This window comes from Streptomyces afghaniensis (assembly GCF_044327915.1).
GTDB lineage: Bacteria > Actinomycetota > Actinomycetes > Streptomycetales > Streptomycetaceae > Streptomyces > Streptomyces afghaniensis.
Genome location: NZ_JBIRGJ010000008.1, coordinates 339307 through 451461 on the forward strand (window position 1 = coordinate 339307; position 112155 = coordinate 451461).

Annotated in this window: 104 protein-coding genes and 2 pseudogenes (1 of these 106 only partly in view); 48 read left to right on the plus strand and 58 right to left on the minus strand. The window is 71.7% G+C overall.

Annotated features, from left to right (window positions below; all coding sequences use genetic code 11):
- Positions 1-888, minus strand: the 5' portion of a protein-coding gene (locus ACH4G3_RS30380) for a FadD3 family acyl-CoA ligase (protein ID WP_397627509.1). Its footprint begins 723 nt before the window's first position; the window shows 888 of its 1611 coding nt (coding positions 1-888); its start codon is at positions 886-888; its stop codon lies beyond the left edge, outside the window.
- A 105-nt stretch (positions 889-993) separates the two neighbouring features.
- Between ACH4G3_RS30380 and ACH4G3_RS30385 the strand changes: the two genes are divergently transcribed.
- From ACH4G3_RS30385 to ACH4G3_RS30400, 4 genes are all read left to right on the plus strand, one after another.
- Entirely contained in the window at positions 994-2154 is a 1161-nt protein-coding gene (locus ACH4G3_RS30385; protein ID WP_397627510.1) for a lipid-transfer protein, read from the plus strand.
- A 1-nt stretch (position 2155) separates the two neighbouring features.
- Positions 2156-2569 carry a Zn-ribbon domain-containing OB-fold protein gene (locus ACH4G3_RS30390; RefSeq protein ID WP_397627511.1) on the plus strand — a complete coding sequence of 138 codons (414 nt, stop codon included), beginning with the start codon at positions 2156-2158 and terminating at the stop codon, positions 2567-2569.
- Entirely contained in the window at positions 2566-3339 is a 774-nt protein-coding gene (locus ACH4G3_RS30395) for an enoyl-CoA hydratase/isomerase family protein (RefSeq protein ID WP_397627512.1), read from the plus strand. The genes ACH4G3_RS30390 and ACH4G3_RS30395 overlap by 4 nt, the downstream gene beginning before the upstream one ends.
- Positions 3340-3449: 110 nt before the next feature.
- On the plus strand, positions 3450-4400 hold the full coding sequence (locus tag ACH4G3_RS30400) for an alpha/beta fold hydrolase (protein WP_397627772.1): 951 nt from the start codon (positions 3450-3452) through the stop codon (positions 4398-4400).
- Positions 4401-4434: 34 nt separating this feature from the next.
- On the opposite strand, the gene ACH4G3_RS30405 is transcribed toward ACH4G3_RS30400, so the two are convergent.
- Both ACH4G3_RS30405 and ACH4G3_RS30410 read right to left on the minus strand, forming a co-directional pair.
- Positions 4435-6813 (minus strand): protein serine/threonine kinase AfsK, encoded by a 2379-nt coding sequence (locus tag ACH4G3_RS30405; RefSeq protein WP_397627513.1) that lies wholly within the window; start codon positions 6811-6813, stop codon positions 4435-4437.
- Between the two features lie 232 nt (positions 6814-7045).
- Positions 7046-7768, minus strand: a complete 723-nt coding sequence (locus ACH4G3_RS30410) for an AfsK-binding protein KbpA (RefSeq protein WP_397627514.1) — start codon at positions 7766-7768, stop codon at positions 7046-7048.
- A 134-nt stretch (positions 7769-7902) separates the two neighbouring features.
- Here ACH4G3_RS30410 and ACH4G3_RS30415 point away from each other — a divergent pair, with 134 nt between their 5' ends.
- Positions 7903-8538 (plus strand): TetR family transcriptional regulator, encoded by a 636-nt coding sequence (locus ACH4G3_RS30415; protein ID WP_059418219.1) that lies wholly within the window; start codon positions 7903-7905, stop codon positions 8536-8538.
- A 76-nt stretch (positions 8539-8614) separates the two neighbouring features.
- On the opposite strand, the gene ACH4G3_RS30420 is transcribed toward ACH4G3_RS30415, so the two are convergent.
- Positions 8615-9100 carry a nitroreductase/quinone reductase family protein gene (locus ACH4G3_RS30420; protein ID WP_397627515.1) on the minus strand — a complete coding sequence of 162 codons (486 nt, stop codon included), beginning with the start codon at positions 9098-9100 and terminating at the stop codon, positions 8615-8617.
- On the minus strand, positions 9100-10278 hold the full coding sequence (locus ACH4G3_RS30425; protein ID WP_397627516.1) for an acyl-CoA dehydrogenase family protein: 1179 nt from the start codon (positions 10276-10278) through the stop codon (positions 9100-9102). The genes ACH4G3_RS30420 and ACH4G3_RS30425 overlap by 1 nt, the downstream gene beginning before the upstream one ends.
- A gap of 110 nt (positions 10279-10388) precedes the next feature.
- Here ACH4G3_RS30425 and ACH4G3_RS30430 point away from each other — a divergent pair, with 110 nt between their 5' ends.
- The 8 genes from ACH4G3_RS30430 to ACH4G3_RS30465 all read left to right on the plus strand — a co-directional run bounded on the left by ACH4G3_RS30430 (position 10389) and on the right by ACH4G3_RS30465 (position 16417).
- Positions 10389-11558, plus strand: coding sequence for a thiolase C-terminal domain-containing protein (locus ACH4G3_RS30430; protein ID WP_397627517.1), 1170 nt, complete (start codon positions 10389-10391; stop codon positions 11556-11558).
- Between the two features lie 176 nt (positions 11559-11734).
- Entirely contained in the window at positions 11735-12118 is a 384-nt protein-coding gene (locus ACH4G3_RS30435) for a VOC family protein (protein WP_397627518.1), read from the plus strand.
- A 144-nt stretch (positions 12119-12262) separates the two neighbouring features.
- A complete protein-coding gene (locus ACH4G3_RS30440) occupies positions 12263-12712 on the plus strand; it encodes a DoxX family protein (protein WP_397627519.1) in 450 nt (149 codons plus the stop codon).
- Positions 12712-13131, plus strand: coding sequence for a Zn-ribbon domain-containing OB-fold protein (locus ACH4G3_RS30445; RefSeq protein ID WP_397627520.1), 420 nt, complete (start codon positions 12712-12714; stop codon positions 13129-13131). The genes ACH4G3_RS30440 and ACH4G3_RS30445 overlap by 1 nt, the downstream gene beginning before the upstream one ends.
- Before the next feature lie 31 nt (positions 13132-13162).
- A complete protein-coding gene (locus tag ACH4G3_RS30450; RefSeq protein WP_397627521.1) occupies positions 13163-13792 on the plus strand; it encodes a GNAT family N-acetyltransferase in 630 nt (209 codons plus the stop codon).
- 40 nt (positions 13793-13832) lie between these two features.
- Positions 13833-14717 carry a GNAT family N-acetyltransferase gene (locus ACH4G3_RS30455; protein WP_397627522.1) on the plus strand — a complete coding sequence of 295 codons (885 nt, stop codon included), beginning with the start codon at positions 13833-13835 and terminating at the stop codon, positions 14715-14717.
- A 47-nt stretch (positions 14718-14764) separates the two neighbouring features.
- Positions 14765-15403, plus strand: a complete 639-nt coding sequence (locus tag ACH4G3_RS30460; protein WP_397627523.1) for a HEAT repeat domain-containing protein — start codon at positions 14765-14767, stop codon at positions 15401-15403.
- 6 nt (positions 15404-15409) lie between these two features.
- Positions 15410-16417 carry a HEAT repeat domain-containing protein gene (locus tag ACH4G3_RS30465; protein WP_397627524.1) on the plus strand — a complete coding sequence of 336 codons (1008 nt, stop codon included), beginning with the start codon at positions 15410-15412 and terminating at the stop codon, positions 16415-16417.
- A gap of 12 nt (positions 16418-16429) precedes the next feature.
- Here the strand turns inward: ACH4G3_RS30465 and ACH4G3_RS30470 are convergent, their stop codons facing one another.
- A complete protein-coding gene (locus tag ACH4G3_RS30470) occupies positions 16430-17095 on the minus strand; it encodes a pyridoxine/pyridoxamine 5'-phosphate oxidase (RefSeq protein WP_397627525.1) in 666 nt (221 codons plus the stop codon).
- A 28-nt stretch (positions 17096-17123) separates the two neighbouring features.
- Complete coding sequence (locus ACH4G3_RS30475; protein ID WP_397627526.1) at positions 17124-17549, minus strand: pyridoxamine 5'-phosphate oxidase family protein; 426 nt, start codon at positions 17547-17549, stop codon at positions 17124-17126.
- A 250-nt stretch (positions 17550-17799) separates the two neighbouring features.
- Here ACH4G3_RS30475 and ACH4G3_RS30480 point away from each other — a divergent pair, with 250 nt between their 5' ends.
- On the plus strand, positions 17800-19014 hold the full coding sequence (locus tag ACH4G3_RS30480; protein WP_397627527.1) for a flavin-containing monooxygenase: 1215 nt from the start codon (positions 17800-17802) through the stop codon (positions 19012-19014).
- Between the two features lie 22 nt (positions 19015-19036).
- Here the strand turns inward: ACH4G3_RS30480 and ACH4G3_RS30485 are convergent, their stop codons facing one another.
- A complete protein-coding gene (locus ACH4G3_RS30485) occupies positions 19037-19885 on the minus strand; it encodes an endonuclease/exonuclease/phosphatase family protein (protein WP_397627528.1) in 849 nt (282 codons plus the stop codon).
- 155 nt (positions 19886-20040) lie between these two features.
- Between ACH4G3_RS30485 and ACH4G3_RS30490 the strand changes: the two genes are divergently transcribed.
- The 3 genes from ACH4G3_RS30490 to ACH4G3_RS30500 all read left to right on the plus strand — a co-directional run bounded on the left by ACH4G3_RS30490 (position 20041) and on the right by ACH4G3_RS30500 (position 23762).
- Complete coding sequence (locus tag ACH4G3_RS30490) at positions 20041-22269, plus strand: acetate--CoA ligase family protein (RefSeq protein ID WP_397627529.1); 2229 nt, start codon at positions 20041-20043, stop codon at positions 22267-22269.
- The gene (locus ACH4G3_RS30495; RefSeq protein ID WP_397627530.1) at positions 22266-23060 is read left to right on the plus strand and encodes an enoyl-CoA hydratase/isomerase family protein; all 795 of its coding nucleotides are present in this window, start codon (positions 22266-22268) and stop codon (positions 23058-23060) included. Before ACH4G3_RS30490 ends, ACH4G3_RS30495 begins: the two co-directional genes overlap by 4 nt.
- Before the next feature lie 93 nt (positions 23061-23153).
- The gene (locus tag ACH4G3_RS30500; RefSeq protein WP_397627531.1) at positions 23154-23762 is read left to right on the plus strand and encodes a flavin reductase family protein; all 609 of its coding nucleotides are present in this window, start codon (positions 23154-23156) and stop codon (positions 23760-23762) included.
- 15 nt (positions 23763-23777) lie between these two features.
- Here the strand turns inward: ACH4G3_RS30500 and ACH4G3_RS30505 are convergent, their stop codons facing one another.
- From ACH4G3_RS30505 to ACH4G3_RS30515, 3 genes and pseudogenes are all read right to left on the minus strand, one after another.
- A complete protein-coding gene (locus ACH4G3_RS30505; RefSeq protein ID WP_397627532.1) occupies positions 23778-24905 on the minus strand; it encodes a methyltransferase in 1128 nt (375 codons plus the stop codon).
- 133 nt (positions 24906-25038) lie between these two features.
- Positions 25039-25290: pseudogene (locus ACH4G3_RS30510) on the minus strand (methyltransferase domain-containing protein); the annotation flags it as partial.
- 17 nt (positions 25291-25307) lie between these two features.
- Positions 25308-25481 (minus strand): hypothetical protein, encoded by a 174-nt coding sequence (locus ACH4G3_RS30515; RefSeq protein ID WP_397627533.1) that lies wholly within the window; start codon positions 25479-25481, stop codon positions 25308-25310.
- 439 nt (positions 25482-25920) lie between these two features.
- Between ACH4G3_RS30515 and cutA the strand changes: the two genes are divergently transcribed.
- Positions 25921-26247 carry a divalent-cation tolerance protein CutA gene (gene cutA, locus ACH4G3_RS30520; RefSeq protein ID WP_397627534.1) on the plus strand — a complete coding sequence of 109 codons (327 nt, stop codon included), beginning with the start codon at positions 25921-25923 and terminating at the stop codon, positions 26245-26247.
- On the opposite strand, the gene ACH4G3_RS30525 is transcribed toward cutA, so the two are convergent.
- Complete coding sequence (locus tag ACH4G3_RS30525) at positions 26244-27551, minus strand: NsdA family TPR-like regulatory protein (protein ID WP_397627535.1); 1308 nt, start codon at positions 27549-27551, stop codon at positions 26244-26246. The two genes, cutA and ACH4G3_RS30525, sit on opposite strands and share 4 nt — an antisense overlap.
- Before the next feature lie 181 nt (positions 27552-27732).
- Between ACH4G3_RS30525 and ACH4G3_RS30530 the strand changes: the two genes are divergently transcribed.
- The 5 genes from ACH4G3_RS30530 (at position 27733) to tgmC (ending at position 31162) form a co-directional block, all read left to right on the plus strand.
- Complete coding sequence (locus ACH4G3_RS30530) at positions 27733-28290, plus strand: hypothetical protein (protein WP_397627536.1); 558 nt, start codon at positions 27733-27735, stop codon at positions 28288-28290.
- A 103-nt stretch (positions 28291-28393) separates the two neighbouring features.
- Positions 28394-28654 (plus strand): hypothetical protein, encoded by a 261-nt coding sequence (locus ACH4G3_RS30535; RefSeq protein ID WP_397627537.1) that lies wholly within the window; start codon positions 28394-28396, stop codon positions 28652-28654.
- Positions 28655-28806: 152 nt separating this feature from the next.
- Positions 28807-29103: a putative ATP-grasp-modified RiPP gene (gene tgmA, locus ACH4G3_RS30540; RefSeq protein WP_397627538.1), complete on the plus strand. Its 297-nt coding sequence runs from the start codon at positions 28807-28809 to the stop codon at positions 29101-29103.
- Positions 29100-30047, plus strand: a complete 948-nt coding sequence (gene tgmB, locus ACH4G3_RS30545) for an ATP-grasp ribosomal peptide maturase (RefSeq protein ID WP_397627539.1) — start codon at positions 29100-29102, stop codon at positions 30045-30047. The genes tgmA and tgmB overlap by 4 nt, the downstream gene beginning before the upstream one ends.
- On the plus strand, positions 30044-31162 hold the full coding sequence (tgmC, locus tag ACH4G3_RS30550) for an ATP-grasp peptide maturase system methyltransferase (RefSeq protein ID WP_397627540.1): 1119 nt from the start codon (positions 30044-30046) through the stop codon (positions 31160-31162). Before tgmB ends, tgmC begins: the two co-directional genes overlap by 4 nt.
- 22 nt (positions 31163-31184) lie before the next feature.
- Here the strand turns inward: tgmC and ACH4G3_RS30555 are convergent, their stop codons facing one another.
- Positions 31185-31550, minus strand: a complete 366-nt coding sequence (locus ACH4G3_RS30555; protein ID WP_397627541.1) for a YybH family protein — start codon at positions 31548-31550, stop codon at positions 31185-31187.
- Positions 31551-31697: 147 nt separating this feature from the next.
- On the opposite strand from ACH4G3_RS30555, the gene ACH4G3_RS30560 reads away from it, so the two are divergent.
- Positions 31698-32588 carry a LysR family transcriptional regulator gene (locus ACH4G3_RS30560; protein WP_397627542.1) on the plus strand — a complete coding sequence of 297 codons (891 nt, stop codon included), beginning with the start codon at positions 31698-31700 and terminating at the stop codon, positions 32586-32588.
- Between the two features lie 16 nt (positions 32589-32604).
- Here ACH4G3_RS30560 and ACH4G3_RS30565 read toward each other — a convergent pair whose 3' ends face one another.
- Positions 32605-33924, minus strand: coding sequence for an MFS transporter (locus ACH4G3_RS30565; RefSeq protein WP_397627543.1), 1320 nt, complete (start codon positions 33922-33924; stop codon positions 32605-32607).
- A 71-nt stretch (positions 33925-33995) separates the two neighbouring features.
- Here ACH4G3_RS30565 and ACH4G3_RS30570 point away from each other — a divergent pair, with 71 nt between their 5' ends.
- Positions 33996-35039 carry a GlxA family transcriptional regulator gene (locus ACH4G3_RS30570; protein ID WP_397627544.1) on the plus strand — a complete coding sequence of 348 codons (1044 nt, stop codon included), beginning with the start codon at positions 33996-33998 and terminating at the stop codon, positions 35037-35039.
- Here ACH4G3_RS30570 and ACH4G3_RS30575 read toward each other — a convergent pair.
- The 3 genes from ACH4G3_RS30575 to ACH4G3_RS30585 all read right to left on the minus strand — a co-directional run bounded on the left by ACH4G3_RS30575 (position 35029) and on the right by ACH4G3_RS30585 (position 38257).
- Positions 35029-36078 carry a Zn-dependent alcohol dehydrogenase gene (locus ACH4G3_RS30575; RefSeq protein ID WP_397627545.1) on the minus strand — a complete coding sequence of 350 codons (1050 nt, stop codon included), beginning with the start codon at positions 36076-36078 and terminating at the stop codon, positions 35029-35031. The two genes, ACH4G3_RS30570 and ACH4G3_RS30575, sit on opposite strands and share 11 nt — an antisense overlap.
- A complete protein-coding gene (locus tag ACH4G3_RS30580; protein WP_397627546.1) occupies positions 36078-37226 on the minus strand; it encodes an acyl-CoA dehydrogenase family protein in 1149 nt (382 codons plus the stop codon). Before ACH4G3_RS30580 ends, ACH4G3_RS30575 begins: the two co-directional genes overlap by 1 nt.
- A gap of 113 nt (positions 37227-37339) precedes the next feature.
- Positions 37340-38257, minus strand: a complete 918-nt coding sequence (locus ACH4G3_RS30585; protein ID WP_397627547.1) for an SDR family oxidoreductase — start codon at positions 38255-38257, stop codon at positions 37340-37342.
- 106 nt (positions 38258-38363) lie between these two features.
- Between ACH4G3_RS30585 and ACH4G3_RS30590 the strand changes: the two genes are divergently transcribed.
- Complete coding sequence (locus ACH4G3_RS30590; protein ID WP_397627548.1) at positions 38364-39290, plus strand: cyclase family protein; 927 nt, start codon at positions 38364-38366, stop codon at positions 39288-39290.
- A gap of 516 nt (positions 39291-39806) precedes the next feature.
- Here ACH4G3_RS30590 and ACH4G3_RS30595 read toward each other — a convergent pair.
- From ACH4G3_RS30595 to ACH4G3_RS30610, 4 genes are all read right to left on the minus strand, one after another.
- Positions 39807-40286 carry an ATP-binding protein gene (locus ACH4G3_RS30595; RefSeq protein ID WP_397627773.1) on the minus strand — a complete coding sequence of 160 codons (480 nt, stop codon included), beginning with the start codon at positions 40284-40286 and terminating at the stop codon, positions 39807-39809.
- A 443-nt stretch (positions 40287-40729) separates the two neighbouring features.
- Positions 40730-41611, minus strand: coding sequence for an acyl-CoA dehydrogenase family protein (locus ACH4G3_RS30600; RefSeq protein ID WP_397627774.1), 882 nt, complete (start codon positions 41609-41611; stop codon positions 40730-40732).
- Between the two features lie 2 nt (positions 41612-41613).
- On the minus strand, positions 41614-42747 hold the full coding sequence (locus tag ACH4G3_RS30605) for an acyl-CoA dehydrogenase family protein (protein ID WP_397627549.1): 1134 nt from the start codon (positions 42745-42747) through the stop codon (positions 41614-41616).
- Positions 42747-43943: an amidohydrolase family protein gene (locus ACH4G3_RS30610; protein ID WP_397627550.1), complete on the minus strand. Its 1197-nt coding sequence runs from the start codon at positions 43941-43943 to the stop codon at positions 42747-42749. Before ACH4G3_RS30610 ends, ACH4G3_RS30605 begins: the two co-directional genes overlap by 1 nt.
- Before the next feature lie 90 nt (positions 43944-44033).
- Between ACH4G3_RS30610 and ACH4G3_RS30615 the strand changes: the two genes are divergently transcribed.
- Positions 44034-45536, plus strand: coding sequence for a class I adenylate-forming enzyme family protein (locus ACH4G3_RS30615; RefSeq protein WP_397627551.1), 1503 nt, complete (start codon positions 44034-44036; stop codon positions 45534-45536).
- A 12-nt stretch (positions 45537-45548) separates the two neighbouring features.
- Here ACH4G3_RS30615 and ACH4G3_RS30620 read toward each other — a convergent pair whose 3' ends face one another.
- Positions 45549-46061: an EF-hand domain-containing protein gene (locus ACH4G3_RS30620; protein WP_397627552.1), complete on the minus strand. Its 513-nt coding sequence runs from the start codon at positions 46059-46061 to the stop codon at positions 45549-45551.
- Positions 46062-46229: 168 nt separating this feature from the next.
- Positions 46230-46610 carry an STAS domain-containing protein gene (locus ACH4G3_RS30625; protein ID WP_020272191.1) on the minus strand — a complete coding sequence of 127 codons (381 nt, stop codon included), beginning with the start codon at positions 46608-46610 and terminating at the stop codon, positions 46230-46232.
- Positions 46611-46971: 361 nt separating this feature from the next.
- On the opposite strand from ACH4G3_RS30625, the gene ACH4G3_RS30630 reads away from it, so the two are divergent.
- Together ACH4G3_RS30630 and ACH4G3_RS30635 are read left to right on the plus strand one after the other, a co-directional pair.
- Positions 46972-47553, plus strand: coding sequence for a sigma-70 family RNA polymerase sigma factor (locus tag ACH4G3_RS30630; RefSeq protein ID WP_397627553.1), 582 nt, complete (start codon positions 46972-46974; stop codon positions 47551-47553).
- Positions 47535-48815, plus strand: coding sequence for a maleylpyruvate isomerase N-terminal domain-containing protein (locus ACH4G3_RS30635; RefSeq protein WP_449657608.1), 1281 nt, complete (start codon positions 47535-47537; stop codon positions 48813-48815). Before ACH4G3_RS30630 ends, ACH4G3_RS30635 begins: the two co-directional genes overlap by 19 nt.
- A gap of 35 nt (positions 48816-48850) precedes the next feature.
- On the opposite strand, the gene purU is transcribed toward ACH4G3_RS30635, so the two are convergent.
- Positions 48851-49732, minus strand: a complete 882-nt coding sequence (gene purU / locus ACH4G3_RS30640) for a formyltetrahydrofolate deformylase (RefSeq protein ID WP_397627555.1) — start codon at positions 49730-49732, stop codon at positions 48851-48853.
- 46 nt (positions 49733-49778) lie between these two features.
- A complete protein-coding gene (locus ACH4G3_RS30645; RefSeq protein WP_397627556.1) occupies positions 49779-50279 on the minus strand; it encodes an SCO4402 family protein in 501 nt (166 codons plus the stop codon).
- Between the two features lie 117 nt (positions 50280-50396).
- On the opposite strand from ACH4G3_RS30645, the gene ACH4G3_RS30650 reads away from it, so the two are divergent.
- A complete protein-coding gene (locus ACH4G3_RS30650) occupies positions 50397-51710 on the plus strand; it encodes an ABC transporter substrate-binding protein (protein WP_397627557.1) in 1314 nt (437 codons plus the stop codon).
- A gap of 37 nt (positions 51711-51747) precedes the next feature.
- On the opposite strand, the gene ACH4G3_RS30655 is transcribed toward ACH4G3_RS30650, so the two are convergent.
- Together ACH4G3_RS30655 and ACH4G3_RS30660 are read right to left on the minus strand one after the other, a co-directional pair.
- A complete protein-coding gene (locus ACH4G3_RS30655; RefSeq protein WP_397627775.1) occupies positions 51748-53247 on the minus strand; it encodes a hypothetical protein in 1500 nt (499 codons plus the stop codon).
- A gap of 789 nt (positions 53248-54036) precedes the next feature.
- Positions 54037-55422: an NsdA family TPR-like regulatory protein gene (locus ACH4G3_RS30660; protein WP_397627558.1), complete on the minus strand. Its 1386-nt coding sequence runs from the start codon at positions 55420-55422 to the stop codon at positions 54037-54039.
- A 306-nt stretch (positions 55423-55728) separates the two neighbouring features.
- On the opposite strand from ACH4G3_RS30660, the gene ACH4G3_RS30665 reads away from it, so the two are divergent.
- The 3 genes from ACH4G3_RS30665 (at position 55729) to ACH4G3_RS30675 (ending at position 58884) form a co-directional block, all read left to right on the plus strand.
- On the plus strand, positions 55729-56391 hold the full coding sequence (locus ACH4G3_RS30665; RefSeq protein WP_020276325.1) for a bifunctional DNA primase/polymerase: 663 nt from the start codon (positions 55729-55731) through the stop codon (positions 56389-56391).
- Positions 56392-56503: 112 nt separating this feature from the next.
- Positions 56504-57295, plus strand: a complete 792-nt coding sequence (locus ACH4G3_RS30670) for an ABC transporter ATP-binding protein (protein ID WP_029180890.1) — start codon at positions 56504-56506, stop codon at positions 57293-57295.
- Complete coding sequence (locus ACH4G3_RS30675; RefSeq protein WP_397627559.1) at positions 57292-58884, plus strand: transporter; 1593 nt, start codon at positions 57292-57294, stop codon at positions 58882-58884. Before ACH4G3_RS30670 ends, ACH4G3_RS30675 begins: the two co-directional genes overlap by 4 nt.
- A gap of 31 nt (positions 58885-58915) precedes the next feature.
- On the opposite strand, the gene ACH4G3_RS30680 is transcribed toward ACH4G3_RS30675, so the two are convergent.
- The gene (locus ACH4G3_RS30680; RefSeq protein ID WP_397627560.1) at positions 58916-59818 is read right to left on the minus strand and encodes an alpha/beta fold hydrolase; all 903 of its coding nucleotides are present in this window, start codon (positions 59816-59818) and stop codon (positions 58916-58918) included.
- A gap of 607 nt (positions 59819-60425) precedes the next feature.
- The gene (locus ACH4G3_RS30685; protein ID WP_010035781.1) at positions 60426-61118 is read right to left on the minus strand and encodes an iron-dependent transcriptional repressor DtxR; all 693 of its coding nucleotides are present in this window, start codon (positions 61116-61118) and stop codon (positions 60426-60428) included.
- Between the two features lie 279 nt (positions 61119-61397).
- On the opposite strand from ACH4G3_RS30685, the gene ACH4G3_RS30690 reads away from it, so the two are divergent.
- On the plus strand, positions 61398-62153 hold the full coding sequence (locus ACH4G3_RS30690) for an SIS domain-containing protein (RefSeq protein WP_020276330.1): 756 nt from the start codon (positions 61398-61400) through the stop codon (positions 62151-62153).
- Between the two features lie 7 nt (positions 62154-62160).
- Here ACH4G3_RS30690 and ACH4G3_RS30695 read toward each other — a convergent pair whose 3' ends face one another.
- Both ACH4G3_RS30695 and ACH4G3_RS30700 read right to left on the minus strand, forming a co-directional pair.
- Positions 62161-63564: a PAS domain-containing protein gene (locus tag ACH4G3_RS30695; RefSeq protein WP_397627561.1), complete on the minus strand. Its 1404-nt coding sequence runs from the start codon at positions 63562-63564 to the stop codon at positions 62161-62163.
- A 166-nt stretch (positions 63565-63730) separates the two neighbouring features.
- Positions 63731-64144, minus strand: coding sequence for a RidA family protein (locus ACH4G3_RS30700; RefSeq protein ID WP_020276332.1), 414 nt, complete (start codon positions 64142-64144; stop codon positions 63731-63733).
- 307 nt (positions 64145-64451) lie between these two features.
- Between ACH4G3_RS30700 and ACH4G3_RS30705 the strand changes: the two genes are divergently transcribed.
- Complete coding sequence (locus ACH4G3_RS30705) at positions 64452-64862, plus strand: diadenosine tetraphosphate hydrolase (RefSeq protein ID WP_397627776.1); 411 nt, start codon at positions 64452-64454, stop codon at positions 64860-64862.
- A 67-nt stretch (positions 64863-64929) separates the two neighbouring features.
- On the opposite strand, the gene ACH4G3_RS30710 is transcribed toward ACH4G3_RS30705, so the two are convergent.
- Positions 64930-66030: a citrate synthase 2 gene (locus ACH4G3_RS30710; protein ID WP_397627562.1), complete on the minus strand. Its 1101-nt coding sequence runs from the start codon at positions 66028-66030 to the stop codon at positions 64930-64932.
- Between the two features lie 285 nt (positions 66031-66315).
- Here ACH4G3_RS30710 and pdxH point away from each other — a divergent pair, with 285 nt between their 5' ends.
- Entirely contained in the window at positions 66316-66984 is a 669-nt protein-coding gene (gene pdxH, locus ACH4G3_RS30715) for a pyridoxamine 5'-phosphate oxidase (protein WP_397627563.1), read from the plus strand.
- On the opposite strand, the gene ACH4G3_RS30720 is transcribed toward pdxH, so the two are convergent.
- The 8 genes from ACH4G3_RS30720 to ACH4G3_RS30755 are packed head-to-tail and all read right to left on the minus strand — an operon-like array spanning position 66974 to position 77019.
- On the minus strand, positions 66974-67597 hold the full coding sequence (locus ACH4G3_RS30720) for a TetR/AcrR family transcriptional regulator (RefSeq protein WP_397627564.1): 624 nt from the start codon (positions 67595-67597) through the stop codon (positions 66974-66976). The two genes, pdxH and ACH4G3_RS30720, sit on opposite strands and share 11 nt — an antisense overlap.
- Before the next feature lie 4 nt (positions 67598-67601).
- Positions 67602-68336, minus strand: coding sequence for an enoyl-CoA hydratase family protein (locus ACH4G3_RS30725; protein WP_397627565.1), 735 nt, complete (start codon positions 68334-68336; stop codon positions 67602-67604).
- Positions 68333-69901, minus strand: coding sequence for a 4-coumarate--CoA ligase family protein (locus ACH4G3_RS30730; protein WP_397627566.1), 1569 nt, complete (start codon positions 69899-69901; stop codon positions 68333-68335). The genes ACH4G3_RS30725 and ACH4G3_RS30730 overlap by 4 nt, the downstream gene beginning before the upstream one ends.
- Positions 69902-69926: 25 nt before the next feature.
- Complete coding sequence (locus ACH4G3_RS30735) at positions 69927-71054, minus strand: acyl-CoA dehydrogenase family protein (RefSeq protein ID WP_397627567.1); 1128 nt, start codon at positions 71052-71054, stop codon at positions 69927-69929.
- A gap of 56 nt (positions 71055-71110) precedes the next feature.
- Positions 71111-72955, minus strand: coding sequence for an acetyl/propionyl/methylcrotonyl-CoA carboxylase subunit alpha (locus tag ACH4G3_RS30740; RefSeq protein WP_397627568.1), 1845 nt, complete (start codon positions 72953-72955; stop codon positions 71111-71113).
- Between the two features lie 10 nt (positions 72956-72965).
- Positions 72966-74564 carry an acyl-CoA carboxylase subunit beta gene (locus tag ACH4G3_RS30745; protein WP_397627569.1) on the minus strand — a complete coding sequence of 533 codons (1599 nt, stop codon included), beginning with the start codon at positions 74562-74564 and terminating at the stop codon, positions 72966-72968.
- A complete protein-coding gene (locus ACH4G3_RS30750; protein ID WP_397627777.1) occupies positions 74561-76174 on the minus strand; it encodes an acyclic terpene utilization AtuA family protein in 1614 nt (537 codons plus the stop codon). Before ACH4G3_RS30750 ends, ACH4G3_RS30745 begins: the two co-directional genes overlap by 4 nt.
- A 50-nt stretch (positions 76175-76224) precedes the next feature.
- Positions 76225-77019, minus strand: a complete 795-nt coding sequence (locus ACH4G3_RS30755) for a TIGR03084 family metal-binding protein (protein ID WP_397627570.1) — start codon at positions 77017-77019, stop codon at positions 76225-76227.
- Between the two features lie 417 nt (positions 77020-77436).
- On the opposite strand from ACH4G3_RS30755, the gene ACH4G3_RS30760 reads away from it, so the two are divergent.
- Complete coding sequence (locus ACH4G3_RS30760) at positions 77437-78207, plus strand: hypothetical protein (protein WP_397627571.1); 771 nt, start codon at positions 77437-77439, stop codon at positions 78205-78207.
- Positions 78208-78274: 67 nt separating this feature from the next.
- On the opposite strand, the gene ACH4G3_RS30765 is transcribed toward ACH4G3_RS30760, so the two are convergent.
- Positions 78275-79216 carry a MerR family transcriptional regulator gene (locus ACH4G3_RS30765; protein ID WP_397627572.1) on the minus strand — a complete coding sequence of 314 codons (942 nt, stop codon included), beginning with the start codon at positions 79214-79216 and terminating at the stop codon, positions 78275-78277.
- A gap of 57 nt (positions 79217-79273) precedes the next feature.
- Positions 79274-79732, minus strand: coding sequence for a PPOX class F420-dependent oxidoreductase (locus tag ACH4G3_RS30770; RefSeq protein ID WP_397627573.1), 459 nt, complete (start codon positions 79730-79732; stop codon positions 79274-79276).
- 71 nt (positions 79733-79803) lie between these two features.
- Between ACH4G3_RS30770 and ACH4G3_RS30775 the strand changes: the two genes are divergently transcribed.
- Entirely contained in the window at positions 79804-80484 is a 681-nt protein-coding gene (locus ACH4G3_RS30775) for a formylglycine-generating enzyme family protein (RefSeq protein ID WP_397627574.1), read from the plus strand.
- A gap of 16 nt (positions 80485-80500) precedes the next feature.
- Here the strand turns inward: ACH4G3_RS30775 and ACH4G3_RS30780 are convergent, their stop codons facing one another.
- The 3 genes from ACH4G3_RS30780 to ACH4G3_RS30790 form a co-directional block, all read right to left on the minus strand.
- Entirely contained in the window at positions 80501-81487 is a 987-nt protein-coding gene (locus ACH4G3_RS30780) for an EamA family transporter (protein ID WP_397627575.1), read from the minus strand.
- Between the two features lie 96 nt (positions 81488-81583).
- Complete coding sequence (locus tag ACH4G3_RS30785) at positions 81584-82720, minus strand: lipid II:glycine glycyltransferase FemX (protein ID WP_397627576.1); 1137 nt, start codon at positions 82718-82720, stop codon at positions 81584-81586.
- Between the two features lie 190 nt (positions 82721-82910).
- A complete protein-coding gene (locus ACH4G3_RS30790) occupies positions 82911-85781 on the minus strand; it encodes an FAD-binding and (Fe-S)-binding domain-containing protein (RefSeq protein ID WP_397627577.1) in 2871 nt (956 codons plus the stop codon).
- A gap of 94 nt (positions 85782-85875) precedes the next feature.
- Here ACH4G3_RS30790 and serC point away from each other — a divergent pair, with 94 nt between their 5' ends.
- Positions 85876-86994, plus strand: coding sequence for a phosphoserine transaminase (gene serC / locus ACH4G3_RS30795; protein ID WP_397627578.1), 1119 nt, complete (start codon positions 85876-85878; stop codon positions 86992-86994).
- A gap of 80 nt (positions 86995-87074) precedes the next feature.
- Here the strand turns inward: serC and ACH4G3_RS30800 are convergent, their stop codons facing one another.
- The 5 genes from ACH4G3_RS30800 to ACH4G3_RS30820 form a co-directional block, all read right to left on the minus strand.
- Positions 87075-88670: an alpha/beta hydrolase gene (locus ACH4G3_RS30800; protein WP_397627579.1), complete on the minus strand. Its 1596-nt coding sequence runs from the start codon at positions 88668-88670 to the stop codon at positions 87075-87077.
- 739 nt (positions 88671-89409) lie between these two features.
- Entirely contained in the window at positions 89410-91596 is a 2187-nt protein-coding gene (locus ACH4G3_RS30805; protein ID WP_397627580.1) for a bifunctional polysaccharide deacetylase/glycosyltransferase family 2 protein, read from the minus strand.
- A gap of 926 nt (positions 91597-92522) precedes the next feature.
- Positions 92523-94049: a cellulase family glycosylhydrolase gene (locus ACH4G3_RS30810; RefSeq protein ID WP_397627581.1), complete on the minus strand. Its 1527-nt coding sequence runs from the start codon at positions 94047-94049 to the stop codon at positions 92523-92525.
- Between the two features lie 174 nt (positions 94050-94223).
- Complete coding sequence (locus ACH4G3_RS30815; protein ID WP_397627582.1) at positions 94224-95042, minus strand: ABC transporter permease; 819 nt, start codon at positions 95040-95042, stop codon at positions 94224-94226.
- Positions 95039-95998 carry an ATP-binding cassette domain-containing protein gene (locus ACH4G3_RS30820; protein ID WP_397627583.1) on the minus strand — a complete coding sequence of 320 codons (960 nt, stop codon included), beginning with the start codon at positions 95996-95998 and terminating at the stop codon, positions 95039-95041. The genes ACH4G3_RS30815 and ACH4G3_RS30820 overlap by 4 nt, the downstream gene beginning before the upstream one ends.
- Before the next feature lie 109 nt (positions 95999-96107).
- Between ACH4G3_RS30820 and ACH4G3_RS30825 the strand changes: the two genes are divergently transcribed.
- Entirely contained in the window at positions 96108-96938 is an 831-nt protein-coding gene (locus tag ACH4G3_RS30825; protein WP_397627584.1) for a TetR/AcrR family transcriptional regulator, read from the plus strand.
- A 20-nt stretch (positions 96939-96958) separates the two neighbouring features.
- Here ACH4G3_RS30825 and ACH4G3_RS30830 read toward each other — a convergent pair whose 3' ends face one another.
- Positions 96959-97936, minus strand: a complete 978-nt coding sequence (locus ACH4G3_RS30830; protein ID WP_397627585.1) for a YncE family protein — start codon at positions 97934-97936, stop codon at positions 96959-96961.
- A 316-nt stretch (positions 97937-98252) separates the two neighbouring features.
- Complete coding sequence (locus tag ACH4G3_RS30835; protein WP_397627586.1) at positions 98253-98957, minus strand: VOC family protein; 705 nt, start codon at positions 98955-98957, stop codon at positions 98253-98255.
- A 179-nt stretch (positions 98958-99136) separates the two neighbouring features.
- Here ACH4G3_RS30835 and ACH4G3_RS30840 point away from each other — a divergent pair, with 179 nt between their 5' ends.
- Together ACH4G3_RS30840 and ACH4G3_RS30845 are read left to right on the plus strand one after the other, a co-directional pair.
- Positions 99137-99541 (plus strand): DUF6234 family protein, encoded by a 405-nt coding sequence (locus ACH4G3_RS30840; protein ID WP_397627587.1) that lies wholly within the window; start codon positions 99137-99139, stop codon positions 99539-99541.
- A 73-nt stretch (positions 99542-99614) separates the two neighbouring features.
- On the plus strand, positions 99615-100289 hold the full coding sequence (locus ACH4G3_RS30845; RefSeq protein ID WP_397627588.1) for a GDSL-type esterase/lipase family protein: 675 nt from the start codon (positions 99615-99617) through the stop codon (positions 100287-100289).
- Here the strand turns inward: ACH4G3_RS30845 and ACH4G3_RS30850 are convergent.
- Complete coding sequence (locus ACH4G3_RS30850; RefSeq protein ID WP_397627589.1) at positions 100277-101026, minus strand: aminoglycoside adenylyltransferase family protein; 750 nt, start codon at positions 101024-101026, stop codon at positions 100277-100279. The two genes, ACH4G3_RS30845 and ACH4G3_RS30850, sit on opposite strands and share 13 nt — an antisense overlap.
- Before the next feature lie 159 nt (positions 101027-101185).
- On the opposite strand from ACH4G3_RS30850, the gene ACH4G3_RS30855 reads away from it, so the two are divergent.
- Positions 101186-102178, plus strand: coding sequence for an aldo/keto reductase (locus tag ACH4G3_RS30855; protein WP_397627590.1), 993 nt, complete (start codon positions 101186-101188; stop codon positions 102176-102178).
- Positions 102179-102385: 207 nt separating this feature from the next.
- Here the strand turns inward: ACH4G3_RS30855 and thpR are convergent, their stop codons facing one another.
- A complete protein-coding gene (thpR, locus tag ACH4G3_RS30860; RefSeq protein WP_397627591.1) occupies positions 102386-102958 on the minus strand; it encodes an RNA 2',3'-cyclic phosphodiesterase in 573 nt (190 codons plus the stop codon).
- 25 nt (positions 102959-102983) lie between these two features.
- Here thpR and ACH4G3_RS30865 point away from each other — a divergent pair, with 25 nt between their 5' ends.
- Positions 102984-103505 carry a GNAT family N-acetyltransferase gene (locus tag ACH4G3_RS30865; RefSeq protein ID WP_397627592.1) on the plus strand — a complete coding sequence of 174 codons (522 nt, stop codon included), beginning with the start codon at positions 102984-102986 and terminating at the stop codon, positions 103503-103505.
- A gap of 28 nt (positions 103506-103533) precedes the next feature.
- Here ACH4G3_RS30865 and ACH4G3_RS30870 read toward each other — a convergent pair whose 3' ends face one another.
- Positions 103534-104919: an MFS transporter gene (locus tag ACH4G3_RS30870; RefSeq protein ID WP_397627593.1), complete on the minus strand. Its 1386-nt coding sequence runs from the start codon at positions 104917-104919 to the stop codon at positions 103534-103536.
- Between the two features lie 27 nt (positions 104920-104946).
- Positions 104947-105384 (minus strand): MarR family winged helix-turn-helix transcriptional regulator, encoded by a 438-nt coding sequence (locus ACH4G3_RS30875; RefSeq protein ID WP_010035858.1) that lies wholly within the window; start codon positions 105382-105384, stop codon positions 104947-104949.
- Positions 105385-105538: 154 nt separating this feature from the next.
- On the opposite strand from ACH4G3_RS30875, the pseudogene ACH4G3_RS30880 reads away from it, so the two are divergent.
- Positions 105539-105712: pseudogene (locus tag ACH4G3_RS30880) on the plus strand (ribbon-helix-helix protein, CopG family); the annotation flags it as partial.
- Positions 105713-105741: 29 nt separating this feature from the next.
- On the opposite strand, the gene ACH4G3_RS30885 reads toward ACH4G3_RS30880, so the two are convergent.
- The gene (locus ACH4G3_RS30885; protein ID WP_397627594.1) at positions 105742-107193 is read right to left on the minus strand and encodes an NCS2 family permease; all 1452 of its coding nucleotides are present in this window, start codon (positions 107191-107193) and stop codon (positions 105742-105744) included.
- 117 nt (positions 107194-107310) lie between these two features.
- On the opposite strand from ACH4G3_RS30885, the gene ACH4G3_RS30890 reads away from it, so the two are divergent.
- From ACH4G3_RS30890 to ACH4G3_RS30900, 3 genes are all read left to right on the plus strand, one after another.
- Positions 107311-107589, plus strand: a complete 279-nt coding sequence (locus tag ACH4G3_RS30890) for a DUF2530 domain-containing protein (protein WP_307175931.1) — start codon at positions 107311-107313, stop codon at positions 107587-107589.
- A gap of 121 nt (positions 107590-107710) precedes the next feature.
- On the plus strand, positions 107711-108556 hold the full coding sequence (locus ACH4G3_RS30895) for a class I SAM-dependent methyltransferase (RefSeq protein ID WP_397627595.1): 846 nt from the start codon (positions 107711-107713) through the stop codon (positions 108554-108556).
- 143 nt (positions 108557-108699) lie between these two features.
- Entirely contained in the window at positions 108700-111093 is a 2394-nt protein-coding gene (locus tag ACH4G3_RS30900; protein ID WP_397627596.1) for an HAD-IC family P-type ATPase, read from the plus strand.
- A 6-nt stretch (positions 111094-111099) separates the two neighbouring features.
- Here the strand turns inward: ACH4G3_RS30900 and ACH4G3_RS30905 are convergent, their stop codons facing one another.
- A complete protein-coding gene (locus ACH4G3_RS30905; RefSeq protein WP_397627597.1) occupies positions 111100-111954 on the minus strand; it encodes a hypothetical protein in 855 nt (284 codons plus the stop codon).
- Positions 111955-112155: the final 201 nt, after the last annotated feature.

The window sequence follows — 112155 nt, forward strand, 5'->3', positions numbered from 1 at the left end:
CGCGTCCCGTGCCGGGTGGTCGAGGAGGGACTGGAGGAGGGTCGGCGGGCCGGGGAGCACGGAGACCCGTTCGGCCGCGATGTTGGCGAGGACCGTGTTCACGTTGAACACCGGCTGGGGGATCATCGTCGCGCCCCGCATCAGACAGGCGAGCACCCCGGCCTTGTAGCCGAAGGTGTGGAAGAACGGGTTGACGATGAGGTAGCGGTCGCCCCGGGTCAAACCGGCCAGGTCGCTCCAGATCTCGTACGTCCGCAGCGTCTGGGTGTGGGTGATGACCGCGCCCTTCGGGCGGCCCGTCGTGCCCGAGGTGAAGACGATGTCCGAGGGCCGGGAGCCGTCGACCGCGTCCGCCCTCGCCCGCACCTGTGCCGCCCCGACCGCCTCTCCGCTCGCCAGGAAGTCCTTCCAGGTGCGGAAGTCGGCCGGGGCGTCCTCCGAGAGGACCACCACGTGCTCCAGGTCCGGCAGTCCGGGCAGCGGGCCGTCGCCCGGGCCGCGTCCCGCCGCCCTGCGCAGCGACGCCACGTACGACGTGCCGAGGAACGTGCCCGTCACGAACAGCAGCCGCGCCCCGCTGCGGCGCAGCACGTCCGCCGCCTCCGTGCCCTTGAAGCGGGTGTTCAGCGGCACGAGCACCGCGCCCGCCGAGACCGCGCCCAGGGCGCTGACGATCCAGTCGAGCGTGTTCGGCGCCCAGATGCCGACCCGGTCGCCCGGTCCGATGCCGTACGCCAGACAGGCCGCCGCCGCGCGCTCCACGCGGGCGTCCAGCTCCGCGTAGGTGATCCGGGTGCGGCCCTCGACGACCGCCTCGACGTCCGCGTACCGCTCGGCCGCCGCCCGCACCAGGCCCGGGATGCTTCCCCACTCCGTATCCGCTCGCACCGCAAGCCTCCCCAGCAGTAGCCGGCACAGGAGCTGACTGCCCGTCAGGTTAGCTGTAATCTGACGACCTGTCAGCGAACCGTTCGGCCCGGAGGTGCGCGCAGCATGGCAACAGGATCGGGCGGCATCAAGGACGCCACCGCCATCGTCGGCATAGGCCAGACGCCCTTCGCCAAGCGGCTCCCCGAGGACGAGCGCACCCTCGCCTGCCGTGCCGTCCTGGCCGCCCTCGACGACGCCGGGATCGCGCCCGGCGAGGTCGACGCCCTCGCCTCCTACACCATGGAGGAGACGGACGAGGTGGAGCTGGCGAAGGCCTGCGGCTTCGGCGACCTCACCTTCTTCAGCAAGGTCGGCTACGGAGGGGGCGGTTCGTGTGCCACCGTCGCCCATCTCGCCGCCGCCGTCGCCACCGGACAGGCGAGCGTCGGCGTCGCCTGGCGCTCGCGCAAGCGGGGCAGCGGGCCCCGGCCGTGGACGAACACCGCCGTCCAGTTGCCGACCCCGGCCCAGTGGACCCGCCCGTTCGGCCTGCTCAGGCCGGTCGACGAGATCGCGATGCTCGCCCGTCGCTACCTGCACGAGTACGGCGCCACCCGGGACCACCTGTTCAACGTCGCCCTGGCCTGCCGGAACCGCGCCAACCAGAACCCGGCCGCGATCATGTACGACCGGCCCCTCACCCGCGAGATGTACATGACGTCCCGGTGGATCAGCGAACCCCTGTGCCTCTTCGACAACTGCCTGGAGACGGACGGGGCGCTGGCCTGTGTCGTCGTCTCCGCCGAGCGCGCCCGGGACTGCCGCCGCACACCCGTCTACGTCCACTCCGCCGCCCAGTCGCTCCCCGCCCAGCACCACGGCATGGTCAACTACTGGAACGACGACCCCCTCACGGGCCCGGCCTGGGCCGCCGCCCGGCAGCTGTGGAAGCACTCCGATCTCACGCCGCAGGACGTGGACGTCGCGCAGATCTACGACGCCTTCACGCCCTTGGTCCTGCTGTCCCTGGAGGGATACGGCTTCTGCGGGCGGGGCGAGGGCGGGGCGTTCACCGAGGGCGGGGCGCTGGAGACCGGCGGGCTGCTGCCCGTGAACACCGGCGGGGGCGGGCTGTCCGAGGCCTACGTGCACGGCTTCAACCTGGTCAACGAAGGGGTCAAGCAGTTGCGCGGGACCAGTACCGCGCAGGTGCCGGGCGCGGCGGCCTGTCTGGTCACCGCGGGCGAGGGCGTCCCGACCTCCGCTCTGCTGCTGAGGAGTTGACATGCTGCGTCCCGTCACCGACACCGACGGCGCGCCCTTCTGGGAGTACGCCGCCCGGGGCGAGCTGCGGGTCCAGGCCTGCGCCGGATGCGGCGAGCTCCGCTTCCCGCCCCGGCCCTGCTGCCCGCACTGCCAGTCCTTCCAGACCGAGTGGCGCCGGATGTCCGGCCGGGGCCGCGTCTGGTCGTACGTCGTCCCGCATCCGCCGCTGCTGCCCGGCTACGCCGAACTGGCGCCGTACAACGTGGTCGTCGTCGAACTCGACGAGGCACCGCGCATCCGGCTCGTCGGCAACCTCGTCGCCGGTCCCGGTGAGCCGATCGGCTCCCTCCCGGCGGACCGACTCCGGATCGGCACCCGGGTGCGGGCCGTCTTCGACGACGGGCTTCCCCGGTGGGTTCCGGAGCGGTCATGAGCAGGGTGCTGGTCAGTGCCGACAAGGACAGCGGGATCGCCGTCGTCACCCTGAACCGGCCCGACCGGCTCAACGCCGTGGACCTGGAGATGGCCGGTGATCTCGCCCGGGTCTGGCGGGAGTTGCGGTTCGACGACACCGTGCGGGCCGTCGTCCTCACCGGTGCCGGCGAGCGGGCCTTCTGTACGGGCATCGACCGGGACGCCGTCGTGCCGCAGCCGAACTCGCCGTACGCGCAGGACGATCCGCTGCTCGGCATCGGACCGAAGGCGAACGACCTGTGGAAGCCGGTCGTCGCCGCCGTGCGCGGGATGGCCTGCGGGGGTGCCTTCTACCTGCTCGGGGAGGCGGAGTTCGTGGTCGCCGACACCACCGCGGCCTTCTTCGACCCGCACACCACCTACGGCATGGTCAGCGCCTACGAGTCCGTCCTGATGGCGCAGCGCATGCCGTACGGGGAGGTCGCGCGGATGGCTCTGCTGGGGACGGCGGAGCGGATCTCCGCGCGGCGGGCGTACGAGGTCGGGCTGGTGTCGGAACTCGTGGCGGACGGCGAGGCGCTGGAGGCGGCGCGGGCGTGCGCCGCGGTCATCGCCGGGTATCCGGCCGAGGCCGTGCAGGGGACGGTGCGGGCGCTGTGGGCCGCGAGTGAGGCGGGGCGGGCGCAGGGATTCGCACAGGCGCCGCATCTGATCGCACTCGGGAACGCGACGGGTGAGGAGCAGGCCCGGCTGTTCGCGGGGCGGCGGCGTGAGTACCGGTTGCGGTAGCTGCTCGCCGCTTGCGGTCACTGCTCGCTGGTCGCGGTCACTGCTTGCCGGTTGCGCCAGGGAATCGTTTACCCATACACGCGTATGCTCGACGGGTGGTTGAGCATCGAATGATCGACGTGAACGGCATACGGCTGCACATCGCGGAGCAGGGCGAGGGCCCCCTCGTGGTGCTGCTGCACGGGTTCCCGGAGTCCTGGCACTCCTGGCGGCACCAGTTCGGGCCGCTGGCCGAGGCCGGTTTCCGGGTGGTCGCGCCCGACCAGCGCGGGTACGGGCGCAGCGATCACCCCGAGGACGTGACGGCGTACAGCATCCTGCACCTGGTGGGCGACGTGGTCGGGCTGGTCCACGCGCTGGGTGAGGAGCGGGCGTTCGTCGTCGGGCACGACTGGGGAGCGCCGGTGGCCTGGCACACCGCGCTGCTGCGGCCGGACGTGGTGCGCGGGGTCGCGGGGCTGAGCGTGCCGCCGCCGTTCCGTGGCGCGCAGCCGCCGCTCAGGACCATGCGGGAGCGGTTCGGCGGGCGCTTCTACTGGAACTACTTCGAGCAGCCCGGGGTCGCCGAGGCCGAGTTCACCGCCGACACCCGCACCACCCTGCGCAAGCTGCTGTACTCCGCCTCCGGTGACGCCCCGGGCGCCGGACGCCCCGAGCAGGCCCTGGTCGACCCGGACCGCGGCTGGCTGGCGGACGCGCCCGACCCCGAGGTGCTGCCCGGGTGGCTGACCGAGGAGGACCTCGACGCCCTCACCGACAGCTACGCGCGGGGCTTCACCGGCGCGCTCAACTGGTACCGCAACCTGGACCGCAACTGGGAGCTGACCGCCCCCTGGCAGGGAGCGGTGGTGTCCCCGCCCGCGCTGTACGTGTACGGCGACCGGGACCTGGTCCCGGCCTTCCCGGGCACGCCCGAACTGATCGAGAAGCTGCCCGGGTTGATGCCGAACCTGCGCCGGAAGCCGCTCGTGCTGCCGGGCTGCGGCCACTGGACGCAGCAGGAGCGGCCCGCCGAGGTGAACGAGGCGCTGCTGGACTTCCTGACCGGGCTGCGGGACTGACGTCCCGCCGGCTCCGGCCGCCGTCCCGGGCGCGTCACACGCTGCGCGCCGTGCCCGTGCCCTTCTCCGCGTCCAGCGCGTACACACAGCGGTCCTTGCTGCACGCGTACACCACCCCGTCCCGGACGACCGGGGAGCCGGTGATCTCGCCGCCGGTGGCGAGCTTCCAGCGGAGCCGGCCGTCGTCGGCCTTCAGGGTGTACAGCAGGTGGTCGGTGGAGCCGAAGTGGATCCGGCCCTCGGCCACCGAGGGGGCGCCCACGATGTCGCCGCCCGCCTGGAAGCGCCACTTGGGTGTGCCGGTGACCGCGTCGAGGGTGTAGAGGCCCTTGCCGCTGCCCACGTGGACATGGCCGGCGGCGACCAGGACGGGGTCGACGGACGCCCGGGCCTCGGTGGCGATGCGCCAGCGGTCCCGGCCGTCGGTGGCGTCGAGGGCGTAGACCGTGCCGAGGTAGTCGGCCAGGTAGATGCCACCGCCGGTGACGGCCGGGCCGGGGACGAAGGTGGGCGGGGAGAGGAAGACGGCCGGGGCCTCGAAGTGCCACTTCACGTGCCCGGCGGCCACGTCGAGGGCGAGGACGCGGGTGCCGGCGCAGACGTAGACGTAGCCGTCGGACGCCTGGGTGATCCGGACCGGGACGCCGCCGCAGGAGGCCGCGTCGCCGATGGGGTACGACCAGCGCTCGTCGCCGGTGCGGGCGTCGAGGGCTCGCAGCCGGGCGTCCTGCCACACGTAGACCGTGCCGTCGTGCAGGGCGGGTCCGGCCTCGGGCGACTCGAAGTCGCTCTGGCAGCCGGTGACCTCCCAGAGCTTCTGGCCGTTCGAGGCCTCCCAGCCCTGGACGCCGCCGCCCCGGGTGCCGGTGACGACCGTGCCGCGTTCGGCCTTGAGCGAGTAGACCCAGGCGTCCGTCTGGAGACGCCAGAGGTCGGTGCCCTCGCGGGCGTCGAGGGCGAACAGCGTGGGCCCGTCGGAGGCGTGGATACGGCCGTCCGCGACCGCCATGGACCAGGCGACGTCCCGGGTCTTGAAGCGGCGGCGGCCGGTGGCCACGTCCAGCGCGTGCACCTCGAAGGAGGTGACGTAGACCAGGTCGCCGTCGACGGACGGGGTGCCCCAGACGTCGTTCGACATACGGAAGCGCCACGGCCGCCAGCCGCTCGCCTGCTCGGGTGGCGCGGCCGGGGCCGGGGGCGCGGCGACGGCAGGGCCCACGGCGGGGTCGGTGCCGTTGACGCCGGGGCGGGGCTTGGACCAGGAGGCGGCGAGCGCGGCCTCCGGAGGGGGCGCCTTGACGGCGGCGGCACGGACATCGGCGACGCGCGGGCCCGGGCCGATCGGCACCGGGGCGCCGGCCAGCCGCACCGGGCCGGTGTCGGGGCCGCCGACGGGGGCGGGCACGGGCGCCGGGACGACGGGGTCGTGCGAGGGCGGGGGCGGGACGGGGGCGGGCCCCGGGGCGGGGCGTCCGCCGCCGCTGCGTCCGGCACCGGCGGCGGGCTTGCCGGCCGGGCGGCCGTTGCGGCGGGACTCGATCAGGCCGACGGCCCGCTCGGGCAGCCAGGCGGAGGCCGTGCCGCTGTCGTCGGAGCCGGAGCCGAAGAGGTGGGGGGCGAGCTGGGCCTGGAGGTCGGCCGGGTTGGGGCGGGCCGTGGGGTCCATCTGCATACAGGACTCGATCAGCGGCCGCAGCTCGTCCGGGAGACCCTCCAGGTCCGGGCCCTCGCGCAGCAGCATGAAGACGGTCTCGACCGGGTTGGCGCCATGGAAGGGCGGGTGTCCGGTGGCGGCGAAGACCAGCATGGAGCCGAGGGAGAAGACGTCGCTCGCGCCCGTGACGCTGCGGGAGTCCTTGGCCTGCTCGGGGGACATGTAGGCGGGCGTGCCGACGGCGACGTTCGTCATCGTCAAACGCGTGTTCGAGACGCCAGACGCGATACCGAAGTCGATCACCCGGGGTCCGTCCTCGACGACGAGGACGTTCGACGGCTTGAGGTCCCGGTGCACCAGCCCGGCACCGTGGATGGACTGGAGCGCCTCGGCCACGCCCGCCGCCAGCCAGCGCACCGCCTGGGCCGGCAGCGGCCCGCAGTCGTTCACTATCTCCTCGAGGGAGGGCGCGGGCACGTACGCGGTGGCGAGCCACGGCACGGCGGCGCGCGGGTCGGCGTCCACGACCGCGGCCGTGTAGAAGCCGGAGACGGCGCGGGCCGCCTCCACCTCACGTGTGAAGCGGACCCGGAACAGCTGGTCCTCGGCGAGCTCCGTGCGGACGGTCTTGATCGCCACGCGCCGGCCGGACGCCGAGCGCGCGAGATAGACCAGCCCCATGCCGCCGGCACCCAGCCGTCCCAGCACCTCGAACGGCCCGATCCGCCGCGGATCGTGCTGCGTCAGCTGATCCACCACTCTGCCTGCCACCTCCCCGTACGAGCCGCGCCAAGCCACATGTTCCACGCGACCCCGTGCAGCGTCTCACCACCGCACCGCCATGGCGGCACGCACCCCGATTCTTCCTGGCCGGAGCCGTGGTTGCGAACCCGGTGACAATTGGGATGTCTCCGTACACAGGCGATCAAACAATGACCAAACACTGCTTGATCGGCCCTGAGCAGCCCTGATCAGGCATGCTCAACCCTGCTCAGCGGTGCAGCAGCGCGAAGGACGCCCCCTGATTGTCCGTGACGACGGCGACCGTCCCGTACGAGGTCTCGAAGGGCGGGGCGTAGACCCGGCCGCCGAGCCGGGTCACGTCCTCCAGTGCGGCCGGTACGTCCTCCACGGCGAAGTGCACGAGGAAGTGGGGCGGCATCTCCGCCGGGAACACGTCGGTGACCGGGGCGCGGCCGAAGTCGGGGTCGGCGTCCGACCCGAACAGGGCCTCCTGGAAGAGATCGCCGTAGAAGGCGTTGGCCGCCTCGGTGTCCCGGGCGTACAGCTCGGCCCAGGCGAAGGTGCCCGGCTCGTGCCGTCTGCCGAAGCCGGGGTGCTCCTGCGGCTGCCACAGGGCGAAGACGGCCCCCTCCGGGTCCGTGACGAGGGCGGTGACGCCCAGCTCACCGGCCGGCACCGGCGCCGAGACGACCTGCCCGCCGGCCGCCCGGATCCGCCGGACCAGGGCAGCCGCGTCCGGGGTCGCGAAGTACACCGTCCAGACGGTGGGCAGTCGGCCGTCCATCTTGCGGACCAGCGCCGCCACGGGTTCACCGTCCTTCAGCGCCTGCGCGAAGGGGCCGAACCAGTCCTCGAAGGTCCACCCGAAAAGTTCACCGTAGAACCGCTTGCCCGCCTCGACGTCGGGAAGCTGCGCGTCCACCCAGCAGGGAACGCCCTCTGCGTACACCGATGCCCTGTTTTCGGCCATGCCGACAACGTAACCGCGACTGCCGCACCCCGCAGACCAGGCACACCAGCCCCCGCACTCCCTTACACCCCATTTGCAGTCGGCCGAATCGCGCCCCGATCACGCCTCGGTAAGCTGACGGCATGACAGGACAAGTGCGTACCGTCGACGGCCGCGTGGCCGGTAGGCGTGGGCAGGCGACCCGGCAGAAGCTGCTCGACTGCCTCAGCGAGATGCTCAGCTCCTCCCCGTACCGGGACGTCAAAGTCATCGATGTCGCCCGGAAGGCGGGCACTTCGCCCGCGACCTTCTACCAGTACTTCCCGGACGTCGAGGGCGCCGTCCTGGAGATCGCCGAGCAAATGGCGACCGAGGGCGCCGCGTTGACCGAACTCCTCCAGGGCCGCTCCTGGGCCGGCAAGGCCGGCTGGCAGACGGCGCAGGAACTCGTCGACGGGTTCCTGGAGTTCTGGCGCAAGAACGACGCGATCCTCCGGGTCGTCGATCTCGGCGCCGCCGAGGGTGACAAGCGCTTCTACAAGCTCCGGATGAAGATCCTCAACTCGGTGAACAACTCCCTCGCGGACTCCGTCGCCGAGCTCCAGGCCAAGGGCCGGGTCGACAAGGACGTGAACCCCGCGGCCGTCGCCGGTTCGCTGGTCGCGATGCTCGCGGCCGTGGCCTCCCACCAGAAGGGCTTCTCCTCCTGGGGCGTGAAGCAGGCCGAACTGAAGCCGAACCTCGCGCTGTTGGTGCACCTGGGCGTCACGGGCAGGAAGCCGACGAAGTAGCCCGGCCCTTTTTCCCGCACCCAAGTCCTGTCTGCCAGGCGGCGGTCCACCCGAGTGGACCGCCGCCTGTTGCGCTCTACCGCTCCGCGTGCTTCCGTACGATCCGGAAGACCCGGATCTCCCGCTCCACCCGGCGCTGGTACGCGGCGTACGGCGGCCAGAACTCCACGACCGCCTTCCACACCGCCGCCCGCTCCTCGCCCTGCAGCAGCCCGGCCGTGACCGCGATGTCCTCGCCCTGCCAGTTGATCCCGGCGTCGGGACGGGCGAGCAGGTTGTGACTCCAGGCGGGGTGGCCGGTCCGGCCGAAGTTGGACCCCATGAGGATCCAGCTGTTCCCGCCCTCCTCCGGCATGCAGGCGAGAGGCGTACGACGCGGCAGCCCGCTCCTCGCCCCGGTCGAGGTCAGCACCAGGCCCGGCAGCATCCGCGCGCTGAGCAGCACCTTCCCGCGCGTGAGCCGGTGGACGCCCCGGTCCAGCGCGGGGAGGACGTACGGCGCCACCCGCGCGAAGCCCCGCGTCGAGGACACCCTCTGCACCCATCGCACACCCATCGCCATCAGCCGGCCTCCTCGAAGACGTGCGCCAAGTCGGCGGCGTGCGCCCGCAGCCGGTGGACCGGCCCGAACAGCAGCTCGTCGCCCGCGGCGCGCTTGAAGTACAGGTGGACGTCGTGCTCCCAGGTGAAACCGATACCGCCGTGCAGTTGGATACCCTCGGCGGCGGCGCCGCGCAGGGCCTGAAGTGCCTGCGCGAGGGCGAGGCCGCCCACCCGCTCCCCCTGGGCGGCGGCCCAGGCCGCGTAGTACGCCGCCGAGCGGGCCGCCTGCACCTGGACGTACACGTCGGCCAGCCGGTGCTTGACCGCCTGGAAGGAGCCGACCGGCCGCCCGAACTGCTGGCGCTGCCCGACGTACTCGACGGTCCGCTCCAGCACCCGGCCGGCGGCCCCCACGGCCTCGGCGGCGAGACAGGCGCCCACGGCGTCGCCGAGCCGGGCGAGGGCGGGGAGGGCGTCGGTGTCCGCGCTGCCCAGCAACTCGGCGGCTGCGTCGCGCAGTTGGATACGGCCTTGCGGACGGGTCGCGTCCAGCGTGGTCTGCCGTACGCGGGTGAGGCCGGCCGCGTCACCGCGCACGAGGAAGAGCAGGACACGGGAGCGGGCGAACCCACCGGTGTGCGCGGCGACCACGAGCAGTTGGGCACTGTGTCCGTCGAGGACCTGGTCGGCCTGCCCGTACAGCCGCCAGCCGCCGCCGGCCTGCCGGGCCTGCACACCCCCGGCCCGCCCGCCGCCGGCCCACTCCCCGCGCGGGTCGTGGCCGGTGAGCCCGAGGGCGGTGGCGAGGGCGGGCCCCGGCACGGCGAGGGCGGCGGTGAGCCCGCCGGAGGCGATACGCGGGAGGAAATCCGCCCGCTGGGCGCCGGTGCCGAGGGCGAGCAGCAGCGGGGTGGCGAGGACGGCCGTGGCGAGCAGGGGCGAGGGGGCGAGGACCCGGCCCGTCTCCTCGCAGGCCAGGGCCAGCTCGGTGACCGAGCAGCCGACACCGCCGTGGGGCTCGGGCAGGGCCAGTCCGGGCAGGCCCAGCTGTTCGGCGAGGGCGGTCCACAGGGCCGGGTCGTGCCCGGCCGGGGTGCCGACGGCGGCCCGCAGCTCCTCGGGGCCGCACCGCTTGTGGAGCAGTTCGCGCAGGGTGCGGCGGATCTCGTCCTGTTCGGCGGTGAAGCGGGCGTCCATGGGGGTAGCACCTCCACATCTGACGGAGCGTCATATTAGGGCGGAGGGACGGGGATGCCCAGAGCTCTGCCGCTCCCGTCGACGGTGACATCTGATGTACCGTCAGATTCATGGTTGCCCGGAGGAAAGTGGCCGTCGTGGGCGTGGCCCTCTCGGACTGCGGCCGCGTGGACGACGCGACCCCGTACGCGCTGCACGCCCAGGCGGCCCGGCGCGCCCTGGCCGACGCGGGCCTGGACCGGTCACTGGTCGACGGCTTCGCCTCGGCGGGCCTGGGCACCCTGGCCCCCGTCGAGGTCGCCGAGTACCTGGGCCTGCGCCCCACCTGGGTCGACTCCACCTCCGTCGGCGGCTCCGCCTGGGAGGTCATGGCGGCCCACGCGGCGGACGCGATCGCGGCCGGGCACGCGCGCGTGGTGCTCCTCGCCTACGGCTCGACGGCCCGCGCGGACGTGAGGGCGGGCCGCCGCACCGGAACGCTGTCCTTCGGCACGCGCGGCCCCCTGCAGTTCGAAGTCCCCTACGGTCACACCCTGATCGCCAAGTACGCCATGGCCGCTCGCCGCCACATGATCGAGTACGGCACGACGATCGAGCAGCTGGCCCAGGTGGCGGTCCAGGCCCGGGCCAACGCGGCCCTGAACCCGGAGGCGATGTTCCGCACTCCCGTCACGGTGGACGAGGTCCTGGCCGGCCCGATGATCGCCGACCCTTTCACCAAACTGCACTGCTGCGTGCGTTCCGACGGCGGGGCGGCGGTGCTGCTGGCGGCGGAGGAGTACGTACGGGACTGCCGTACCTCACCGGTGTGGGTGCTGGGCAGCGGGGAGCACGTCTCGCACGCCGCGATGTCCGAGTGGGCGGACTTCACGGTGTCCCCGGCGGCGGTGAGCGGACGACTGGCCTTCGAACGGGCGGGCGTACGGCCGGACGAGATGGACTTCGCGGAGATCTACGACGCGTTCACCTACATGACCCTGGTGACGCTGGAGGACCTCGGCTTCTGCGGGAAGGGCGAGGGCGGGGCGTTCGTGGAGAAGGGCCGGCTGCGGGTCGAGGGCGGGAGCCTTCCGGTGAACACCGACGGGGGTGGGCTGTCGGCCCAGCATCCAGGGATGCGGGGGTTGTTCCTGCTGGTGGAGGCGGTACGGCAGTTGCGCGGGGAGGGCGGGGAGCGGCAGGTGCGGAGGCGTGGCGACGGGGGACTGCCGCGGTTGGGGGTGGTGTCCGGGACGGGTGGGTGGTTCTGTTCTTCGGGGACGGTGGTGCTGGGCGTGTGACACGTGCTGGTCTACGGGGGCCGGCCGAGGTCGGTGAGCAGTCGGCCGGGTTTGGCTTCGGCATCGTCACCGGAGAGGAAGACGGTGCTCTGGCCAGTGCTCGGGCGACATTGCCGGTTCCAGGAGTGAGCGCAACTCGGTGGCGTTCGGCGTCTGGGTCAGGAAGGCTCGCGCGCATGGTCTCGGTATTGCAGAACGTGGCGATCGACTGTGCGGATGCCTACGAGCTGGCCCGGTTCTGGAGCAGGGTGACTGGCCGTCCGCTGCATCCGGAGGACAGACCGGGTGACCGGGAGACTCAGGTGCTGCTGGCGGAGGGCCCGGTGCTGTACTTCAACCAGGTGCCCGAGGGCAAGACGACAAAGAACCGGATCCATCTGTGCTTGCGGCCTGAGACCTCGCGCGATCAGGAGGTGGACCGGCTGCTCGGCCTCGGTGCCACTTTTGTCGCCGATCACCGGAATCCCGATGGTTCAGGCTGGGCAATCCTTGCTGATCCCGAGGGCAACGAATTCTGCGTTCTGCGCAGTGAGTCCGACCGAGCCGCCATGAATTCCTGACTGACGGTTTCACTCGGCCAACCAGATGCGGGCTGCGCGCGCCTGGAACAGCAACCCGAGCGTCCGCTCCAGGGCTTGTTGCGGCCCCATAGCTGACGTACCGTCAGATTCTGGTGTCGGCGGCGGCAACGCGGGAGCACGGGCATGGACACGATCTGGCTCACCGGAGCGGAATGGCTGGCCGTGCTGCGGGTCGGGCTCGGGCTGTGGTGGCTGGAGAGCTGGCGGCACAAGGACCGCAAGGCCTGGTTCGAACGCGGCACCGGCATCACGTGGGCGGCCGGGATAGCGGCCGAGCACCGCTGGAGCGCCGTACGGTCGGGATTCGACACGGTCGTCGCGCCCCACCCGCGCGTGATGGCGTACGTCGTCGTCTACGCGGAACTCGCCCTCGGACTGGGTCTGATCACCGGCTTCCTCACCCCGATCGCCCTGGTCGGCGGATTCCTCCTCAACGCCCTCTACTTCACCCTCATGATCCACGAGGTCGCCGAGCAGGGGCAGAACTCGATGATGGCGCTGATGTCGGTGGTCGGCCTGTTCGGGATGTCCTGGCAGACCTGGTCGGCCGACAGCGCGCTCGGGCTGTTCTGATGGCCGGGCGGTTCGACCTGCCCGAGCCGGACCCCTTCACCCGGACGTACTGGGACGCGGCCGCCGAGGGCCGGCTGCTGATCCGCCGCTGCCGGGCCTGCGGCCGGGCCCACCACTACCCGCGCGAGTTCTGCCCCCACTGCTGGAGCGAGGACGTCGCCTGGGAGCCCGCGAGCGGCCGCGCCACCCTCTACACCTGGTCCGTCGTCCACCGCAACGACCTCCCGCCCTTCGCGGAACGCACTCCGTACGTCGCCGCCGTGGTCGACCTCGCCGAGGGGCCGCGGATGATGACGGAGGTCGTGGGGGCGGCGGCCGAACCGCCGACCGGGGACCTGTCCGCCGGGGCGGAACTGGAGGTCGCGTTCCGGGAGGGGATCCCGGTGTTCCGGGTCGTGCGGAGCGCGATCGGCGGGTGAACGGCGCCGCCCCACGCGCTTGAATGGCCCCATGGCCCCCATACGCGACCGGTCCCTGACCGGCCCCCTCCCGGAAATCCACGGCCACGGCCTCCACCTGCGCCCCTGGGACGCCACGTCCGCCTCCGACGTCGAGACGTGGCTGCGCGGCATGAACGACCCGGAGTTCCGGCGCTGGAACACCCCGCTGAGGCTGGTCACGGACCGGACGAGCGCCCTGGAATCGCTGCTCGCGCGGGCCCAGAGCGCGGCGGAGGGGACGTCCATGTCGTTCCGGGTCGCGGACGCCCGCAGCGGCGCGGCACTGGGCCACATCGGCGTCAACGAGATCAAGTACCACCTGAAAGTCGCCCGCGTCGGCTACTGGGTCCTCCCCGAGGCCCGCGGCCAGGGTGTCGCCACCAGGGCCCTCCTGCTCACCGCCCGCTGGGCCCTCACCGAACTCGGCCTGCACCGGCTGGAGCTGGACCACGCCGTCGGCCACGACGCCTCGTGCCGGATCGCCGAGCGGTGCGGATTCGCGTACGAGGGGACCCTGCGCGGGGCGATCTTCGAGAAGGACCGGCACGACGCGTTCCGCGACGCCCACCTGCACGCACGGCTGGCGACGGATCCCGAACCGGACGCGGAACCCGCTGTGCGCCGAAGGCCCGGGGCGTAATTCCGAGGTGCCGACCAGGGCGCGGGCGGCACCATGAGACATGCGCACCGACGACTGGCATCTCACCCAGGACCTCGACACCTTCCTGACCCGGGCCGGCGCCTTTCTCCGCTCCCGACCGGCGCTGCACACCCTCCCGTTGACCGTCACGAACAACCTGCGCACCCGCGGCCTGCGCATCTACGGCGACGGAGTGCCGGAGTTCGGACTGCTGGAACGGGACGGCGCGGTCCGGGCGACGTTCTTCCGCACACCACCGCACCGGCTGAACCTCACCCTCCTGACGGCCGCGGAGGCCGATGCGCTGGCCGCACGGCTGGCCGCCCTCGGGCAGCGCCTGCCCGGCGTGCACGCCGACCGCGACACCGCCACCGCGTTCGCCGAGGCCTGGCAGCGGCACACGGGCGCCACGGCCACCCTCCGGGAGCGCAATCGGCTCTACCGGCTCGGCACCCTGACCGTGCCCCGTCCCCTGCCGCCCGGCGGCCCCCGCGTCGCCGGTGCGACGGACCGGGAGCACCTCATCCGCTGGCACGACGAGTTCGTCGCAGCCGTCGGCTCAGGCGTCTTCCAGGACGCCTCCGAGTGGGCGGACGCCCGCATCGCGCAGGGCGGCATCACGTTCTGGGAGACGCCCGACGGCACCCCCGCCGCCATGGCCGGAACGACCCCTCAGGTCGCCGGCCAGATCCGCGTCGCCCCGGTCTACACCCCGCCCCGCCTCCGCGGCCGCGGCTACGCGGGCGCCGCCACCGCCGAGGTCAGCCGCGCCGCCCTGGCCGCCGGAGCGCGGGAGGTGCTCCTCTTCACGGACCTGTCGAACCCGACCAGCAACGGCCTGTACCAGCGGATCGGCTACCGGCCGGTGGCGGACTTCGCGGTGTACGACTTCACCGGGTCCGCCGGGCGATCCGCGCCCGCTTGACCTTGACACAGTGACAAGGCCTTCACTGTGCCGAGGAGGTGGTCCCCATGAGAGGTCTCCAGGGCCTGGAGGACAGCAACCCGTCCGTGCGGCTGCGAGCGGCCCTGGCCGTCGGCACGGACCCCGACCCGCGGTTCATCGGCAAGCTCATCGAACGATGTGCGGTCGAGCCGGAGTTCCACGTCCGCGACATGCTCACGTGGGCGCTCACCCGCCACCCGGCGTCGATGACGGTCCCCGAGCTTCTCGGAGAACTCCGCTCGGAGCGGGCGCAGGCACGGAGCCAGGCGCTGCACACGCTGTCCAAGATCGGGGATCGGCAGGTCTGGCCCGCGATCACACGGGCGCTTCTGACCGATGCCGACGACGAGGTGGCCCGGAGCGCCTGGCGGGCAGCGGTCGTTCTCGTACCGGAAGGTGAAGAGCCGGAACTGGCCGGCGTGCTGGCGACACAGCTCGGGCGCGGTGAGCGTGCGACGCGGCTGAGCCTCAGCCGGGCGCTGATCGCGCTGGGTGAGGTGATCACGCCGGCCTTGCGCGACGCGATGGCGGACCCCGACCCCGGCGTGCGGGCGCACGCGCTCGCCACGGAACGGCTGTTGCGCGACCCGGATGCCGGATTCGAGTACGCGATCGAGGAGGCGAAGCGCGTCGTGGCTCTCGGCCCGACCCGCCGGGAGGGGTGACATGCGGTGTTGATCGGTGATGTGGCACGGCGGTCCGGGGTCAGCGCCCGCATGCTCAGGCATTACGAGTCGCTCGGCCTGGTGCGGCCGACGGGCCGTACCGATGCCGGCTATCGCGAGTACTCCGGCGAGGACGTCCGGCGGATCTTCCACATCGAGAGCCTGCGGTCCTTGGGGCTGCCGCTGCGTGAGGTCAAGCGCGCGCTCGATGATCCCGGCTTCGCGCCCGCGGAGCTCGTCGACGACCTCGTCCGCCAGACGCGGGAGCGCATCGCGGCCGAGACGGAGCTGCTGACGCGGCTCCACAGGATCGGTGCCGCGGAACCCGCGGGATGGGAGGACGTCCTCCAGATCGTCGCGCTCCTTCAGGCCTTGAGGTCGCAGAGCGCCGGGACGCGCCAGCGCGCGGCACTGTCCTCGGTCGAAGAGGTTCCCGTGCCGGTGGAAGCGCTGGTCGAAGCGGCGCTGGGCGAGACGGACCCGAACGTCGCCGGGGCCCTTCGATGGGCCCTGGCCCGATCGGGCGATGGCGGACTTGCGTTGCTGGCGGAGGGCCTCGGCTCACCGGCCGCCGAGGTGCGCGAACGTGCCGTCCAGTCCATCGCCGAGATGCCGAACGGTGAGGCGACGACCGCACTGCTGCGGGACGCCCTCGCGGACCCGGACGTCGTGGTCCGCAGGTATGCGGCGCTGGCGCTCGGGGCACGTGGGGTGGCCGACGCGGTCCCGACGCTCATCGACATGATCGTCGAGGAGGCGAACGACGTCGACGCGGCCGACGTACTGAGCGCGCTGGCGAGTGATCCCGCGTCGGCGGACCGGATCGCCGCCAGGCTCGTCGGCTGCCTCGCCGACGGCACCGATGAACCGTCGGCACGCCGACGGCTGGCACAGGCGCTCGCGGACATCCCGGGACGCACGGCGTCACGCGCCCTCGAAGACCTGTCCCATGACGAAGACCGTGCCGTCGCGCTCACTGCCGCGTACATCCTCCGGATACGCGACGCACGATGACCCCGGGTCCGTTCACGGCCACAGCAGTTCCCGCGTCCACTCCTCCCCTGTGCTCCGATAGCGCAGCCGTACGTGCCGTCGTGCCGCGTCTCCCTGGAAGAACTCCACCTCGTCCGGCCGCAGCCGGTACAGGGTCCAGGACGCCACGGGAGCCTCCGGCTCGCTCCGGGCCCGCTCCCACGCCGCCTCGGACGCCCGCGTCAGCTCCTCCACAGAGCCCAGGATCTCGCTCTGGCGGCCGGTCAGCGCCGCGGCCAGCGCGCCCGTCGAGCGGGCGTGGAGGTCGCCCTGGGCCTCCTCCGACGGGGCGGCCGACACCGGGCCGCGGACCCGTACCTGCCGGCCCAGGACCGGCCAGTAGAAGCAGAGCGCGGCGTACGGGCGGCCGCTGAGGTGACTGCCCTTGCGGCTCCCGGCGTGGGAGGCGAAGGACCAGCCGGTCTCGTCGGCGCCGTGCAGCATCACGATCCGTACGTCGGGCAGGCCGGACTCGTCGGAGGTCGCCAGCGACACGGTGTGCGGCTCGGTCTGCCCGGCCGCCACCGCCGCCGCGAACCACTCGGCGAAGAGCGGCAGCGGGGCGTCCGGGGCGGTCGTCGGGTCGAAGGGGGGCAGTTGGGTGACCTGCGGGTCCCAGACCCGCAGTGACCTCAGCAGCTCGTGAAGATCCGTTGCCATGCCCCCGATTGTCACCCCGGAGGGTGTCTCACACCTGCCCGAGGTCCGACGACACCCACCGCTCCGGCCTCATCCGCAGCACCAGCTGTTCTCCGTGGTTCTTCCAGGAGAAGTCGACGTAACCGTCGACCTTGTCGGCCGGCAGGTAGCGTGCCGCCATCTCGCGGACCTGGTCGAGGGTGGCCGGGGCCGTGTCGACGACCGGGCCCTCCACCGACACGTACCGGATCGTCGGCTCCAGCCGGTCCACCATGAGGGAGAACCGGCCCGCCGCGCTGATCAGGCCGTACTTGCGGGAATCGAGGGCCGTCAGGATCCAGATGTCGCCGCCGGGCTCGTACTGGTACCAGATGGGCACGGTCAACGGCGCACGGCCGGGCCCCGCGTCCACCGCGAGTGCGGCGACATGCGGCTCGGCCAGGAACTGTTCGCGCTCTTCACGGGTCAGGGCCATTCCGGTCTCCTTAGCCAGACATTCCGGTCTGCGTCGACGTCGTCTCTCCGTCGACGTCCTCTCAACACCGGCTCCGGGGGCGGGTGTTCCGCTGTGAGGGCCGATCCGTCAGGAACGATCACCGGCTCGCCACAACCGGGCCGGCTACGCCACCGGCCCCACCCCGTCCCCCTACAGCCGTGACCAATCCGAAATCAATTCCGGTCTTGACCGAGACCCATCAAGCGGGCCCGTGGCTACGCTCCCGCTCATGGCCGACTCCACACCCCCCACACACTCCCCGGCACACCCCGCACCCGACCGCCCCGTCTACGTCATCGGCGGCGGCCCGGGCGGACTCTCCGCCGCGTACGCGCTGCGGGCCCGGGGCATACGGGCCGTCGTCCTGGAGAAGTCCGACCGCGTCGGGGCGTCCTGGCGCGACCACTACGACCGGCTGCACCTGCACACCACCCGCCGCCTGTCGTCCCTGCCCGGGCTGCCGATGCCGCGCCGGTTCGGGCGGTGGGTGTCCCGGGACAACGTGGTGCGCTACCTGGAGAAGTACGCCGAGCACCACCGGCTCGAGATCGTCACGGGCGTCGAGGTGTCCCGCATCGAGCGCGCGCCCGACGGCACGGGCTGGCTGCTGCACGCCACCGGGGGCCGGGAGCTGACCGGCGCGGCGGTCGTCGTCGCCACCGGCTACAACCACACGCCCCGCGTGCCCGACTGGCCCGGCCGCGACACCTACACCGGCGAGTTGCTGCACGCCTCCGCCTACCGCAACGCCGAGCCCTTCGCAGGCCGCGAGGTCCTGGTCGTGGGCGCCGGCAACACGGGCGCCGAGATCGCCGTGGACCTGGCGGACGGCGGCGCCCGGGTACGGCTGTCCATCCGCACCGTCCCGCACATCGTGCGCCGCTCGACCGCCGGCTGGGCCGCGCAGTACTCGGGCGTCATGGCCCGGCGCCTGCCGGTCGGCCTGGTCGACCGGATGGCCCGGCAGCTGTGCAGACTGAGCGTGCCCGATCTGTCCGCCCACGGCCTGCCGCGCCCCGACACCGGCCTCTACACCCGGGTCACCGAGGGAGCCGTGCCCGTCCAGGACGTCGGTCTGATCGACGCCGTGCGCAAGGGCAGAGTGGAGGTGGTCGCGGCCGTGGCGGGCTTCGAGGACGGCAAGGTCGTCCTCGCCGACGGCACCCGCCTCTCCCCGGACGCCGTCGTCGCGGCCACCGGCTACACCCGGGCCCTGGAGGACCTCGTCGGCCACCTCGACGTACTCGACGCCCGCGGGAGGCCCGTCACCCAGGGCCCCCGCAGTCCGCATACCGCCCCCGGCCTGTACTTCACCGGCTTCACCAACCCGATCAGCGGCATGCTCCGCGAGATGGCGATCGACGCGGTGAAAATCGCGAAGGCCATCGCCCGGGACGGTTCGGGGAGGGCGTCGCGACTCCCGGGCCGGACGGACACCCCCTAGGGGGGTCCGGCGGCGGGCGCCGTCAGCTTCCCTCCTCCCACCGGCCCGGAGGGTGGGAGGGAAGCGTCAGGTCGGCGACCAGGCCGTAGTGGTCGCTCGCGTACACGCCGTTCACCGGTCGCACCAGGACTCGCCGGCATGAGGAGACCCGCAGGGTGGGGCCGTGAGGACCGCACCGGAGCAGGATGTAGTCGATGCGGCGGTCCGACGCCTCGGGCATGTCGCCCTGCCGTACGAGCGGGTTGGCAGGGCTGAACGTGGGGCCCGGTTCGCCGCCGTGCACGGCCGACCAGCTGTCCTGGAAGCAGATGCTCATGCCGTCGAGCGACTGGAGCCCCTGGAGGAACCGCAGGCTGGCGGCTTCAGGGGTCGCGTCGAGGTCGCCGAGCAGGACGGTGTGGCGCACGGGGCGCTCGGCGGTGACGCCGTCCACGAGCCGGGCCGTGGCGAGTGCCTGCAACTCCCGCTCGTGCTCATAGCCGTAGGGCCAGCTCGGTTTGTGATGCACGACGAGGATCGTGCCGAAGGGTTCGGGAAGCCGCAGTTCGGCGGCGACGACTCCGCACCAACTGGTGTGCGCCGTACGCTCGGTCACCTGGAGCGGGTCCGTCACCGTGTGCCCGAAGGGATGGCGGGCGGCCAGGACGGCCCCCACGCCGTCGGAGGACCAGCGAGGATGCGGAACGACGTGCCAGCCGGCGTCGGCGAGGGCCGCCACGTCCTCGGGAGTGACTTCCTGGAGCGCGAGCACGTCCGGGTCCTGGCGACGGATCTCGCGAGCCAGGACCGCCCGCCGGCTCGCGCCGTCGGCGTACCGCGGAGCCAGCACGTTCATGGTCATCAGCCGGATGCCGGAGGCCGTCTCACCCATGGGCTCAGCGTGGCACACGGCACGGACGTCCACCCGGCTCCGACTTCGACCGCTCACAACCATTCCTGCGCTCACAACCATTCCTGACATCACGTCAGTTCGGATAATCTGACAGAGCGTCAGTTAGCGGCTGTCTCACAGGAGCGGGCGGAACGATGCTTGGATCGACCCACGGCACTCTCACCACCGACTCCCGCCGGACCCGGGCCATAGCCTGTGGCGAGCGGTCCGGGCCCGCCGTGCACGGCAGGCCGGCCCGGACGGGAGACCTCGATGTCAGCGGGCGTCCGCTGCACGCGGACGTACCCGACCTGGACCGTCTCTTCCGCCCGCAGTCCGTCGCCGTGATCGGCGCGTCCGATGCCGAGGGGCGCCCGAACACCGGCATCACACGGCAACTGACCGACTGGGCCGAGCGGGTCGGGGCCCGGCTGTATCCGGTGCATCCGAGCCGCCCGTCGGTCTTCGGCATGCCCTGCTCCCCTTCCGTCGCCGGCCTGCCCGAGCAGGTCGACCTGGCCGTGGTGCTGGTCGGCGACCCCCTCCCGGTGGTCGAGGAACTGGCCGAGGCCAAGGCACGGTTCGCGGTCGTCTTCGCCTCCGGGTTCGCGGAGACCGGGCCGGAGGGCGAGGCCGCCCAGCGGCGACTGACCGCCGCCGTCGAGCGGTCCGGGATGCGGCTGCTGGGACCCAACACCAACCTCAACGCCTTCGAGCGGTTCCGTGCCGACCTGGAAGGACCGGCGATCGCGCTGATCACCCAGTCCGGCCACCAGGGCCGCCCCGTCTTCGCCCTCCAGGAACTCGGCATCCGGCTCTCCCACTGGGCGCCCACCGGCAACGAGGCCGATCTGGAGAGCGCCGACTTCCTCTCCTACTTCGCCGAGCAGCCCGAGACCGGCGCCATCGCCTGCTACCTGGAGGGGCTGAAGGACGGCCGCTCCTTCCTCCTCGCCGCCGACCGGGCCGCCCGGCGCGGGGTGCCGGTCGTCGCGGTCAAGGTGGGCCGTACCGAGACCGGCGCCCGCACGGCCGCCTCCCACACCGGCAAACTGACCGGCGCCGACGCCGTGGTGGACGCGGCGCTGCGCCAGTACGGCGTGATCCGGGTCGACGGGCTCGACGAACTCCAGGACACCGCCGCCCTGCTGGCCCGGGCCCGTGCGCCGCGCGCCGACGGGGTCGTCGTCTACTCGATCTCCGGCGGCACGGGCGCGCACGTCGCCGACCTGGCGACGGAAGCCGGCCTGCGGCTGCCGGTCCTGTCCGAGGCCAAACAGGCCGAGCTGCACCAGTGGATACCCGAGTACCTGAGCGTCGCCAACCCCGTCGACAACGGCGGTCACCCGGTCGGCGACTGGCGCGGCCGGAAGATCATCGACGCCCTCCTCGACGACCCCGAGGTGGGCGTGCTCGTCTGCCCGGTCACCGGGCCGTTCCCCCCGCTCAGCGACCGGCTCGTCCGGGACCTGGTGGACGCGGCGGAGCAGACGGACAAGCTGGTGTGCGTGGTGTGGGGCTCGCCGGTCGGCACCGAGCCGGCCTACCGCGAGGTCCTGCTCGGCTCCTCCCGCGTGGCCACCTTCCGCACGGTCGGCAACTGTCTCACCGCCGTCCGCGCCTACCTCGGCCACCACCGCTTCACGACCGGCTACCGCTCCCCCTTCGACGAGGCCCCGCGCACTCCCTCCCCCTCCTACCGCAAGGCCCAGGCGCTGATGCGACCCGGCGAGCAGCTGAGCGAGCACGCGGCGAAGCAACTGCTGCGGGCGTACGGCATCCGCGTGCCGCGCGAGCAGTTGGTCACCAGCGCGGCGGCGGCCGTCCGGGCGGCGGGGCTGGTGGGCTACCCGGTGGTGATGAAGGCCTCGGGCGCCCGGATCGCCCACAAGACCGAACTGGGCCTGGTGAAGATCGGGCTCACCTCGGCGAGCCAGGTCCGCGATGCCTACCGGGAGCTGACCGACATCGCCCGCTACGAGGATGTCCCGCTGGACGGCGTACTGGTCTGCCAGATGGTCGAGCACGGCGTCGAGATGGTCGTCGGTGTCACGCACGACGACCTGTTCGGGCCGACGGTGACGGTCGGGCTCGGCGGGGTCCTCGTCGAGGTCCTGCGCGACACCGCCGTAGGGGTGCCGCCGTTCGGCGAGGAGCAGGCGCGGGACATGCTGGACGGGCTGCGCGGGCGGGCGCTGCTCGACGGGGTCCGGGGGCGGCCGCCGGCGGATCTGGACGCACTCGTCGAGGTCGTCCTGCGCGCCCAGCGCATGGCACTGGAACTCGGGGACCAGCTGGCCGAGTTGGACATCAACCCGCTGATGGTCCTGCCCCGGGGGCAGGGCGCGGTGGCGCTGGACGCGCTGGCGGTGTGCAGCCGATGACGGAACCCGCGGTCCTGCACACCACGGGCGACCACGTCCTCTCCGTCACCCTCAACCGGCCCGAAGCCCTCAACGCCCTCACGCCCGCCCAGCGGGACGAGATCGTCCGGCTGCTTTCGGAGGCGTCCGCGTCGGCGGACGTACGAGCGATCGTGCTCACGGGAACAGGGCGCGGCTTCTGCACGGGCGCGGACCTCCGCGCCGGCGCCACCACGACCGCCGCACGCGTCGCCGGAGATGTCGCACGCACCCTCCGCACCGGCGCCCAGCGCCTGATCGCCGCCGTCCTGGACTGCGAGAAGCCGGTGATCGCGGCGGTCAACGGCACGGCGGCGGGGCTGGGCGCGCATCTGGCGTTCGCCTGCGACCTGGTCCTGGCGGCCGAGTCGGCCCGCTTCATCGAGGTGTTCGTACGGCGCGGGCTGGTACCGGACGCCGGCGGCGCTTACCTCCTGCCCCGTCTCATCGGCCCGCAGCGCGCCAAGGAGCTGATGTTCTTCGGCGACGCGCTCACGGCGGCCGACGCGGAGCGGCTGGGGCTGGTGAACCGGGTCGTCCCGGACGCCGACCTGGACAAGACGGCCCGCGCCTGGGCCGAACGCCTCGCCACCGGCCCGACCCGCGCCCTCGCCCTGACCAAGCAGCTCGTCAACGCCTCCCTCGACGCCGACCGAGCCACCGCCTTCGCCGCCGAGGCCGCCGCGCAGGAGATCAACATGACGACGGCGGACGCGCAGGAGGGCGTACGGAGCTTCGTGGAGCGCCGTAGCCCCGCGTACAAGGGCCACTGACCGTACAAGGGCCGCTGACCGTACAAGGGCCCCCGACCCTTCCCATCTGACGATGCGTCAGCTTGAATGGCATGTGTGATGGGACAAGCAGGAATGGCCGAAGCCGCCGTCCGCTACCTCAGGTCGGTCCGCACACCCGCCCCGGAGCCCGTCGAAGCGCTGCCGCGCCCCGAGTTGCGGTGCGTCGGCGAGGACGAGCGCGCGCCCCTCGACCCGGCGGAGTTCCGCCGGGTCCTCGGAAACTTCGCGACGGGCGTGGCCGTGATCACGGCACCCCCGGCAGCCACCAGCCCCGGCGACTCCCCCGCCGGCTTCGCCTGCCAGTCCTTCACGTCCCTCTCCCTCGACCCGCCGCTGGTCGCCTTCATGGTCGGCCGCGGGTCGGCGACCTGGCCGCGTATCGCCCGGGCCGGGGTGTTCTGCGTGAACGTCCTGGGAGCCCACCAGAGCGAGCTGTGCCGCGCCTTCGCGGTGAGCGGCGCGGACAAGTTCGCGGGGGTGGCGTACGACGCGGCGCCGGTGTCCGGCTCGCCGCGCCTGTCGGGTGCCGTCGCCTGGATCGACTGCGCGATCCACGCCGTCCACACCGGCGGGGACCACCTCATCGTGGTCGGCCGGGTGGACGCCCTCGGCACGGCGGCCGACGATCCGGAGGGACCGCTGCTCTTCCACCGAGGGCGGTTCGCGCGGCTGTCTGACTGATCGAGTCGGTTCGGATCAGGCGACGGCCAGCCGCCACAGTGACGTGACCTCGGCGGCCCGTGCGGCGTGCAGCGGATCGTGCCTGTCGCGCACGCGCGCGTGGCGCGGACGCGTGTCCAGGCGGTCGACTACGCGTAACCCCGCCGCCTCTACGGCGGTCAGCAGCTCAGCCCGGGTGCGCAGCCCGAGGCGCTCCGCCAGGTCGGACAGGACGAGCCAGCCCTCACCACCCGGCTCCAGCCGGCCGGCGAGCCCGTCGAGGAACCCGTGGAGCATGCCGCCGCCCGCGTCGTAGACGCCGAGGTCGAGGTCGGAGGCGGGGCGGGCGGGGATCCAGGGCGGGTTGCACACCACCAGGTCGGCGCGCCCCTCGGGATACAGCTCGGGCCCGGTGACGCGGACCGCCCGCCCGAGCCCCAACCGCCGTACGTTGTCCCGCGCGCAGGCCCTCGCCCGGCCGCTGACGTCCGTGGCCACGACCCGCCCGACACCCCGCCCGACACCCCGCCGGGCGAGCACGGCGGCGAGCACACCGGTGCCCGCGCCCAGGTCGAACGCGGTACGCACGCAAGGGCCGGGCAACGGCGCCCGCGCGACCAGGTCGACGTACTCACTCCTCGTCGGCGCGAACACCCCGTAGTGCGGGTGGATCCGATCGTCCAGCGCCGGTACGTGCACGCCGTTCTCCCGCCACTCCCGGGCACTGATCACGCCCAACAGTTCGTTCAGGGCGACGGCCACAGGGCCATCGGACGGCCCGTACGCCTCGACACACGCCCGGCTCACATCGGGCGCCCGGCGCAGGGCCAGTGTGTGGTCCTCCTCCAGCAGGACGAGCAACTTCCCCAGCACGCGCGCACGGTGAGCACGAAACCGCCGGTACAGACGAAATGCCTCTCCCGGCGTCCCCGCCACACCGGGCGTGGCACGACCGACCCGACGATCCATCGCGCGCAACAACTGCCGCGCGTTGTGGAAATCCCCGCGCCACAACAACGCGGTGCCCTCGCAGGCCAGACGGTAGGCGACGGCGGCCCGCATCCGGTCGTCGGCTACGACGACCCGGCGGGGCAGGGGCAGCCCGGACTCAGAGTGCCAGCGGGCGGAACGGGGTTGAGCCTCGACCCAGCGGATCGTGGACACGGCAAACTCCTCGGAAGGCCGAACGTGAACGAACCTGCGACGTCACGACGACCACGTCACCGAGGACCATGCCGAGTGTCATCAACGGACCTTCCGAGAGGCGAGTTGGGTGATCCCAGGATAGGCCCAGCACCGGAGCCCACCCACCGAAGTCGCAGAACACCAGGTCGAAGCGGTCGGCGGCGAAGGGAAGTTGTTTCGGCGGCGCCTTGCACCAGCGGGTAGCGGGCCGCTCCCATCGCGAGGGCCACTGCGGCGAGTTGGGCTTCGGACACGTCGAGCCCGACCACGATGGCGCCCTCGGCGGCGAGCGCCCTGGACCACTGGCCGGCCGCCGCCCCCACAGCCGGGGTGTGGCGCCGATGTGCGGGTCGTGCTTGCCCATGATCCGCCCGACAAGCCCTAGTGCCGGCTCTGCCACCACAGAAGGGCCAGGGTGAACCCGGCGCTGCCGGCGGCGTAGGCCGCACCACGCACGGCTTCGGCTGCGAGGAGACGAGCCCAGCGGGCACAGGGCTGTCCGATCCGGCCGGTCAGATCGGGCGGCTGCACGCGGGGGTCCGTAGACTCAGGCATGGAAGGTTCCTCGGTTTCTTGATCCAGGTGACTTTCCAGCGAAGAGCCCCATCGCCCTACGGTTGCGAGCCAGGAGCGGTGCGGGCTCTTTGCTTGCCCGGTCTACGCACAAACGTCGCCCCCTCAGCGGGACCTCGGCGATATCGGAACCGGGCTTGGCACACCACGTTATCGCCCCTCATCGGGGGTCGGTCATGAGCCGTATGTGTACAAACCCAGGGGTGGAACTTTGACGTTCTGCACAGCCGGCTGGGTTCAACGTGAGAGCGACATAAGGAGGCTGACGGTCAATCAGCAGGCGGCGAAGGGCTCGACCGCCGTTCGCCTTACGTACGTACTCGGCTTGGATGGTGGTTGCGCTTCCAGCCCCATCACTTGCCCTGCGGCGCAGCCAGTCCCGAGCCCCAACGAACAGGTGCCTGATCGCTACGCTCACGGCATGACTGAGTTTGTACAGGTGTCGACCGCCACGCCGGAACGTCAGCAAGCTGTAGAACTCGCCAAGGGAGCAGTCCAGGGGCGGCTCGCCGCCGGTTCGCAGATCATCGGCCCGGTGGGGTCGGTGTTCTGGCACCTGGGCGAGTTCGGTGAAGCGGAGGAGTGGCGGCTGCTGGTCACCACGACTAGCGAGCGCTACGCAGAGCTGGAGAAGTACCTTCTGGAGAACCACCCCTGGGACAACCCCGAGCTGCTCGCGGTGCCGATCGCCAACGGGGCACCCCGGTGTCTCCAGTGGATCAAGGACAGCGTCGCCCCGGAAACCTAGGGCGTGGCCCTCTTCAACACGTCCTGAACGACGCCCAAGCCCTGGTGCTGCCGCAACTGGTTCAGCACCGGGGTAAGGCGCTGCCGGGGACGCACGGAAGCGACTCCGATGGACAGGTCCAGGGCGCGGTTCGTCACGGCCGCGGCCTCCTCCACCTCGCCGGCTGCCAGGTAGGCATCGGCCAGCCATGACAGGTACAGCGCCTTGTCTCGGGCGTGGTGGTCGTCGTACCGGGCGAGCGCCCGGGTGAGCACCGGTACAGCCCGCAGAGGACGGCGAAGCTCTGTCCAGCACCGGCCGGTCATGATGTCCAGCTCGGTCTCGTCAACCCAGGCCGCCCAGTCCCGCTCAGGCTCTCCGTTCTGCCGCTCGTCCAGGGCAGACCTTGCGGCGTCCAAAGCCTCTTCGACACGGTGTGGCTGGCCCGCGACGGCACAGGCCCAGGCCATCCGCTCGTGGAGCAGAGCGCGCACGCTGGACGGAGTGGTGGGGGTGATGGTGGAGCAGCTGGTTGCGGCCATCTCGACCGCCATGTTCCGGTCAGCGGCCTGATAAGCGAGGAATGCGTACGCGTTGGCGAGAAGATCGGCGTCGCCTGCTTCACGGGCGGCGTGCTGACTCTCCTCGTACAGGCTCTCGGCCTGAGTCTGCTGTCCTCCGTCGAAGGCTGCCCAACCGGCCTGTTGGGCCTGCTCGGCAAGCAGTGACACGGTGCCGCGGCGAGACTCCGGGGTGAAGACGGAGTCCCGTAAAAGGGCCTTGGTGGCCTGGTACTCGCCCAGGTAGACGCGGTAGGTGTCGCCGCCGCCCAGCGTTTCGTCGAGACGCCGCAGACGGGCGGCACGGCGCCGCATCCGTACGACGTCTTCCACGGAGACGTGCTTGGGCTCCGGCGGTCTCGTCAAGGCGGGGAGGGCAGCGGCCAGGCCCGTGGAGGTGGCGGCTTGGAGGACGGTTCTGCGGCGCAAGCTCGGGGGTCCCATCTGTGGGTCGTTCGCGTGCGCAGGAGGCTCGCTGTTCTCCCACGGGCGGGGAGCCAGGCCGACCATGTGCCCAGGAATTCGCAACGCGTCCGCGATCTGCAAGATCTTGTCGAACGTGGTGATTGTGCCCTGTCCCTTGGCGAGCGTGCCGACCCGATCCGGCTTGATGTCGCACTCAGCGGCGATGCGCGAGTAGCTGATCCCCGCATGGCTTTTCGCCCGCCGGAACACCGTCCCGAAGTCGTGTGTCTCCAGCGCTCGGCGCATCTCCTCGTCGTTGAGGAGGTCCCGGGGCAGCGCGGTCGGTGACTGGTGAATCATGCGTGCACTTCCTGCTCGCCTGAGTCTTCGGCATGTTTCCTGAGGCCTGTACCCATGATGGGTATACCGCGCGGCGGGAGGTGCGCTCTTCGCGAGAAATCCATCCTGGACGCGAAGAGCCCCGGCAGGCCACCGTCCCGTTGGCCTGCCGGGGCATCGACGACTGTGAGGAGTCGCCACCATGCGCGAGACCACTCAACGCACTCCGGGGTTTGGGGACTTGGAGGAGCATCCAGCGCCTGCCATTGCGGCGGACCGTGAGTGTGCGCTCTTGGTCGAGGACTGGTTACTGGCCGCCGCTCCCGACGTCCAACGGGCACGGTGGGAATGGAGCGAGGGCGGGTTGACCTTCCTTCGCTGCGGCGAGTTGCTCACCGCCATCCGCTTGCCCGGGGACCTCGTCCGAACTGCTGCCGCGAGCAGCGACCCTGCCGAGGTGGGCACCTATCTGTCCGAGGTCCTCGACGGCGGCCCCGTCATCGCCTCCCGGGGCCGCTACTACCCCCTGGTGCTCCCGAGCGCGGGCGTGGCCTGGCAGCACCCGGACGCCGAGTGTCTGGCATGGGGTACTTGGCTGGGAGTTCCGCCCGTCACAGAGACAAATTGCCGGAACCCCTTGGGGTACTGGGCTGTCCCGATTTGGAGGCCGGGCGAGCTGTGTGAGGCCGACGCCGTCTTGCATCTTGTTCGGCTCGCCCATCATCGGCTTTCACGGCAGGAGACCGGCGATGGGAATTAGCCATGCTTCGCCGTTCAACGCGGACGAAATCCGACGACGGTGCGAGGAAGCACTGTGGGGGCCCAGCGGCCCCTTAGCTGAACAGCGTGCTCTCCTCCGAGAGATGGAGGGCTATGTACGGCTTCTGGCGCCCAAGCTCGCAAAGCTCATGCCGCGGATGCGGGACGACATGCAAGGAACAGCGCGCATCGTCCTGAGGTATTCGGACGAACTCCTCGGCGATGAGGCACCGTCGACTGATCTGGCGACGCGGCTGCACGACGCCGCCATCAACGCGCGTGCACTGCTGGGCCTGCTTGAACGGCCCGGTGAGCTCGCGCCCGACGCTGAGGCATCGGACCAGAACCCGGCACGCAGCACATAGGGCAGCCTCACTGACCCCGGCCCCGAGCTCCGCCCCCACAACGAACGGAATTCGGCGCGGGGCCAAGCGGCGCGGGGCCCACGTCCCTGTCGGTCTCGGCGCCCCATCACCACCCACAGGCGGATTCGATCACTGCGACACAGAGGAGAAGCATGTTCGTTCACTCCGACCGTCTGCCCACGAGCCCGGCGATCCCCCTGGGACTCAGCGCACCCCGCCCGTGGGGGCTCGGCCGCATGGCGCCCTACCCCACCATGGCTCCCGACTACGCCCGCGCCGAGCTGGACCCGGCCACCCAGACCGCCGTGTTCTACGACAGGCCCGGCCAGGTCATGGAGATGGGCAAGCACAACACGTCCACCGGCACCAGCCCGTCGACCGGCACCAGCCCGGACGGTGGCAACCAGGGCGCGACGGACACCGACACGAGCGCCGACAGCGACCAGTGAGTGATCCGCGTCCGGTGTTGGTCGTCACCAGCCTGCACGACCCCACCGCCGACGTGGTGATCAGCGAGCTGCACGACAGGGACATCCCGGTCGTGCGGCTCGACTCGGGGGACTTCCCCACATCACTGTCGGTGGAGGCAGAGATCACCAAGCACGGCCTACGAGGCCGCCTCCTCACCGCCAGCCGCACTGCGGACCTGGCCCACATCCGCGCCCTCTACTACCGCCGACCGACCGGATTCAGCTTCCCGCACCTCGACGGGCAGGACGCCCGCTTCGCCGTCACCCAGGCCCGCTACGGGCTCGGCGGAGTCCTGGCCTCACTGCCGGGCTGTCTCTACGTCAACCATCCGCACCGCATCGGCGACGCCGAGTTCAAACCGGCCGGGCTGACCGCGGCCGCGGCCGCTGGGTTCCTGGTCCCGCCCACCCTCATCACCTCCAGCCCCGACGCTGCCCGGGAGTTCATCAAGCAGCACGGCTCGGTCATCTACAAGCCGCTGCACAACCCCGTCTATCGAGTCGACGGCGTCTCGTCCGTCGTCAAGGTCGCCGAGGTGTCCGCAGCGGACATCGACGACGACGTAGCGGGCACAGCGCACCTCTTCCAGGAGCGGATCCGCAAGGTCGCCGACGTCCGGCTGACCGTCATCGGTGCAGACGTGTTCTGCGTCCGCATCGACTCCGACCTTCTCGACTGGCGCACCGACTACAGCCGGCTGACCTACACCCCTGTGGAAGCACCACCGGGGATCCGGCCGGCCCTCCACCGCTACATGAACCGCTTTCGCCTGGTCTTCGGAGCTTTCGACTTCTGCGTGGGAGAGGACGGCCGATGGTGGTTCCTGGAGTGCAACCCATCCGGCCAGTGGTACTGGCTGGAAACCGAAACGGGGCTGCCCATGCGCGCAGCCCTGGCGACCCTCCTGGAGAGGAAGACGTGACCGATCAAGCACAGCTCCACCAGCTGCTCCTCGACAGGATGACGGCGACCGGCTGCATGCGCACGGAGCCCTGGAAGCGGGCAGCCGCAGCCGTCCCCCGGCACGAATTCCTGCGCGGTGGCTTCTTCCGACGCGCGGTCGGCATGGACGTCACCGCGTGGGAGCCCGTACGGGAAGGCGACGCGGGCTGGCTGGAGGGCTGTTATGCGGACGAGTCGCTGGTGACCCAGATCGCCGGCACGATCGTCCCGGAAGACATCCGCGGGCGGATCACACGCGAGCCGACCAGTTCCAGCACGCTGCCCTCTCTCGTGCTGCGCATGCTGGAGGACCTCCAGGTCGAGGACGGGCACGAAGTGCTGGAGGTCGGAACCGGCACCGGCTACTCGACCGCCGTGCTCTGCGCCCGGCTCGGCGCGGGGAACGTCACCTCGATCGAGTACGACCCGCACGTGGCGTCGCGGGCCCGGGCCTCCCTCGGCCGCCTCGGGACCTACCCCACGCTGGTCACCGGCGACGGTCTGCTCGGTCACGGCGCGGGGGCGCCGTACGACAGGGTCATCGCCACATGCGGCGTACGCACCGTGCCCGAGGCATGGATCGAGCAGACCGGGCCCGGTGGCTTGATCCTGGCGACCGTCGGCGGTTGGCTCGGCTCCTCGGAGCTCGCGCGCCTCACGGTCCACGAGGACGGTACGGCGTCCGGCCCGCTGCTGGGCGGCGGGGTGAACTTCATGCTCGCGCGGCCGGAGCTGCCGCCGCCGCTCGGGCTGCTCCCCGACTTCGACGAGGGCACAGAGCGGGAGACCGTCACCGGGGCCGACGTGCTGAACGACTGGACGAGCCGCTTCGTCGTGCAGCTCGCCACACCGGGCGCCCAGCGCCTGACCCTGGAAAGGGACGGGCACACCGAGGACGTGCTCGTCGACACGGAGACCGGCTCATGGGCCGCCGTATATGAGGACGGCGGCCGGTGGCTCGTCCGCCAGGACGGGTCGGACACGCTCTGGGATGCGGTGGAGGAGCTGTTCGGCCGGTGGCGCGCCGCCGGTGCACCACCGCTGGACCGGTTCACCGTCCGTGTCACCCCGCAGGGCCAGACGATCCGCTGGTGACCCGTCCTGCCGGTCCCGTCCTTCAGCGGCTGGGCACCACGAACTCAGGCTGGTCGAGCAGGCGCAGCCAGCTTCCGTCAGGCTGGCGCCGGACCACCTGTGCCCGGGCTCCGGACCCGTCCTTCGGCGGGGTCGAGGTGAGGGCGATGTCGCCGCTGACCAGAGTCGGCAGCGGTGGTTCCGGCTCGAAGCGGGGACGGCCCGCCAGCACCTTTTCCCACAGCTCACGGATCGCCTCCCGGCCCACCGTCTGCTCGCCGGGCGGGTAGGCCAGCACTGCGTCCTCTTCGTAAAGCGCCGCGACCCCGGCCGCGTCACCGGCGTTGGAGCGCTCGACGAACAAGCGGGTGATGTCTTCGGGTCGCATGGCCTTCTCGTACTCCGGCACGAGTACCTCCTGACGTCGGGCTTCGGTGCTTCCGGCTTCCGGCTTCCGGCTTCCGGCTTCCGGCTTCCGGCTTCCGGCTTCCCAGCCTGGTCTCCCGCCGGTCAGAAGTCCAACAGATGGCTCTTCTGGGAACTAGAATTATCAGTCATGGAAATGAGGCAGCTCGAATACTTCATCGCAGTCGCCGAAGAGCAGAACTTCACGCGGGCGGCCGAGCGCGTGCGCATCAGCCAGTCCGGCGTCAGTGCCCAGGTCCGCCAGCTCGAACGCGAGCTCGGCGCCGAGCTGTTCCACCGGTCGGCGCGCACCGCCACCCTCACTGTCGCTGGCAAGGCCGCGCTCGAACACGCCCGCGCCGCGCTCGCCGCAGCCGATGCGGTCGGCCAGGCGGTGGGTGAGGTCACCGACCTGATCCGAGGCCGGCTCACCGTCGGGATGGTCATCGGCTGCACCGTCACGCCGCTGTTCGACGCCCTCGCCGCATTCCACCGGGCGCATCCGGGCGTGGAGATCTCCCTGCTGGAGGACAACTCCGACCGGCTCGTCGAGGGCGTACGCGCCGGCACCATCGACCTGGCCCTCATCGGGACGGCGATCGCCACTCCCCCCGGGCTGGACGCGCTGACCATCATCAGCGAGCGGCTCGTCGCAGCGGTTCCGGCCGAGCACCCCTTGGCGAAAAAGCGGCGGGTCACTCTGCGCGACCTGACCGCCCACTCCATCGTGTGCATGCCGCCCGGTACGGGACTGCGCGCGGTATTCGACCATGCCTGCGCCGCTCAGAGCCTCCAACCCTCGATCGCACTGCAGGCCAGCTCCGCGGATGCCATTGCCGACCTCGCCGCCCGCGGGCTCGGCGTCGCCATCCTCAGCGAGTCGATGGCCGCGAATCACCGCGACCGGCTCACGGCCCGCACCATCGACGACGTCGAGACGTCAGCGTTGCTCGCCCTGGTCTGGAAGAGCCCGCACGGCCCCGCCCTGCGTGAGTTGCTCCTGCACAGCAGGCAGGCATTCACCCAGCCCGACGCGACTTGAGCGCCAGGGCCCGCTCTCAGGCCATGGCCTCCGCCCCGACCCCCCGCCGCCGCCGGATCACCAACGCCATCAACGCCGCCACCGCACACAACGCCCCCGACGCGTACCAGACCACGTTGTAGGAACCGAACGTGTCGCGGGCGACGCCGCCGAGGAAGGCGACCAGGGCCGCGCCGACCTGGTGGGAGGCGAGGACCCAGCCGAAGACGATCGCGCTGTCCTCGCCGTACTGCTCGCGGCACAGGGCGAGGGTCGGCGGGACGGTGGCGACCCAGTCGAGGCCGTAGAAGACGATGAAGAAGATCATCGGCGGCTGGACGCTGGGCGTCACCAGCAGCAGGGGCAGGAAGAGGAGGGAGACGCCCCGCAGGGAGTAGTAGACGGCGAGCAGACGCCGGGCCTCGAAGCGGTCGGTGAACCAGCCGGAGGCGATCGTGCCGACGACGTCGAAGACACCGATGACCGCGAGCAGCGAGGCGGCCGTCGTCAGGGGCATGCCGTGGTCGTGCGCGGCGGGCACGAAGTGGGTCTGGATCAGGCCGTTGGTGGAGGCACCGCAGATGGCGAAGGTGCCGGCGAGCAGCCAGAACGGGCCGGTGCGCGCGGCGGAGAACAGCACGGTCACGGCCCGGCGGGCGGCGCCCGGGACCGGTGCGGGCTTCGGTACGAACTCGGTCGCACCGTACGGCTTCTGGCCCACGTCCGCGGGGTGGTCGCGCAGCAGGAGCCAGACGAACGGGACGACCGCGAGGGCGGCGAGCGCGACCGTCACGGCCGCCGGGCGCCAGTCGTGCCGTTCGACGATCCAGGACAGCAGGGGCAGGAAGATCAGCTGCCCGGAGGCGGACGCGGCGGTGAGGATGCCGCTGACCAGGCCGCGCCGCTCGGTGAACCAGCGGTTGGTGACGGTCGCCGCGAACGCCAGCGCCATGGAGCCGGAGCCCAGGCCGACCAGCAGGCCCCAGCACAGCATCAGTTGCCAGGCCGCCGTCATCCACACCGTGAGACCCGAACCGAGCGCGATGACCGTCAGGGCGACCGCGACGACCCGGCGGATGCCGAAGCGGTCCATCAGGGCCGCCGCGAACGGCGCCGTCAGACCGTACAGCGCGAGATTGACCGAGACGGCCGCACTGATCGTGCCGCGCGACCAGTCGAACTCCTCGTGCAACGGGTCGATGAGCAGGCCCGGCACGGAACGGAAGGCGGCCGCGCCGATGATGGTCACGAAGGTGACGGCGGCGACGAACCAGGCCCGGTGCACACGTATACGGCTGCCGCGGCCCGGCTTCGGCGTCTGCGGCACGACTGCTGCGGCTTCGCTTGTCTGGGTCACGACATAGAGCTTCCGGCCTGCGACCGGCTCCATCGAGTGGCCCGGAGGACAGCATTCGCTAGGATCGGGCCATGACATCGGCCAGCCATTCCAGTCCGGCCCCGGACCCGGCCGCCGGCTTCCGTCCCCACCGCGTCGTCGTCCTCGCCCTCGACGGGCTGCTCCCCTTCGAGCTGGGCATCCCGCACCGTATCTTCGGCCGCCCCAAGGACACCCTGGGACGGCGCCTGTACGAGGTCGTGACCTGCTCGATCCGGCCGCCGGGCCCGGTCGAGACGGACGCCGACTTCGCCATCCACGTCGCACATGGCCCCGAGGCCCTGGCCGACGCCGACACGGTGATCGTCCCGGCGTCGTACGAACTCGGCCCGGTCTACGCCGAGGGCGTGCTGACCGACGAGCTGGCCGCGGCCCTCGCCCGCCTCCGGCCCGGCACCCGGCTGGCCTCCATCTGCACGGGCGTGTACGTCCTCGCCGCCGCCGGCCTGCTCGACGGCCGCCCGGCCACCACCCACTGGTCCGACGCCGCGCGCCTCCAGCGGCTCTTCCCCCAGGTCGAGGTCGACCCGGACGTGCTGTTCATCGACGACGGCGACGTGCTGACCTCCGCGGGCGTCGCCGCCGGCATCGACCTGTGCCTGCACATCGTGCGCCGCGACCACGGCGCCGCCGTCGCCAACGACGTGGCCCGCCGTACGGTCGTACCGCCGCACCGCGACGGCGGTCAGGCGCAGTACATCGAGCGGCCGGTGCCCGATCCACAGCAGGCCTCCACCACCACCGCACGCGCCTGGGCCCTGGGCCGTCTGCACGAGCCGATCCAGCTGCGCGACATGGCCGCCCAGGAGTCCATGTCGGTCCGCACGTTCACCCGCCGCTTCCGCGAGGAGACCGGCGTCAGCCCCGGCCAGTGGCTCACCCAGCAGCGCGTGGAACGGGCCCGGCACCTGCTGGAGACCACCGACCGCTCCGTCGACCAGGTGTCCCGCGACGCGGGCTTCGGCACGGCCCAGTCGATGCGCCAGCACCTCCAGGCGGCGCTCGGTGTCACGCCCACCGCCTACCGGCGGACCTTCCGGACCGGGACGGACCGAACGGGGGCCGCTAGAACATGAGGACCCCGCGCGCCACCCGCCCCGCCTCCGCGTCCGCCGCCGCCTTCTCGAAGTCCTCGACCGGGTAGGTACGGGTGACGAGTTCGTCGAGCAGCAGCCGGCCCTGTCGGTACAGCTCGGCGTACAGGGCGATGTCCCGCTGGGGGCGGGAGGAACCGTAGCGGCAGCCCAGGATGGACTTGTCGAGGTACATCGACGAGACGAGGAAGGACGCCTCGGCCGTGGCCGGCGGCACTCCGAGGAGGATCGCCTGGCCGTGCCGGTCCAGTGCGTCGATCGCCTGCCGGATCAGCTCCACCCGGCCGACGCACTCGAAGGCGTGGTCCGCGCCCGTGGGCAGGATGTCCCGCACGCCCTCCGCCGAGGTGAGGAAGTCCGTCGCGCCGAAGCGGCGTGCCACCTCCTCCTTCGCCGGGTTGGCGTCGACGGCCACGATCCGCACGGCGCCCGCGAGCCGCGCCCCCTGCAGCACGTTCAGGCCGATGCCGCCCGTCCCGATCACCAGCACACTGTCGCCGCGGTCCACCCGCGCCCGGTTCAGCACGGCGCCCACCCCCGTCAGCACTCCGCATCCGATGAGCGCCGCCGACGCCATGGGGACGTCCTCGGGGATACGGACCGCCTGTACGGCCTTCACGACCGTGCGCTCAGCGAACGCCGAGTTCGCGGCGAACTGGTGGACCGGCAGACCGGCGTGACGGAACGGCCGGCCCGGACGCCCGATCGCCTGCCGGCACATCGTCGGGCGCCCCCGGTCGCACTCCGCGCACGTACCGCAGTTCGCGAGCGTGGACAGGGCCACATGGTCACCGGGCGCCACATGGGTGACGCCACCGCCCACCGCCTCCACGACCCCGGCCCCCTCATGGCCCAGCACCACAGGAACCGGGAAGGGTATGGTCCCGTCCACCACCGACAGATCGCTGTGGCACAGCCCCGCCGCCGAGATCGCGACCCGCACCTCGCCCGGCCCCGGCTCCCGCACCTCCAGATCCGTGACGACCCGGACCTGCTTCCCGTCGAAGATCACGCCTCGCATCACGCGGCTCCCTTGCGCTCCCTGGGCAGGCCGAGCACACGCTCGGCGATGATCGTGCGCTGGATCTGGTCCGAGCCGCCGTAGATCGTGTCGGCCCGGGAGAAGAGGAAGAGGTGCTGCGCCGCATCCAGTTCGTACGGTGAGGCCACCGACCAGTCCGCCGGACCGACGCTCGCCGCCGCGCCCCGCACCAGCACCGCCAGCTCCCCGAGCCGCTGATGCCAGCCGGCCCACAGCAGCTTCGCCACGCTCGGGGCACCCGCATCGCCCGAACCGCCCAGGGTGCGCAGGGCATTCCAGCGCATGGTGCGCAGCTCGGCCCACTGCCGTACGAGCCGTTCCCGGACGACGGGATCCGCCGCCGCGCCCGACTCCACGGCCGCCCGCACCACGCTGCCCAGCTCCTCGGCGAAGCCGATCTGCTGCGCCAGCGTGGACACGCCCCGCTCGAAACCGAGGAGGCTCATGGCGACGCGCCAGCCGTTGCCCGCACCGCCGACGACATGCTCCGCGCGCGCCCCGTCGAAGAAGACCTCGTTGAACTCGCTGGTGCCCGTCAGCTGGCGGATGGGGCGGACCTCGATCCGGCCCGGCTGGTCCATGGGGACGAGGAGGAAGCTCAGTCCGTGGTGCCGCTCGGAGCCGGGCTCGGTGCGGGCGAGCACGAAGCACCAGTCGGCCTCGTGCGCGAGTGACGTCCAGATCTTCTGCCCGGTGACGCGGTAGGTACGGCCGTCCGCCTCGCGCACGGCCGCGGTACGGACACCGGCCAGGTCCGAGCCGGCGCCGGGTTCGCTGTACCCCTGGCACCAGAGTTCCTCACCGGCGGCGACCGGCGGCAGGAAGCGGGACTTCTGCTCCTCGGTGCCGTGCGCGATGAGCGTGGGGGCCAGGAGGTTCTCACCGATGTGCCCGGAGCGCGGGGGCGCGCCCGACCGTGCGTACTCCTCGGCCCAGACGACCTGTTGGGTGAGCGTGGCGGAACGATTGCCGTACCCTCCCGCAGCCCACCCGATCCCGATCCAACCGGCTGCTCCGAGAGTGCGCTCCCATGCGCGCCGGTCTGTTACGCCCTCGGCGTGCGCGGCGAGCCAGTCCCGGGCCTCGCCCCGAAAGTCCTCGTCTTCTCGCGCGAACCCGAAATCCACGATCGCCGCCTCATCTCGGTAACTGGGCTTGCGGTAAGGCACCTGAGGGGCGCGGGGAACTGCGCGACAAACCACAAACAACCCGCAGCCGCCACACCACACGCACCCCCGAGCTACTGGGCGTTCGGCCGCTCCCCCTCCCGAGCCGCCCTCTCCATCTCCCGCACCCGCTCCAGCATCGGCATCGGATCCACCCCCACCGACCCGGGCAACACCTCCGCGATCCGCTCCGGCGTCCACGCACCGCCCCCGGCGTACACGGCCCGCAGCTCCCGCGGCTGCGCCCACACGGCGATCTTGGCCCCGGCGACGGTGTACACCTGCCCGGTGATCCCCTGCCGGGAGGCCTCGTCGGACAGCAGATACACCACCAGCGCGGCAACCTCCTCCGGCTCCCCGATCTCCGCCAGTTCCATCGGCACACCGGCCGACATCCGCGTGCGCGCGACCGGCGCCACCGCGTTCGCGGTCACCCCGTACTTGTGCAGCCCCAGCGCGGCGCTCCGCACGAGCGAGATGACCCCGCCCTTGGCCGCGCTGTAGTTGGCCTGGGACACCGACCCCTGGTGGTTGCCGCTGGTGAAGCCGATCAGCGTGCCGGCGCGCTGCCCCCGCATCACCGCCGAGGCGGCCCGGAACACGGTGAACGTGCCCTTCAGGTGCGTCGCGACGACCGGGTCCCACTCCTCCTCGGTCATGTTGAACAGCATCCGCTCCCGGAGGATCCCCGCCACGCAGACCACCCCGTCGAGCCGCCCGTACGACGACAGCGCCACGTCGACGACCCGCTGCCCGCCCGCCATGGTGGAGATGTCGTCGGCGACGGCGACCGCGTCCCCGCCTGCCGCCTCGATCTCCTTGACCACGGCCTCGGCGACCGCACTGGTCGGGGAGGCGCCGTCGACCGCCACGCCGTAGTCGTTGACGACGACCTTCGCTCCCTCGGCCGCCGCCGCGAGCGCGACCGCCCGGCCGATGCCCCGGCCGGCGCCGGTGACGGCGACGACCTTGCCCGCCAAGAAGTTCCCCACGCCCGGCCCCTTCCCGTCCCACGGTTTCTGACGGACCGTTAGATTTCGCAGACCTCCAGATTCTACGACCCGTCAGATACGGGAACACAAGCCCCGGGGAGGACTCATGTCGCTGCCGGACGCGTTCCACGACATCGCCAAGCACGTGAACAACTGGGGCCGTTGGGGAGCCGCCGACGAGCTGGGCACGCTGAACCTGATCACCGACGAGGTCGTCCGGGAGGCCGCCGCGACGGTCCGCACCGGCCTCCGGATCCCGCTCGCACTGCCCCTCAGGCGCGACGGCGTCCAGACGGGGATGATCCCGGGGCGGATCGACCCGCTGCACGTCATGGTGCAGATCAACCAGGAGCTCTTCGGCCCGGGCACCGTCGCGTGCAGCGACGACGCCGTGACCATGGGCCTCCAGGCGGCCACCCACTGGGACGCGCTCCCCCACGTCTCGCACTCGGGCAGGCTCTACAACGGCCGCCCGGCGCACTCCGTCACCCCGCACGACGGCGCGGAGTTCAGCGGCATCGACAAGGTCCGGCACCTCGTCTCACGCGGAGTGCTGCTCGACGTCGCCCGGGCCCGGGGCACGGACCGGCTCGACGGCGAGTACGCGGTCACGCCCGAAGACCTGGACGCGGCCGAGGAGCTGGCCGGTACGCGCGTGCGGGCCGGCGACATCGTGCTCGTACGGACCGGGCAGGTCCAGCTCTGTCTGGCCGGGGACCGGCACGGGTACGCGTACCCGTCGCCGGGGTTGTCGATCCGGACGCCGGAGTGGTTCCACGCGCGCGATGTCGCGGCGGTCGCCAACGACACCCTCACCTTCGAGGTGTTCCCGCCCGAGGTCGAGGATCTGTGGCTGCCGGTGCACGCCCTCCACCTCGTGGAGATGGGGATGCCGCAGGGCCAGAACTGGAATCTCGAAAAGTTGTCCACAGCCTGTGGAGAAGCGGGCCGCTACGCGTTCCTGCTGGCGGCGACACCCGAGCCGTTCACGGGAGCGACCGGTTCTCCGGTGGCCCCCGTCGCCGTCCTGTAGGCCGGCACACCAGGACGGCACACCAGGCCGGTGGCCTGGCCGCCCCCCAAACCGCCGGCCAGGCCACCGCCTCCCACCACCTGAAGCTGGATGGCGGCGCCGCGCTGCTCGCCCCGAGCACCGCAGCGCGCGCCGCCACCCGACTCCGGCGCTCCCGCCCCGGCTCCCGTGGCCCTGACAGGGAGCCGACGCCGAATCACGACTCACACTCGCCGAGGGCCCCGTCGCAGGCCCTCGCCGTCCCCTCACGGCGAATCGCTGCCCACAAGCGTGAGCAAACGGTCACCACCCGTCAACACCCGTCCGGTGATTTGTTGCTTTTGCGGCCTTTACCATGGGCGCGCACGGAAGCACATCCCGGCGCATCGCCGCATGCCATGACGAAAACGGCGGACCCGCCGTGCGACCGTGCCCCGGCCCCGCCGCAACACCGCGCGGCATGTGCCGCCGTACACCACACCTCGTCCACCACGCGGTCGGCGGTCACGGAACAGGGCAACCCGAAGGGCCCTGGCCCTACACCGCCTCGTACGCCAGCCCCTCCACGGCGGCCCCGCCGCCGTACGCCACCGCGCCGCCCCCGCACCCCGACGTGACCTCGGGGGACTTCGAACACCGGTCCAGTTCGCACCAGATGCGCTTGCCGGTGCTCTCGACGCTCCAGCCCCAGCGGTCGGCGAGACCGTCGACGAGGGCGAGGCCCCGGCCGCCGGTAGCGTCGTCGTCCGCACACCGGGGCACGGGGGCCCGGCCGCTGCGGTCGGCGACCTCCAGCCGGACGGTGACCTCCTCCGTCACCGCGGGCGGCAGGGACAGCCGCAGTACGGCGGGCCGGCCGGTGTGCACCACGGCGTTGGTGACCAGCTCGGAGACGAGCAGGATCAGTGTCTCGGCGAGCGGCTCGTCGGCCTGTATGCCCGACCCGGCCAGGCGGGAGCGGGCCCACCGCCGGGCCCGCCCCACCTCTGCGGGGTCGGGCCGGATCTCCAGCTGCACTTGAAGCACCTGCACCGCTCACACCATCCGAACCGGCGGACACTTAGGCTCGCGCCTCACGAGGGCCACGATCGTAGCCATTTTCTGCATGGCCAGAACAACGGCCGGGACAAGGATCACGGAACGTGAATCCCTTGTGGGACAGCATGGTTGACGTACAGTCACCCCAACAAGCGCTTCGGGCATATTCCAGCGCGAAGGAGTACCCGTGCGGCATACTGTGCGACGCTCGCTGCGGGGAGTCGAACAGGCGGCGCCACGGGGCCGTACCGCGCTCAGAACCACTCGCATCTCACACAAGGTACCGGAGCCCGCAGCCGACTCCGGGCCGTGACGAGTCACTCCGAGGACACAAGCCGGTATCAACGCTCCGTGATCACGTGATGCCACGATCCGCGACATCTCCGCGGGCATCTTCGGTGACACCGCAGCCAGGCGGCCCGTCAGGCCGCTCCGGCCGCCAGAGCGGCCGCGAGAGCCTCCTCACTCTCCGTGACTCCACCCGCACGCTGGGTTCGAACCCATGCGCGTTTCAGATGGAGATGGACCTCGGACTCCCAGGTGAAGCCCATGCCGCCGTGCACCTGGAGACAGTCGCGGGCGCCGCGCACGGCGGCTTCGTCGGCGAGCAGCCGGGCGGCGGCGATGTCGACCGGGTCGGCGGTGACGGCCGCCGCGTACACCGCCGCGCGGGCCGTCTCCGACCGGACCAGCATCCCGGCGCACAGATGTGCCACCGCCTGGAAGCTCCCGACGGGCCGTCCGAACTGTTCGCGCGCCCGGGCGTGTTGCACCGCCAGTTCGCAGACGCGGGCGGCCGTGCCCAGCTGCTCGGCGGCGGTGAGGAGCACGGCCACGGGATCCGGTCGCGCCGCCGAGCCGCCGGGCACGCGATGCAGGGGCGTCAGCGGGTCGAGGGAGCGCATCGGTACGGCACCGGTGGTGTCACCGCGCACGACGTCGGCCTGGGCCGGCCACTCCACGAGCCCGCCGTCCACGGCCGCGACGACCGTCTCCCCGGTGGCGGCTCCCGGCACCGCACCGGCGGCGAGATGGGTGGCGGCCAACGGCCCCGGCAGCAGCACCCGCCCCGCCTCCTCGAACACCAACACCGCCTCCGGCAGCCCGAGTCCCACCCCGCCCTCCGCCTCAGGCAGCCGCAGTGCGAAGAACCCGGCGTCGCCGAGGGCCCGCCACAGCTCCCGGTCGAGCCGCGCGGGCCCCTCGGCGGCGGCCCGCAGTGCCGCCCCGTCGAAGTGCCGGGCCAGCAGCTGCCGCATGCCGTCCCGCAACGCCCGCTGGTCGTCCGTCAGCCGGAAGCGCACGGTCACCGTCCCTTCGGCAGGCCGAGGATCCGCTCGGCGATGATGCTGTGCTGGATCTGCGAGGTGCCGGCCGCGATGGTGTACGACAGGGAGGAGAGCCGGTCCCGCGTCCAGGGGCGGTCCAGGTCGAGGCAGTCGGCGCCCAGCACCTCGGCGGCGGCGTCGTAGAGCTCCTGGCGGGCGTGCGAGTACCGCAGCTTGAAGACCGAGCCTCCGACGCCCGGCACTCCGCCGGACGCCTGAGCCGCGCTCACGTTCCACTGCGTCAGCCGCCACAGCGCCCGGAACTCGGCGTTGAGCCTGCCCAGCCGGCGCCGCAGCACCGGGTCGTCCCAGCGGCCGTTCTCGCGGGCCTCGACCGCCAGTTCGCCCAGGACGCGGCGGCAGGCGACGACCTCGCCGGCGAAGGCCGTGCCGCGTTCGAAGGACAGCGTCACCATGGTCACGCGCCAGCCGTCGTTCTCGTCCCCGACCCGGTTCGCCACCGGCACCCGCACCTCGTCGAGGAAGACCTCGGCGAACTCGGCCGGCCCGGCGAGCGTGCGCAGGGGCCGTACGGTGATGCCGGGGGTGCCCATGGGCATGGCCAGCCAGGTGATGCCCCGGTGCTTGGGCGCCTCCGGGTCGGTGCGGACCAACAGCTCGCACCAGTCGGCGACTTCCGCGTGGGAGGTCCAGATCTTGGAGCCGGTCACCACGTAGGCGTCGCCGTCGCGCCACGCGCGCGTGCGCAGGGCCGCGAGGTCGGAGCCGGCGTCCGGTTCGCTGAAGCCCTGGCACCAGACCTCCTCGCCGCGCAGGATCGGCGGCAGCCAGCGCGCCCGCTGCTCGTCCGTGCCCTCGGCGGCGATCGTCGGCCCGGCGTGCAGCAGCCCCACGAAGTTGGCGCCCACATAGGGCGCGCCCGCCTGCTCGGTCTCCTCCAGGAAGATCAGCCGGGTGGCCGGGGAGGCGTCCCAGTGGACGCCGGCGTATCCGGCGTCGTGGAGCCTGCGCTGCCAGCCGAGGTCGTACGCCCGCCGCCCGGGCCAGTGGTCGGGGGACGGCTCGGGCGGGAGTCCGGGGAGCGTCTTCGCGAGCCATTCCCGCAGCCGGGCCCGGAACTCCTCCTCCTCGGGCGTGTCCGACAGGTCCATCAGCGGTCGAGGTCCAGGTCCAGCATCCGGATGGCGTTGCCCCGCATCAGCTTGTAGACCGTCTCGTCGTCGAGGCCCTGCACATGGTCGAGGGCGACCTCCTTGGTGTGCGGGAAGGTCGAGTCGACGTGCGGGTAGTCGGTCTCGAAGGTGGCGTTGTCGCGGCCGACGACGTCGATCGACGCCACTCCGTGCTTGTCGCGGAAGAAGCAGCAGAAGATCTGCCGGTAGTAGTACGTCGAGGGCGGCTCGGGGATCGTGTCGCGGACGCCGCCCCAGGCGCGGTGCTCCTCCCAGACGTCGTCGGCGCGCTCCAGGGCGTACGGGACCCAGCCCATCTGGCCCTCGGAGTAGGCGAGTTTGAGCTGCGGGAACCTCACCAGCACCCCGCTGAAGAGGAAGTCCATCATCGAGGCCATCGCGTTGTTGAAGCTGAGCGAGGCCTGGACGGCGGGCGGGGCGTCCGGGGAGGCGGCCGGCATCTGGGACGAGGACCCGATGTGCATGTTGACGACCGTCCCGGTCTCCTGGCAGACGGCGAAGAACGGGTCCCAGTAGCCGGAGTGGATGGACGGCAGCCCGAGGTGGGTGGGGATCTCGGAGAAGGTGACGGCCTTCACCCCGCGCGCGGCGTTGCGGCGGATCTCGGCGACCGCCAGCCCGACGTCCCACAGCGGGATCAGGCACAGCGGGATGAGCCGTCCGCCGCTGTCCCCGCACCACTCGTGAACCATCCAGTCGTTGTAGGCGCGCACGCAGGCCAGGGCGACCTCCTTGTCGTGCGCCTCGGCGAAGGTCTGGCCGCAGAACCTCGGGAAGCTCGGAAAGCAGAGGCTGGCCTCGACATGGTTGAGGTCCATGTCCTTCAGCCGCTCCTTGGGGTCCCAGCAGCCGGGCCGCATCTCCTGGCGGGTGATGCCCTCCAGGGTCATCTCGTCGCGGTCGAAGCCGACGGCGGCGATGTTGCGCTTGTACGGGAACTTCAGGTCCTCGTAGATCCACCAGTCGGTGGGCGGGCCGTCCGGGTCCATGGTGATCCGGTACTTGCCGCCGACGTAGGCGAGTTCACCGATCCCGGCGGTCAGCGCCCTGGGTCCGCGGTCGCGGTACTTGGCCGGCAGCCAGGTGTCGAAGAGGTGGGCGGGCTCGATCACGTGGTCGTCGACGCTGATGATGCGGGGCAGTTCGGTGGCCATGGGTCCCCTCCGCCGGACGGTACTTATCTGATGCAGCGTCAGATAGCATCCCACCTGACGACCCGTCAGCCAAGGAGCCAGGGGGCAGCCGTGAACGAGATCCCGCACGCCCTGAGTTCGTCCCGCACCCTGTGGGAGCTGGTCGCCCGCCGCGCCGCCCTCACCCCCGACCGCCCGCTGTTCCTCCAGGACGACCGCGTGCTCACCTTCGGCGCCCTGCGTACGCGCGCCGAGCGGGTCGCGGCCGGCCTCTACGGCATGGGTGTACGCCCCGGCACGGTGGTCGCCTGGCAGCTGCCCACCCGTATCGAGACGGCCCTGCTCTCCTTCGCGCTGGCCCGCCTCGGCGCCGTGCAGACCCCGGTGATCCCCTTCTACCGGTACCGCGAGGCCGGCTTCGCGCTGCGCGAGTCGAAGGCGGAGTTCTTCGCGGTGCCGGGCGAATGGCGGGGCTTCGACCACACGGAGATGGCCCGGCGGCTCGGCGCGAGGGGCGTCTTCGAGGCGTACGACGACCTGCCCGAGGGCGATCCGTCCGTGCTGCCTCCCCCGCCCTCCGACGGCACCGCGGTCCGCTGGATCTACTGGACGTCCGGCACGACCTCCGCCCCCAAGGGCGTGCTGCACACGGACCGTTCCCTGCTCGCCGGCGGCTCCTGCCTCGCGCACGCGCTGCGCCCCTCGGCGGACGACGTGGGGTCGATCGCCTTCCCGTACGCCCACATAGGCGGGCCCGACTACACGGTGATGCTGCTGCTGTACGGCTTCCCGGCGGTGCTGTTCGAGCAGTTCGTACTGCCGGACGCGCTGGAGGCGTACCGCACGCACGGGGTGACGATGGCGGGCGGGTCGACGGCGTTCTACTCGATGCTCCTGGCGGAGCAGCGGAAGCAGCCGGGGGTTCCGCTCGTCCCCTCACTGCGGCTGCTGGCGGGGGGCGGGGCGCCCAAGCCGCCGGAGCTGTACCACGCCGTCGTACGCGAGATGGGGGTGCAACTCACCCACGGCTACGGCATGACCGAGGTGCCGATGATCACCATGGGGTCGCCGGACGACACCCCCGAGCTCCTGGCCACGACCGAGGGGCGGCCGCCGGAGGGGATGGAGATACGGATCGTGGAGGGGGAGGTGCGGTTGCGCGGGGAGGCGGTGTGCCGGGGATATCTGGACCCGGGGCAGACGGCCGAGGCCTTCGACGAGGACGGGTTCCTGCGCACGGGCGACCTCGGACGGCTGACGGAGACCGGGCACCTCGTCCTCACCGGCCGGCTGAAGGACGTGATCATCCGCAAGGGCGAGAACATCTCGGCCCGGGAGATCGAGGACCTGCTGCACCGGCATCCGGCGGTCGGGGACGTGGCGGTGATCGGGCTGCCGGACGCGACGCGCGGGGAGCTGGTGTGCGCGGTGGTGGAACAGCCCCCGGGGGCCGAGGCCCTGACGCTCGCGGCCGCGACCGCCTTCCTGCGCGCCGAGGGAGTGTCCGTGCACAAGCTGCCGGAGCGGCTGGAGGTCGTGGACGCCCTTCCGCGGGGCGAGACCCTGCGGAAGGTGCTGAAGTACAAGCTGCGCGAGCGCTATTCGGGCACGTGAGGCCCGGTGCTGCTACTCCGGGACGGTGAAGTAGCGGGCGAAGGCGGGGACGACCTCGGCCTCGCCGACCTTGCCGTCACCGTCCGCGTCGAGCGTGGCGGCGGCCGGGCCGGCGATCTCCTCGGGGGCGCCGAGGCACTTCAGGACGCGGGCGGCCTCCTCGACCGTCGCCGCGCCGTCACCGTCGGTGTCGGCGACGTCCAGGGCCGCGTGCAGGAAGGGACGGGCGATCTCGGCGAACCGGTCGGGGTTGTCGCGCAGCCGCTTGACCGCGCCGTTGACGAACTCCTCGCGTGTGATGCGCTGGTCGCCGTCGCGGTCCGCTATCCCGGCCATCCCCTGCCAGAACGCCTCGGCGCCGATGTACAGCGCCTGCCCCTTGTCGGACCGGGCCGCCACGGCGAACTCCGTGAGCAGCGCCTTGGCCGCGCCGTAGAAGTCCTCGCGGTCGATGTAGCCGTTGCCGTCCTGGTCGAAGGTGGCGAACCGGGCGGCGATCCTGCGCTCGTACTCGCTGCTGACCATGTCTCTCTCGGGCCGCCTTACGTCGGGTGGGGTGCTTCTCGCTCGGAGCGTACGACGGAGGAGGCCGTTCGGGCGCGGGAAAACGTCGCTTGTGCCAAGACCGGGGGAATTCCGGGACAACAGCGTGTCGGAACGGCAACACTCGTCCTACCGTGCGTCACCGGCCGCTCACGCGGACAGGGGTTCGCCCTCGTCGCCCAGGGCCGCGTCCACATCGCCGTACACGTCGAACAGCCTGCGAACACCCAGCGCGCCGAGGACCCTGTTGACATGGGACCCGTCGGCCGCGCCCCGGGCGGGCAGCACCAGCCGAAGCCGGCCCTGGCAGGAGCGGATCAGCCGGCGGGCCGCGATGAGCACGCCGACACCGCTGGAATCGCAGAAGAACACCTCGGACAGGTCGAGGACAAGACAGTGGTGCCCCTCGGCCACCGCGTCGTGCACACGCTGACGCAGCACCGGCGACGTCACCAGATCCAGCTCGCCCGACACCTGGAGCACGGCCCATTCGCCCTGCTCGCCGCCGGTCACTTTGAAGGTCACCACCACGCCCTTCGATCGCCAAAACGGAAGCAGTCCCTACGCTTCCTTGCAGCGCGGCTGCCCAGCGGCCGTTCCCTGAAACACAACCCGAAAAACGGATCCCCCGGAGATGAGGCTTGTTTTAGTCGACTTCGATCCTGTTCGATCCTCTTCAGTCGGGTCTGATCAGAGGGTGGCTGGGTAGGCGCGACCCGACAACACCCGTCGCGAGCACAGGCGGTCCCCTACCACCTGCGGCCGGTCAGGGGGCGCACATTGCCACAAAGGGGCGTGCGCTACCGGACGTGCCGACTACATTCGGGGAGACGTCGGACACAGGCTGGACAGAGCACGGGCGCGGGACACGAGCAGGGGGTGAGGGGGCCGTATGGCGAAAAAGGACGTACCGCCTCGCTGGGACCGCAAGATGCAGCAGCGGCTCGCCCGCGGGGAGGCCGCCGCCCTCGGTGAGCTCTACGACCGGTTCGCCTCCCTCGTGCACGGCCTCGCCCACCGCGTACTCGGCGACGAGCGCGCCGCCGACGGCATCACACGCGAGGTCTTCGTCCACGTCTGGGAGCATCCGGACACCTACGACCCCAGACAGGGCCCGCTGCGCACCTGGGTCGCCACGCTGACCCACCGCCTGGCCGTGCAGCGCCTGCGCGCCACCGAGACCGCCGCGCTCGCCCGCGAGGGCTCCGGCACCCAGGAGGAACTGGAGCACAAGGTGCGCCGGGCCTCGGTCGCCGCCCGCGCCGACTACATCGTCCAGTCCATGCCGGTCCCGTTGCGCTCGGCCCTGGAGCGGGCCTACTTCCAGCGCCGCGACTACCGCCAGACCGCCACCGACCTCGGCATCACTGAGGACGAGGCCCGCCGCCGCCTGCGTCTGGGCCTGCAACTGCTGTCCACCGCCCACGAATCCGAGGCACCCGGCGCTCCGCCCGGATACGGGGGTGCGGTGTGAACGGGCCGGACCGGTTCGAGGCCTACGACGACGAGGAACCGGGGCGCCCGCCGCGGATCCCCGTGCCGCGGGCCTCCGTCGAGGACAGCGGGCTGCCGTTGCCCGCAGTGGAGGAGCCCGGTGACGCGACGGAGCCGCCGCCCGTACGCCCCGTGTTCGAGCATCCCGTGCTGAAGGCCCTGCTCGGGGCCTGGGCGCTGGCCGCGTGCTCGGCGGAGGAGGCCACGGCCGTCGAGGAGCACCTCGGCGAGTGCGGGGCGTGTGCCGACGAGGCCCGGCGGCTGCGCGAGGCGGTCGAGCTGCTGCAGCGCCCCGACAGCCTCGACCTGGACCCGGGCCTGCGCACCCGGGTCCTGGAGTCCTGCCTGGAACGCCGCCCGCCGCGCATCCCGGTACCGGACTGGGCCGCCGCGTACGACACCGAGACCGCGCGCCTGGACGCCCTGCTCCAGGACTTCGGCGACGCCGAGTGGCACGCGCCGGTACGGCTGCGCTGGTTCCGGGGCGACGAGGCCACGAGCCGCCGTACCACCGTCGCCGGCGTCATCGCGCACCTGCTCAGCGTGGACGGCCTGGTCGCGGTCGCGCTGGGCCTCGACGACCCGCTGGGCGACGTCAGGTCCCGGCAGCCGACCCCGGCCGCCCGCACCGAGGCGTACTGGAGCGCCTCCCACTTCCCGCCCACCCGTGCCGTGCGGGCGCCCTGGCGGGAGCAGAGCCACAACCTCGTCCGCACGGTGTCCTTCACGGGCAGCGGCGTCGGCGGGCTGCCGGTGCCGTACGGCGACTTCGCGCTGCCCCTGCACGACGCGATGCTCGACCGGGCCTTCGAGTGCTGGGTGCACGCGGAGGACATCGCGGACGCGGTCGACTACCCGTACGACCCGCCCTCCCCACGCCATCTGCACCGGATGATCGACCTGGCCGCCCGCATGCTGCCCGACGCCCTGGCCGAACGCCGCCGGGGCGGCCTGGCCGCACCCGCCCACCACCGCCATCTCGTGGCGGCGGGCGAACCGGGCCGCAGCCTCCGCCTGGAGATCGAGGGCTCGGGCGGCGGCGAGTGGCTGATCCCCCTGGACTCCCCCGCCGCGAAGGGCTCCGCCGAACACGAGGTGGCCCACGTGGCCCTGGACGGCGTCGAGTTCTGCCGCCTGGCAGCGGGCCACGTACCCCCGCAGGAGGCGGCGGCGGGCCAGGTGGGAGACAGACAGGCGATCAGGGATGTCCTGTTCGCGGCGGCGTCACTGAGCAGGATGTAGAACCCGGCCGCGGGGGGGGGGAACGCCCCGAGCTCCTAGGCGAAGATCACAGTCCGCCGCCCGTTGAGCAGGATCCTCCGCTCGGCATGCCACTTCACGGCCCGGGCCAGCGCCTGGCACTCCACGTCCCGCCCGATCGCGACGAGCCCCTCCGGCGTCACGTCGTGCCCCACCCGCTCGACCTCCTGCTCGATGATCGGCCCCTCGTCGAGATCAGCCGTCACATAGTGAGCGGTCGCCCCGATCAGCTTCACACCCCGGGCGTGCGCCTGGTGATACGGCTTCGCGCCCTTGAAGCTCGGCAGGAACGAGTGGTGGATGTTGATGATCCCCCCGGCGAGCGCCTTGCACAGGTCGTCCGACAGCACCTGCATGTACCGCGCGAGAACGACCAGCTCGACACCCTCCTCCCGCACGATGCCGAGCAGCCGGGCCTCTGCCTCCGGCTTCGTGTCCTTCGTCACCGGGATGTGGTGGAAGGGGATGTTGTAGGAGCCCACCAGCTCCTCAAAGTCCGTGTGGTTGGACACCACACCGGCGATGTCCACCGGCAACGCCCCGGTCCGCGCCCGGAACAGCAGATCGTTCAGGCAGTGCCCGAACCTGCTGACCATCAGCAGGATGCGCATCTTCTCGTCGGCCCGGTTGATCTGCCAGTCCATCTGGAAGGAGTCACCGATCGCCGCGAAGCTGGCCCGCAGCTTGTCCAGGCTCACCGGCGCCTCGGCCGAGAAGTGGACCCGCATGAAGAACAGTCCCGTGTCGTGGTCGCCGAACTGCTGGCTGTCCTCGATGTTGCAGCCGGTCATGAACAGATAGCTCGACACGGCGTGCACGATGCCCTTCCTGTCCGGACAGGAGAGGGTGAGGACGTACTGGTCGGCCGGGGCCGCGGCGCTGGTGGACTGCTCGTTCATGCAGGACAGGTTCCCACAAGGAACCAGACCACCGGCAATCGTCCCGCTACGCGGACCTCGTCATGATCCGCAGCACCTCCAGGCTGCGCGGCGGCGCGTCCGGCTCGTCGCCGTCGCTGGTGGCCAGCCGGACGTGCGCGTCCCGGGCCGCCCGGACCGCCTCCGGCCACGCCTGGTGCTCCAGGTACGCGGCGACCGGCGCGTCCGGCCCGACCTGGTGCATGATCCGCAGCACCCGCAGCACGGCCGTGTCGACGAGAGCCGCCTCCTGCGAGTCACGGAAGATCGTGCCGACGTACTTCTCGGCGGACCAGTGGTCCAGCCAGGTGTCCTCGACCAGCCGGTACACCGCGTCGGTCACGTCGCCGTAGCCGTCCACGCCGGCCAGCCAGACGTCCCGCTGGAACCCGGGATCGGAGAGCATGTGCAGCGCCGAGCGCACGTTGCTGCGCCAGCGCCACCACGGCATGTCATTGACAGGCATGCCGCCCATGGTGGATGAGCGACGGCCACGACGGGAAGAGTTCTCCGAAGCTTGCACGGTCATCGATCGTACGTTCCCCTTCACATCGGTCACACCGACCCCTGCAATTCACCTGTGCGTCACCGATCGTTGACCGGAGATCACTCCCGGGTTAGCCGTGTGGCGGAATCGTGCAGAGCCATGACCGGCAGGCGACGCAACCGCAGCACATTCCTCCCCGGCCTCCTCACCCGTCACGCCAGAACCGGCGTCCTCTCCGCGGGCACGGCGGTCGCGTGCGCGTCGCTCCTCGCCGGCTGCGGGGTCGTCCCCGGCACCACGGGGGATGCCGGGGACGGCCCGATCACCGTCATGACCTGGGCGCCGCAGGACACCAAGGCCACCAACAAGCCCGGCATGCCCGCCTTCGCCCGCGCCTACGCCCGCTGGGTCAACGGCAACGGCGGGATCAACGGCCGCAAGCTCAACGTGCTGACCTGCAACGACCACAACGACAGCGTGGCCGCCGCCAAGTGCGCCCGGCGGGCCGCCAAGGAGAACGTCGTCGCGGTCATAGGATCCTACAGCCAGTACGCCGACTCCTACTTCCCGTCCCTGGAGGGCGCCGGCATCCCGTACATCGGCGGCTACGGCATCACCAACGCCGAGTTCACCAGCCCGCTGTCCTACCCCGTCAACGGCGGCCAGCCCGCGCTGCTCGCCGGGCTCGGCAACGCGCTCGCCGGCGACTGCGGGCCCGTCGCGCTGATCCGGCCCGACACCATCACGGGTGACCAGCTGCCCCCGCTGCTCGACTCCGGCCTGAAGGCGGGCGGGCACGAGCCCGCGCGGGACCAGCGGGCGGCGGAGGACGCCACCGAGTACGACGGCCAGGCCGAGCGGGCCCTGGAGACGACGACCACCGACCCGGCGGACCGGGGGTGTGTGGTGCCCGCGCTCGGCGACCGCAACGGCACCTTCATGGACTCCTTCCGCCGGGCCCGCGAGGACTATCCCGACGTACGGACGGCCACCGTGCTCGGCAGCGTCGACCAGACGGTGATCGACGCGACCGGCGGGGCGTCGGGGCCGTACGAGGGCTCGTACATCACCGGCTGGTACCCGGTGGCGAGCGATCCCCGCTGGGACGCGATGAAGCGGGTGATCAAGGAGGAGGCCTTCGACGACAACCGCATCGACGCCGCGGACGCCGGAGTGCAGACCACCTGGATCGCCTACACCGTGTTCCACAAGATCGTCGAGTCGCTCGGTGACGGCGAGGTGTCCGCCGACACGGTCACGGAGGCCCTCGACGACGGCCTCAGGGTCAGCACGGGCGGGCTCACGCCGACGCTGCACTGGCAGTTCCAGGACAAGCTCGCCGCCGTCGGCTTCCCGCGCCTGGTCAATGCGAACGTGACCCTTCAGGTGGTGCGGAAGGGACGGCTGGTGTCGGCGCGGAAGGGCTTCGTCGACACGACGAAGACCCTTCAGAACGCCGACGTGAACTACTGAGCCCGGGCCCGGCGGTTCACGCCCGGACCCGAGCACCTCACAGCTGCGTCGGCCCGCGCTCGGTCAGGCCGTACTTCTTCGCGATGCCGTTCCACAGCTGGGCCGCCTTGGTCTTCTCGGCGCTCGCGACACCGCTGGCCCGGTTGCCGGCCTGCGTCTGGCCGGTGACACGGGCCTGGCCCTTCCTGCAGCCCTTCTTGCCCGCGGTCTGGTCCGCCCAGGCCGCGTAGTGGTCGTCGGCCGAGGCGGAGGCCTGCCATGCCTTGGTGAGGGCGGTGGTCAGCGCGGCGTGGTCGGGCAGCTTGTCGACGGTGATGCCGGAGAGCCGGGTGACCAGCTGGTTGCGCTGCTTGGCCGCGTCGCGCAGGTCCTTGGCGGCCTGGGCGAGGTTGTCGCAGCCCTTGACGTCGGCCACCGCGTTGATCACGGTGCTGCGGCTGTTGCCGCTGTCGGCGAGCAGCTTGTCCAGCTCGACCGCCTGCGCGCGGGCCGGGTCGGCGGACGGCGAGGCGGAACCGTCCCCTGCGGGCGCAGAGGCGGCCACGGTCTTGTTGTTGTCGCCGCCGTCGTCACCGCCTCCGCCGCCGGCGAGCAGCGCGCCGGCCCCGACGCCGAGGACGGCGATGCCGATGCCGACGGCCGCGATGACCGGCACGCGCGAGCCGGTACGGCCCCCGCGGCCGGACCGGCCGTCGGACTGGCCGCCGCCGGGCGGGGCGTAGGAGGGCTGGGGGTGGGACTGGGGCTGCTCGAAGCGGGGCAGCTGCTGGGTGGCCCCGGCCGGGCTCTCGGCGCCGGGCTCGCTGCGGAAGAGGTTCTCGAACCCGGCGGGCGGCTGCTGGCCCCCGCCGGGCACCGGCGCGATGTACTGCGTCGCCTCGGCGTCCGGGTTCGAGGCGGGCGGCAACGGCCCGGTCCCCAGGAACCGCGTCGCCTCGGAGTCCTGCTCGGCGGGCATCTCGGGCGGCAGCGCACCGGGGCCCACCGGGGGTATGTACTGTGTCGTCCCTTCGTCGGCCGGGGTGGCCGCGACCGGCGGCAGATACTGGGTCGCCCCCTCGTCGGCGGCCGGGGGCAGGGGGGCGCGCCCGGCAGCGGGGCCGTGTCCGCCGGAGCCCGGCGCCTGCGGGCCACCGGCGGCGGACCCGTACGCGTCGGTCTGCCGGGGCAGCTGCCCACCGGCAGGCCCCGTCCCGTACGCGTCGGACTGCTGCGCCTGCTGACCCCCGGCAGGCCCGTACGCACCGGAGGCCGGAGGCAGGGCGCCCCCGGTGGCAGCCCCGTAGGCGTCGGACCGCTGAGGCTGCTGCCCACCGGCGGATCCGGTCCCGTAGGCGTCCGACTGCTGGGGCAGCTGACCGCCAGCCGACCCGGTCCCGTACGCGTCGGACCGCTGCGGCTGCTGACCCCCGGCAGGCCCGTACGCGCCGGAGGCCGGAGGCAGGGCGCCCCCGGCGGCAGACCCGTAGGCGTCGGACCGCTGCGGCTGCTGCCCACCGGCGGATCCGGTCCCGTAGACGTCGGACTGCTGGGGCAGCTGGCCCCCGGCCGACCCGGTCCCGTACGCGTCGGACCGCTGGGGCTGCTGACCGGCGGGGCCGGGGCCGTATCCGCCGGGCCCCTGCGGGCCCGCCGGCCCGGCAGGGGAGTTGTACGCGTCCGCGCCCTGCGGGTGCGAACCACCCGCGCCGGCGGGTCCGTACGTGCCGGAGGGCGCGCCTCCGGTGGGTGGCCCGTACGCGTCGGACTGCTGCGGCTGCTGTCCGCCCGGGCCCTCCGGAGGCAGCGGGGCTCCGCCCGCGGGGGCGCCGTAGGAGCCGGCGTACGGGTTCGGGGGCTGGGTGCCCTCAGGGGGCAGCGCGCCCTGGCCCGGTGTGCCGGGGGCGGGGTGCTGGGCGTCCCAGGCCGGTGGCTCCGTCCACTGCTGGGCCGGTGGGGACTGCCAGCTCTGGCCCGGTTGCGCGGGCGGGGTCTGCTGGTCGGGGCCCCACGGCTGGCCCCAGGTCTGGCCCCCGGCGGGGGCGGAGGCCTGGGTCTGGCCGGTCGGGGGCGGGCCGGACCGGCGGCCGGCGGGCGCGTCACCGGGTCCGCCCGTCATGCCCGGCAGCAGGGGTTCGCCACCGTCGGAGGGCAGCACGATGCCTTCGCGCGCGGGGCGCGCCGAGGGCTCCTCGCCCTGTCCACTCTGCGTCACCGGGACTCCTACTTATGGGGGACCTTGTGAATCGTCGGGTCACGCTACCGGGTCCCCTGAGCCCCGTGCCACGCAGCACAGGACGTGACCTCCTGCCCTGTGAGCGCGGTAACAAAACCGGATCACAACTCGTCACGCCGCCGCCTGAAGGTCCAGCCGCGCCCCGAACTCCCTGACCACCGCCTCCTCCCGGTACGGCTCCAGCCGCTGCTGGAAGTCCTCCAGGTACTCGGCGCCCCGGTTGGAGCGCAGCCCCTCCAGCATTTCGACGGCCTTCATGCCCGTACTGCACGCCTCTTCGATCTCGCGCTGCTGCACCTGGGCCGTGGCCAACAGCACATAACCGATGGCCCGTCGGCGGGCCCGCGTCCCGGGATGCCCAGCCAAGGACTCCTGCGCGCACCGCGCCGCCGCCTCGGCCTGCCCCAGATCCCGGTGGCAGTGGGCCAACTCGTCCGCGAGGTAGGCCTCGTCGAAGTGCGCGATCCACGCCGGATCGTCCCCGGCGGCCGGGTCGGCCGCCTCCAGGGCGCTCACCGCGCGCCCGGCGCAGGACTGGGCGGCGCGCGCGTCGCCCATCAGGGCGTGCCCGCGCGCCTCCGCCGCAAGGAACATCGACTCCGCACGCGGCGTCACGCGCCCCCGCGCCCCCTCTTGCGCCGCCCGCGCCAACTGCGCGATCTCCCGCGGGTTCCCGAGCTGCGCGGCGAGATGGCTCATGGAGGCGGCGAGCACGTACCCGCCGTAGCCGCGGTCCCCGGCCGCCTGGGCGAGCCGCAGGGCCTGGATGTAGTAGCGCTGGGCCAGACCTGGCTGCCCGGTGTCCACGGCCATGTACCCGGCGAGTTCGGTCAGCCGGGCCACCGCGGCGAACAGGTCCCGCCCGACCGCCTCCCGGTACGACCCCGCCAGCAGCCCCGAGACGACACTGTTGAGGTAGTGCACGACGACCGGCCGCACATGCCCGCTGCCGTACTGGTGGTCGAGGTCCACCAGAGCCTGCGTCATGGCCCGCACCGCCTGCACGTCGGACTGCCCGACCCGTGGCCCGGCCGAGCGCGCCACCTGGCCGTCGGGTGCGGAGATCAGCCAGTCACGGCTGGGCTCGACCAGCGCGGACGCGGCGACGGAGGAGCCGGACAGGAAGTCCCGCCGCCCCACGTCACTGCGCCACAGCTCGCAGACCTGCTCGATGGCCCCCAGTACCGTCGGCGAGAACTGGAGACCCACGCCCGAGGCGAGGTTCTTGCCGTTGGCCATGCCGATCTCGTCGATCGTGACCGTACGGCCGAGCTTGCGGCCGAGCGCCTCGGCGATGATCGCCGGTGCCCGTCCCCGCGGCTGCTGCCCGCGCAGCCAGCGCGCCACCGACGTCTTGTCGTAGCGCAGGTCGAGGCCGTGCTCCGCACCGCACATGTTGACCCGGCGGGCGAGGCCCGCGTTGGAGCATCCGGCTTCCTGGATGAGCGCCTGGAGCCGTTCGTTCGGCTGCCTGGCGACGAGCGGCCTTGCGGCCATGGCGTACCCCCTGTGGCTGCGGTGCCTGCCCACGCACCGAGTTGACGTGTCTTCCGCGGCCGTGCCCCTCGCGTCCCGGCGAAAAGATCCGGCCGTGAAGATCAATGCCCCGCCGACCAGGCGAAAATGCGAGGCATGTGAGGATTGCCGGGGTAACGGCTGTTGCCGGCCCCACTCGTGGCTACCCAGCTCCGGCCACGGATCCTCCTGCGCGCCCCCGCACATGCACCCATGCGCCCCGACGGCGGGGGCGGTGCTCCTCCCCGCGCACGCGGGCGGGCGTAACCCCTGGTGACGACCAGAGTTGTGTTCATCGTGGAAGAGACGATCGCCGGCACCGAAGCCGCTCAGATCCCGAAGCAGCGCGGGGAATCGCTGCTGGAGACCGCTGTCCGCTACGCCGAGGAGCGCCACTGGGACGTGTTCCCCGGCACCTGGCTGGAAGCCGCCGACGGTGCTCAGCGCTGCTCCTGCGGTGACGCCGCGTGCCCGGCACCCGGGTCGCACCCGGCGCGCCCGGACTGGGAGTCGCAGGCGACGGGCAGCGCGACCGTCGCGCGGCGGATGTGGCAGAAGCAGCCGACGGCGTCGATCCTGCTGCCGACGGGGCGGACGTTCGACGCGATCTCCGTGCCGGAGACGGCCGGGTTTCTCGCGCTGGCGCGGATGGAGCGGATGGAGCTGACGCTGGGGCCGGTGACGCTCACGCCGGATCGGCGGATGGAGTTCTTCGTGCTGCCGGGGGCGTCGGTGAAGGTGCCTGATCTGGTGCGGAAGCTGGGGTGGTCGTTGTCGTCGCTGGATCTGGCCGTGCTGGGGGAAGGGGCGTACGTGGCTGCGCCGCCCACGCGGTTCGGGTCCCGGGGGGCTGTGCAGTGGGCCTGCCGGCCTACGCCCGCGAATCGGTGGCTGCCGGATGCGGAGGAGTTGATCTCGCCGTTGGCCTATGCGTGCGGGCGGGATCGGTAAGCGCCCCTTCGTCTGCCTGGTCCGTGTTCGTCAGCGGGTGCGGGTCGTTCGTGGTTGCTCGCGCAGTTCCCCGCGCCCCTTTTAGGAACGCTTCTCCACCGTAGGGTTCAGGTTGACGGAGGGAGACGCGGTGGGATCCAGCGCTGTGCGTGTGCAGGGGCTCTGGAAGCGGTTCGGGCAGCAGGTCGCTGTTGCCGGGGTCGATCTGGAGTTGCCCGCGGGCAAGTTCATCGGGCTGGTCGGGCCGAACGGGGCCGGGAAGACCACCACGCTGTCGATGGTGACCGGGCTGCTCAGGCCCGACCACGGGACCGTCGAGGTGGTCGGGCACGACGTGTGGCGGGACCCCGTCGAGGTGAAGGCGCGGATCGGGGTGCTGCCGGAGGGACTGCGGCTGTTCGAGCGGCTGTCGGGGCGGGAACTGCTGGCGTACACCGGGCGGTTGCGCGGACTGCCCGGTGCCGAGGTCGACAAGCGGGCCACGCAGCTCCTCGACGTCCTCGATCTGGCGGGCGCCCAGCACAAGCTCGTCGTCGACTACTCGACCGGCATGCGCAAGAAGATCGGGCTCGCCACCGCTCTCCTCCACAATCCCGAAGTGCTGTTCCTGGACGAGCCGTTCGAGGGCGTCGATCCCGTCTCCGCCCAGACCATCCGGGGCGTCCTGGAGCGGTACACCGCCTCGGGCGCCACGGTCGTGTTCTCTTCCCACGTCATGGAGCTCGTCGAGTCGCTGTGCGACTGGGTGGCCGTCATGGCCGCCGGACGGATCCGTGCGCACGGGACGCTGGCGGAAGTGCGGGGTGACGCGCCCTCGTTGCAGCGGGCGTTCCTGGAGCTCGTCGGGGCGCAGAGCCGGGACGCCGGGTCCGATCTCGACTGGCTGGGCGGCGGGTCCCGGTGAGCGACTCCACGATCACCCCCGTCTTCGTACGGCTGAAGCTGTCGCTGCTGCGCAACGGACTGCGGCAGTCCGGTGGGCGGAAGGCCGCTTACATCGCGTCGGCCGTCTGTGCCCTGTTGTTCGCCGTGCTGCAACTGATCGGGCTGATCGCGCTGCGCGGGCACGCGCACGTCGAGTCGCTGGTCGTGCTGGCGGCGGCGGTGCTGGGGCTCGGCTGGGCGGTGATGCCGCTGTTCTTCCCCAGCGGTGACGAGACGCTGGACCCGACCCGGCTGGTGATGCTGCCGCTGCGGCCCCGGCCGCTGGTGCGGGCGCTGCTCGTGGCGTCGCTGGTCGGCATCGGGCCGCTGTTCACGCTGTGCCTGCTGATCGGGTCCGTGGTCGCGGTGGCCCGGGGCGGGGCGGCGTTCGCGGTGGGCGTGGTCGCCGTCGTGCTGGCGCTGCTGGTGTGCGTGGCTCTGGCGCGGGCCGTCGCCGCCGCCAACGTACGGCTGCTGACCAGCCGCAAGGGGCGGGACCTCGCGGTGCTGAGCGGGCTCGTCATCGCGGTCGGGGCGCAGGTCGTCAACTTCGGCGCCCAGCGGCTCGGGACGTCGGGGCTGGGCGAGCTCGACCCGGTAGCGGACGTGCTCCAGTGGGTGCCGCCCGCGTCGGCCATCGGGGCCGTGCACGCGATGGGCGAGGGATCGTACGGCCTGGCCTTCGCGCAGCTGGCGCTGACGGCGGGCGCGCTGGCCGCGCTGCTCGCCGTGTGGTCACGGCATCTGACCCGGCTGATGACCTCGCCCGACGGGTCCACGCTGCCCGCCGCCGAGTCGGCCGCCCGCGAGCGCTCGTCGACCGGGCTCGGGCGGCTGCTGCCCTCGGGCCGTACGGGGACGGTGATGGAGCGCAGCCTGCGGTACGTGTGGCGCGACCCCAAGACCAAGGCGGCCTGGGTGACGTCGCTGGCCATCGGGCTGATCGTGCCGGTGTTCAACGCCTGGCAGGGCACCGGGTCCGTGTACTTCGCCTGCTTCGCCGCCGGGATGCTCGGCATCCAGATGTACAACCAGTTCGGGCAGGACACCTCGGCGTTCTGGATGGTCGCGATGACGATCTCGTCGACCCGCGACGCCTACGTCGAGCTGCGCGCCCGCGCCCTGGCCCTGCTGCTGATCACCCTGCCGTACGCCACGCTCGTCACCGTGGTGACGACCGCCATGCTCGGCGACTGGCGGCGGCTGCCCGAGGCGCTGGGGCTGTCCTTCGCGCTGCTCGGCGCGATGCTCGCGACCGGGGCGTGGACGTCGGCCCGCTTCCCCTACTCCATCCCGCAGGAGGGCTACAAGAACGTCGCCCCCGGGCAGACCGGGCTCGCCTGGATCTCCATCTTCGGCGGGATGATCGCCGCCGCCCTGCTGTGCGCGCCCGTCATCGCGCTCACGATCTGGCTGAACGTGAGCGCCGAGGGCGACGACTGGACGTGGCTGCTGCTGCCGGTGGGCGCGGGGTACGCGGCGGCGCTCACGGCGGCGGGGCTGCGGCTCGCCGCTCCGCAGACGGCCCGGCGGTTGCCGGAGATCCTGACGGCGGTCAGCAAGGGGTGACACGGGCCTTGCAGAACACCCCCTGGGGGCGTCAGTCGGTGCTCAGCGCGTCCAGGAACGGCTCGATCGCCGCGCGCCAGGCCTCCGGCTGGTCGTAGTGGACCAGGTGGCCGGCGTCGGCGACCTCCGCGTACTGCCCGCGGGGCAGGACGCGGACCATCTCCTGGGCCTCGGCCCGGCCCAGCTCGCCGTCGAGGCCGCGCACCACCAGGGCAGGGCACCGGACCTGGGCCAGCTCCTCCCAGTGCGCGTCGTACACCCACGTCTCGCGGGAGCGGAGCATCTGCTCCGGGTCGAAGACCGGACGCCAGCCGTCCGGGGACTCGGCCATCACCTCGGCGTAGAACTCGCCGCGGGCCGGGTTGGGCCGCTCCACCCAGGGGTCGTCCTCGCCGAACCACTTGCGGACGTCGGCGAGCGTGGCGAACGGCAGCGGCCAGGACTTGAACCACTGGTCCCACTCGCGCTGCGACGCGGCACCGAGCGCGGAGGCCCGCATGTCGCAGATGATCAGGCCACGGACCAGATCGGGGCGCTTGGCGGCGAGCTGCCAGGCGGTCAGCGCGCCCATGGCGTGGCCGATGAGGACGACCGGGGCGAGGCCGAGCTGTTCGAGAGCGGCCTCGGCGTCGTCGACGTAGGCGTCACGGGTGAAGGAGCCCTTGGGGGGCTTGTCGCTGCGGCCGTGGCCGCGCTGGTCGAGGGCGACCGCTCGGTACCGGCCGGAGAGCCAGCGGGCGGTGGACGCCCAGTGCGAGGCGCGGCCCATGAGGCCGTGCAGTAACAGCACGCCCGGGGAGCCGTCCGGCACGCCCCCCGCCGGATCGGACCCGGCCGGACCGGACCCGGCTGGATCGGTCTTGGGCGGGTCGCCGAACTCCCAGGCCGCGAGGCGTACGCCGCCCGTCCCGGTCACGTCGATGCGTCGCGCCATGTCCTGGCACCCCCCAAGCTTCGCGCGGACCGTGGCCTCATCGGGCCGGTCGGTCCTGTGAACCGTGTTCTGCCTGCTGTGCCTGTTGCCGTTCCTAGTGGTTCCTGCCGGAGCGCACATCCCTGTAGCGCACGTTCCGGTCGGTACGTCACCCGCAGATTATCGAATGGCCATTCGAGGATGCCGTTCTCGCGGGCAACACCCCTCGTTCGAGTGACCACCCTCGGGGATTGATCGCCTCGGTCGAGGGGAGATCTTCAGCGGGAGGCGGACCGCTCGGGGAAACCGGTCCGAGGGGAATGACCCTGAGAGCTCGGGGCTCCGGGTCAGCACAGGGGAGGACAGGCCCCGGCGCCACACGGCGCCGGGGCCCTCCACTTCTCCACGGCACATCCTTGCGCCCCCTCCCCGGCCGGGCGACATCGCTGTCGAGCCGCGGCCAAGAGCCCTCAGGTCATATGCCTCACGCGACAGCGTCGCACGGGAAGCGGGCGAGCGCTGCCATTCGACGGACTGAATCCTGGATCCGACGGGATCACGCCAATGCCACAACCACCCCACACGCAACGGGAGTTGCGGCCATCCCGGACCAGGATCCGGGCCGGGCTCAGGGCTTGGCGACGAACACGTGGGAGGCGACGTCCGACTCCAGCTCGGCCGCCTCGCCACCGCTGCCGACCAGGACACCGCCCGCCGACTCCGTCACGCTCACCACCGAGCCGGGCTGCACGCCGGCGCGCCGCAGCGTGTACATCAGCTGCGCGTCCGTCTGGATCGGCTCGCCGATCCGGCGCACCACGACCGTCTTGCCCTCGGCGCCCGGGTCGAGGCTGGCCAGCGACACCATGCCCTCGTCCAGGAACGGGTCGGCGCCGTCCTTCTCGCCGAGCTCCTCCAGGCCCGGGATCGGGTTGCCGTACGGCGACTCCGTCGGGTGCCGCAGCAGCTCCAGGACGCGGCGCTCCACGGCCTCGCTCATCACATGCTCCCAGCGGCACGCCTCGGCGTGGACCTGCTCCCACTCCAGACCGATCACGTCGACGAGCAGACACTCGGCGAGGCGGTGCTTGCGCATCACGCGCGTGGCGAGACGGCGGCCCTCGTCGGTGAGCTCCAGGTGCCGGTCGCTGGCGACGGACACCAGGCCGTCGCGCTCCATCCGCGCCACGGTCTGGCTGACCGTCGGCCCGCTCTGGTCCAGCCGCTCGGCGATACGGGCGCGCATGGGGACCACACCCTCTTCCTCCAGCTCGAGGATGGTGCGGAGATACATCTCCGTGGTGTCGATCAGTCCGGACATACGTGCCCCTCGAATGAGATCTGCCGGAGGCTGGACGGCTCACCGGCGTGTGCGCTGGCCCTGCACCCAATTCTGCCGGATACCACCGACAACCGTGCCGCGGGAGGGAAAGCGGAGGTTATCCGGGCCCGCGGCGGGGTACACCGGAGCTTTCCACAGGCCTACGGAGCGCTCTCACGCCCCCGCCGAGCTTTTCACGGCCGTATTGACACCGCACTGGTCCAGACCGCACCGTGATGCGCGACACGCACCCGAGGCCAGCCCTGAAGGGGACTCCGTATGAGCGACCGCGCGCCGGCCGGCCAGTTCCTCGACGCGGCGATCGGCCTGCTGCGGCGGGTCCGCGACGAGGAGGCCGACAGCATCGCGGCGGCCGGGACGCTCCTCGCCGACACCGTCGAGAACGGCGGCCGTCTCTTCGCCTTCGGCGCCGGGCACTCCTCGCTCGCCGCCCAGGACCTCGTCTACCGCGCCGGCGGTCTCGCCCTGATGAACCTGCTCGCCGTGCCGGGTGTCGTCGGCGTCGACGTCATGCCCGCACCGCTCGGCTCCGCCCTGGAACGCGTCGACGGCCTCGCGAGCGCCGTCCTGGACAGCTCCCCGCTCCGCGCGGGCGACGCCCTGCTGATCATCTCCCTCTCGGGGCGCAACGCCCTGCCCGTGGAGATGGCCCTGCACGCGCGCGCCCTCGGCGTGCGGGTCATCGGCGTGACGTCGGTGGCGTACGCCTCGGAGACGAAGTCGCGGCACGCCTCGGGGACGTATCTCAAGGACCACTGCGATCTCGTCCTCGACTCGAAGATCGCGGTCGGCGACGCGGAACTCACCCACGACGACGTGCCCGCCCCCTTCGCCCCGGCCTCCACGGTCGTCACCTCGGCCCTCCTCCAGGCCGTCATGGCGACGACGGCCGCCACGCTCGCCGACCGCGGCGTGGAGCCCCCGCTCCTGCGCTCCGGGAACGTCGACGGGGGCCACGACTGGAACGCGCGGGTGATGGAGCGGTACCGGGACCGGATCTTCTACCGGCACTGACAGCCGCTCACTCCTCGTCCGTCAGCCCCGCGAGATCCAGTGACGCGGCGATCCGTATCGCCACGTCCTCCGCGTACATCGCGTCGGACCGCTCGAAGGCGCTGCGCCCCGCGCCCCGCAGGAACGTCACGACGCCCAGCGTCCGCCCCCGGCTGCGCAGCACCGCGCACAGGGCGTGCACGGAGTCCGGCGGCCACTGGCGGGCCAGGGCCCACTCCCGGGCCTGCTCCGGCGGGATGGTGCCCGCGCTCGCCCGCAGCGCGCCGACCCGCTCCACGCACTGCAGGGCCGGATGCCCCTCGGCGTACCGCACCGGCAGGCCCGCGCGGTCGGCGAGCTTGCTGGGACCCGGCGCGCCGGAGGGCGTCGCGGCGACCCGCACCAGCCGTACCGGCCCCTCGGCCTCCGCGTCCGTGAGCGCGCCGCCGGCCACCCGGTCGATCAGCGCGTGGTCGGCGAAACCGGCCAGGGCGAAGTCCAGGTGGATCGTCGCGGCCTCCGCCGGGTCCTCGCACTCGGCGGCGGCACGCGAGGCCCGGTGCAGCTGCTGCGTACGGAACCGCAGCAGCGACGCCTCCTGCTCGCTCTGCTTGGCCTCCGTCACGTCCTGGAACAGCCAGCCCACGCCCAGCGGAACGGGCTCCTCCGCGAGTGGCGAGGCCAGCCGCAGGAAACCGCTGCGCCAACACCGCCGGCGCTCCCCATCGGGCGTGCGCACCGTCACCCACACCTCGGCGGGAGCGGGCGGCGCGCCCTCGGCCAGCACGTGCTGAAGCGCGCTCTCCAGCTCCTCCACGCCCTGCGCGAGCAGTTCCCCGAGCGGCCGCCCGAGCACGGACGTACGCCCCTTGCCGAGGGCCCGGGCCGCGTGCGCGTTCACCACGGCGGGCCGCAGGTCGACGTCCACGAGCACGACACCCCAGCTGGCGTCCTCGAACAACGCCTCGCTGAGCGCGATCGACCGCTCCAGGTCGATCTGCGCGTGCACCTCGCTGAAGGCGCAGTACACACCCGCGGGCTTCCCGTCAGGTCCCCGCACGGCCGCCGACTGCATCCGCACGAGCACCCGCCCGCCGTCCTTCGTCACCAGCGCGAACTCGTGGACCTGGCGCCCCGGCGCGTGCATGGCGGACAGCAGCCGTCCCTCGACCTCCTCGGCGTCCGCGCTGCGCACGGCCCACCCGGCGAGGCCCTGCCGCCCCACGGCCTCGTCCGCGGTCCATCCCAGGATGCGCTCGGCCTCGCGGTTCCAGTGCGTCACGACCCCGTCGGCGTCGAAGGCGCACAGCGCCGCGTCCATACCGTCCAGCAGCGCGGCGAGCAGATCAGAGCCGTCCGAACCGTCCCGCTCGGGCTCGGGCTCGTCCGGCCCCAGCTCGTCGGTGGTCCCACTACGCCGGGAAGCACTCACCTGGACCCCCTGCAGGCTGCGTCCGCACGTACGGCACGTCGGTTCGCTACTTGCAATCATTCAACTGGAACGTGACCCAGCGCACACCGAGTTCCCACAACATTGAAGGAATCGTTGTACGGCGGCGATCCCCACGTCAACGCCTTGAGGGCGGCCCGCCGCGGACTCAGTCGATCAACGCCACACCCCCAGTACCACTCCCGCGGCGTGCGTACACCTCGATCTCGATCTTCATCCGGGGGTCCGCGAGCCCGCACATCATCATCGTCGCGGCCGGCCGCACCTCACCGAAGCACTTCCGCAGCACCGGCCAGCACGGTTCGAAGTCCTCCCGCTCCGGCAGCAGATACCGCACCCGCACGACGTCCGCGAACGAGCACCCCGCCTTCTCCAGCGCGGCCCCTATGTTCCGCAGACACTGCTCGGCCTGCTCCACGACGTCGTCGGAGATCGTCATGTCCGTGTAGTCGAACCCGGTCGTCCCCGACACATGCACCCAGTCCCCGTCCACCACGGCCCGGGCGTATCCGATCCGCTCCTCGAACACCGAACCGCTGAGAATCGCCTGTCGCTGCGTCATGGGGTCAAGGTCTCAAAAAAACGGTTGATCCGAGGCCCGATGGTTTCTTAGGGTTCCAGGTACACGAGAAGGGAGGTGGTTCGGCAGATGTATGAGAACCGGACGCGTGAGGTGGCTGCGGGCTAGCGGCCCGACACCACACACAGTGCGGTGCCGGACCAGCACGTGAAAGAGGCGTGCAGCCGGCCCAATCTCCAGCAGTCACCCGACCCGCGAGTCGCCGGTACGTCCGGCCGGCTCCTCCTTTGGAGGACCAGGCTCGCGGGTCGTCTGCGTTTTCGGGGGTGGTCCTGAGAATCCGGCCGTGATGCGGAGGCTGGGCGCCGGGTTCGCGGCGATCGGTGATGTGCAGTTCCTGCCCGGCTATTCGGTGCTGCTGACGGACGATCCGGCGGTGGAGCGGCTGTCGGATCTGCCGCGGGGCAGGCGGCTGGCGTTTCTGGGGGACATGGAGCGGCTGGGCGAGGCCGTCGAGCGGGCCTGTCGGCGGATGGATGCGGGGTTTCGGCGAGTGAATCTGGAGATTCTCGGGAACTCCTACGCGACGCTGCACGCCCATGTATGGCCGCGATACGGCTGGGAGCCGGCGGATCTGGTGAAGCTGCCGGTGTGGCTCTATCCGCGCGAGAGGTGGAGCGAGGCGCGGTATGCGCTCGGGCCGCAGCATGACGGGCTGCGGGACGCGATCGGTGAGGAGCTTGACCGGCTCGGCGGGTGACGGCGTGCGCACGGCCGCCGCGCGGAGCCGGAGTCACTCCGTGCGACGGCCGTGCGGCGCTTTCGGGTCAGTGGGCGATGTCCTCGTAGCCCTCGATGTCGTGGGGGTCGCGGGTGCCCGGGCCCACGTAGCGGGCCGAGGGGCGGACCAGGCGGCCGGTGCGCTTCTGCTCCAGGATGTGGGCGGACCAGCCGGCCGTGCGGGCGCAGGTGAACATGGACGTGAACATGTGGGCCGGGACCTCGGCGAAGTCCAGGACGATGGCTGCCCAGAACTCGACGTTGGTGGCGAGCACCCGGTCGGGCCGACGGGCGTGGAGTTCCGCCAGGGCCGCCTTCTCCAGGGCCTCGGCGACCTCGAAGCGCGGGGCGCCCAGTTCGCGGGCCGTGCGGCGCAGGACCCTCGCCCTCGGGTCCTCGGCGCGGTAGACGCGGTGGCCGAAGCCCATGAGGCGTTCGCCCTTGTCGAGCGCGTTCTTGACGTAGCCCTCGGCGTCTCCCGTGCGCTCGATCTCCTCGATCATGCCGAGGACGCGGGAGGGGGCGCCGCCGTGCAGGGGGCCGGACATCGCGCCCACCGCGCCGGAGAGCGCGGCCGCGACGTCCGCGCCGGTCGACGCGATGACCCTGGCCGTGAACGTGGACGCGTTCATGCCGTGTTCCGCGGCGCTCGTCCAGTACGCGTCCACCGCCGCCACGTGCTTCGGGTCCGGCTCGCCCCGCCAGCGGATCATGAAGCGCTCGACGACGGAGTGGGCCTTGTCGATCTCGCGCTGCGGGACCATCGGCAGGCCCTGGCCGCGGGCCGACTGCGCGACGTAGGACAGGGCCATGACGGCCGCCCGGGCCAGGTCCGCGCGGGCCTGCTCGGCATCGATGTCCAGGAGGGGTTTCAGGCCCCAGACGGGTGCGAGCATGGCCAGGGCCGACTGCACGTCGACGCGGATGTCGCCGGAGTGGACGGGGATGGGGAACGGCTCGGCGGGCGGCAGGCCGGGGTTGAAGGCGCCGTCGACGAGCAGGCCCCAGACGTTGCCGAAGGAGACGTGGCCGACGAGGTCCTCGATGTCGACGCCCCGGTACCGGAGTGCGCCGCCCTCCTTATCCGGTTCGGCGATCTCCGTCTCGAACGCGACGATTCCCTCGAGCCCGGGTACGAAGTCGGACATCAGGCGGCTCCTCGTGGTGTAAGTGACAGATGGTGTGATGTGGGGTGGGACGAACGAACCATGTGTCAGTCAGCTTGCGAAGCGGGCGGCCGTCCGGTGGATCCACGGTCTTGTACGGCGACTCGCGGTCCTGGCCGGTCTCCCCTGTGATGCCCCGTGCGGCTGGCGGTCACCCAACCGGAACGGCACGGAAACGATATCCCCGAGTGCCACCGTTGGGGAGGGTTCACGGCACTCAGTGCCAGGCAGTGACGAAGGACACCGTCCATACGGCAAGATGACCGGGTGACCGACCGCGACGCCGTCCCCTACGACCTGGCCTCGATGCGCAAGCAGTACCGGGCCGAGGGCCTCTCCGAGAACGAGCTGGCCGCCAGCCCCGTCGAGCAGTTCGCGCGCTGGTTCAAGCAGGCCGCGACGGACGGCGGGCTGTTCGAGCCGAACGCCATGATCGTCTCGACGGCCGACGCCGAGGGCCGCCCCAGCTCCCGCACGGTGCTGCTGAAGCACTTCGACGAACAGGGCTTCGTCTTCTACACGAACTACGACTCCCGCAAGGCCCGTGACCTGGCGGAGAACCCGTACGTCTCGCTGCTGTTCCCCTGGCATCCGATGGCCCGGCAGGTCATCGTGTCCGGGGTCGCGCGGCGTACCGGGCGGGACGAGACGGCGGCGTACTTCCGGACCCGGCCGCACGGATCGCAGCTGGGTGCCTGGGCCAGCGCCCAGTCCTCGGTGATCGCCACCCGCGCGGACATCGACGGCTCGTACGCCGAACTGGCCGCCCGCTACCCCGAGGGCGAGCAGGTCCCCGTGCCCCCGCACTGGGGCGGCTTCCGGGTGGCCCCGCAGACGGTGGAGTTCTGGCAGGGCCGCGAGAACCGGCTGCACGACCGGTTGCGGTACGTGGAGCGGGCCGACGGGAGCTGGCGCGTGGAGCGGCTCAGTCCCTGACGCCGCCGAGCGCCCCCTCCAGCAGCCCCGCCCACTGCTCGACCACCCGTTCCCGGCGGGCCGCGTCGTCCGTGAGGAGGTTGGCCAGGCCCAGGCCGCGGGCCATGTCGAGGAGGCCCTGGACGGTTTCGCGGACGCCCGGGACGGATTCGTCGGCGGACAGCAGGTCGACGGCTATGCGGTGGGTCTCGCGGCCCACACGGGATTCGAGTTCGGTGACGCGGGCGCGGAGCTGGTCCTCGTTGGAGGCGGCCACCCAGAGGTGGAGGGCCGCGCGGAACAGCGGTCCCGTGTAGAGGTCGACCAGGGCCGCGACGACCGCGTGCCGGTCTCCGGCCGCGCCCTCGGGGAACAGGGCGCGCAGGGCCGTGGAGCGTTCCTCGGCGACGTACTCGACAGCCGCCGTGAAGAGGTCCTCGCGGGTCGGGAAGTGGTGCTGGGCGGCGCCGCGGGAGACGCCGGCGCGTTCGGCGACGACGGAGACGGTGGATCCGGCCCAGCCGTGTTCGGCGAGGCAGGACACGGCGGCTTCCAGGAGCCGCTGCCGGGTGGCTCGGCTGCGGTCCTGCTTGGGGACTCGCTCCGCACGATCGACCGTGCTCACACCGCCCATGTCCTCACACCACCCATGCCGGATCCCGTCGTTCGAGGAAGGCCGTCATCCCCTCGCGGGCCTGCGGGGAGGAGAACAGCCGGGCCGAGAGCGCGGTCAGGACGGCCGCGTCCCGGTCGAAGGCTTCCAGCACCCTAGCCGTGAGCAGCCGTTTCGTCTCGGCCAGGGCGTCGGGGGCTGATTTGCGCAGGCCGTCCAGGATGGGGGCCAGTGCGGTGTCGACGTCGTCGGCGTGGGTGGTGAGGAGGCCTGTGCGGGCTGCCTCCGCCGCGTCGAAGCGTTCGCCGGTGAGGTAGTAGCGGGACAGGGCGCGCGGGTCCGTGCGCGGCAGCAGCGGCAGGGAGATGACCGCGGGGGCGACGCCGATGCGGACCTCCGTGAAGGCGAAGGTGGCCTCGGTGGAGGCGACCGCGATGTCGCAGGCGGCCAGCAGGCCGAGACCGCCCGCGCGGACGTGGCCCGTCACCCGGGCGACGACCGGTTTGGGCAGTTCGATGATCTGGCGGAGCAGGGCGACCAGGGCTTCGGGGGGCGGGGGGTCCTTGAGGTCCGCGCCGGCGCTGAAGGTGTTCCCGGTGTGGGTCAGGACGACCGCGCGGACACCGGTGTCCTGGCCGGCGTCCGTGAGCGCGTCGGCCAGTTCGCCGACGAGGGCCGCCGAGAGGGCGTTGCGGTTGTGGGGCGAGTCGAGGGTGAGGGTTTCCACGGCACGCGCGCGTGCCCGGGCGACCAGGGTCATGCGCGCTCCCTGAGCTGTCGGCGGAGGATCTTGCCGGAGGCCGCCCGGGGAACGCCGTCGATGAAGGTGACGTGCCGGATCCGCTTGTAGGGGGCCACACGCTCGGCGACGTACATCATGATCTCCGCCTCGGAGAGGTCGGTGCGGGCCGGCCGGCGGACCACGTACGCGTGCGGGATCTCGTTGCCGTCGTCGTTGTACGTGCCGATGACGGCGGCGTCGGCGATGCCCGGGTGGGTGAGCAGCAGGGCCTCCAGCTCGGCCGGGGCCACCTGGAAGCCCTTGTACTTGATGAGTTCCTTGACGCGGTCGACGACGAACAGCCAGCCGTCCTCGTCCACGTGCCCGACGTCGCCGGTGTGCAGCCAGCCGTCGCTGTCGATCATCGCGGTGGTGGCGTCGGGGCGGCCGAGGTAGCCCTTCATGACCTGGGGGCCGCGGATGAGGATCTCGCCGGACTCGCCGGCGGGGAGGTCCTTGCCGGGGTCGTCGAGGGAGACGATGCGCATCTCGGTGCCGGCGATGAGCTTGCCGACGGTGCCGGGCGGCGCGTCGCTCATCGCGTCCAGCGGGACGACGTGCGTGCCGGGCGACAGTTCCGTCATGCCGTAGGCCTGGCCGACGGGCGGCAGCCCGAGCCGCTCGGAGCAGGCGGCGGCGAGGCGGGCGTCCAGGGGCGCGGCGGCGCTGATGACGTACTTCAGCGACGACAGGTCGTACTGCGCGACGGCCGGGTGCTTGGCGAGGGCGAGCACGATCGGCGGGGCCACGTACAGGGCGGTGATGCGGTGGTTCTGGATGGCCGCGAGGAACTGCTCCAGGTCGAAGCGGGGCAGCACGACGACGGTGGCGCCCTGCCGCAGGGGCGCGTTCATCAGGGCCGTGAGGCCGTAGATGTGGAAGAAGGGCAGCACCGCCAGGACACGGTCGCCCGGGCCCGCGGGTATCGCGGGGTCGAGCTGGGCGAGGTTGGTGGCGATCTGCCGATGCGTGAGCATCACGCCCTTGGGCGTGCCGGTGGTCCCGGAGGAGTACGGCAGCGCCGCCACGTCCTCCACGGGGTCGATGGCGACCTGCGGCTCGGGCGCGGCGGAGGCCAGCATGTCGATCAGGGAGCGGTGTCCGGTCGCGCTGTCGCACACGAAGATCTCGTGTACGCCGCCCGCGAGTTCGGCGGCCCGGCGGGCGATGTCCAGCAGCGGTGAGACGGTGATGATCCAGCGGGCCGCGCAGTCCGTCAGCTGCTTGGCGAACTCCTGGGCCGTGGCGAGCGGGTGCACGGTGGTGACGGTGGCTCCCGCGCGCGTGGCGGCGTAGAACGCGGTCGGGAAGGCGATGGTGTTGGGGCTGTGCAGGGCGAGGACGTCGCCCTTGCGGACCCCCGCCTCGGCGAGGGCGGCGGCGACGCGCCGGTGGAACCGGTCCACCTGCTCGTACGAGAGGGTGGTGCCGTCGGTGCCGTCGATGAGGGCCGGGATGTCGCCGAACTCGGCGGCCCGGGCCAGGACGGCGTCGTGGATGGGGAGGTCGACGGGCGGGACGTCTGCGTACTCGCTGCGGAACATGGTTCCTCCTCGCGCGCGGGCCGTCTCAGTACGACTTGGGCAGGCCCAGGGTCTGGTGGGAGACGTAGTTGAGAATCATCTCCCGGCTGACCGGGGCAATACGAGCCACCCGCGCGGCCGTTATCAGCGAGGCCAGACCGAACTCGCGGGTGAGGCCGTTGCCGCCGAGGGTGTGCACGGCCTGGTCCACGGCCTTCACACAGGCCTCCCCCGCCGCGTACTTCGCCATGTTGGCGGCCTCACCGGCGCCCATGTCGTCACCGGCGTCGTAGAGACGGGCCGCCTTCTGCATCATCAGGCGTGCGAGTTCGAGGTCGATGTGAGCCTGTGCCAGGGGGTGGGCGATCGCCTGGTGGGCGCCGATGGGGGTGTCCCAGACCTGCCGGTCGCGGGCGTACTCCACGGCTTTCGCCAGGGCGTAGCGGCCCATGCCGATCGCGAAGGCGGCCGTCATGATGCGCTCGGGGTTGAGGCCGGCGAAGAGCTGGAGGAGCCCTGCGTCCTCGTCGCCGACGAGCGCGTCGGCGGGCAGCCGTACGTCGTCCAGCGTCAGCTCGAACTGCTTCTCTGCGGCGGCGAGTTCCATGTCGATGGGGCGGCGGGTGAAGCCGGGTGCGTCGCGCGGGACGATGAACAGGCAGGGCTTGAGGCGGCCGGTGCGGGCGTCCTCCGTGCGGCCGACGATCAGGGTCGCGTCCGCGAGGTCGACGCCGGAGATGAAGACCTTGCGGCCGGTGAGGATCCAGTCTCCGGTGTCCTGGTCGCGGCGTGCCGTGGTGGTGATGCGGTGACTGTTGGAGCCGGCGTCGGGTTCGGTGATGCCGAAGGCCATGAGGCGGGAGCCGTCCGCCAGGGCGGGGAGCCAGTGCTGTTTCTGGGCGTCCGTGCCGAAGCGGGCTATCACCGTGCCGCAGATGGCGGGTGAGACGACCAGCATGAGGAGGGGGCAGCCGGCCGCGCCGAGTTCTTCCAGGACGATGGAGAGTTCGGAGATGCCGCCGCCTCCGCCGCCGTGTTCCTCCGGGAGGTTGACGCCGAGGTAGCCGAGTTTTCCTGCTTCTGACCAGAGTTGGGTGGGGTCGCTGCCGCGGCCGTGGCGGTTGCCGAGTGCGGAGACGGCTTGGCGTAGGGCTTTGTGGTCTTCGGTGTCCATGGGGAGTCCTTTCGGGTGCGGGCCGTACGTGGCTGGTCGCGCAGTTCCCCGCGCCCCTAAGAGGTTTCTGTCACCACCGCCAGGAGTGCGCCCGGCTCTACTTGCTGTCCGGGTACGACACACAGCTCACTCAGCGTTCCTGTGACGGGTGCTGTGATCTTGTGCTGCATCTTCATCGCCTCCAGCCACAGCAGGGGCTCCCCGGCCTTGACGGGTGTGCCCGCGGTCAGGCCGTCGGCCACTCGGACGACCGTGCCCGGCATGGGGGCCAGGAGGGAGCCGGGGGCGTGCTGGGCCGCCGGGTCGGGGAAGCGGGGCAGGGCCGTCAGGGCGGTGTCGTTCACGTGGACCTGGTCGCCGTAGCGGGCCACCTCGAACTTGCGCCGTACTCCGTCGACTTCGAGGACGACGAGGTGCGCGTCGGCATGTACCACCCGTACGCCGTCCGCCTCCAGGCCCGTGCGCGTGTGCCGGTAGTGGACCTCGTGCTCCTGCCCCGCCATCGCGTAGCGCTTGGTCTGCGGCTGCGAGGGGACGTTGCGCCAGCCGCCGAAGCGGGAGCGGCCCCGGGCGTCGGCGAGGGCGGCTGCCAGGGGGGCGTGCGGGTCGGGGGACGGCTCGGTCAGGTCCGGCAGGTGGCGGTCGTAGAAGCCGGTGTCCATGCGGGCCTCGGTGAACTCCGGGTGACGCAGGGAACGGACGAGGAGGTCGCGGTTGGTGACGGGGCCGTGGATCACGGCCCGTTCCAGCGCTGAGGCGAGCTTGCGGACGGCCTCCGCGCGTGTGGGGGCGTGGGCTACGGCCTTGGCCAGCATGGGGTCGTAGTGGACGCCGATGTCGTCGCCGTCGGTGTAGCCGGTGTCGAGGCGGATGCCCTCGGGCAGCGCGAGGCGGTGCAGACGGCCGGTCTGCGGGGACCAGTCGCGGGACGGGTCCTCGGCGTAGAGGCGGGCCTCCACGGCGTGGCCACGCGCGCGTGGAGGGGTGCTGTCGAGGGGGTGGCCCTCGGCGATGCGGATCTGCTCGGCGACCAGATCGAGGCCGAAGACCGCTTCCGTCACCGGGTGTTCGACCTGGAGGCGGGTGTTCATCTCCAGGAAGTGGGCCCTGCCGTCGGCGACGAGGAACTCGACCGTGCCGGCGCCCACGTAGTCGACGGCTCGGGCGGCCCGTACGGCGAGGGCGCTCAGCTCCTCCTGGAGTTCCCCGGGGAGGCCGGGTGCGGGGGCCTCCTCGACGACCTTCTGGTGGCGGCGCTGGAGGGAGCAGTCGCGGGTGCCGAGCGGCCAGACGGTGCCGTGGGTGTCGGCGAGGATCTGCACCTCGACGTGGCGGCCGTTCTCCACGTACGGCTCGACGAAGACCTCGCCGTCGCCGAAGGCGCTCGCCGCCTCGGCGCGTGCGGCGGCCAACTCGGCGTCCAGGTCCGCCAGGTGCCGTACGACGCGCATGCCGCGACCGCCGCCGCCCGCCGCCGCCTTCACCAGCACCGGGAGGTCGGCCTCGGTGACGTCGGTGAGGGGCTTCAGTCCCATGAGCCGCTTGGCGCGGGTCTTGGACGCCATCGCCTCGATGGCGTCCGGGGGCGGTCCGATCCAGACCAGGCCCGCGTCCAGGACGGCCCGGGCGAAGCCGGCGTTCTCGGAGAGGAAGCCGTAGCCGGGGTGCACGGCGTCCGCGCCGGCCGCGACGGCCGCCTTCACGATCAGGTCGCCGCGCAGGTAGGTGTCGGCGGGCGCGGTCCCCGGCAGCCGTACGCCCGTGTCGGCCACGCGCGCGTGCAGGGCGTTTCCGTCGGCGTCCGAGTGGACGGCGACCGTGCGGATGCCGAGCTCGCGGCAGGTGCGGAAGACCCGGCAGGCTATCTCGCCCCGGTTGGCGACCAGCACAGAAGTGATCACTGAAGGTTCCTCACATCCGGAAGACGCCGAAGCCGCCGCGCGCGCCCTCGTAGGGGGCGGTGTGGATGGCGGAGAGGCACAGGCCGAGGACGGTGCGGGTGTCGCGCGGGTCGATGACGCCGTCGTCGTACAGCCGCCCGGACAGGAACATCGGGAGCGACTCGGACTCGATCTGCTGCTCCACCATGGCGCGCAGGGCGGCGTCCGCCTCCTCGTCGTAGGGCCGGCCCTTCGCCGCCGCCGACTGGCGGGCGACGATCGACAGCACGCCCGCGAGCTGCTGCGGGCCCATCACGGCCGACTTGGCGCTGGGCCAGGCGAAGAGGAAGCGCGGGTCGTAGGCCCGGCCGCACATGCCGTAGTGACCGGCGCCGTAGGAGGCGCCCATGAGCACCGAGAGGTGGGGGACGCGGCTGTTGCTGACCGCGTTGATCATCATCGCGCCGTGTTTGATGATGCCGCCCTGCTCGTACTCCTTGCCGACCATGTAGCCGGTGGTGTTGTGCAGGAAGAGCAGCGGGATGTCGCGCTGGTTGGCGAGCTGGATGAACTGGGCGGCCTTCTGGGACTCCTCGCTGAAGAGGACCCCCTGGGCGTTGGCCAGGATGCCGACGGGATAGCCGTGGAGCGCGGCCCAGCCGGTGGTCAGGCTCGTCCCGTACAGCGGCTTGAACTCGTCGAAGTCGGAGGCGTCGACGACGCGGGCGATGACCTCGCGCGGGTCGAAGGGGCTCTTCAGGTCGCCGGGGACGACGCCGAGGAGTTCGTCGGCGTCGTACTTGGGCGGCTCGGCCGGGCCGGGATCGCCGTACGCCTTGCGGTGGTTGAGGCGGGCGACCACGCGGCGGGCCTGCCGGAGCGCGTCGTGCTCGTCGACGGCGAAGTAGTCGGCGAGGCCCGACACGCGCGCGTGCATCCCGGCGCCGCCCAGGGACTCGTCGTCGCTCTCCTCCCCCGTGGCCATCTTCACCAGCGGCGGACCGCCGAGGAACACCTTCGCCCGCTCCTTGACCATGATCACGTGGTCGGACATGCCGGGGATGTAGGCGCCCCCGGCGGTGGAGTTGCCGAAGACGACCGCGAGGGTGGGGATCCCGGCGGCGGACAGCCGGGTGAGGTCCCGGAAGATGGCGCCCCCGGGGATGAAGATCTCCTTCTGGGAGGGCAGGTCGGCGCCGCCGGACTCGACCAGGCTGATGCAGGGCAGCCGGTTGGCGAGGGCGATGTCGTTCGCGCGCAGGGCCTTCTTCAGCGACCAGGGGTTGCTCGCTCCCCCGCGCACTGTCGGGTCGTTGGCCGTGATCAGGCACTCCACTCCCGCGACGACACCGATACCGGTGACGAGGGAGGCACCGACGGTGTGGTCGCTGCCCCAGGCGGCCAGCGGGGACAGCTCCAGGAAGGGCGTGTCGGGGTCGAGGAGCAGCTCGACGCGTTCGCGGGCGAGGAGTTTGCCGCGCCTGCGGTGCCGCTCGACGTACTTCTCGCCGCCGCCCGCGAGGGCCTTGGCGTGCTCGGCGTCGAGTTCGGCGAGTTTGGCCAGCATGGTCTCGCGGTTGGCCCGGTACTCCGGGCTGCCCGGGTCGAGCGCGGAGGTCAGGACGGTCACAGGAGGGCCTCCGGTATGTCCAGATGGCGGGAGCGCAGCCATTCGCCGAGGGCCTTGGCCTGCGGGTCGAAGCGGTGCCGAGCGGCGACGCCCGCGCCGAGGAGCCCTTCGACGACGAAGTTGAGGGCGCGGAGATCGGGCAGGACGTGCCGGGTGACCTTCAGCGGCCGGCTCTCGGGGATCAGCTCCCGGAACCGGTCGGCCGTCAGCTCGTGCGCGAGCCAGCGCCAGGCGTCGTCCGTGCGGGCCCAGACACCGACGTTGGCGTCGCCGCCCTTGTCGCCGCTGCGGGCGCCCGCGACGAGTCCGAGGGGGGCGCGCCGGGCGGGCCCGGGCGGCAACGGCTCGGGCAGCGCGGGCTCCGGCACGTCGTCGAGTACGAGGGTGTCCTGGGGCGGCGGCACCGGAACCCGGCGCCCATCATGGAGGACGGCCACATGGTCGACGGCCCCATGGGGGACGTACACAGCCTCGAAGACCCCATAGGGCGAGCCCTTTCCTGGGGGTGCCAGCACATGGAAGCCGGGGTAACTGGCGAGCGCCAGCTCCACGGCCGCCCCGCTCAGGGCCCGCCCGACCACCTCTTGGTCGGGGTCCCGTACGACGAGCCGCAACAGCGCGCTCGCCGTCTCCTCGCTCGGGGCGTCGGGCCGGTCGGTGCGGACCAGCTCCCAGCGCACCTCGGCGGCCTTGCCGAGGGCGGGTTCCAGCTGCTCCCGCACCAGGGCGGCCTTGGCCTCGACGTCGAGGCCGGTGAGCACGAAGACGACCTCGTTGCGGAAGCCGCCGAGCCTGTTGAGGCCGACCTTGAGGGTGGGCGGCGGCGCCTCACCGCGCACGCCCTCGATCCGCACCCGGTCGGGCCCGTCCTGGCCGAGCCGCACGGTGTCGAGGCGGGCGGTGACGTCGGGCCCGGGATACCGCGCCCCGGCCGTCTCGTACAGCAACTGGGCGGTGACCGTGCCGACGTCGACGAAGCCGCCGGTGCCGGGGTGCTTGGTGATGACGCAGCTGCCGTCCTCGTGGAGCTCGGCGAGCGGGAAGCCGGGCCGGCGGACGTCGCCGTCCCGGAAGAAGGCGTAGTTGCCGCCGGTGGCCTGCGCCCCGCACTCCAGCACATGCCCGGCGACGACGGCCCCCGCGAGCCGGTCGAGGTCCGTCTCCTGCCACCCGAAGTGGGCGGCGGCCGGCCCGGTGACCAGTGCCGCGTCCGTCACCCGCCCGGTGACGACGATGTCGGCGCCGGCCCGCAGACAGGCCGCGATCCCGAAGCCGCCGAGGTAGGCGTGGGCGGCGAGGCTGCCGGGGTTCGCGGCGGTGAGGTCGTCGCCCTCCACATGTGCGACGCGCACGGGGATGCCGAGCCGGTCGGCCAAGTGCCGTACGGCGTCGGCGAGTCCGGCCGGGTTGAGCCCGCCGGCGTTGCTGACGATCTTCACGCCCCGCTCGTGGGCGAGCCCCAGGCAGTCCTCCAGCTGCCGCAGGAACGTACGGGCGTATCCGGCGCCGGGGTCCTTCAGCCGGTCCCGTCCGAGGATGAGCATCGTCAGCTCGGCGAGGTAGTCGCCGGTGAGGACGTCCAGGTCACCGCCGGTGAGCATCTCGCGCATGGCGTCGAAGCGGTCGCCGTAGAAACCGGAGGCGTTACCGATGCGGAGGGTCACTGTGCGGCCCCTCCCGGGGGGCGCCCGGTGCCGGGCGGGCCTGCGAAGGCCTGGGCGATGTCCAGCCAGCGGTCGGCGTCGGGGCCGTCGGCGCGCAGGGCGAGGTCGGCGCGGTGGGCGCGCTGGGTGACCAGGAGGCAGAAGTCGAGGGCGGGGCCGGTGACGCGTTGCGGGGCGTCCTCGGGCCCGTACGTCCACGAGTCGCCGGAGGGGGCTCGGAGTTCAACGCGGAAGGGATCGGACGGCGGAGTCAGCCCGTGCACACCGTAGGCGAAGTCCCGGGTCCGTACCCCGAGCCAGGCCACATGCCGCAGCCGGTCGGTGGGTGGGCGCACCACACCGAGGGCGTCGGCCACGTCCTGACCGTGGGCCCAGGTCTCCATAAGACGGGCCGTCGCCATGGAGGCGGCCGACATGGGTGGGCCGTACCAGGGGAAACGCGCCTTGGGCGGGGCGGCCCGCAGCGCCTCCTCCAGCGCGGTACGGCCGTCGCGCCACCGCGCGAGCAGGTCGGCGGGCGGGAGTCCGGCGTCCTCCTCGGCGCCCTCGTCGACGAAGGAACCGGGTACGGCGAGGGCCTTCTCGACCAGCGCGCGGAAGCCGTCGGCGTCCGTGACGGCGAGCAGGGCCGAGCGGTCCGTCCAGGCGAGGTGGGCGATCTGGTGGGCGACGGTCCAGCCGGGCGCGGGGGTGGCGACCGCCCAGCGCGGCGAGCTCAACCCGGCCACGAGGCGGTCGAGTTCCTCGCTCTCCTCACGCAGGTCGTCGATCACGGACGTCGGATCGGACACGGGCGCTCCCCTCGGGGCACGGCGGTGTGCGGGGGTGGTGCGGTGTGCTGAGGAGCATGGCAGCGGAGCCAGAAACAATCAAGCGTGCTTGCATGAAACTGTGCGGTGGCTTGAAGGGTGTGCTCTGACGGCGCGATCAATACACTCTGGGACGCGCTCGTTCACTTGGTCGCGCACGGGTCACGCATCGGGGGAGACACAAGGATGAGCAACTGGAACCCGGGCGGGCAGCCGCCGCCGTACGGCCCGCACGGCGGGCAGCAGCCGTACCCGCCGCCCTCTCCTGGGCCGTACCCGCCGGCCCCTCCTGGGCCGTACCCGCCACCTCCGCCCGGCCCCTATGGGCCGCCGCAACCGCCACCGGGCGGAGGCGGTGGCTATGCGCCACATGTGCCGCACCCCTACATCCCCCACCCGATGCCACCGCAGGCGCCGCCGCCCGGCCCCTTCACACGGCTGCGGCGGCGGATCGGCCCCATCCACACCGCACGCCGGGTCTTCAAGCCGTCCCGGCCGGACCTCGTCGAGGATCCGTTCATCGCGCGCATGCAGAAGATCCGCACCCTCGTGGGACTCGGCGCGGTGGTGTGGGTGTCGGTGACCTACAAGATCACCAATTCCGTCCGGGGCGTCGCGGACGACCGGTTCCAGCAGTCGTGGCTCAGCGTGCTGGTGCTGTCTGTGACGCTCCCGGTGGTCGTGGGCGTCCTGACGGCCCTGACGGCTCCGGCCGCCCGCCGGGACCTGCTGCGCAGGGCCGCGAAGTCGTTCGGCGCGATCCTGGCCCTCATCGCCGGGGTCTTCGTCTTCCCGGCGACCATGCTCACCGGCTTCTTCGACGTGAAGTCCGCGACCGGCCCGGTGATGACCGTGGTCACGTGGGTGGTCACCGCGTTCATCCTGGTGTGGGTGACGCCGTTCATCTTCTGGGGCATCGGCCTGGCTCTGATCCACGTGTTCCGCACGTCCGACATCCACCAGACCATGCCGCCGCTTCTCGCCATGACGCTGGTCTGGGAGATGGCGCTGATCGACGTGTTCACCGGGGCCTATGCGGGCGTGCCGGTGCCCGTGCGCGCGGTGTTCATGCTCGGGGCCCCGCTGTCCGTGACGGCGGTCGGGTTGTGGGAGCTGCGGCGGCTGCGGGTGCGTTACGGGATCACGGTGCGGGGGGTGTTGGTGCGCTAGGGGTCTGGAACTGACGGACGTCATTGACAGGTGGGTCTCCCGTCCCCAGAAGCGCTGCCGCCAGGAGCTACGGAGCAGGAGTGTGAGCGCGCAGGGCTGCTGTGAACCACGTGAACACGGGAGCCAGGCTGGGCGGGACGGGCCATCCGTTGATGACGGCCAGCAGGTGCCAGTAGCGCTCCGCGCGGGGGTCGTCGGCGATCTCCAGGCGTGTCAGCAGCCAGTGGCGCAAGTCGGCGTCGTCGGCGCGGCCGAAGGTTTGCGCGTAACGGGCGGTAAGGGCGTCGATGATCGGTGCGGCAGCGGCCGAGGCCGGAGCGATGCCGGCATCGAGGGCGCGGCCGACGCTGTCGCGGACCGTCTCGGTGAGGTCGTGGTGCAAGCCGGTGGCGTCGCCTCGGGCGCGCTCGGCCGCCTGGTACTCGGCCATGCGGCGGGCGGCGGCGCGGAAGTCGGGGTCCTGGGTGAGTTCGGCGAGTTCCACCCAGGCGTCGACCTGCTCGGGCTCGGGGTCGTCCGGCAGGTCGGACATGGCCGAGCGCATCATGTCGACGAAGTCGGCGTTGGCGTCGAACCTGCCGAAGGTGTCGTCGATGAAGTCGGTGACGAGGCGTCGGCGTTCGTCGTCGGAGAGCTTGGCAAGCTTGTGCATGAGGTCCATTTCCTCGGGAGTGGAGCCTCGTTTGGCAACCGCTCGCAGCACCGCGCGTCGCAGTCGGAGGGTGCGGATCTGCACCTCCAGGGCATCGGCGTGTGCGGCCGCGACCTCCGGCACCGAGACCTCCCGGTCCAGCACCTGCCGGATGACGGCGAGGTCGAGTCCCAGGTCACGCAGGGTGCGCACCAGATCCAGGCGCGCCAGTGCGCCGATGTCATAGAGACGGTAGCCAACCGGGCTGCGGTCCGTAGGCGGCACGATCCCGGTGTCGGAGTAGAACCGAATGGTCTTGACCGTCAGCCCGGTCCGCCGGGCCAGGGCCCCGATCGTGAAGAGCGTGTCGCCGTCCATGCCTGCACCTTCGTGCCTCCCCCTACGGGAGACTCAAGCCCGGTCTCCCCGCAGACGTCAGCTGTCGATGTCGAGCGCCGTCCCGTACAGCCGGTCCACGTGCAGCCGGACGACCACCCGGTGTTCGGCCACCAACTGCTCCAGGAACACATCTTCGTCCTGCGGCCTGGCCTCCTCCGGGATGATCCCGAGCAGTTCCCGCCCGACCTCGTCGCCGGGGACCGTCGTGACGTCGGACACCTCGGCCTCGCCCTCCGCGACGGCGAACGACCACACGTCACCGCCCTGCACATGCAGCGCCGCGCGCGGATCGTGGCGCAGCTGCCTGACCTTGACACGGTCGGCCGTCGTAGAGAACCGCACGATCCGGGCCTCGGCGTCCCAGCTGTAGACCATGGTGGTCAGATGGGGCCGGCCGTTGCGCTTGACGGTGGCCAGAGTGCCGAACTGCTGCTTGCCGAGCAGGGCGGAGAGGGCTTCGTCGGACAGCGGGCGGGGCGCCGGACGTTGGGTCATGACCAGGTCAACTTCGCCGCCCACGCGGATATTTCACGTCCCGCGTCCGATCGCCGTTAGTGTGGCTCGGCATGGGGGCAGGCGTGGGCGTGGACGTGGGGAACGGGATGGTGGTCGTTCCGCCGGGGCGGGTGACGCTGTCCGACCGGCGGACGCAGCGGAGTTGGGCGGCCGACGTCGCGTCGTTCCGGATGTCGGCGTTCCCCGTCACTCAGGCCTGGTACGCCCAGGTCACCGGCGAGCGGCCGAGTGCCGCCCACGGCGAACGGCTGCCCGTGGAGGGCGTGTCGTGGTGGGACGCGGTCCGGTTCTGCAACGCGCTGTCCCGGGCGGAGGGGCTGACGCCCGTGTATCGCCTGCGCGAGGGCTCCGAGTCGGTCGGCCTGGACGCCTCCGGCGACGGGTACCGGCTGCCGACCGAGGCCGAGTGGGAGCACGCCTGCCGGGCCGGCGGCAGCGGGCCGCGGTACGGGCGGCTCGACGACATCGCCTGGTACCGCGGCACCTCCGAGGAGCGGATCCGTCCCGTGGGCGGCAAGCAGCCCAACGCGTGGGGCCTCTACGACATGCTGGGCAATGTCTGGGAGTGGTGCTGGGACGTCTACGACGCCGAGGTCTACGGCACCTACCGGGTGCTGCGGGGCGGCGGCTGGGCCGACGAGCACTGGAGCTGCCGTGCTTCCGTACGGCGCCGCAGTCATCCGACGTTCCGGATCGACGACGTGGGATTCCGCGTCGCGCGATCGCAGTGAACGCGTCCCGGTCGCTCTAGCCTTCCAGCCCCGTACCCTCCAGCGCCGCCGCCTTCCGGCGGCCGCGGCCGCGGCCGACCTGGGTCCGTACCGCTCCCATGCTCGCCGCGATGACGAGGGCGATCGCGGCGGCCTCCAGGGCGGTGAGGGTCTGGTCGAGGAGGAGGAAGCCGGCCGTCGCCGCGATGGCCGGTTCCAGGCTCATGAGGATCGCGAAAGTGGAGGCCGGCAGGCGGCGCAGGGCGAGGAGTTCGAGGGTGTAGGGCAGGACCGAGGAGAGCAGGGCCACCGCCGCGCCGAGGCCCAGCGTCACCGGGTCGAGCAGCTTCGTCCCCGACTCGGCGATGCCCAGGGGCAGGAACAGGACCGCCCCGACCGCCATCGCCAGTGCCAGGCCGTCCGCCTGCGGGAAGCGGCGGCCCGTACGGGCGCTGAAGATGATGTAGGCCGCCCACATGGCGCCGGCCCCCAGGGCGAAGGCCGCTCCTGTGGGGTCGAGGCCGCTGAAGCCTCCTCCGCCGAGGAGGAAGACGCCGGCGAGGGCGAGGGCCGCCCAGACGACGTTGATCGCGCGGCGGGACGCCAGGACCGAGAGGGCGAGCGGGCCGAGGACCTCGAGGGTGACCGCGGGGCCCAGTGGGATGCGGGCGACGGCCTGGTAGAAGAGGCCGTTCATCGCGGCCATGGTGATGCCGAAGACGACGACCGTGCCCCAGTCGGTGCGCGAGTGGCCGCGCAGCCGCGGCCGGCAGACCAGCAACAGGACGGCCGCGGCCACGAGCAGTCGCAGCGCCACGACTCCGAGGGCGCCCGCCCTCGGCATCAGCATCACCGCCAGCGCACCGCCGAACTGCACGGAGATCCCGCCCGCGAACACCAGGCCCACCGGCCCGAGGGAGCCCAGCCGGCCCGGCCGGCCCGGTCGCCCGGGCCCTGTGGCCGGTGCGCCGGCGGCGTCGGCCGTCGCGGACTGGGGCGTGGTGGCGGTGTCCGGAGTGGTCACGGGCGAATCCTGTGCTCGGCTCGGCTGCGTACGTACACCGTCTTACACATCCGCGTGCATCACGATGTACTGGAGAGTCCAGAGTAATGGACTCGGTCAGCGGCGCGCGAGGTACAGGCTCAGCGCCTTGTACAGCAGCCGGTTGAGCGGGAAGTCCCACTCGCCGAGGTACTCGACGGCCTCGCCGCCCGTGCCCACCTTGAACCGGAGCAGTCCCAGCAGGTGGCTGGACTCCTCCAGCGTGTCGGTGATGCCGCGCAGGTCGTAGACGGCGGCGCCGAGCTCATGGGCGTCCGTCATCATGCGCCACTGCACGGCGCTGCTCGGCTGGACCTCGCGCCGCCGGCTCGTGGAGGCGCCGTAGGAGTACCAGACGTGGTCGCCGACGGTCAGCATCGTCGCCGCGGCGAGTACCTCGCCGTCGTGGTACGCGAGGTAGAGCCGCATACGGTCCGGGTGCTCGGCGGTGAGCGCGCTCCACATGCGCTGGAAGTAGGGCAGCGGGCGCGGGACGAAGCGGTCGCGCTCGGCGGTCTCGGAGTACAGCTCGTGGAAGGCCTGCAGATCCTCGTAGCCGCCGCGTACGACCTTCACGCCGGCTTTCTCCGCCTTGCTGATGTTGCGCCGCCACTGCTGGTTCAGGCCGCCGTGGATGTCCTCCAGCGTCCGTCCGGCGAACGGCACCTGGAAGACGTACCGGGGCTGTCCCGCGGCGAAGCCGTCCTCGCCGCCGGGTTCGGTCTGCCGCCAGCCCATGCGGCGCAGGGTGTCCGCGACCTGGCCGGCACGCGGTTCGAACGATGTCGCCCGCACGTCGCGCAGCCGCCGGGCGGCCGGGTCCGCGATCGCCGCCTTGACCGCCTCGGCGCTCCAGCGGCGCACCACGACGGGCGGGCCCATCCGCACCGCGAAGGCGCCCCGTCTCCCGAGGTGGGCGACCATCGGCTCCAGCAGACGTTCGAGGCCGGGCTCGTGCCAGTCGATGAGGGGGCCCTCGGGCAGGTACGCCAGGTACCGCGGCAGTCCCGGCAGCTTCGGCCCGGGCAGCGGGCGCAGCAGCACCAGTCCCGCGCCGACGAGCTGCCCGGACGCGTCGAACCAGCCGAGGCTCTCCGCAAGCCAGTCGGGCTTCACCTCGCCCCACGACGGGATCTGCGTGTGGCTGGCGGAGGGGCGAGCCGCGACGAACGCGAGATGCTCGTCACGGGTGATCGGCTGGACGCGGACGCTCATGCGCGGGCTCCTTCGAATGGCTGGTCCCGTGAGCCTAGGAGCGGCTTCGCCCCTGCCCCGGCTCAGACACTCGGGTCGGCCCGTGCCGTGGCCCGAACGCCTCAAGCACGTCCGTACCGCCTCCAGAACGTCCCTGTCGGTCACGCGGGCGTGAAGGCGGCGATCAATATCAGCCGTCCGGCCATCAGGATCAGCCGTCCCCCTCCAGCGCCGCCGCCAGCACCTCCGCCAGGTGCCTGCCCCGCACGCCCGCCAGCTGCTCCAGCTGCGTGCGGCAGGAGAAGCCGTCCGCCAGGACCACCGTGCCGTCCGGGGCGTCCCGTACCGATGGCAGGAGCTGTTCCTCCGCGCACGCGGCGGACACCTCGTAGTGGCCCTTCTCGAAGCCGAAGTTTCCCGCGAGGCCGCAGCAGCCGCCGCTCAGTTCGCCGGTGAGCAGCGCGGCCCGGCGCAGCCGGCGGTCGGCGGCGTCGCCCAGCACCGCGTGCTGGTGGCAGTGCGTCTGGCCGGCCACCGGGCGGTCCAGGCGCGGCGGTGTCCAGTCGGGGGCGTGGCGTTCCAGCGTCTCCGCGAAGGTGAGGACCTTGGCGGCGAGGCGGGCCGCGCGCGGGTCGTCGTGCAGCAGCTCGGGTACGTCCGTGCGCAGGGCCGCGGCACAGCTCGGTTCCAGGACCACGACCGGGGCGTCGGTCTCCAGCACCGGTTCCATCAGGTCGAGCGTGCGGCGCAGGACCGCTCGGGCGCGGTCCAGCTGTCCCGTCGACACGTACGTCAGCCCGCAGCAGACGTGTCCCCGGCCCCGCAGCAGGGACAGCGGGTCGAGCGCGACCGTCCTGCCGTCGCCCACCGGCGGTTTCGCCATATGCACGGTCGGCGGCAGCGCCACCCGCAGCCCGGCGGCCTCCAGCACCCGCACGGCGGCCTGCCCCACGGAGGGCGAGAGGTACTCGGTGAAGGTGTCGGGCCACAGGACGACCAGGTCGCCCTGCGCGGAGGTCGGTCGCGCCCGTCGCCGCTCCCACCACCGGCTGAACGTCCGGGTCGCCACCCGGGGGATCTCCCGCTCGGGGGCGATACCGCCCAGCCGTTTCGCCGCCCGGGCGAAGGGCCGCAGCCGGGCCAGGGCATTGACCAGCCTGGCCGTGCGCGTACGGGTCACGGCGCGGAGCCACACCGGCAGCCTGCCCATCGCGTAGTGCGCGGCCGGGCGGCGCCGGCCGGCGTAGTGGTGGTGGAGGAACTCCGCCTTGTACGTGGCCATGTCCACCTCCACCGGGCAGTCCGACCGGCAGCCCTTGCAGGACAGGCACAGGTCCAGCGCGTCCCGCACCTCCGTGGAGCGCCAGCCGTCGGTCACCACCTCACCGGCGAGCATTTCGTGCAGCAGCCGGGCCCGCCCGCGCGTGGAGTGCTCCTCGGCGCCGGTCACCCGGAAGGACGGGCACATGACCGAGGAGCCGGACACCGATGCCGTACGGCACTTGGCGACGCCCACGCAGCGCCGTACCGCCGCCGAGAAGTCACCGCCGTCCAAGGGGTAGCCGAAGGCGACGTCGACGGGCTCGCGGGGCAGGACGGAGAAGCGGAGGTCCGCGTCCAGGGGCGCGGGGCGGACCAGCATGCCGGGGTTCAGCAGGTCGTCCGGGTCCCACACCCCCTTCACCCGCTCGAACAGGCCGACCATCTCCTGCCCGTACATCCTGGGCAGCAGCTCCGCCCGCGCCTGCCCGTCTCCGTGCTCCCCGGACAGCGAACCGCCGTGCGCCACCACCAGCTCCGCGAGCTCCTCCGAGAAACGGCGGAACCGGGCGATGCCGGGCTCCGTCAGCAGGTCGAAGTCGATGCGGACGTGGATGCAGCCGTCCCCGAAGTGCCCGTACGGCGTACCGCGCAGCCCGTGCGCGCCGAGCAGTGCCCGGAAGTCCCGCAGATACGCCCCGAGCCGGGCGGGCGGCACCGCGCAGTCCTCCCAGCCGGGCCAGGCCTCCGTCCCGTCCGGCATCCGCGTCGCCGTACCGCTCGCGTCCTCCCGGATCCGCCACAGCGCGCGCTGCCCCGCCGGGTCGGTGACCACCAGGGCGTCCACGCCGTCGGCCGCCCGCACGACCGTCTCCGCACGCGCGCGTGCCTCCTCGGCCGACTCCCCGCCGGTCTCCACGAACAGCCAGGCCCCGCCCCGCGGCAGCGCGGCCGTGGACGGCACCAGGTCCGCCGCCATGCCCTCCACCGTCAGCGGGCGCAGCGGCAGCAGCCCGGCCGCGGCCTCGGCCGCCGCGCTCTCGTCGGCGTAGCCCAGTACGGCCAGCGCACGCGCGCGTGGTGCCTCGACCAGGCCTACGACCGCCTCCGTCAGCACGCCCAGCGTGCCCTCGGAACCGCAGTAGGAGCGGGCCACGTCGGCGCCCCGCTCGGGCAGCAGGGCGTCCAGCGCGTACCCGGAGATGCGGCGGGGCAGTTCCGGGAAGCCGGTGCGCAACCGGGCCAGTTCGCCGTCCACCAGCTGCCGCAGGCCCTCCGGCGCGCCGGACCAGTTCCGCCCGAGCCGCAGTCGGCGCCCGCGCGCGGTGATCACGTCCAGCTCGCGCACACTGTCCGCGGTCGTCCCCCAGGCCACCGAGTGCGAGCCGCACGAGTTGTTGCCGATCATGCCGCCGAGCGTGCACCGGCTGTGCGTGGAGGGGTCGGGCCCGAACCGCAGCCCGTGCGGGGCCGCCGCCTCCTGGAGCCGGTCGAGCACCAGCCCCGGCTGCACGACGGCCGTACGCGCCTCGGGATCCAGCGACACGAGACGGTTCATGTAACGGGTGAAGTCCAGCACCACCCCCGTACCGGTCGCCTGCCCCGCGATCGACGTGCCCCCGCCCCGCGCCACCACCGGCACGCCGTGGGCCCGGCACACCTCCAGCACGCCGGCGACGTCGTCGGCGTCGCGCGGGGCGACGACGCCGAACGGGACCCGGCGGTAGTTGGAGGCGTCCATCGTGACCAGTGCCCGGGAGGTGACGTCGAAGCGGACGTCACCTCGGACGGCCCTGCGCAGCCCGACCTCAAGATCCGTCATAGGTCCAGCAAACCAGGCCCGGACCGACACGGAACCCGTCTCATCCGACGGACCACGTTTCGCCCGGGTTTCCTCACCGGCTAACCTCCAGAGCGTGGCTGAGATCCAGATTCCCGCTGACATCAAGCCCGCCGACGGACGATTCGGCGCTGGCCCCTCCAAGGTGCGTACGGAGGCGCTGGACGCCCTCGCCGCCACCGGTACCTCCCTCCTCGGCACCTCCCACCGCCAGGCCCCCGTCAAGAACCTGGTCGGCAAGGTGCGCGAGGGCATCAGTGAGCTGTTCCAGCTCCCCGACGGCTACGAGGTGATCCTCGGCAACGGCGGCTCCACCGCGTTCTGGGACATCGCGACGCACGGCCTGATCGAGAACAAGTCGCAGCACCTCAGCTTCGGCGAGTTCTCCTCCAAGTTCGCCAAGGCCGCCAAGCTCGCGCCCTGGCTGGCCGAGCCGGACGTCATCTCCAGTGACCCGGGCACGCACCCCGAGCCGGTCGCCGAGGCGGGTGTCGACGTCTACGCCTTCACCCACAACGAGACCTCGACCGGTGTCGCCATGCCGATCAAGCGCGTGGCCGGCGCCGACGAGGGCGCCCTGGTCCTCGTGGACGCCACCTCCGGTGCCGGCGGCCTCCCCGTCGACATCGCCGAGACGGACGTCTACTACTTCGCCCCGCAGAAGTCCTTCGCCTCCGACGGCGGCCTGTGGATCGGCGTCTTCTCCCCGGCCGCGATCGAGCGCGCCGAGCGCGTCCACGCCTCCGGCCGGCACGTCCCCGAGTTCTTCTCGCTGCCGACGGCGATCGACAACTCCCGCAAGAACCAGACGTACAACACCCCGGCCGTCGCCACCCTGTTCCTCCTCAACGAGCAGCTGGAGTGGATCAACGGCCAGGGCGGCCTGGACTGGTCGGTGCGCCGCACCGCCACGTCCGCGCGGACGCTGTACGGCTGGGCCGAGGACGTCAAGTTCGCGAACCCGTTCGTCACCGACCCGGCCAAGCGCTCCCAGGTCATCGGCACGATCGACTTCACGGACGAGGTGGACGCCGCCGCCGTCGCCAAGGTCCTGCGCGCCAACGGCATCGTCGACACCGAGCCCTACCGCAAGCTCGGCCGCAACCAGCTGCGCGTCGCGATGTTCCCGGCGATCGACCCGGCGGACGTCGAGGCCCTGACGAAGTGCGTCGACTACGTGATCGAGAAGCTCTGATCTTCTCCCGCAGACCGTGAGGGGCGCCCGGCGGACCGGGCGCCCCTCGCGTCATGTCAGGCGCATTTCACGCGGTGCGCTCAGACCCCGGACCCCAGGATCCCGCGCAGGGTGTCGCCGACCGTCGCGACGGCCGACTGCCCCGTGCTCGGCGTCTTGCCCGCGGTGGCCTGCGGCTTCGGGTCGGGCAGCTTCTTGCAGACCGCGTCGGCCACGCCGCTGCCGTGCGGCACCTTGCCGCTGGTGAGGTACGTCGCCAGGTACTTGTCGAGGCAGGCGTTGCCGCTCAGCGTGATGCCGTGGTTGCCGCCGCCCTGCTCCACCACCAGGCTGGAACCCTTCAGCAGCCGGTGCATGGTGACACCGCCCTGGTACGGGGTGGCCGCGTCGTCCGTCGCCTGGAACAGCAGCACCGGCGGGAGCTTGGTGTTGGTGACGTTCACCGGCTTCATCGACTTCGTCGGCCAGAACGCGCACGGCGCGTTGTACCAGGCGTTGTTCCAGGCCATGAACGGCGCCTTCTCGTACACCGCCCAGTTGTCCTTGCGCCACTGCTTCCAGTCGCGCGGCCAGGACGCGTCACGGCACTGCACCGAGGTGTAGACGCTGTAGCCGTTGTCGCCGGAGGCGTCGATGGCGGCGATGTTGTCGTACGCCTTGACCAGCGCGGCGGTGTCCTTCTTGTTGACGTACGCCGCGAACGTCTGGGCGAGGGTGGGCCAGTAGGCGTTGTTGTAGCCGCCGGGTATGAAGATGTCCTCCAGTTCGGAGGCGCCCACCTTGCCGCCCGCCGGCTTCTTGGCCAGGGCCGCCCGCATGGCGTACCACTTGGCCTCGACCTTCTTCGGGTCGGTGCCGAGCTTGTACGTGGAGTCGTACTTGGCGATCCACGCCATGAGCGCCTTGTGGCGCTTGTCGAAGGCGTAGTCCTGCTGGATGTTGTCCTCGTACCAGACCCCGGTCGGGTCGACGATCGAGTCCAGCACCAGGCGCCGCACCCGCTCGGGGAACAGCTTGGCGTAGACCGAGCCGAGGTAGGTGCCGTACGAGTAGCCGAAGTAGTTGATCTTCTTGGCGCCGAGGGCCTTGCGGATCGAGTCCATGTCCTTCACGGCGCTGACCGTGTTGATGTACGGCAGGACGTCCGCGTACTTCTTGCCGCAGGCCTGGGCGAAGGACTTGGCGCGGTCGAGGTTGGCCTTCTCCAGCGCGGGCGTGCTGGGCACGGAGTCGGGGCGCACCGGGTCGAAGTGCCCCGGCTTGCAGTCCAGGGCGGGCTGGCTCTTGCCCACTCCGCGCGGGTCGAAGCCGACGACGTCGTACTGGGCCGCGACCTCCTTCGGCAGGGAGGACGCCACGAAACCGGCCAGCGTCAGGCCGCTGCCGCCGGGGCCGCCGGGGTTGACCAGCAGCGGTCCCTGGTACGTCTTGGCGGTGTGCGGCACGCGCGACAGCGCCAGCGTGATCTGCTTCCCTTGCGGCTTCGCGTAGTCGAGGGGCACCTTCACCGACGCGCACTGGAGCGTCGGGTAGTCCTCCGTGCCGCACTTCTTCCAAGTGACCTTCGCGGCCTGGGTGTTCGCGGAGGGCGGCGCGCTGGCGCTGGCGGGGACGGCGGTGAGCGTCCCGGCCAGGACGACGGTCGCACCGCACAGGACGGCTGCGCTTCTTCTCATGGAGTTCTCTCAGAGACGGTGAGGGGGGTCAGGACCGCGTGTCACGCGGTCCGTGCCGCATCGTTTCGGAAGAGCACGCCATGCAAGTACTTATTCGACCAAGACTTGACCGAATCGAGTCATCCTCTGCGCCCAAATCCACTGAAAACAGGGGTTGTTGGACTACAGCGAACACCCGCCGGAAGAGCGCAGGTCGCGATGAGAGGGGCGCCCGGAATACCCAAGCGCCCCTGGCAGGTCAGCCCGCGAGGGGCGGGAGGAGGCCTGTGCTCTGGTCCTGCCCTCCCTCCGACACCTGGCCGTCGCACCGGGTCTCCGTCGTGGTGTTCTGGGGCCCGAACAGGACGGTCCAGACGACCCCTTCGATCCCCTGCCGCTCAGTGCGGGACGTGTAGCACGAAGAACTCTGGCCATCTTTGCGGTCCGGCGGCGCAGCCGAGTCGGCCGCCACGGGTGCGGCGGAGGTCAGGGCTGCTGCGAGGACGATGACAGCCGCACCGGCCGAGTGGGCGAGGGATCGGGGCATACAGTGCAATCGCGGAGTTTTCATGATCACACATTGAGCGGAAAAGCGCCCGGGAGGAAGGCTGACGGCCCTTCGGCCCGGCAACTCAACCCGATTGTGCGAACCGGCGAGGAGGCTCGGGCAGGCGGGCGCGGAAAAGGACCACGTCAGAACGGTCACGGCCCCCGGTGAACCGGATGAGCCATTAGGCGTAGCGGGCCGCGGCAGGCAAGCTCACGTCCGGCGGGTGGAGGGCTGGGCGGGCAGCACCACGTCTCCACTGCGCTTGAGCCGCTGCCACGGCAGTCGGTAGCCGTTGATCGCGGTGAGGCAGGCCTGGGCCAGGACCAGGTACATCACCTGACGGTAGACGACCTGCTGGAGAGGCAGCGCCCACAGCGGCCGGAGCCTCTCGCCGTCGAGACGGAAGGCGTACACGGCGCAGACGGCCTGCACCGCCAGCACGCCGCTCCAGGCCAGCACGGTGGTGCGCGGGTTCCCGAACACCAGGCCGTAGACGGCCAGTATGTCGATCAGCGGGGCGAGCAGCGGGGTGAAGATCTGGAAGACGGCCAGCAAGGGCAGACCGATGCGGCCGAAGTGGCCCCCGTGGCCACGCTCGAACAGCGCGTGCCGGTGCTTCCACGTGGCCTGCATCGTGCCGTAGCTCCATCGGTAGCGCTGGCGCCACAGCTGCCGCAACGAGGACGGCGCCTCGGTCCAGGCGAGTGCGTCCGGCGCGTAGCGGACCTCCCACCCGGCCCGGTGCAGGGCCATGGTGATGTCGGTGTCCTCGGCGAGGGTGTCCGCACTCATCATTCCGGCGTCCCGCAGGGCCTCGGCGCGGAACGCCCCCACGGCACCGGGGATGGTGGGCAGGCAGCGCAGCAGGTCGTACATGCGGCGGTCGAGGTTGAAGCCCATGACGTACTCGATGTGCTGCCACCGGCCGAGCAGCCGCCGGCGGTTGCCGACCTTGGCGTTGCCCGCGACGGCACCGACGCGGGGGTCGGCGAACGGCTGGACGAGGCGGCCGACGGTCGAGGGGGCGAAGACCGTGTCGGCGTCCAGCATGACGACGATGTCGTGGGTGGCCCGCAGGACGCCGGTGTTGAGGGCGGAGGGTTTGCCGCCGTTGGGCCGGCGGATGACGGTGACGTTCGCGAGGGCGAGTGACTGCGCGATGTCGGCGGTGCCGTCGCGGGACCCGTCGTCCACGACGATGATCTCGACGGGATGGTCGCTCGCGGCGAGGGAGCGGAGTGTCTTGGCGATGCACAGCTCCTCGTTGTAGGCGGGTATGACCACGCTGACGGGCCGGGTGACGGGCCCGTACCGGTCGCTGTCGGGGCGCCGTTGACGGCGGGCGTGGTGACGGGCCAGGACGAGCAGGAGCACACAGCGTGCGAGGACGAGCGAACCGACCACCAGCAGCAGCACGCTGACGGCCGACACCGCTGTCCCCGACACGGTCACGGCGGCCACGAAGATGCGGCCGCTCCACCGGTCCGCCGTGTCGACGGGGCTGGTGAAACTGTCGGTGCCCACGAGGTCGGCGAGGGTGGTGAAGCGATAGCCCTGGGCCTTCAGCCGGGGGATCAGGGTCTTGAGGGCTTCGACCGTCTGTGATCTGTCCCCGCCCGCGTCGTGCAGGAGGACGACCGCGCCCCTGCCCGGCACTCTCGGGGTGGCCGCGTCGGCGATCGCCCGGGCGCCCGGCCGCCGCCAGTCGTTGGTGTCCTGGTCGATGAACGCCAGGACGTAGCCCTTCTCCCCCAGCCGCCGCGCCACGGACCACTCCGAGTCGTCGAGGGCGGAGGGGACCGAGGAGTAGGGCATCCGCATCAGCGACGTGTTGATGCCCGCGGCCCCCGCGAGGGCGAGTTGGGTCAGCGCCAGCTCGCGGTCGACGGCGCTCGCGGACCGGGTGGCCAGGTCCGGGTGGGAGAAGGTGTGCACGCCGATCTCGTGGCCGGAGCGCACCACACGGCGCAGGACTCCCGGGTGCCGGGCGGTCTGCTGCCCGGTGACGAAGAAGGTGCCGGGCGTGCCGTAGTGGTCGAGAACGGCCCGTATGCGGGGCGTCCAGGTGGGGTCGGGGCCGTCGTCGAAGGTCAGGACGACGGTCTTGTCCGGCGTGCGGTACGTCCGCTGGTGACCGTCGGTGATGTCGACGACCGGACCGCCGGTGGTGATCCTGCCGGGGACGCCGGTGGCCGGTCGTCCGCCGCGCCCTTCCTGGTCACCGGCGAAGCCCCTGGTGGTGTATCCCTCGACGAGGAGGACCGAGGCGACGAAGGCCAGCAGGACGAGGGGAACGACGATCCGGAAGCGGTGCCGCGGCGACAGGGGTGCTCGCGTCCGCCGCGGGCCGGGCGACCTCGCAGAGCGGCCGGGTGACCGGTCGGGGCGCCGCCGCATCAGGGGGCCTCAACCACCGATGGGTCGGAGGGCGGGGGTTCGGCAACGCCACCGGGCGGTGCCGGTGGAACGGTCGCCGGCCCTGTGGGCAGGGGCGTGGGTGGCGGCGTCGGCGCCGGGGGCTCGGGGACCGGTGAGGCGGGTGGCGGCGTCGGCGCTGGAGGCGCCGGGGCGGGTGGGGCCGGTGGGGCACTGGTCTGCGGAGCAGGTGCGGGCGGGGGCGGCGGCGAGGCGGGAGTGCTGCCCGTGCCGGGTGCGGGGGCGGGAGCGGGAGGATCATCGGGGGCCGTGGGCTGCGCCGGTGGGAGTGGCGTTTGTGCCGTTGGTGCCTCTGGTTCTGGTGTGTCAGGAGGTGCCGGTGTGCTGGCCGGCGCCGGCGGGTTCCCGGGCACAAGGGGCGGAGCAAGCGAAGGGCCGGGCGCGGTGAACTGCGGAATGAGCAGGGTGCTCGGTCCGGCCGCGGCCGAAGGACCGGCCGGGGGCGGAGGGCTTTCCGGCGGCGCCGAGGGGGTCCGGCCCGGGGTGCGGGGTTCCGGTGCGGCAGGCGCCGCTATGTCACCGGGCAGGATCGCCTCCGGCGCGAAGGGCGTTGCTCCCAGCAGGCTCAGCCCCAGCACCGCCATGTAACTGGCCGCACAGGCGGCCAGCCCGTAGCCCGCCCGCCGCAGATTCCGTGCACGCCGGCCGGAGGCGTCGACGAACACGGGAAGGCTCGGATCACTCGGCGATTCCTGACCCGTTTGTCCACTCTTGGCACGGTAAAGCACCATAAGGCTCAGCGTACGCCGCCGCCGGGCGGGCCCGTACGGAATCCTCCGCATCAGAAGAAGGGCACAACCGGCGAACAGCCCGGTCAGGTACACGACCAAGTAAGCATGTGATCCGGGGGCGCCCGGCGAGCACCGGGCGCCCCCGTCACACCGGCGTCAGGTCGCCGTGCACGTCACGCTCGGCACGGCCCCGCCCCCGGGAGTACCTCCGAAGCCGAAGCTCGCCGAACCCCCCACCGGCACGCTTCCGTTGTGCGCGGCGTTCGCAGCCGTCACGCCGGTCCCGCTCTGCGTGTACGACGCGTTCCACATGCTGGTGACCTTCTCCGCACCGCTCCACGCCCACGTGACCTTCCAGGACTTCAGCGGCGTGGTGCCCGTGTTGGTCACCTTCACCTCGGCGTTGAAGCCGCCGCCCCAGTCGCTGCTCACCGTGTAGGCGGCGGTGCAGGCAGCCGTGCCACCGGGGTCACCCGGCCCGCCGGGATCCGGCCCGGAACCGCCGCCCTCGAACCCCGGCGCCTTGATCGCCTTGAGGTACCCGTCCTTCGCGGTGTCCACCGTCTGCCAGTCGTCCTTCAGGATCCCTCCCGTGTCACCGGAGTTGGGGTTCCAGGACCAGAACGTCCAGTGGAAGCTGTCGGCGCCGTACCCCGACGTCGAGCGCAGGTACGTCACCAGCGCGGACAGCCACTTCTGGTCCACCGCCGGCTGGAGCGTCGTACCGAACTCGCCGAGCCACACCGGCGCGATGTTCTGCTTGAAGATGTAGCCCCAGTACTTGTCCCAGATCCCCGGCATGTTGGCGGGGAAGGACGGGTCGCTGAACCACGGCTGCTGGGCCACCGACGTGGCGTAGTCGTGGGCCGAGTACACCAGCCGGTTCGGGACGTCCAGCTGGACCGGGTGCTGGGCGACGCCCATGAGGTTGCCGCCCCACCAGCCGTTGGTGCCGTTGTACGACTGCACGCCCTCGACCATGATCAGCAGCTCGGGGTTGACCGAGAGCACGGCGTTGCCCGCGCGCTGGGCGGCCAGCCGCCAGTCCCGGGCCGTGTCGCCGCAGCCCCAGCAGGCGGGGTCGTGGGGCTCGTTGTGCAGGTCGATGCCGACGACGGTGGGGTTGCCCTTGTAGCGCGCCGCCAGGGACTTGAGGTTGGTGATCCAGGTCGACTCGGGGACCGACGGCGTGTACCAGAGTGCCGACTGGCCCGCCGCGTCCGGGCGGTGCCGGTCGAGGACGATCTTGAGGCCGGCCTGTCCGGCGTACGCCACGATCCGGTCCAGGACCTGGAGCGACGTCAGGCCCCGCAGGTCGGTGTTCTTGCCGTCGTGGTTGATGCTGCCGGGCATGGTGCCGGGCTTGAGGATGTCGTCGCCGTAGGGCATCCGGATGGTGTTGTAGCCCAGCGATTTCATCTGGTCGATCATGCTCTTGTAGTCGCGGGCCCACAGGCCGTGGACGACGTGGATGTCGGTCTCGAAGCCGAACCAGTTGACGCCGGCGATACGGACCGGCTGCCCGGCCGCGTCCAGGATCTGCCGGCCGCTGGTGTGCCAGTAGCCGGCGCCGGCCTGCGCGTCGACGTCGGCGTCTGCGTCGGCGTGCGCCGACTGGATACCGGCCAGGGGTAACAGGAGCGCCGCGGCGACGCACAGCGCTCTTCGCAGAGTGCGGAACATGGCTGCTTCCTCTCGGGGGAGGCGCGGCCCCGGAACAGCGATGGGAGCGCTCCCATATGCGCCGCGCACCTCCCAGGAAACTGACGCACCATGAGCACGTCAACCCTCCGGGAGGTGCGCGTTCCGCTCGCCGGCGGCTCCGCTTCCGCTCGTCGGCGGCTCCGCTTCCGCTCGCTACCGGCTCAGCTTCCTGAACCGGCGCACCGCCAGCGGCAGGAAGATCAGCGTCAGGATCACCGGCCACACCCCGGCCATCAGCAGCGCGTGCTGCTCGACCCAGGTGTCGCCGCCGACCGGCGTGCCGAACAGCTCGCGGGCCGCCGCCGCCGTGGAGGAGATCGGGTTCCAGACCGCCACCCAGCCCAGCCAGTCGGGCATGAGCTGTGGCGCGACGAAGATGCTGGAGATCATCGTCAGCGGGAAGGCGACCGCGAACAGGCCGCCCGCCGCCTCCGGGTTGGGCACGAGCAGACCGAGCCACACCCCGATCCAGATCAGCGCGAACCGCAGCCACAGCAGCAGCCCGAACGCGCCCAGGAAGCCGAGGCCCCCGTCCGGCCGCCAGCCCATGGCAAGCGCGGTGAGCATCATGATCGCCAACTCGGCGCAGGCGACGAGCAGATCGGTGACGCCGCGCCCGGCCACCACGGCGGAGGACGCCATCGGCATGGAGCGGAAGCGGTCGATGACGCCCTTGGTGGAGTCGTAGACCACGAGGGTCGCCGTGTTGATGAAGCCGAACGCCATGGTCATCGCGAACATGCCCGGCATCAGGTAGTCGTTGTAGTCCCCGCCGCCCGGCACCTTCATGGCGCTGCCGAAGACATAGCCGTAGAGCAGCACGGAGAGGATCGGGAAGCCCAGCTGCCAGGCGATGTTGACGGGCTGGCGCTGGTAGTGGGTCAGGCCGCGCCGGACGATGTTCCAGCAGTCGGCGAGCAGCCAGTAGGTGCGGCCGCGTGCGGCGGGCGGGCTCAGGTCGATGGCACTCACGCCGCGGCCTCCTTCTCGGTCCGGTGTCCGGTCAGGCGCAGGAACACGTCGTCGAGGCTGGGCCTGCGCAGCCCGATGTCCTCGACGCGGACGCCCTCGTCCTGGAGGGTGCGCGCCACTTCGGTGAGTGCCGTGACCCGGTCCGTGACCGGGGCGTGCACCCGCAACTCGGTCTCGTCCGCCTCGGGTTCGCCGTCCGCGACCCGGGCGACCACCTTCACCACCCGCGGGATCTCGGCCCGCTCGGCGACCACGACCTCGATACGGTCGCCGCCGACCAGGCTCTTCAGTCCGTCCGGGGTGTCGTCGGCGATGGCCCGCCCCTGGTCGATGACGGTGATGCGGGAGGCGAGCTTGTCGGCCTCCTCCAGGTACTGCGTGGTGAGCAGCACGGTCGTGCCGCCCGCCACCAACGCCCGCACGGAATCCCAGACTTCCCCGCGGCTGCGGGGGTCGAGGCCGGTCGTCGGCTCGTCGAGGAAGAGGACGGCCGGGGCGAGGATCATCGACGCGGCGAGGTCGAGGCGGCGCCGCATGCCGCCGCTGTACTTGCCGACGCCCCGGTCGGCGGCGTCGGCCAGGTCGAACTGCTCCAGCAGTTCGGTCGCCCGGAGCCTGGCCCGCTTGCCGCCGAGATGGAACAGCCGGCCGAACATCTCCAGGTTCTGCCGGCCGGTGAGCACCTCGTCCACCGCCGCGTACTGACCGGTGAGCCCGATCCGGGCCCGCACCTCGCGCGGCTGCCGGGCCACGTCAAGACCGGCGACCGTCGCCCTGCCCCCGTCCAGCCGGATCAGCGTGGACAGGATGCGGACGGCGGTGGTCTTGCCCGCCCCGTTCGGTCCGAGCAGGCCGTGCACCGTGCCCTCGCGCACCGCCAGGTCGAAGCCGTCGAGTGCGCGTTTCTCGCCGTACCTCTTCTCCAGCGCCTCGGCCCGCACCGCGTATCCGTCCATGCCGCCCCTCCCCTGTGCTCGTGCCCTGCGTCGCCACTAACTGGGTACAGCGTACCCGATTACGCGTACGCCGTACCCAGTTTTTTGCGGGGGACCTAAGCTGGGCTCCATGGAAAGCGGCACGAGCGGCACGAGCGGTACAGGCGGCAAGCGCAGTACTGGCGGTACCGGCAGCACAGGCGGTACGGAGACCAGCGGCAGCGGCGATATCGCCCGCACCCTCGAACTGCTGTGGGACACCGGCAGGCGCCCCAGCCGCGGCCCGAAGCCGACCCTGACCCTGGACCGGATCGTGGAAGCGGCCGTCCAGGTGGCGGACACGGAAGGCCTGGAAGGGCTCTCCATGCGCCGCGTCGCCGCCGAACTCGGCACCGGAACCATGTCGCTCTACCGGTACGTCCCCGGCAAGGGCGAGCTGCTCGACCTGATGCTGGACCGGGTCCAGCGCCCCTCCGAGAATCCGGCCGACCTGGGCGACGGCGGCTGGCGCGCCGCCCTGGAGGCCATGGCCCGCGAGACCCTCGCCCTCTACCGCCGCCATCCCTGGCTGCTCCAGGTCAACCAGTCCCGGCCGATCCTCGGCCCGAGCGCCCTGGACGGCATGGAGAAAGTCCTCACCCTGATCCGCCCGATGGGGCTGACCGACCCCGAGCTGGTCTCCGCGATCATCATGATCGACGGGTACGTCGTCGGGGCCGCGCGCACGCAGCTCTACCAGCAGGAGGCGGAGCGCCGGACGGGCCTGACGGACACGGAGTTCTGGCAGGCACAGGTGCCGGTGCTGGAGAAGGTCCTGGCCTCGGGCCGCTACCCGGTGATGGCGTCACTCTCCGAGGACACGTTCGGGCCCGACTTCGACCACTTCGGGTTCGGACTCCAGCGGATCCTGGACGGGTTGGAGGTACTCGTGGCGCAACGCCGGGGCGAGTCGGCCTCGTGAGCCGCCGCCTCCGGAAGGCCCTACCTGCGCCGCCTCAGCCCGCGCAGACCGAGCAGGGCGGCAAAGGCCACGGCCACGGCGATGGCGCCGGTCTTGAGATTGCCGCCGAGCCCGTCACCGCTGCCACCGCCGTCGCCGCGCGCGGACGGACTCCCTCCCGCGGAGGACGATCCTGAGCCCCCGGGCGCGTCCTGCCCCTCCACCGAGCTGTCGGCCCCCTCGGCGCCGTACATGAGCCTCGTCCCGTCGGCGGTGTAGGTGACGGACTCCCCCTGCCCGAGGAACGGCACGCCGAGCCGCTGCTTCCGCTTGATCTTCCCGTCGTTCCAGTCGTACGCGATCGAGCCGAAGTAGCTGCGTACGACGAGGTGCCGGCCGTCCGGGGAGAGCGTGGCGTCGGTGGCCTCCAGGTCGGGCACGGCCGCGACGGGCCGGAAGACGTTCGTGCCCGAGGCGGAGAGCTCGGCGGGCCCCTCGTACAGGTGCCCGCCCTTCTGGTTCTTGTCGACGATGTAGACGCGGCCGGTCTTCGGGTGCACGACGAGGGACTCGGCGTCGCGGGCCCCGTCGGAGTACTTCACGACGTACTGCGTGGCCCGGATCGTCTGGTCCTTCAGCGTCTTCGGCTCGGGCAGCTCGTAGATCCACACATGGGGCCAGCTGCCGCCGAGGTTGTCGCCGATGTCGCCGACGTAGATCCGGTTGCCCGGGCCGATGGAGATGGCCTCCACGTCCCGGGGCGTGCCGACGCCGGTGAGGGTGAGGCGCGCGACGGTCTCGCCCGTCCTGCTGTCGACGGCGTAGATGTAGGGACCGTCGTCGCTGTCGTTGTGCGTCCAGTAGATGCCGGGGTGGAGCCGGGAGGCGGCCAGACCGCTGGACTCGGTGATGCGCGGGTCCTTGATCGTGAAGTCCTCGTCGCCGTCGGCGGCGGAGGCGGGCACGGCGAAGGCGCCCACGAGAAGGGCCGCGGCGAGGAGGACGGAGGGTCTGCGCATGCCCCAAGCCTGCCATCCCGGTGCGGGGTTCATCGCCGGTAGCGGATCACGAGGAGACCAGCTGGGGTTCCGGTCCTCAGAAAGGCACAGCCAGACCGGCCTCTCGCAGCTTGACCAGGGCTCTGCCCATGCATTCCGCGATCGACGCTCCGTCGGCCCTCAGCCCTTCGGACAGCGGTCCGCCACCGGCGGCGAAGGTCCACGGCGGTCGGCCTTCCCGAGTGCTGCGCGTTTGGCCGCACACCGCCGAACCGTGACGACACCGAGCTGTCGAGGTGACAACCGCCATTCCGACGCCGGGCCTCACGTGGGAAGGTCAAGCTCCCTCAGGAGTGATCAGGCAGAAGGGATGGCCGACGGGGTCCTCGTAGACGCGGTAACCGATCGGCTTGTCCGAACCGTCCAGCAGCCTCGCACCGAGGGCGAGCACCTGGGCCTCGGCCGTATCGAGGTTCGCGACCATCACGTCGAGGTGCATGTGCGGAGGGCGCGCGGGATCCGTCCACCGCGGCGCTCGAAAGTCGTCCACCTGCTGGAAGGCGACCACCGGGGTGCCCGCCGCGTTCTGGAGCACGACGAAGTCGCCGGTGTCCGCCTGCCGTGAGAGCGACAGCAGCTTCTCGTAGAAACCGGCGAGTTCACCCGGGTCGGGGCAGTCGATGACAACGGTGTACAGGCGTCCGATCATCCGGCTCACTCTGCCACTGGCCCGCGGGCGAGCCGAGACACCCCGAGTTCGTCGCGCATGGCGGTTCTCATGGTCCGGGGCATCCCCCAGACCTCGCCTGAGCACTTCTTCGGAGGCGATCATCTGTGCTTCGGAGTATCGATCGCGGTGCGCGTTCTTCGCCTCCTCAAGTGCCTGGCTGTCGGCCTCCTCCACGCCGCGTTCCCGCATGACGTGCAGGTGGCGGTTGAGTGCGGTGGTGAACTGCCGGGCGTCCCGGTTGAGTTCCACATAGCAGGTGCGTCGCAGCGTACGGTTCTCGCGGACCTCCTCATGGTCTCGGACGAGTTCCATATGGCCCAGGCGGTCAAGTTTGCCGCTGCTCGGTGCGCCGGGGTTCCGTGCCCTCTTGGGCCCTGCGGATGCCGGCTCGGCCACGAACGCGTCTCGGCCTGGTGAACCGTGACGCAGTGCACGGCGTGGCGTACGAGCGTGTGACCATGCGCTTCGAGCCGAGGTCGTGCATATCGTGCATGCCGGTGAACGATGGCCGCCCTGGAGCACCTTCGGACTCGCGAGGCGACGGCTTCGCGGGTGGCTGCGTAAGCCTGATCGTGCTGCTCATCGAAATCCCGGTCGCCCTTCTGCTGGGGCTGGCGTCGGTCATCCGTGGATGGGGCCGTGCGGACGAGCAAACCGTGGCACCCCAGATGGACTGGGTTCCGATCCTCTGGCTCGGCGGGTTCACCTTGGGCGTGCTCGTGATCGCCGTGGTCTTCCTGTGTTCGGCGCATCCGTTCGCAGGAGCGGTCCAACTGCTCCTGGCAGCCGTTGCCCTGCTTTTCACGATCGCCGCTTGGCACGACCAGTACGAGCGTGCCCATCCGCCTCCGCCACCAACGAGGTCCGGTATGCCCCACGCACCTTCGGGCACCTGACCCCACCTGCCCCTCCATGACGCGTGGCCCGACTCACACCCCGTCCGGCCGTCTGATCGTTCATGATGAGCGGATGCTCAGGTTCATGCCCGTCGGTGACTCCATGACGATCGGGAGCGCGGGCGAACACACGTGGCGCTACCGGATGTGGCAGCACCTGTGCCGTTCCTACGGCGGCCCCTTCACCCTCGTCGGCCCGCGCGAGACGCTCCACGACAAGCTCGCCGACGCACCTACCTCGTACGCGTACGCCGACCCGGACTTCCCGCGGGCGCACCTGGCCGGCTGGGGCGAGGGCTGGCTGCACATGGCGCCGCTGATCGGCGAGGCGGTGCGGTCGTGCCGCGCGGACGTCCTCCTGGTCTCCCTCGGCCTGATCGACCTGGGCTTCTACACCAACGCCGAGCAGACCGCCGAGAACGTGAGGGCCTTCGCCGCCGAGGCCCGCGCGGCGAACCGGCGGGTGCGGATGGTGTGGCTGCCGGTGACCCCGAACGTGCGGGCCCAGTCCGACCCGGCCTTCGCCGCCGAGGTCGCCCGCTTCAACGAACTGCTGGCGAAGACGGCCGCCGACCTCGACGAGCCCGGCTCACCCGTCCTCCTGGCCTCGTCCCCACCGTCGTACGACATCGACGCCGACACCTACGACGGCACCCACCCCAACGACAGCGGCGAGCACAAGATCGCGGCGGCCTTCGCCGAGGCGATGTACCAGGCCTGGGACCTGGGCGAGCCCTACGAGGAGTGACTCTCGGCGATCACCCGGGTCAGGAACTCCGCGCAGGGCCGGGGCGCCAGGTCGTCCCAGCGCTCCGCCTCCTCCCCGAGGTAGACGGCCCGGGCGCGGGCGAGGGCGGGCCGGTGCTCGGCCGGGAGGCGGTCCAGCGCCCACGCGGCTGCCGCGTCCTTCGAGCGGATGGTCCCGGTGGTGAGCGTGGTCCAGATCCGGGCGAGGGTGAGCAGCACGTTGCGGGTGTCGGAGTCCAGGTCGGCCATCAGCTCCGGCACGCCGGCGACGATGGCGCGCCTGAGGTCGTCGTGCGGGACCGGGTCGAGGAGTTCGGCGGGCGGAGGCCCGTGGAGCGGGGTGTCGGCGCGCAGGACCATCGTGAGGAGAGGCGCGAGGTCGGGGCTCGGTTCGCGGGCCGGGGTCACTCCGCGCTCGTAGTCGTCCCGCAGCCAGTCGCCGTAGAGGAAGTCGCAGGTGGGCGGGTAGCGCCAGGGCCGTACGTCGTCCTGTACGACGACGATCAGCTCCACGTGCCGCCGCCCGTCCACGCCGGACACCTTGAGCAACTCATCGACCAGGGCCCGGCGTTGGGCGTGTGCCGTGGGCTCCCGTACGACGGCCAGGAGGTCGATGTCGCTGTGCGGGCGGAGGCCGCCGAGGGTGGCGGAGCCGTGCGGGTAGATGCCGAGGAGGGAGCCGCCGAGGGTGGTGCGGAGGAGCTGGACGAGGTGGTCGGTGGCGGGCTGCTCTGGCATATGCGCTCTTTCCCGTGCCGTGGCTACCGTGCGCATCGTTGTACTGCGCGGCTGCCCCCACCTCAAGACCGACGAGTTCCCCCGCCACTGACTCCAAGGCCCCCTTGACGTCAACGCGTGCTTGCTTGGAGCGCACTTCAAGACGTTGGCTTGGGCAGCATGAAGTACACGCAGCTCGGACGCACGGGACTCAAGGTCAGCCGGCTCGTCCTCGGCACCATGAACTTCGGCCCGCAGACCGACGAAACCGACAGCCACGCCATCATGGACGCGGCGCTGGACGCGGGCATCAACTTCTTCGACACCGCCAACGTGTACGGCTGGGGCGAGAACAAGGGCCGTACCGAGAGCATCATCGGCACCTGGTTCGCCAAGGGCGAGGGACGGCGCGACAAGGTCGTCCTCGCCACGAAGGTGTACGGCAACATGGGCGCCGACGGCCCGGCCTGGCCGAACCACGACAAGCTCTCCGCGGTCAACATCCGGCGGGCGGTGGACGCCAGCCTCAAGCGGCTCCAGACCGACTACATCGACGTCTACCAGTTCCACCACATCGACCGGAACACGCCCTTCGAGGAGATCTGGCAGGCGATCGACGTCCTGGTCCAGCAGGGCAAGATCCTCTACGTCGGGTCGTCGAACTTCCCCGGCTACAAGATCGCCCAGGCGAACGAGATCGCCGCCCGGCGGGGCGGGACCATCGGGCTGGTCAGCGAGCAGTGCCTGTACAACCTCGCCGAGCGGCGCGCCGAGATGGAGGTCATCCCGGCCGCGCAGGAGTACGGCCTCGGCGTCATCCCGTGGTCGCCGCTGCACGGCGGTCTGCTGGGCGGTGTCCTCAAGAAGGAGGTCGAGGGCAAGCGCCGCGCCTCCGGCCGCGCCGCCGACGCGCTCGCCGACCCCGCCACCCGCGCGCAGATCCAGTCCTACGAGGACCTGCTCGACAAGCACGGCATCGAGCCCGGCGAGGCCGCCCTGGCCTGGCTGCTCACCCGCCCCGGCGTGACCGGCCCGATCGTCGGCCCCCGCACGGCCGAGCAGCTCGCCTCCGCCGTGCGCGCGTCCGAGCTGGAGCTCTCCGAGGAACTCCTGACAGGCCTGGACGAGATCTTCCCGGGCCCGGGGCCGAGCCCGGAGGCCTTCGCCTGGTAGTTCCCCAAGGGCGAACGCCCTTCTTTTCAGGGGCGCGGGGAACTGCGCGACAAGCCCCCACCGGCCGGCAGCCGGAGGGCAGCCGTCCGCGGTTCCCCGGCCGCCGCCTACCTCCCGAGCACGGAAGCCAAGGCGACGACGAAGAACATCAGCACAAGCACACCGGCCATGATCCGGTTGCGGGTTTTCGGGTCCACGCCACTGAGCCTAACCGGCGCCGGCCAGAGGCCAGCGGCCGACCGCCTCGTACCGGGGCTGCTCCCCCGGGACCCCCGAGGTCGGCAGATTGCTCCGCACCAGCACCAGCTCCCGCACGGTCCAGGTCCGGCTCACGAACGTGTCCAGGGTCTCGACACAGGCCCGGACATCGCAGGCCTCCCGGCTGCGGGCCACGGTGAGGTGCGGCTTGTACCGCCGGTGTTCCCCCATGGGCACCCCGGCCTTCCGCGCCGCCGCCTCCGCCCGCTCGGCCAGCAGCCGCAGGGTCGCCAGGTCGCCTTCGGCCCCGGTCCACAAGGCCCGGCCGTGGCCGAACTGGCCGCCGCCCCGCACCGCCAGCGGAAAGGGGCGGGTACGGTGAGCGGCCCGCTCCAGCCGGGCCGACAGCTCCGGCAGGAGCCCGTCGTCGACCTCGCCGTAGAAGGCGAGGGTGAAGTGCCAGCCCGGGCGGCCGGTCCACCGCAGCCCGTCCGCCCCGGGCAGCTTGTGCAACGCGTCCACCACGGCACCGAGTTCGCGGACCACCCTGTCAGGGGGGAGCACGGCGGCGAAGAGTCTCATGACTCCAGCCTGGCACCATGAGGCCATGGAGATCACCCTCAGAGAAGGCGGCCCCGACGACATTCCCGTGATACTCGGCATGCTCGACAGCTGCGTGGAGTGGCTGGTCTCGCAGGGCCGCACGGGGCAGTGGGGGACGAAACCGCTGTCCCAGAGCCCGAAGACGGTCGAGTCGGTCGGCCGGTACATGGATGAGGGCAGCGTGTTCATGGCCGATGCCGACGGCGTCCCGGCCGCCACCCTCACCCTCACCGACTCGCCCGGCGCCTACCTGTCCCACCTCGCGCCGCCCGGCGAGCCCGAGCGGTACATCCACTGGCTCGCCTCCGACCGCCGCTTCAAGGGCCACGGCGTGGGCAGCGCGCTCCTCACGCACGCCGCCGCGGTGACCCGGCGGGCAGGGGTGGGCCTGTTGCGGGTCGACTGTTACGCCGGCGACGACGGCAAGCTCGTCCGCTACTACGAGGCCAACGGCTTCACCCGGACCGAGGCCTTCACGGTCGGCGAGAACAGCTGGCCGGGCCAGCTGCTGGCCAGGAGGGTGTGAGCCTCCCGGCCGGGCGCGCCACGCCGCCCTACGCCGCCGGCGCCAGTGCCTCCCGCTGCTCCCGGCGGACGAACCGCACCCGTGGGTGGCCGTGGTGCCAGCCGACCGACAGGCGGAGGTTGCCGACGCGGGCCAGGATCAGGCCGATCACGGCCGCGGCGACGGCCGCGACGGCACCGCCGGACGCCAGACCGACCCGGGCGCCGTACGTGTCGGTGATCCAGCCGACGATCGGCGCGCCGACCGGGGAGCCGCCGAGGAAGACCATCATGTAGAGGGCCATGACACGGCCGCGCATGGCCGGGTCCGTGGACATCTGGATGCTGGTGTTCGTCGTGACGTTGACCGTCATGCCGAACAGGCCCAGCGGGACCATGAGCAGGGCGAACATCCACAGGGTGGGGATGGTCGCCGCCAGGATCTCCAGGGCGCCGAAGGCCATGGCGGCGGCGATCAGCAGCCGCAGCCGGGCCGTGCCGCGCCGGGCGGCGAGCAGCGCGCCCGCGACCGAGCCGACCGCCATCAGCGTGTTGAACATGCTGTAGGCGCCCGCACCCGCGTGGAAGACGTCGTCCGCGAAGGCCGAGAGGTAGACGGGGAAGTTGAAGGCGAAGGTGCCGACGAACCCGACCAGGACGATCGGCCAGATCAGCTCCGGGCGGCCGGTGACGTAGCGCACGCCTTCCCGCAGCTGCCCCTTGCCGCGCGGGGCGCGCTCGACGACGTGCAGCTCGCGGGCGCGCATCAGCAGCAGGCCGGTGAGCGGCGCGATGAAGGACAGGCCGTTGAAGAGGAACGCGTAGCCGGTGCCGACGCCGGTGATCAGTATGCCCGCGACGGCGGGCCCGACCAGGCGGGCGGACTGGAAGTTCGCCGAGTTCAGGCTGACCGCGTTCTGCAGCTGCCCCGGGCCGACCAGCTCGGAGACGAAGGACTGCCGGGCCGGGTTGTCGACCACCGTGGCGAGACCGACCGCGAAGGCGGCGACGTACACGTGCCACACCTGGACGTGGCCGGTGAGGACGGCGACGGCGAGGGCGAGGGCGGTGAGGGCCATCGCCGACTGGGTGACGAGCAGGGTGGGCCGCTTGCGCAGCCGGTCGACGAGGACACCGCCGTAGAGGCCGAAGAGCAGCATCGGCAGGAACTGGAGTGCCGTCGTTATGCCGACGGCCGCGGAGGAGCCGGTGAGGCTGAGCACCAGCCAGTCCTGGGCGATGCGCTGCATCCAGGTGCCGATGTTGGAGACGACCTGTCCCATGAAGAACAGGCGGTAGTTCCTGACCTTCAGGGAGGAGAACATCGAGGACTTGCGGACCGGCCGGGCGTCATCGCTGGGGCGTGTGTCGGAGGTGGGCGGGGAGTCGTGGGGATCAGGTGCGGGGGCGGAAGCTGCTCCGGGTCCCGAACTCAAAGGGTTCGCCTCCTTGCGACGTACGGCTTACAGATGCGCGAGTTTCTCCAGCACGGGGGCGGCGGCGCGCAGTTTGGCCCACTCGTCCTCGTCGAGGTTTTCCACCAGCGAGGCCAGGAACGCGTTCCGCTTGCGGCGGCTCTCCTCGAGCATCGCTTCGGCCTGCTCGGTGCGCGTCACGACCTTCTGGCGCCGGTCCTCGGGGTGCGGCTCCAGACGGACCAGTCCCTTGGACTCCAGCAGCGCCACGATGCGGGTCATCGAGGGCGGCTGGACGTGCTCCTTGCGGGCGAGCTCGCCCGGGGTGGCCCTGCCGCACAGGGACAGGGTGCCGAGCACCGACATCTCGGTGGGGCTGAGCGACTCGTCGACCCGCTGGTGCTTGAGCCGACGGGACAGCCGCATCACGGCGGATCGGAGGGAGTTCACGGCGGCTACGTCGTCGCCATGGCTGAGGTCCGGCATGTTCTTTAGCGTAACTCATTACTCTCGCTAAAGACCACCCGGGGCGCGCGTGAATGCCCGTGACCCTGACCACTGAACCGTGACATCACTCATATGGGTGATCCGACGGCGGAACGTGACACACCGGACCGAAGGGTGCCGCGACCCTTCGGTCATGGGGACCAGTGTGTTCAGCCTGCGAATAGACCACGAGCTGCTGCAGCGGCTCCGGCACCATGCCGCGAAAAGGGGAATGAGCGTCCAGGACTATGTCGTCCGGACGCTCATTCGCGATGACTTCGACCAGCGGTTCCAGGCCGCCGTCGAGGAGACGGAGAGGTTCTACGGGTCACCCGACCCGGGCGACGAGGATCAGGATCAGGTCAGACCCAGCGCCGGCATCAGGTAGTAGAACGCGAACACCGCCGCCACCGCGTACATCGCCGTCGGCACCTCCCGGCCCCGGCCGGCCGCCAGCCGCAGCACCACGAAGGTGATGAAGCCCATGCCGATGCCGTTGGTGATCGAGTACGTGAACGGCATCATCAGCATCGTCACGAAGGCCGGGACGGCGATCGTGTAGTCCGCCCAGTCGATCTCCTTGACCGAGCCGGCCAGGATCAGGAAGCCGACCGCGAGCAGGGCGGGGGTGGCCGCCTGGGACGGCACCATCGTGGCGACCGGCGTCAGGAAGAGCGCGACGGCGAAGAGGCCGCCGGTGACGACGTTCGCGAGGCCGGTGCGCGCACCCTCGCCGACGCCGGCCGTGGACTCGACGAAGGCGGTGGTCGCCGAGGAGGAGCTGGCACCGCCGGCGGCGACCGCGAGACCGTCGACGAACAGCACCTTGTTGATGCCGGGCATCTGCCCCTGCGCGTCGGTCAGCTTCGCCTCGTCGGAGACGCCCATGATCGTGCCCATCGCGTCGAAGAAGCACGACAGCAGCACCGTGAAGACGAACAGCACACCGGTCAGCACACCGACCTTCTCGAAGCCGCCGAACAGGCTGACCTGCCCGACCAGCCCGAAGTCGGGGCTCGCGACCGGGTTGCCGGGCCACTTCGGGGTGGTCAGACCCCAGCTCGGCACCTCGGCCACGGCCTCGATGACCACGGCCACGACCGTCATGGCGACGATCGAGATCAGGATCGCGCCGGAGACCTTGCGCACGATCAGGGCGAGCGTGAGCAGTACGCCCAGGACGAAGACCAGGACCGGCCAGCCATTGAGGTGGCCGTCCCCGCCGAGCTGGAGCGGGACGGTGGTCTGGGCGGCGTCCGGGATGCGGGAGACGAAACCGGCGTCGACGAGACCGATCAGCATGATGAACAGGCCGATGCCGATGGAGATGGCCTTGCGCAGCCCGTAGGGGACGGCGTTCATCACGCGCTCGCGCAGCCCCGTGGCGACCAGCAGCATGACCACGACCCCGGCGAGGACCACCATGCCCATCGCGTCCGGCCAGGACATGCGCGGGGCGAGCTGGAGTGCGACGACCGAGTTCACCCCGAGGCCGGCGGCGAGGGCGATCGGCACATTGCCGATGACGCCCATGAGGAGGGTGGTGAGCGCGGCCGTGAGGGCCGTCGCGGTGACCAGCTGCCCGTTGTCGAGCTGGTGACCGTACATGTCCTTGGCGCTGCCGAGGATGATCGGGTTCAGCACGATGATGTAGGCCATCGCGAAGAAGGTGGCGAGGCCGCCCCGGACCTCACGGGACAGCGTGCTGCCCCGCTCGGAGATCCGGAAGAAGCGGTCGAGTGCGCCGTACGCGGGCCCGGCTCCCGGCTGTTCAGGGGCGGGGGCCTTGGCGGGAGCCGAGGAGGACATGTGTTTGGTGTTTCCTACGAAGAGAAGTGGTCAGACACAAACCGTTTCAGTATGAACATATAAGGCCGCGATCGCACATCTGCGCGCGTAGACCTGATCGCCTCGTAAGCTGTCCCCATGGCGAAATGGACCCCCCGACACGAGGCGCCGGAGCCCCTGGAGGGCCCCGTGGTCGCCACCGTCACCGGCGGCACGATCCTCTGGTTCGTCCTCTTCCTGGTCCAGCTCCCCTTCTACGGCTGGTTCGACGACCACGGCCACACCTGGTGGGTGTGGACCTGCCTGGCCGGCGGCGGCCTCGGGCTGATCGGCATCTGGTACGTGCGCAGGCGCGACGCCGCGATCAAGCGGGCGGCGGCCCAGCAGGACGTGACGGCGACTCCGGCGGCCGAGTAGGCACGTTCCTGCCCGCTCCCGGCGAGACACTCCTCCGCTCCCTCCCTACGCTCGGAGGAAGGCGGCGAAACGCCCGAAACCGTCGCGCGCGACCAGCCGCCCCAGGGTGAGGAGCGCAGCCATGACGACGCAGAACAGCGCGACCGAGGCCGACCGGGCCCTGAAGGCCAAGCACCGGGCGATGTGGGCGCAGGGCGACTACCCGTCCCTGGCCGCCGAGGTCATCCCCGGTCTCGGGGCGGTCCTGGTCGAGGCGTGCGGGGTGCGCTCCGGGCAGCGGGTGCTGGACGTGGGCGCCGGCAGCGGCAACGCCGCGATCCCGGCGGCCCTGGCCGGCGCGGACGTGGTCGCCTCGGACCTGACACCGGAGCTGTTCGAGGCCGGCCGCCGCGTGGCCGGGCAGCAGGGCGTGGAGCTGAGCTGGCAGGAGGCCGACGCCGAGGCCCTGCCCTTCCGCGACGCCGAGTTCGACACCGTGCTGTCCTGCGTCGGGGTGATGTTCGCACCGCACCACCAGCAGGCCGCCGACGAACTCGTCCGGGTCTGCCGTCCGGGCGGCACCATCGGCCTGCTGAGCTGGACGCCGCAGGGCTTCATCGGCCGGATGTTCGCCACGATGAAGCCGTACGCGCCGCCGCCCCCGCCGGGCGCGCAGCCGCCCCCGCTGTGGGGCGACGAGGACCATGTGCGCGCGCTCCTCGGCGACCGGGTCACGGACGTGCGCGCCGAGCGCCGGACCGTCCGGGTCGACCGCTTCGAGACGCCCGAGGCGTTCCGCGACTACTTCAAGGAGCGGTACGGCCCCACGATCACGGTCTACAAGAACATCGCCGGCGACCCCGAGCGCACCGCCGCCCTGGACCGCGACCTGGCGGACCTCGCCCGCGACGGCGATCTGAGCACGGGCGGGGGCGGGACCGTCCTGGAGTGGGAGTACCTGCTGTTCACCGCGCGCCGGGCCGGCTGACCCCGCGGGTGGCACCAGGGTCCGACGGCGATCCGAGGGCGTACAACTGCCGTACGACCAGGGCACGACGTCCGTCGTTCCCAGGTCGGATCTTCCCCGCATTCGGCAGGTGAAGCGGCAAATCCGCACGTACCGTCGAATGCATGACGCATCTCGACGCGGGTGCCCGGCCCGACTCCACGCGGCCGGTGACGGTCACCTCACGCGAGACCGGCCTGACCTCGGCTCAGGTCGCCGAGCGGGTGGAGCGCGGCCAGGTCAACGACATACCGGTGCGCAGCAGCCGGTCCACCCTCGACATCGTCCGCGCGAACGTCTTCACCCGCTTCAACGCGATCATCGGCGTGCTCTGGCTGATCATGCTGTTCGTCGCGCCGATCCAGGACAGCCTGTTCGGCTTCGTGATCCTCGCCAACACCGGTATCGGGATCGTCCAGGAGTGGCGGGCGAAGAAGACGCTGGACTCGCTCGCGCTGATCGGTGAGGTGCGTCCCACCGTCCGCCGGGACGGGACCTCCGGCCAGGTCAGCACCTCCGAGATCGTCCTCGACGACCTGATCGAGATCGGGCCCGGGGACAAGGTCGTCGTCGACGGCGTCTGTGCCGAGACCGACGGGCTGGAGATCGACGAGTCGCTGCTCACCGGTGAGGCGGACCCGGTCGTCAAACGCCCCGGCGACCAGGTGATGTCGGGCAGCTTCGTGGTCGCGGGCGGCGGGGCCTTCCAGGCCACGAAGGTCGGGCGGGAGGCGTACGCGGCGCAGCTGGCGGAGGAGGCGTCCCGGTTCACCCTCGTCCAGTCCGAGCTGCGCTCCGGCATCTCCACGATCCTCAAGTACGTCACGTGGATGATGGTCCCGACCGCGATCGGCCTGATCATCAGCCAGCTGTTCGTGAAGGAGAACGCCTTCGACGACTCCGTCGCCCGCACGGTCGGCGGCATCGTCCCGATGGTCCCCGAGGGGCTGGTGCTGCTCACCTCGGTCGCCTTCGCCATCGGCGTCATCCGCCTCGGGCGCAAGCAGTGCCTCGTCCAGGAGCTGCCCGCGATCGAGGGGCTGGCCCGGGTCGACACGGTCTGCCTGGACAAGACCGGCACCCTCACCGAGGGCGGCATGGACGTCACCGAGCTGCGGCCCCTGCAGGGCGCCGACGAGGCGTACGTACGCCGGGTGCTCGGCGCGCTCGGCGCGTCGGACCCCCGGCCGAACGCCTCGCTGAAGGCGATCATCGACGTCTACCCGGCCGCCGGGGACTGGCGCTGCACCCAGGCGCTGCCCTTCTCCTCCGCCCGCAAGTACAGCGGCGCCGCGTTCGCCGAGGCCGACGGGGAGACCAGCACCTGGCTGCTCGGGGCGCCGGACGTGCTGCTGCCCGAGGACGACCCGGCCCTCGCCGAGACCGGGCGGCTGAACGAGCGGGGACTGCGGGTGCTGCTGCTCGCCCGGGTCGACCGGGACCTCGACGACCCGGAGGTCGCCGAGGGAGCGAAGCCCGTCGCGCTGGTGGTCCTGGAACAGCGGCTGCGGCCGGACGCGGCCGAGACACTGCGCTACTTCGCCGACCAGAACGTGGCCGCCAAGGTCATCTCCGGCGACAACGCGGTGTCGGTCGGCGCGGTCGCGTCCAAGCTGGGGCTGTCCGGCGCCACGGTGGACGCGCGCCGGCTGCCCGCCGAGCAGGACGGCATGGCCCGGGCCCTCGACGACGCCACGGTGTTCGGGCGGGTCACCCCGCAGCAGAAGCGGAACATGGTGGGCGCGCTGCAGTCCCGGGGACACACGGTCGCGATGACGGGCGACGGGGTGAACGACGTCCTCGCCCTGAAGGACGCCGACATCGGCGTCGCGATGGGCTCCGGCTCGGAGGCGACCCGGGCGGTCGCGCAGATCGTGCTGCTGAACAACAGCTTCGCGACGCTGCCGTCGGTGGTGGCGGAGGGCCGCCGCGTCATCGGCAACATCACGCGGGTCGCGACCCTGTTCCTCGTCAAGACGGTCTACTCGGTGCTGCTGGCGATCCTGGTGGTCTGCTCGCAGGTCGAGTACCCGTTCCTGCCGCGCCACCTGACGCTGCTGTCCACCCTGACGATCGGCGTCCCGGCCTTCTTCCTCGCGCTCGCGCCCAACAAGGAACGCGCGAAGCCGAACTTCGTGCGGCGGGTGATGCGGTACGCGATCCCGGGCGGGGTGGTGGCCGCGCTGGCGACCTTCGCGACGTACCTGATCGCCCGGGAGCACTACACGGGCGCGGGCGCGCTGGACGCGGAGACCAGCGCCGCGACGCTCACGCTGTTCCTCATCTCGATGTGGGTCCTGGCGATCATCGCCCGCCCCTACACCTGGTGGCGCGTGGCCCTGGTGGCGGCGATGGCCGGGGCCTTCCTGCTGGTCCTCGTCGTGCCGTGGCTCCAGCACTTCTTCGCGCTGAAGCTGGTCGGGATGACGATGCCGTGGATCGCGGTCGGCATCGCGGTGGTGGCGGCGGCCACCCTGGAACTCGCGTGGAGGTGGGTGGACCGCCGCATGCCGGCGTAGCCGGGGTTACCGCACGTCGACGTAGTCGCCCGTGGCGTTGACCGCCGGGGTGGTCGTCGTGCCGGCGAAGCTGAAGCGCCAGTAGCCGTCGTACTGGGCGGTGGCGGTGGCCTTCAGGTTGCCGTACTGGTCGGAGTACACCGTCTTGATGGTGGTGTACGTGCTGGTGCCCGCCTTGCGGAACTGGAGCTTGACCGGCTGGTTGGTGTAGCCGTGGTAGGCGTTGTCCTCCCAGTTGGCCCGGGACAGCTTGCCGGTGGACGTGATGGTCTTGCCCTTGTAGACGGGCTCGGGACCGGCGTTGACGGTCAGCTTGGAGTAGCGCTGCACCTTGGTGCTGCCCAGGCCGCCCTGCATCTTCTCGTCACCGTTGCTGGTGACGGCGAGGGCACCGGCGCCCCAGGTGCCGGCGTCGGAGTTGAACAGGTCGCCGTCGGCCGGGCGGATGTTGATCACGCCGTTGCAGTTGAGGACGGTCGACGAGGCGGCGGTGCAGGTGGCCGGGTCGTCGCTGATGAGGACGTTGTCCGCGGTGTCGAGCGAGGAGCCGTGGTAGATCAGCGGCCCGGTGGCGAAGTTGTCCGAGCTGGTGTCGAGGTCCGCGGCGTGGGTCACGGTGTAGGTGACCGGGAAGCTGACCACGTTGGTGGTGCCGACGACGATGTTCTTGCCGCTGTTGACCTTCACGTCGGAGAAGGTGACGTCGAGGGTCGACGCGGTGGTGCCCGAGTCGGCGTCGGCGGAGGCGGAGCTGAAGGCCGCCTTGCCGGACGGCGCGTCGGCGGCCTGCGCGGCCGGAACGACGAGGGCGGAAAGGGCCAGGGCGCCGGCGACGGCGGCCACGGTGGCACGGATGTGCATGTGTTTCCCCAGGTGGAGAAGTGATCTAGGAGTCTGTTGACTCGGGTGATCAGATCCACGAGCCCGGGAACAGGTTGTACGGCCCGTTCCGGTTTTGCCGCCGCATCCCCAATGTTTGACCCGGGCATGGGACTTGGGACGGGAGACATACGGAACCGCCGGCCCCGGAACGGATCCCGTGGCCGGCGGTGTCGTCCGTGT

Bases quoted from the DNA above. Each gene is read 5' to 3' on its own strand.
- ACH4G3_RS30845 (WP_397627588.1), top strand. From the start codon at position 99,615: ATGCTCAGGTTCATGCCCGTCGGTGACTCCATGACGATCGGGAGCGCG.
- ACH4G3_RS30480 (WP_397627527.1), top strand. From the start codon at position 17,800: ATGGCCGACTCCACACCCCCCACACACTCCCCGGCACACCCCGCACCC.
- ACH4G3_RS30450 (WP_397627521.1), top strand. From the start codon at position 13,163: ATGGCCCCCATACGCGACCGGTCCCTGACCGGCCCCCTCCCGGAAATC.
- ACH4G3_RS30760 (WP_397627571.1), top strand. From the start codon at position 77,437: ATGCCACCGCAGGCGCCGCCGCCCGGCCCCTTCACACGGCTGCGGCGG.
- ACH4G3_RS30785 (WP_397627576.1), bottom strand. From the start codon at position 82,720: ATGAGCGTCCGCGTCCAGCCGATCACCCGTGACGAGCATCTCGCGTTC.
- ACH4G3_RS30800 (WP_397627579.1), bottom strand. From the start codon at position 88,670: ATGAGAAGAAGCGCAGCCGTCCTGTGCGGTGCGACCGTCGTCCTGGCC.
- ACH4G3_RS30720 (WP_397627564.1), bottom strand. From the start codon at position 67,597: ATGGGCGGTGTGAGCACGGTCGATCGTGCGGAGCGAGTCCCCAAGCAG.
- ACH4G3_RS30650 (WP_397627557.1), top strand. From the start codon at position 50,397: ATGACCGGCAGGCGACGCAACCGCAGCACATTCCTCCCCGGCCTCCTC.
- ACH4G3_RS30875 (WP_010035858.1), bottom strand. From the start codon at position 105,384: ATGCCGGACCTCAGCCATGGCGACGACGTAGCCGCCGTGAACTCCCTC.
- ACH4G3_RS30810 (WP_397627581.1), bottom strand. From the start codon at position 94,049: ATGTTCCGCACTCTGCGAAGAGCGCTGTGCGTCGCCGCGGCGCTCCTG.
- ACH4G3_RS30445 (WP_397627520.1), top strand. From the start codon at position 12,712: ATGGCCGGGCGGTTCGACCTGCCCGAGCCGGACCCCTTCACCCGGACG.
- ACH4G3_RS30570 (WP_397627544.1), top strand. From the start codon at position 33,996: ATGACATCGGCCAGCCATTCCAGTCCGGCCCCGGACCCGGCCGCCGGC.
- ACH4G3_RS30530 (WP_397627536.1), top strand. From the start codon at position 27,733: ATGCGCGAGACCACTCAACGCACTCCGGGGTTTGGGGACTTGGAGGAG.
- ACH4G3_RS30485 (WP_397627528.1), bottom strand. From the start codon at position 19,885: ATGGGTGAGACGGCCTCCGGCATCCGGCTGATGACCATGAACGTGCTG.
- ACH4G3_RS30645 (WP_397627556.1), bottom strand. From the start codon at position 50,279: ATGACCGTGCAAGCTTCGGAGAACTCTTCCCGTCGTGGCCGTCGCTCA.
- ACH4G3_RS30525 (WP_397627535.1), bottom strand. From the start codon at position 27,551: ATGATTCACCAGTCACCGACCGCGCTGCCCCGGGACCTCCTCAACGAC.
- ACH4G3_RS30425 (WP_397627516.1), bottom strand. From the start codon at position 10,278: ATGGACGCCCGCTTCACCGCCGAACAGGACGAGATCCGCCGCACCCTG.
- ACH4G3_RS30770 (WP_397627573.1), bottom strand. From the start codon at position 79,732: ATGACCCAACGTCCGGCGCCCCGCCCGCTGTCCGACGAAGCCCTCTCC.
- ACH4G3_RS30435 (WP_397627518.1), top strand. From the start codon at position 11,735: ATGGTCTCGGTATTGCAGAACGTGGCGATCGACTGTGCGGATGCCTAC.
- ACH4G3_RS30700 (WP_020276332.1), bottom strand. From the start codon at position 64,144: ATGACGCAGCGACAGGCGATTCTCAGCGGTTCGGTGTTCGAGGAGCGG.
- ACH4G3_RS30825 (WP_397627584.1), top strand. From the start codon at position 96,108: ATGGAAAGCGGCACGAGCGGCACGAGCGGTACAGGCGGCAAGCGCAGT.
- ACH4G3_RS30680 (WP_397627560.1), bottom strand. From the start codon at position 59,818: ATGGCGCGACGCATCGACGTGACCGGGACGGGCGGCGTACGCCTCGCG.
- ACH4G3_RS30850 (WP_397627589.1), bottom strand. From the start codon at position 101,026: ATGCCAGAGCAGCCCGCCACCGACCACCTCGTCCAGCTCCTCCGCACC.
- ACH4G3_RS30400 (WP_397627772.1), top strand. From the start codon at position 3,450: ATGATCGACGTGAACGGCATACGGCTGCACATCGCGGAGCAGGGCGAG.
- ACH4G3_RS30560 (WP_397627542.1), top strand. From the start codon at position 31,698: ATGGAAATGAGGCAGCTCGAATACTTCATCGCAGTCGCCGAAGAGCAG.
- ACH4G3_RS30895 (WP_397627595.1), top strand. From the start codon at position 107,711: ATGACGACGCAGAACAGCGCGACCGAGGCCGACCGGGCCCTGAAGGCC.
- ACH4G3_RS30890 (WP_307175931.1), top strand. From the start codon at position 107,311: ATGGCGAAATGGACCCCCCGACACGAGGCGCCGGAGCCCCTGGAGGGC.
- ACH4G3_RS30455 (WP_397627522.1), top strand. From the start codon at position 13,833: ATGCGCACCGACGACTGGCATCTCACCCAGGACCTCGACACCTTCCTG.
- purU (WP_397627555.1), bottom strand. From the start codon at position 49,732: ATGAACGAGCAGTCCACCAGCGCCGCGGCCCCGGCCGACCAGTACGTC.
- ACH4G3_RS30495 (WP_397627530.1), top strand. From the start codon at position 22,266: ATGACGGAACCCGCGGTCCTGCACACCACGGGCGACCACGTCCTCTCC.
- ACH4G3_RS30605 (WP_397627549.1), bottom strand. From the start codon at position 42,747: ATGGACCTGTCGGACACGCCCGAGGAGGAGGAGTTCCGGGCCCGGCTG.
- ACH4G3_RS30830 (WP_397627585.1), bottom strand. From the start codon at position 97,936: ATGCGCAGACCCTCCGTCCTCCTCGCCGCGGCCCTTCTCGTGGGCGCC.
- ACH4G3_RS30790 (WP_397627577.1), bottom strand. From the start codon at position 85,781: ATGACGGATCTTGAGGTCGGGCTGCGCAGGGCCGTCCGAGGTGACGTC.
- ACH4G3_RS30575 (WP_397627545.1), bottom strand. From the start codon at position 36,078: ATGCGAGGCGTGATCTTCGACGGGAAGCAGGTCCGGGTCGTCACGGAT.
- ACH4G3_RS30765 (WP_397627572.1), bottom strand. From the start codon at position 79,216: ATGGACGGCGACACGCTCTTCACGATCGGGGCCCTGGCCCGGCGGACC.
- ACH4G3_RS30460 (WP_397627523.1), top strand. From the start codon at position 14,765: ATGAGAGGTCTCCAGGGCCTGGAGGACAGCAACCCGTCCGTGCGGCTG.
- ACH4G3_RS30865 (WP_397627592.1), top strand. From the start codon at position 102,984: ATGGAGATCACCCTCAGAGAAGGCGGCCCCGACGACATTCCCGTGATA.
- ACH4G3_RS30475 (WP_397627526.1), bottom strand. From the start codon at position 17,549: ATGGCCCTGACCCGTGAAGAGCGCGAACAGTTCCTGGCCGAGCCGCAT.
- ACH4G3_RS30885 (WP_397627594.1), bottom strand. From the start codon at position 107,193: ATGTCCTCCTCGGCTCCCGCCAAGGCCCCCGCCCCTGAACAGCCGGGA.
- ACH4G3_RS30440 (WP_397627519.1), top strand. From the start codon at position 12,263: ATGGACACGATCTGGCTCACCGGAGCGGAATGGCTGGCCGTGCTGCGG.
- ACH4G3_RS30835 (WP_397627586.1), bottom strand. From the start codon at position 98,957: ATGGAACTCGTCCGAGACCATGAGGAGGTCCGCGAGAACCGTACGCTG.
- ACH4G3_RS30805 (WP_397627580.1), bottom strand. From the start codon at position 91,596: ATGCGGCGGCGCCCCGACCGGTCACCCGGCCGCTCTGCGAGGTCGCCC.
- ACH4G3_RS30390 (WP_397627511.1), top strand. From the start codon at position 2,156: ATGCTGCGTCCCGTCACCGACACCGACGGCGCGCCCTTCTGGGAGTAC.
- thpR (WP_397627591.1), bottom strand. From the start codon at position 102,958: ATGAGACTCTTCGCCGCCGTGCTCCCCCCTGACAGGGTGGTCCGCGAA.
- tgmA (WP_397627538.1), top strand. From the start codon at position 28,807: ATGTTCGTTCACTCCGACCGTCTGCCCACGAGCCCGGCGATCCCCCTG.
- ACH4G3_RS30750 (WP_397627777.1), bottom strand. From the start codon at position 76,174: ATGCGCGAGATGCTCACCGGCGGTGACCTGGACGTCCTCACCGGCGAC.
- ACH4G3_RS30385 (WP_397627510.1), top strand. From the start codon at position 994: ATGGCAACAGGATCGGGCGGCATCAAGGACGCCACCGCCATCGTCGGC.
- ACH4G3_RS30410 (WP_397627514.1), bottom strand. From the start codon at position 7,768: ATGGCCGAAAACAGGGCATCGGTGTACGCAGAGGGCGTTCCCTGCTGG.
- ACH4G3_RS30735 (WP_397627567.1), bottom strand. From the start codon at position 71,054: ATGGACACCGAAGACCACAAAGCCCTACGCCAAGCCGTCTCCGCACTC.
- ACH4G3_RS30710 (WP_397627562.1), bottom strand. From the start codon at position 66,030: ATGTCCGACTTCGTACCCGGGCTCGAGGGAATCGTCGCGTTCGAGACG.
- ACH4G3_RS30905 (WP_397627597.1), bottom strand. From the start codon at position 111,954: ATGCACATCCGTGCCACCGTGGCCGCCGTCGCCGGCGCCCTGGCCCTT.
- ACH4G3_RS30500 (WP_397627531.1), top strand. From the start codon at position 23,154: ATGGCCGAAGCCGCCGTCCGCTACCTCAGGTCGGTCCGCACACCCGCC.
- ACH4G3_RS30535 (WP_397627537.1), top strand. From the start codon at position 28,394: ATGGAGGGCTATGTACGGCTTCTGGCGCCCAAGCTCGCAAAGCTCATG.
- ACH4G3_RS30590 (WP_397627548.1), top strand. From the start codon at position 38,364: ATGTCGCTGCCGGACGCGTTCCACGACATCGCCAAGCACGTGAACAAC.
- ACH4G3_RS30820 (WP_397627583.1), bottom strand. From the start codon at position 95,998: ATGGACGGATACGCGGTGCGGGCCGAGGCGCTGGAGAAGAGGTACGGC.
- ACH4G3_RS30685 (WP_010035781.1), bottom strand. From the start codon at position 61,118: ATGTCCGGACTGATCGACACCACGGAGATGTATCTCCGCACCATCCTC.
- ACH4G3_RS30515 (WP_397627533.1), bottom strand. From the start codon at position 25,481: ATGCCTGAGTCTACGGACCCCCGCGTGCAGCCGCCCGATCTGACCGGC.
- ACH4G3_RS30900 (WP_397627596.1), top strand. From the start codon at position 108,700: ATGACGCATCTCGACGCGGGTGCCCGGCCCGACTCCACGCGGCCGGTG.
- ACH4G3_RS30855 (WP_397627590.1), top strand. From the start codon at position 101,186: ATGAAGTACACGCAGCTCGGACGCACGGGACTCAAGGTCAGCCGGCTC.
- ACH4G3_RS30490 (WP_397627529.1), top strand. From the start codon at position 20,041: ATGCTTGGATCGACCCACGGCACTCTCACCACCGACTCCCGCCGGACC.
- ACH4G3_RS30420 (WP_397627515.1), bottom strand. From the start codon at position 9,100: ATGGCGATGGGTGTGCGATGGGTGCAGAGGGTGTCCTCGACGCGGGGC.
- ACH4G3_RS30470 (WP_397627525.1), bottom strand. From the start codon at position 17,095: ATGGCAACGGATCTTCACGAGCTGCTGAGGTCACTGCGGGTCTGGGAC.
- ACH4G3_RS30430 (WP_397627517.1), top strand. From the start codon at position 10,389: ATGGTTGCCCGGAGGAAAGTGGCCGTCGTGGGCGTGGCCCTCTCGGAC.
- ACH4G3_RS30610 (WP_397627550.1), bottom strand. From the start codon at position 43,943: ATGGCCACCGAACTGCCCCGCATCATCAGCGTCGACGACCACGTGATC.
- ACH4G3_RS30730 (WP_397627566.1), bottom strand. From the start codon at position 69,901: ATGTTCCGCAGCGAGTACGCAGACGTCCCGCCCGTCGACCTCCCCATC.
- ACH4G3_RS30660 (WP_397627558.1), bottom strand. From the start codon at position 55,422: ATGGCCGCAAGGCCGCTCGTCGCCAGGCAGCCGAACGAACGGCTCCAG.
- cutA (WP_397627534.1), top strand. From the start codon at position 25,921: ATGACTGAGTTTGTACAGGTGTCGACCGCCACGCCGGAACGTCAGCAA.
- ACH4G3_RS30630 (WP_397627553.1), top strand. From the start codon at position 46,972: ATGGCGAAAAAGGACGTACCGCCTCGCTGGGACCGCAAGATGCAGCAG.
- ACH4G3_RS30690 (WP_020276330.1), top strand. From the start codon at position 61,398: ATGAGCGACCGCGCGCCGGCCGGCCAGTTCCTCGACGCGGCGATCGGC.
- ACH4G3_RS30620 (WP_397627552.1), bottom strand. From the start codon at position 46,061: ATGGTCAGCAGCGAGTACGAGCGCAGGATCGCCGCCCGGTTCGCCACC.
- ACH4G3_RS30775 (WP_397627574.1), top strand. From the start codon at position 79,804: ATGGGGGCAGGCGTGGGCGTGGACGTGGGGAACGGGATGGTGGTCGTT.
- ACH4G3_RS30840 (WP_397627587.1), top strand. From the start codon at position 99,137: ATGCCGGTGAACGATGGCCGCCCTGGAGCACCTTCGGACTCGCGAGGC.
- ACH4G3_RS30395 (WP_397627512.1), top strand. From the start codon at position 2,566: ATGAGCAGGGTGCTGGTCAGTGCCGACAAGGACAGCGGGATCGCCGTC.
- ACH4G3_RS30725 (WP_397627565.1), bottom strand. From the start codon at position 68,336: ATGACCCTGGTCGCCCGGGCACGCGCGCGTGCCGTGGAAACCCTCACC.
- ACH4G3_RS30705 (WP_397627776.1), top strand. From the start codon at position 64,452: ATGCGGAGGCTGGGCGCCGGGTTCGCGGCGATCGGTGATGTGCAGTTC.